The sequence below is a fragment of the Escherichia sp. E.sYA108 genome (assembly GCF_011754335.1).
GTDB lineage: Bacteria > Pseudomonadota > Gammaproteobacteria > Enterobacterales > Enterobacteriaceae > Escherichia > Escherichia coli.
Window position 1 is genome coordinate 1,787,820 of sequence record NZ_JAAQVZ010000001.1, and the last position, 115,343, is coordinate 1,903,162.

95 protein-coding genes, 1 pseudogene and 1 riboswitch (2 of these 97 cut by a window edge) are annotated in these 115,343 nt (G+C 49.7%); of the genes and pseudogenes, 67 read left to right on the top strand and 29 right to left on the bottom strand.

Features of this window, described 5'->3' with window-relative positions; genetic code table 11:
- The 4 genes in view from osmF to yehW are tightly spaced (at most 6 nt apart) and all read left to right on the top strand, a layout consistent with a single transcriptional unit that may run on beyond the window.
- Positions 1–71: the end of a glycine betaine ABC transporter substrate-binding protein OsmF gene (osmF, locus tag HBM92_RS08420; protein ID WP_001131236.1), read on the top strand. The gene continues 847 nt to the left of window position 1, outside the view; 71 of the gene's 918 nt are visible here — the last part of the coding sequence; its start codon lies off the left edge, out of view; the stop codon is at positions 69–71.
- A gap of 6 nt (positions 72–77) precedes the next feature.
- Complete coding sequence (yehY, locus tag HBM92_RS08425) at positions 78–1,235, top strand: glycine betaine ABC transporter permease YehY (RefSeq protein WP_000220851.1); 1,158 nt, start codon at positions 78–80, stop codon at positions 1,233–1,235.
- A complete protein-coding gene (gene yehX, locus HBM92_RS08430; protein ID WP_000569381.1) occupies positions 1,228–2,154 on the top strand; it encodes a glycine betaine ABC transporter ATP binding protein YehX in 927 nt (308 codons plus the stop codon). The genes yehY and yehX overlap by 8 nt, the downstream gene beginning before the upstream one ends.
- 4 nt (positions 2,155–2,158) lie before the next feature.
- On the top strand, positions 2,159–2,890 hold the full coding sequence (yehW, locus tag HBM92_RS08435) for a glycine betaine ABC transporter permease YehW (protein WP_000783150.1): 732 nt from the start codon (positions 2,159–2,161) through the stop codon (positions 2,888–2,890).
- On the opposite strand, the gene HBM92_RS08440 is transcribed toward yehW, so the two are convergent.
- Together HBM92_RS08440 and mlrA are read right to left on the bottom strand one after the other, a co-directional pair.
- Positions 2,871–2,978, bottom strand: a complete 108-nt coding sequence (locus HBM92_RS08440) for a protein YohO (RefSeq protein WP_001216963.1) — start codon at positions 2,976–2,978, stop codon at positions 2,871–2,873. The genes yehW and HBM92_RS08440 overlap by 20 nt on opposite strands.
- Before the next feature lie 59 nt (positions 2,979–3,037).
- Positions 3,038–3,769 carry an HTH-type transcriptional regulator MlrA gene (gene mlrA / locus HBM92_RS08445; protein ID WP_001240404.1) on the bottom strand — a complete coding sequence of 244 codons (732 nt, stop codon included), beginning with the start codon at positions 3,767–3,769 and terminating at the stop codon, positions 3,038–3,040.
- A 221-nt stretch (positions 3,770–3,990) separates the two neighbouring features.
- Here mlrA and btsS point away from each other — a divergent pair, with 221 nt between their 5' ends.
- The 3 genes from btsS to HBM92_RS08460 are packed head-to-tail and all read left to right on the top strand — an operon-like array spanning position 3,991 to position 6,909.
- Positions 3,991–5,676, top strand: coding sequence for a two-component regulatory system sensor histidine kinase BtsS (gene btsS / locus HBM92_RS08450; RefSeq protein ID WP_001295431.1), 1,686 nt, complete (start codon positions 3,991–3,993; stop codon positions 5,674–5,676).
- Positions 5,673–6,392: a two-component system response regulator BtsR gene (gene btsR, locus HBM92_RS08455; protein ID WP_000598641.1), complete on the top strand. Its 720-nt coding sequence runs from the start codon at positions 5,673–5,675 to the stop codon at positions 6,390–6,392. The genes btsS and btsR overlap by 4 nt, the downstream gene beginning before the upstream one ends.
- Positions 6,393–6,438: 46 nt before the next feature.
- Positions 6,439–6,909 carry a DUF1456 family protein gene (locus tag HBM92_RS08460; RefSeq protein WP_001295430.1) on the top strand — a complete coding sequence of 157 codons (471 nt, stop codon included), beginning with the start codon at positions 6,439–6,441 and terminating at the stop codon, positions 6,907–6,909.
- Positions 6,910–6,949: 40 nt separating this feature from the next.
- Here the strand turns inward: HBM92_RS08460 and HBM92_RS08465 are convergent, their stop codons facing one another.
- From HBM92_RS08465 to metG, 9 genes and pseudogenes are all read right to left on the bottom strand, one after another.
- Positions 6,950–7,411 (bottom strand): YehR family lipoprotein, encoded by a 462-nt coding sequence (locus HBM92_RS08465; protein WP_001296231.1) that lies wholly within the window; start codon positions 7,409–7,411, stop codon positions 6,950–6,952.
- A gap of 124 nt (positions 7,412–7,535) precedes the next feature.
- Positions 7,536–9,539, bottom strand: a complete 2,004-nt coding sequence (locus HBM92_RS08470; RefSeq protein WP_001327380.1) for an SWIM zinc finger family protein — start codon at positions 9,537–9,539, stop codon at positions 7,536–7,538.
- Positions 9,536–10,672, bottom strand: coding sequence for a vWA domain-containing protein (locus HBM92_RS08475; protein WP_001305166.1), 1,137 nt, complete (start codon positions 10,670–10,672; stop codon positions 9,536–9,538). The genes HBM92_RS08470 and HBM92_RS08475 overlap by 4 nt, the downstream gene beginning before the upstream one ends.
- Positions 10,665–12,944 carry a DUF5682 family protein gene (locus HBM92_RS08480; RefSeq protein ID WP_001294404.1) on the bottom strand — a complete coding sequence of 760 codons (2,280 nt, stop codon included), beginning with the start codon at positions 12,942–12,944 and terminating at the stop codon, positions 10,665–10,667. The genes HBM92_RS08475 and HBM92_RS08480 overlap by 8 nt, the downstream gene beginning before the upstream one ends.
- A gap of 10 nt (positions 12,945–12,954) precedes the next feature.
- Positions 12,955–14,043: an ATP-binding protein gene (locus tag HBM92_RS08485; protein WP_001443078.1), complete on the bottom strand. Its 1,089-nt coding sequence runs from the start codon at positions 14,041–14,043 to the stop codon at positions 12,955–12,957.
- A 631-nt stretch (positions 14,044–14,674) separates the two neighbouring features.
- A pseudogene (gene yehK / locus HBM92_RS08490) lies at positions 14,675–14,991 on the bottom strand (protein YehK).
- Between the two features lie 60 nt (positions 14,992–15,051).
- Positions 15,052–18,684, bottom strand: coding sequence for a DUF4132 domain-containing protein YehI (gene yehI, locus HBM92_RS08495; protein ID WP_000356797.1), 3,633 nt, complete (start codon positions 18,682–18,684; stop codon positions 15,052–15,054).
- Between the two features lie 9 nt (positions 18,685–18,693).
- The gene (locus tag HBM92_RS08500; protein WP_001215659.1) at positions 18,694–22,482 is read right to left on the bottom strand and encodes a DUF4132 domain-containing protein; all 3,789 of its coding nucleotides are present in this window, start codon (positions 22,480–22,482) and stop codon (positions 18,694–18,696) included.
- 140 nt (positions 22,483–22,622) lie between these two features.
- On the bottom strand, positions 22,623–24,656 hold the full coding sequence (metG, locus tag HBM92_RS08505; protein ID WP_001350700.1) for a methionine--tRNA ligase: 2,034 nt from the start codon (positions 24,654–24,656) through the stop codon (positions 22,623–22,625).
- Positions 24,657–24,787: 131 nt separating this feature from the next.
- On the opposite strand from metG, the gene apbC reads away from it, so the two are divergent.
- From apbC to HBM92_RS08535, 6 genes are all read left to right on the top strand, one after another.
- Positions 24,788–25,897, top strand: a complete 1,110-nt coding sequence (gene apbC, locus HBM92_RS08510; RefSeq protein ID WP_001005448.1) for an iron-sulfur cluster carrier protein ApbC — start codon at positions 24,788–24,790, stop codon at positions 25,895–25,897.
- A 262-nt stretch (positions 25,898–26,159) separates the two neighbouring features.
- A complete protein-coding gene (locus HBM92_RS08515; protein WP_001046487.1) occupies positions 26,160–26,441 on the top strand; it encodes a YehE family protein in 282 nt (93 codons plus the stop codon).
- Positions 26,442–26,734: 293 nt separating this feature from the next.
- On the top strand, positions 26,735–27,277 hold the full coding sequence (locus HBM92_RS08520) for a fimbrial protein (RefSeq protein ID WP_000830479.1): 543 nt from the start codon (positions 26,735–26,737) through the stop codon (positions 27,275–27,277).
- 80 nt (positions 27,278–27,357) lie between these two features.
- Positions 27,358–28,032: a fimbria/pilus periplasmic chaperone gene (locus HBM92_RS08525; RefSeq protein WP_000677332.1), complete on the top strand. Its 675-nt coding sequence runs from the start codon at positions 27,358–27,360 to the stop codon at positions 28,030–28,032.
- A gap of 15 nt (positions 28,033–28,047) precedes the next feature.
- Entirely contained in the window at positions 28,048–30,528 is a 2,481-nt protein-coding gene (locus tag HBM92_RS08530; protein WP_000945376.1) for a fimbrial biogenesis outer membrane usher protein, read from the top strand.
- Between the two features lie 15 nt (positions 30,529–30,543).
- Positions 30,544–31,578: a putative fimbrial-like adhesin protein gene (locus HBM92_RS08535; RefSeq protein ID WP_000405737.1), complete on the top strand. Its 1,035-nt coding sequence runs from the start codon at positions 30,544–30,546 to the stop codon at positions 31,576–31,578.
- An 81-nt stretch (positions 31,579–31,659) separates the two neighbouring features.
- Here the strand turns inward: HBM92_RS08535 and rcnB are convergent, their stop codons facing one another.
- On the bottom strand, positions 31,660–31,998 hold the full coding sequence (gene rcnB, locus HBM92_RS08540; protein ID WP_000153067.1) for a Ni(II)/Co(II) efflux transporter accessory subunit RcnB: 339 nt from the start codon (positions 31,996–31,998) through the stop codon (positions 31,660–31,662).
- 218 nt (positions 31,999–32,216) lie between these two features.
- Positions 32,217–33,041 (bottom strand): nickel/cobalt efflux protein RcnA, encoded by an 825-nt coding sequence (rcnA, locus tag HBM92_RS08545; RefSeq protein ID WP_000134614.1) that lies wholly within the window; start codon positions 33,039–33,041, stop codon positions 32,217–32,219.
- A gap of 120 nt (positions 33,042–33,161) precedes the next feature.
- Here rcnA and rcnR point away from each other — a divergent pair, with 120 nt between their 5' ends.
- The 5 genes from rcnR to HBM92_RS08570 all read left to right on the top strand — a co-directional run bounded on the left by rcnR (position 33,162) and on the right by HBM92_RS08570 (position 36,923).
- Entirely contained in the window at positions 33,162–33,434 is a 273-nt protein-coding gene (rcnR, locus tag HBM92_RS08550; RefSeq protein ID WP_000019944.1) for a Ni(II)/Co(II)-binding transcriptional repressor RcnR, read from the top strand.
- A 91-nt stretch (positions 33,435–33,525) separates the two neighbouring features.
- Positions 33,526–33,622, top strand: a riboswitch (TPP riboswitch).
- 34 nt (positions 33,623–33,656) lie between these two features.
- A complete protein-coding gene (thiM, locus tag HBM92_RS08555) occupies positions 33,657–34,445 on the top strand; it encodes a hydroxyethylthiazole kinase (protein ID WP_001195613.1) in 789 nt (262 codons plus the stop codon).
- Positions 34,442–35,242, top strand: a complete 801-nt coding sequence (thiD, locus tag HBM92_RS08560) for a bifunctional hydroxymethylpyrimidine kinase/phosphomethylpyrimidine kinase (protein WP_000822260.1) — start codon at positions 34,442–34,444, stop codon at positions 35,240–35,242. Before thiM ends, thiD begins: the two co-directional genes overlap by 4 nt.
- Before the next feature lie 64 nt (positions 35,243–35,306).
- Positions 35,307–36,125, top strand: a complete 819-nt coding sequence (locus tag HBM92_RS08565; protein WP_001546226.1) for a glycoside hydrolase family 25 protein — start codon at positions 35,307–35,309, stop codon at positions 36,123–36,125.
- A gap of 51 nt (positions 36,126–36,176) precedes the next feature.
- Positions 36,177–36,923: a GntR family transcriptional regulator gene (locus HBM92_RS08570; RefSeq protein WP_000434038.1), complete on the top strand. Its 747-nt coding sequence runs from the start codon at positions 36,177–36,179 to the stop codon at positions 36,921–36,923.
- On the opposite strand, the gene HBM92_RS08575 is transcribed toward HBM92_RS08570, so the two are convergent.
- Genes HBM92_RS08575 through HBM92_RS08585 form a run of 3 tightly spaced genes read right to left on the bottom strand, consistent with a single transcriptional unit; the run spans position 36,897 to position 40,137 of the window.
- Entirely contained in the window at positions 36,897–37,862 is a 966-nt protein-coding gene (locus HBM92_RS08575; protein ID WP_000011937.1) for a carbohydrate kinase family protein, read from the bottom strand. The two genes, HBM92_RS08570 and HBM92_RS08575, sit on opposite strands and share 27 nt — an antisense overlap.
- Positions 37,859–38,863: an ADP-ribosylglycohydrolase family protein gene (locus tag HBM92_RS08580; protein WP_000846208.1), complete on the bottom strand. Its 1,005-nt coding sequence runs from the start codon at positions 38,861–38,863 to the stop codon at positions 37,859–37,861. The genes HBM92_RS08575 and HBM92_RS08580 overlap by 4 nt, the downstream gene beginning before the upstream one ends.
- On the bottom strand, positions 38,860–40,137 hold the full coding sequence (locus HBM92_RS08585; RefSeq protein WP_000858515.1) for a nucleoside permease: 1,278 nt from the start codon (positions 40,135–40,137) through the stop codon (positions 38,860–38,862). Before HBM92_RS08585 ends, HBM92_RS08580 begins: the two co-directional genes overlap by 4 nt.
- A gap of 256 nt (positions 40,138–40,393) precedes the next feature.
- On the opposite strand from HBM92_RS08585, the gene fbaB reads away from it, so the two are divergent.
- The 8 genes from fbaB to HBM92_RS08625 all read left to right on the top strand — a co-directional run bounded on the left by fbaB (position 40,394) and on the right by HBM92_RS08625 (position 47,921).
- Entirely contained in the window at positions 40,394–41,446 is a 1,053-nt protein-coding gene (gene fbaB / locus HBM92_RS08590) for a class I fructose-bisphosphate aldolase (RefSeq protein WP_000129551.1), read from the top strand.
- Between the two features lie 226 nt (positions 41,447–41,672).
- Positions 41,673–42,527, top strand: coding sequence for a tagatose-bisphosphate aldolase subunit GatY (gene gatY, locus HBM92_RS08595; RefSeq protein ID WP_000289805.1), 855 nt, complete (start codon positions 41,673–41,675; stop codon positions 42,525–42,527).
- 28 nt (positions 42,528–42,555) lie between these two features.
- Positions 42,556–43,818, top strand: coding sequence for a tagatose-bisphosphate aldolase subunit GatZ (gene gatZ / locus HBM92_RS08600; RefSeq protein ID WP_000853835.1), 1,263 nt, complete (start codon positions 42,556–42,558; stop codon positions 43,816–43,818).
- A gap of 9 nt (positions 43,819–43,827) precedes the next feature.
- The gene (gene gatA, locus HBM92_RS08605; protein ID WP_000182899.1) at positions 43,828–44,280 is read left to right on the top strand and encodes a PTS galactitol transporter subunit IIA; all 453 of its coding nucleotides are present in this window, start codon (positions 43,828–43,830) and stop codon (positions 44,278–44,280) included.
- Between the two features lie 30 nt (positions 44,281–44,310).
- Positions 44,311–44,595 (top strand): PTS galactitol transporter subunit IIB, encoded by a 285-nt coding sequence (gatB, locus tag HBM92_RS08610; protein WP_000823288.1) that lies wholly within the window; start codon positions 44,311–44,313, stop codon positions 44,593–44,595.
- A gap of 3 nt (positions 44,596–44,598) precedes the next feature.
- Complete coding sequence (locus HBM92_RS08615) at positions 44,599–45,954, top strand: PTS galactitol transporter subunit IIC (protein WP_000490664.1); 1,356 nt, start codon at positions 44,599–44,601, stop codon at positions 45,952–45,954.
- Between the two features lie 47 nt (positions 45,955–46,001).
- Positions 46,002–47,042 (top strand): galactitol-1-phosphate 5-dehydrogenase, encoded by a 1,041-nt coding sequence (gatD, locus tag HBM92_RS08620; protein ID WP_000844230.1) that lies wholly within the window; start codon positions 46,002–46,004, stop codon positions 47,040–47,042.
- A 105-nt stretch (positions 47,043–47,147) separates the two neighbouring features.
- Positions 47,148–47,921 carry a DeoR/GlpR family DNA-binding transcription regulator gene (locus HBM92_RS08625; protein ID WP_001367074.1) on the top strand — a complete coding sequence of 258 codons (774 nt, stop codon included), beginning with the start codon at positions 47,148–47,150 and terminating at the stop codon, positions 47,919–47,921.
- A gap of 81 nt (positions 47,922–48,002) precedes the next feature.
- Here HBM92_RS08625 and yegS read toward each other — a convergent pair whose 3' ends face one another.
- On the bottom strand, positions 48,003–48,902 hold the full coding sequence (yegS, locus tag HBM92_RS08630) for a lipid kinase YegS (RefSeq protein WP_000807379.1): 900 nt from the start codon (positions 48,900–48,902) through the stop codon (positions 48,003–48,005).
- A 414-nt stretch (positions 48,903–49,316) separates the two neighbouring features.
- On the opposite strand from yegS, the gene yegR reads away from it, so the two are divergent.
- Positions 49,317–49,634: a protein YegR gene (gene yegR, locus HBM92_RS08635; RefSeq protein WP_001441996.1), complete on the top strand. Its 318-nt coding sequence runs from the start codon at positions 49,317–49,319 to the stop codon at positions 49,632–49,634.
- 499 nt (positions 49,635–50,133) lie between these two features.
- On the opposite strand, the gene yegQ is transcribed toward yegR, so the two are convergent.
- The gene (gene yegQ / locus HBM92_RS08640) at positions 50,134–51,495 is read right to left on the bottom strand and encodes a tRNA 5-hydroxyuridine modification protein YegQ (protein WP_000476014.1); all 1,362 of its coding nucleotides are present in this window, start codon (positions 51,493–51,495) and stop codon (positions 50,134–50,136) included.
- A 487-nt stretch (positions 51,496–51,982) separates the two neighbouring features.
- Between yegQ and HBM92_RS08645 the strand changes: the two genes are divergently transcribed.
- From HBM92_RS08645 to HBM92_RS08660, 4 genes are read left to right on the top strand one after another with little or no spacing between them, the layout of a single operon-like run.
- Complete coding sequence (locus tag HBM92_RS08645) at positions 51,983–53,197, top strand: PcfJ domain-containing protein (protein ID WP_000147369.1); 1,215 nt, start codon at positions 51,983–51,985, stop codon at positions 53,195–53,197.
- Positions 53,197–53,913, top strand: coding sequence for a DUF1266 domain-containing protein (locus HBM92_RS08650; protein WP_000052543.1), 717 nt, complete (start codon positions 53,197–53,199; stop codon positions 53,911–53,913). Before HBM92_RS08645 ends, HBM92_RS08650 begins: the two co-directional genes overlap by 1 nt.
- A gap of 10 nt (positions 53,914–53,923) precedes the next feature.
- A complete protein-coding gene (locus HBM92_RS08655) occupies positions 53,924–56,032 on the top strand; it encodes a DUF4034 domain-containing protein (RefSeq protein WP_000434216.1) in 2,109 nt (702 codons plus the stop codon).
- 60 nt (positions 56,033–56,092) lie between these two features.
- A complete protein-coding gene (locus tag HBM92_RS08660) occupies positions 56,093–56,698 on the top strand; it encodes a hypothetical protein (protein ID WP_000928864.1) in 606 nt (201 codons plus the stop codon).
- A 124-nt stretch (positions 56,699–56,822) separates the two neighbouring features.
- Here the strand turns inward: HBM92_RS08660 and HBM92_RS08665 are convergent, their stop codons facing one another.
- The 7 genes from HBM92_RS08665 to mdtA all read right to left on the bottom strand — a co-directional run bounded on the left by HBM92_RS08665 (position 56,823) and on the right by mdtA (position 68,317).
- Positions 56,823–57,155 (bottom strand): YegP family protein, encoded by a 333-nt coding sequence (locus HBM92_RS08665; protein ID WP_001300972.1) that lies wholly within the window; start codon positions 57,153–57,155, stop codon positions 56,823–56,825.
- 179 nt (positions 57,156–57,334) lie between these two features.
- Positions 57,335–58,057, bottom strand: coding sequence for a two-component system response regulator BaeR (gene baeR, locus HBM92_RS08670; RefSeq protein ID WP_000137877.1), 723 nt, complete (start codon positions 58,055–58,057; stop codon positions 57,335–57,337).
- Entirely contained in the window at positions 58,054–59,457 is a 1,404-nt protein-coding gene (baeS, locus tag HBM92_RS08675) for a two-component system sensor histidine kinase BaeS (RefSeq protein ID WP_000675178.1), read from the bottom strand. Before baeS ends, baeR begins: the two co-directional genes overlap by 4 nt.
- On the bottom strand, positions 59,454–60,869 hold the full coding sequence (locus tag HBM92_RS08680) for an MFS transporter (RefSeq protein WP_000130831.1): 1,416 nt from the start codon (positions 60,867–60,869) through the stop codon (positions 59,454–59,456). The genes baeS and HBM92_RS08680 overlap by 4 nt, the downstream gene beginning before the upstream one ends.
- Positions 60,870–63,947: a multidrug efflux RND transporter permease subunit MdtC gene (mdtC, locus tag HBM92_RS08685; RefSeq protein ID WP_000667557.1), complete on the bottom strand. Its 3,078-nt coding sequence runs from the start codon at positions 63,945–63,947 to the stop codon at positions 60,870–60,872.
- Positions 63,948–67,070 carry a multidrug efflux RND transporter permease subunit MdtB gene (gene mdtB / locus HBM92_RS08690; RefSeq protein WP_001197878.1) on the bottom strand — a complete coding sequence of 1,041 codons (3,123 nt, stop codon included), beginning with the start codon at positions 67,068–67,070 and terminating at the stop codon, positions 63,948–63,950.
- The gene (gene mdtA / locus HBM92_RS08695) at positions 67,070–68,317 is read right to left on the bottom strand and encodes a multidrug efflux RND transporter subunit MdtA (protein WP_000678936.1); all 1,248 of its coding nucleotides are present in this window, start codon (positions 68,315–68,317) and stop codon (positions 67,070–67,072) included. Before mdtA ends, mdtB begins: the two co-directional genes overlap by 1 nt.
- A 278-nt stretch (positions 68,318–68,595) precedes the next feature.
- Between mdtA and HBM92_RS08700 the strand changes: the two genes are divergently transcribed.
- From HBM92_RS08700 to yegI, 5 genes are all read left to right on the top strand, one after another.
- The gene (locus HBM92_RS08700) at positions 68,596–68,652 is read left to right on the top strand and encodes a type I toxin-antitoxin system Ibs family toxin (RefSeq protein WP_012767741.1); all 57 of its coding nucleotides are present in this window, start codon (positions 68,596–68,598) and stop codon (positions 68,650–68,652) included.
- A 271-nt stretch (positions 68,653–68,923) separates the two neighbouring features.
- Positions 68,924–68,980, top strand: coding sequence for a type I toxin-antitoxin system Ibs family toxin (locus HBM92_RS08705; protein WP_001386901.1), 57 nt, complete (start codon positions 68,924–68,926; stop codon positions 68,978–68,980).
- A gap of 217 nt (positions 68,981–69,197) precedes the next feature.
- On the top strand, positions 69,198–69,857 hold the full coding sequence (locus HBM92_RS08710; protein WP_000003165.1) for a vWA domain-containing protein: 660 nt from the start codon (positions 69,198–69,200) through the stop codon (positions 69,855–69,857).
- On the top strand, positions 69,854–70,615 hold the full coding sequence (gene pphC, locus HBM92_RS08715) for a protein-serine/threonine phosphatase PphC (RefSeq protein WP_000119037.1): 762 nt from the start codon (positions 69,854–69,856) through the stop codon (positions 70,613–70,615). The genes HBM92_RS08710 and pphC overlap by 4 nt, the downstream gene beginning before the upstream one ends.
- The gene (gene yegI / locus HBM92_RS08720) at positions 70,612–72,552 is read left to right on the top strand and encodes a protein kinase YegI (RefSeq protein WP_001327388.1); all 1,941 of its coding nucleotides are present in this window, start codon (positions 70,612–70,614) and stop codon (positions 72,550–72,552) included. The genes pphC and yegI overlap by 4 nt, the downstream gene beginning before the upstream one ends.
- 12 nt (positions 72,553–72,564) lie before the next feature.
- Here the strand turns inward: yegI and yegD are convergent, their stop codons facing one another.
- Complete coding sequence (yegD, locus tag HBM92_RS08725; protein ID WP_000469706.1) at positions 72,565–73,917, bottom strand: molecular chaperone; 1,353 nt, start codon at positions 73,915–73,917, stop codon at positions 72,565–72,567.
- 133 nt (positions 73,918–74,050) lie between these two features.
- Here yegD and alkA point away from each other — a divergent pair, with 133 nt between their 5' ends.
- The gene (alkA, locus tag HBM92_RS08730; RefSeq protein WP_000288390.1) at positions 74,051–74,899 is read left to right on the top strand and encodes a DNA-3-methyladenine glycosylase 2; all 849 of its coding nucleotides are present in this window, start codon (positions 74,051–74,053) and stop codon (positions 74,897–74,899) included.
- 109 nt (positions 74,900–75,008) lie between these two features.
- Here alkA and HBM92_RS08735 read toward each other — a convergent pair whose 3' ends face one another.
- Complete coding sequence (locus HBM92_RS08735; RefSeq protein ID WP_000043712.1) at positions 75,009–78,326, bottom strand: diguanylate cyclase; 3,318 nt, start codon at positions 78,324–78,326, stop codon at positions 75,009–75,011.
- A 317-nt stretch (positions 78,327–78,643) separates the two neighbouring features.
- Between HBM92_RS08735 and udk the strand changes: the two genes are divergently transcribed.
- The 3 genes from udk (at position 78,644) to asmA (ending at position 81,833) form a co-directional block, all read left to right on the top strand.
- The gene (gene udk, locus HBM92_RS08740; protein ID WP_001295424.1) at positions 78,644–79,285 is read left to right on the top strand and encodes a uridine kinase; all 642 of its coding nucleotides are present in this window, start codon (positions 78,644–78,646) and stop codon (positions 79,283–79,285) included.
- 91 nt (positions 79,286–79,376) lie between these two features.
- Positions 79,377–79,958, top strand: coding sequence for a dCTP deaminase (gene dcd, locus HBM92_RS08745; protein ID WP_001234777.1), 582 nt, complete (start codon positions 79,377–79,379; stop codon positions 79,956–79,958).
- A 21-nt stretch (positions 79,959–79,979) separates the two neighbouring features.
- Positions 79,980–81,833: an outer membrane assembly protein AsmA gene (asmA, locus tag HBM92_RS08750; RefSeq protein ID WP_001252367.1), complete on the top strand. Its 1,854-nt coding sequence runs from the start codon at positions 79,980–79,982 to the stop codon at positions 81,831–81,833.
- Positions 81,834–81,900: 67 nt separating this feature from the next.
- Here the strand turns inward: asmA and HBM92_RS08755 are convergent, their stop codons facing one another.
- The gene (locus HBM92_RS08755) at positions 81,901–83,484 is read right to left on the bottom strand and encodes a TerC family protein (RefSeq protein ID WP_001327390.1); all 1,584 of its coding nucleotides are present in this window, start codon (positions 83,482–83,484) and stop codon (positions 81,901–81,903) included.
- A gap of 200 nt (positions 83,485–83,684) precedes the next feature.
- The gene (locus HBM92_RS08760) at positions 83,685–83,834 is read right to left on the bottom strand and encodes a hypothetical protein (protein WP_162829205.1); all 150 of its coding nucleotides are present in this window, start codon (positions 83,832–83,834) and stop codon (positions 83,685–83,687) included.
- Positions 83,835–84,142: 308 nt separating this feature from the next.
- Here HBM92_RS08760 and wza point away from each other — a divergent pair, with 308 nt between their 5' ends.
- The 27 genes from wza to galE all read left to right on the top strand — a co-directional run.
- Positions 84,143–85,282 (top strand): polysaccharide export protein Wza, encoded by a 1,140-nt coding sequence (wza, locus tag HBM92_RS08765; protein WP_000978105.1) that lies wholly within the window; start codon positions 84,143–84,145, stop codon positions 85,280–85,282.
- Between the two features lie 5 nt (positions 85,283–85,287).
- Positions 85,288–85,731: a low molecular weight protein-tyrosine-phosphatase Wzb gene (gene wzb / locus HBM92_RS08770; RefSeq protein WP_000482901.1), complete on the top strand. Its 444-nt coding sequence runs from the start codon at positions 85,288–85,290 to the stop codon at positions 85,729–85,731.
- 2 nt (positions 85,732–85,733) lie between these two features.
- Positions 85,734–87,896: a tyrosine-protein kinase Wzc gene (gene wzc, locus HBM92_RS08775; protein ID WP_000137183.1), complete on the top strand. Its 2,163-nt coding sequence runs from the start codon at positions 85,734–85,736 to the stop codon at positions 87,894–87,896.
- A gap of 92 nt (positions 87,897–87,988) precedes the next feature.
- Positions 87,989–88,828 (top strand): colanic acid biosynthesis glycosyltransferase WcaA, encoded by an 840-nt coding sequence (wcaA, locus tag HBM92_RS08780; RefSeq protein ID WP_000654487.1) that lies wholly within the window; start codon positions 87,989–87,991, stop codon positions 88,826–88,828.
- Positions 88,829–88,830: 2 nt separating this feature from the next.
- Entirely contained in the window at positions 88,831–89,319 is a 489-nt protein-coding gene (wcaB, locus tag HBM92_RS08785; protein WP_000888713.1) for a colanic acid biosynthesis acetyltransferase WcaB, read from the top strand.
- On the top strand, positions 89,316–90,533 hold the full coding sequence (gene wcaC / locus HBM92_RS08790) for a colanic acid biosynthesis glycosyltransferase WcaC (RefSeq protein ID WP_001023933.1): 1,218 nt from the start codon (positions 89,316–89,318) through the stop codon (positions 90,531–90,533). Before wcaB ends, wcaC begins: the two co-directional genes overlap by 4 nt.
- Positions 90,508–91,725, top strand: coding sequence for a colanic acid polymerase WcaD (gene wcaD, locus HBM92_RS08795; RefSeq protein ID WP_000107791.1), 1,218 nt, complete (start codon positions 90,508–90,510; stop codon positions 91,723–91,725). The genes wcaC and wcaD overlap by 26 nt, the downstream gene beginning before the upstream one ends.
- Before the next feature lie 10 nt (positions 91,726–91,735).
- Positions 91,736–92,482 (top strand): colanic acid biosynthesis glycosyltransferase WcaE, encoded by a 747-nt coding sequence (gene wcaE, locus HBM92_RS08800; RefSeq protein WP_000927020.1) that lies wholly within the window; start codon positions 91,736–91,738, stop codon positions 92,480–92,482.
- 15 nt (positions 92,483–92,497) lie between these two features.
- Positions 92,498–93,046, top strand: coding sequence for a colanic acid biosynthesis acetyltransferase WcaF (wcaF, locus tag HBM92_RS08805; protein WP_001153560.1), 549 nt, complete (start codon positions 92,498–92,500; stop codon positions 93,044–93,046).
- Positions 93,047–93,072: 26 nt separating this feature from the next.
- Positions 93,073–94,194, top strand: a complete 1,122-nt coding sequence (gene gmd, locus HBM92_RS08810; RefSeq protein ID WP_000048190.1) for a GDP-mannose 4,6-dehydratase — start codon at positions 93,073–93,075, stop codon at positions 94,192–94,194.
- 2 nt (positions 94,195–94,196) lie between these two features.
- The gene (fcl, locus tag HBM92_RS08815; RefSeq protein ID WP_000043612.1) at positions 94,197–95,162 is read left to right on the top strand and encodes a GDP-L-fucose synthase; all 966 of its coding nucleotides are present in this window, start codon (positions 94,197–94,199) and stop codon (positions 95,160–95,162) included.
- 2 nt (positions 95,163–95,164) lie between these two features.
- Entirely contained in the window at positions 95,165–95,644 is a 480-nt protein-coding gene (gene gmm, locus HBM92_RS08820; protein ID WP_001443076.1) for a GDP-mannose mannosyl hydrolase, read from the top strand.
- Positions 95,641–96,864 carry a colanic acid biosynthesis fucosyltransferase WcaI gene (wcaI, locus tag HBM92_RS08825; RefSeq protein WP_000699726.1) on the top strand — a complete coding sequence of 408 codons (1,224 nt, stop codon included), beginning with the start codon at positions 95,641–95,643 and terminating at the stop codon, positions 96,862–96,864. The genes gmm and wcaI overlap by 4 nt, the downstream gene beginning before the upstream one ends.
- 2 nt (positions 96,865–96,866) lie before the next feature.
- Positions 96,867–98,303, top strand: a complete 1,437-nt coding sequence (cpsB, locus tag HBM92_RS08830) for a mannose-1-phosphate guanyltransferase (protein WP_000079263.1) — start codon at positions 96,867–96,869, stop codon at positions 98,301–98,303.
- Between the two features lie 192 nt (positions 98,304–98,495).
- Entirely contained in the window at positions 98,496–99,866 is a 1,371-nt protein-coding gene (gene cpsG, locus HBM92_RS08835) for a colanic acid biosynthesis phosphomannomutase CpsG (protein ID WP_001296216.1), read from the top strand.
- Between the two features lie 55 nt (positions 99,867–99,921).
- Positions 99,922–101,316, top strand: a complete 1,395-nt coding sequence (gene wcaJ / locus HBM92_RS08840) for an undecaprenyl-phosphate glucose phosphotransferase (protein WP_000183124.1) — start codon at positions 99,922–99,924, stop codon at positions 101,314–101,316.
- A 1-nt stretch (position 101,317) separates the two neighbouring features.
- Complete coding sequence (gene wzxC / locus HBM92_RS08845; protein ID WP_000058492.1) at positions 101,318–102,796, top strand: colanic acid undecaprenyl disphosphate flippase WzxC; 1,479 nt, start codon at positions 101,318–101,320, stop codon at positions 102,794–102,796.
- Between the two features lie 661 nt (positions 102,797–103,457).
- The gene (gene wcaK, locus HBM92_RS08850) at positions 103,458–104,738 is read left to right on the top strand and encodes a colanic acid biosynthesis pyruvyl transferase WcaK (protein WP_000770889.1); all 1,281 of its coding nucleotides are present in this window, start codon (positions 103,458–103,460) and stop codon (positions 104,736–104,738) included.
- The gene (wcaL, locus tag HBM92_RS08855) at positions 104,735–105,955 is read left to right on the top strand and encodes a colanic acid biosynthesis glycosyltransferase WcaL (protein ID WP_000862622.1); all 1,221 of its coding nucleotides are present in this window, start codon (positions 104,735–104,737) and stop codon (positions 105,953–105,955) included. Before wcaK ends, wcaL begins: the two co-directional genes overlap by 4 nt.
- Positions 105,956–105,965: 10 nt before the next feature.
- Entirely contained in the window at positions 105,966–107,360 is a 1,395-nt protein-coding gene (gene wcaM, locus HBM92_RS08860) for a colanic acid biosynthesis protein WcaM (protein WP_001115981.1), read from the top strand.
- A 174-nt stretch (positions 107,361–107,534) separates the two neighbouring features.
- Positions 107,535–108,428: a UTP--glucose-1-phosphate uridylyltransferase GalF gene (galF, locus tag HBM92_RS08865; protein WP_000183060.1), complete on the top strand. Its 894-nt coding sequence runs from the start codon at positions 107,535–107,537 to the stop codon at positions 108,426–108,428.
- Positions 108,429–108,784: 356 nt separating this feature from the next.
- Entirely contained in the window at positions 108,785–110,041 is a 1,257-nt protein-coding gene (gene wzx / locus HBM92_RS08870) for an O6 family O-antigen flippase (RefSeq protein ID WP_001297889.1), read from the top strand.
- Entirely contained in the window at positions 110,041–111,384 is a 1,344-nt protein-coding gene (gene wzy, locus HBM92_RS08875; protein ID WP_000864941.1) for an O6 family O-antigen polymerase, read from the top strand. The genes wzx and wzy overlap by 1 nt, the downstream gene beginning before the upstream one ends.
- Before the next feature lie 5 nt (positions 111,385–111,389).
- Positions 111,390–112,250 carry a glycosyltransferase family 2 protein gene (locus tag HBM92_RS08880; protein ID WP_001291426.1) on the top strand — a complete coding sequence of 287 codons (861 nt, stop codon included), beginning with the start codon at positions 111,390–111,392 and terminating at the stop codon, positions 112,248–112,250.
- The gene (locus HBM92_RS08885) at positions 112,247–113,278 is read left to right on the top strand and encodes a glycosyltransferase family 4 protein (RefSeq protein ID WP_000587910.1); all 1,032 of its coding nucleotides are present in this window, start codon (positions 112,247–112,249) and stop codon (positions 113,276–113,278) included. Before HBM92_RS08880 ends, HBM92_RS08885 begins: the two co-directional genes overlap by 4 nt.
- Positions 113,265–114,410, top strand: a complete 1,146-nt coding sequence (locus HBM92_RS08890) for a glycosyltransferase (RefSeq protein ID WP_000739679.1) — start codon at positions 113,265–113,267, stop codon at positions 114,408–114,410. The genes HBM92_RS08885 and HBM92_RS08890 overlap by 14 nt, the downstream gene beginning before the upstream one ends.
- A 16-nt stretch (positions 114,411–114,426) precedes the next feature.
- On the top strand, positions 114,427–115,343 hold the 5' portion of the coding sequence (galE, locus tag HBM92_RS08895; RefSeq protein ID WP_001024185.1) for a UDP-glucose 4-epimerase GalE. Its footprint extends 91 nt past the window's final position; 917 of the gene's 1,008 nt are visible here — the first part of the coding sequence; the start codon lies at positions 114,427–114,429; its stop codon lies beyond the right edge, outside the window.

Consider the following 115,343-nt stretch of genomic DNA (forward strand, 5'->3'; position numbering starts at 1 on the left):
TTGCAGTGGAAGGACTGGATGCCAAAAAAGTGGCAGCCGACTACCTGACACAAAAAGGGTGGACGAAGTAATTTCCCGTGACTTATTTCCGTATTAATCCTGTTCTGGCGCTGCTGCTGTTGCTGACGGCAATCGCAGCGGCGCTGCCGTTTATCAGTTACGCACCTAATCGTTTAGTTTCGGGTGAGGGGCGTCATCTCTGGCAGCTGTGGCCGCAAACTCTCTGGATGCTGGTGGGCGTTGGTTGCGCCTGGCTGACAGCCTGTTTTATTCCCGCTAAAAAAGGCAGCATTTTTGCACTCATTCTGGCGCAATTCGTCTTCGTATTGCTGGTGTGGGGAGCTGGAAAGGCGGCGACACAACTGGCGCAAAATGGTAGTGCGCTGGCGCGTACCTGCCTCGGAAGTGGTTTCTGGCTGGCTGCGGCGCTGGCACTGCTGGCCTGTAGCGATGCCATCCGCCGAATCTCCACGCATCCGCTGTGGCGCTGGTTGTTGCATATGCAGATTGCCATTGTTCCGCTGTGGTTGCTGTACTCCGGCACGCTTAACGATCTCTCGTTAATGAAAGAATACGCCAACCGTCAGGATGTGTTTGACGACGCGCTGGCACAACATCTGACGTTGCTGTTTGGTGCGGTGCTGCCTGCGTTAGTGATTGGTGTGCCGTTGGGCATCTGGTGCTACTTTTCCACCGCGCGGCAAGGGGCGATTTTTTCTCTGCTGAATGTCATTCAGACCGTGCCTTCGGTAGCGCTCTTTGGCCTGTTGATTGCGCCGCTTGCCGCGCTGGTTACGGCCTTTCCGTGGCTGGGAACGCTCGGCATAGCAGGAACCGGAATGACACCCGCTCTGATTGCACTGGTGCTCTATGCCCTGTTACCGCTGGTGCGCGGCGTAGTAGTCGGCTTGAACCAGATCCCGCGCGATGTGCTGGAGAGCGCCAGAGCGATGGGGATGAGCGGGACGCAGCGTTTCCTGCATGTTCAGTTACCGCTGGCGTTACCGGTATTTCTGCGCAGCCTGCGGGTGGTGATGGTGCAAACCGTTGGCATGGCGGTGATTGCGGCGTTAATCGGCGCAGGCGGTTTTGGTGCGCTGGTTTTTCAGGGGCTGTTAAGCAGTGCCATTGATTTAGTGTTGCTGGGGGTGATCCCGGTAATTGTTCTGGCGGTGCTTACCGACGCGCTGTTCGATTTGCTTATCGCACTGCTGAAGGTGAAACGTAATGATTGAATTTAGCCATGTCAGCAAACTGTTCGGCACACAAAAAGCCGTTAACGATCTCAATCTCAATTTTCAGGAGGGGAGTTTTTCGGTGCTGATTGGTACATCAGGCTCCGGTAAATCCACCACTCTGAAAATGATTAACCGCCTGGTGGAGCATGACAGTGGCGTGATCCGCTTTGCCGGAGAAGAAATTCGCTCGCTGCCAGTGCTGGAGTTGCGCCGCCGGATGGGCTATGCCATTCAATCTATTGGCCTGTTTCCCCACTGGAGCGTGGCGCAAAACATTGCCACCGTGCCGCAATTACAAAAATGGTCGCGGGCGCGGATCGACGATCGTATCGACGAATTAATGGCGCTGCTGGGGCTGGAGCCGGATTTGCGTGAGCGTTATCCGCATCAGCTTTCCGGCGGTCAGCAGCAACGTGTGGGAGTGGCCCGCGCGCTGGCTGCCGATCCGCAAGTCTTGCTGATGGATGAGCCATTCGGCGCACTGGACCCGGTAACGCGTGGCGCGTTGCAACAAGAGATGACGCGCATTCACCGTTTGCAGGGGCGCACTATTGTGCTGGTCACTCATGATATTGATGAGGCGCTACGGCTGGCAGAACATCTGGTATTGATGGATCACGGTGAAGTCGTGCAGCAGGGCAATCCTCTGGCGATGCTGACTCATCCGGCGAATGATTTTGTCCGCCAGTTTTTTGGGCATAGTGAACTGGGTGTCCGCCTGCTTTCGTTACGTAGCGTGGCGGATTACGTGCGTCGCGAAGAACGGGCAGAAGGTGAGGCGCTGGCAGAAGAGATGACGCTACGCGATGCGCTCTCCCTGTTTGTCGCGCGGGGATGTGAAGTGCTGCCGGTGGTGAACACGCAGGGCGAGCCTTGCGGCACGCTGCATTTTCAGGATCTGCTGGAGGAGGCGTAATCGTATGAAGATGTTGCGCGATCAGCTGTTCTGGCTGATTGCTCTGTTTGTGGCGCTGATTTTCTGGCTGCCTTACAGCCAGCCGCTGTTTGCTGCCTTGTTCCCACAACTGCCACGACCCGTTTATCAGCAGGAAAGCTTTGCAGCTCTGGCACTGGCTCATTTCTGGCTGGTGGGAATTTCGAGTTTGTTTGCGGTGATCATTGGTACTGGTGCCGGAATTGCTGTCACTCGCCCGTGGGGTGCGGAATTTCGCCCACTGGTGGAAACTATTGCCGCCGTTGGGCAGACTTTTCCGCCCGTCGCGGTGCTGGCGATTGCCGTTCCGGTGATCGGCTTTGGTCTGAAACCAGCGATTATCGCCTTGATCCTTTACGGCGTGCTGCCCGTCCTGCAGGCGACACTTGCCGGGCTGGGAGCGATTGATGCCAGCGTGACAGAAGTTGCGAAAGGTATGGGAATGAGTCGTGGTCAGCGACTGCGTAAGGTCGAGCTACCGCTGGCAGCTCCGGTGATTCTGGCGGGTGTACGAACTTCGGTGATTATCAACATTGGCACGGCGACGATCGCCTCAACGGTAGGGGCCAACACGCTGGGTACGCCGATCATCATCGGGCTTAGCGGATTTAATACCGCGTATGTGATCCAGGGAGCGTTACTGGTGGCACTGGCGGCGATCATCGCAGACCGCCTGTTTGAAAGGCTGGTGCAGGCGTTCAGCCAGCACGCAAAATAAAGGTATAACCTGCGAGCATGACGCCACCAATTCCGCCTAACGCCATAAACAGGAACAGGGCGATGACCCCAATTTTAGCTATGCGCATAATGCACTCCTTATGTTAACGAAAGGATTGTACAGTAAAGCGTATTTGTTAACGAATCATTAAATGTCGAGTGGGAAAATATCATGGCCTTGTTCCTGCCAACTGGTGAGTTGCTGCTGTTGGGCGGAGGTTCGATTATCACCGCACCATACCAGCAATGTACGGCCTTCGAACAGTTCAGGGCGTAGTTGATTGAGCGAGTGGGCGAGGACATCAATGCGCCATCCTTGTTGACTGGCAATCCAGCCCTCCAGCCACAGACGAGTGGTATCCTGAATATTCCAGCCAACCACCAGTGCATCTTTACCCTGTTTTTTGCGCGCCGAAGCCAGGCAAATAGAGATGTAGTTGATCAGTACGCCGTCGAGGATCGCCAGCAGCGCCTGGAGAGTCGGTTGTTGGCACTGAAGCCGTCGGCGCAGAGGAATAAACAGATGTGTGGTGAGTGTCTGGGCGGGGTAATCCTGACCGCGCTCTTTGATCCACGTTCGCAGGCTATGCAGATTGCCGCTTTGCAGGTAAGTCAGTAATGTTTCTTGCTGATCGCGCCAGCCGTTCTGCACATCAACATTTTCATTACTGAGCAGCATTTTTACTTTGCTGACCTGCACGCCGTTGTCGATCCAGCGTTTGATCTCGCGGATCCGGTCAATATCGGCATCGTTGAACAGCCGATGACCGCCGTCTGTCCGTTGCGGTTTCAGCAATCCGTAACGCCTCTGCCACGCGCGTAACGTGACAGGGTTAATATCACAAAGCAACGCCACTTCACCAATTGTGTAAAGCGCCATCGTCTCACCCTTGCTCGCGAGGTCCCGGTTTAACTTTAGACGCAGTTTTGCGAACCAGGTAGTTTTGCCCGTTTTTTATGCATCTATAGGGTGATTTTATTTTTGCCAGGCGATTTTGAGTGATCGTACTCACGAATTCTCATTTTTCTGCAAGAGTTCAAAGAAAGTTAAACGCAAGCAATGTATGTTACGCGTTTTAAAGGGAAGTGTGGTTTGCGGGTATGTACGATTTTAATCTGGTGTTGCTGCTGCTTCAGCAGATGTGCGTTTTTTTAGTCATTGCGTGGTTAATGAGTAAAACGCCATTATTCATACCGTTAATGCAGGTCACGGTTCGTCTGCCGCATAAATTTCTCTGCTACATCGTCTTTTCCATCTTCTGCATCATGGGCACCTGGTTTGGGTTGCACATTGACGATTCTATTGCCAATACCCGTGCGATAGGTGCGGTAATGGGCGGCTTACTCGGCGGTCCGGTCGTCGGTGGGCTGGTTGGTCTGACCGGCGGGTTACATCGATATTCGATGGGGGGCATGACCGCGCTAAGTTGCATGATCTCGACCATCGTTGAAGGATTGCTCGGTGGCCTGGTACACAGCATCCTGATCCGTCGCGGGCGCACTGATAAAGTCTTTAACCCCATTACCGCCGGTGCCGTCACGTTCGTCGCTGAAATGGTGCAAATGTTGATTATCCTGGCGATCGCCCGACCTTATGAAGATGCGGTGCGTCTGGTGAGTAATATTGCTGCGCCAATGATGGTCACCAATACCGTCGGCGCGGCGTTGTTTATGCGTATATTGCTCGATAAACGCGCGATGTTTGAAAAATACACTTCGGCTTTTTCTGCCACTGCGCTGAAAGTGGCGGCCTCGACGGAAGGCATTTTGCGCCAGGGGTTTAACGAAGTGAACAGCATGAAAGTGGCACAGGTGCTGTATCAGGAGCTGGATATTGGTGCAGTCGCGATTACCGATCGAGAGAAATTGCTGGCCTTTACCGGAATTGGTGACGACCACCATTTACCCGGCAAACCAATTTCTTCGACTTATACCTTAAAAGCGATTGAAACCGGTGAAGTGGTCTACGCTGATGGCAACGAAGTGCCTTACCGTTGCTCTTTGCATCCGCAATGCAAACTGGGGTCGACGCTGGTCATTCCGTTGCGTGGTGAAAATCAGCGAGTGATGGGTACCATCAAATTGTATGAAGCCAAAAACCGTTTATTCAGTTCAATCAACCGCACGTTGGGCGAGGGGATTGCGCAACTGCTTTCGGCGCAGATCCTCGCCGGGCAATATGAGCGGCAAAAAGCGATGCTCACCCAGTCAGAGATCAAACTGCTTCACGCCCAGGTGAATCCCCATTTTTTGTTTAATGCGCTTAACACCATTAAAGCGGTGATCCGCCGCGACAGCGAACAGGCCAGCCAGCTGGTGCAGTATCTTTCCACTTTTTTCCGCAAAAACTTAAAGCGGCCTTCGGAGTTTGTTACTCTCGCCGACGAAATTGAACATGTGAACGCTTATCTGCAAATTGAAAAGGCGCGCTTCCAGTCGCGGTTGCAGGTCAACATTGCTATTCCGCAAGAATTATCCCAGCAGCAATTGCCCGCGTTTACCCTGCAACCGATAGTGGAAAACGCCATTAAACATGGGACATCACAACTGCTGGATACAGGGCGAGTGGCAATCAGCGCCCGACGTGAGGGGCAACATTTGATGCTGGAGATCGAAGACAATGCCGGTTTGTATCAACCGGTAACCAATGCCAGTGGGCTGGGGATGAATCTGGTGGATAAGCGTTTACGTGAACGGTTTGGCGATGACTATGGGATAAGCGTCGCCTGTGAGCCTGATAGTTACACCCGAATAACGTTACGACTACCATGGAGGGACGAGGCATGATTAAAGTCTTAATTGTCGATGATGAACCGTTAGCACGGGAGAACCTGCGCGTATTTTTGCAGGAGCAGAGCGATATTGAAATCGTTGGAGAGTGTTCAAACGCCGTAGAAGGGATCGGCGCGGTGCATAAACTGCGCCCGGATGTGCTGTTTCTCGATATCCAGATGCCGCGCATCAGTGGTCTGGAAATGGTGGGGATGCTCGACCCGGAACATCGCCCGTATATTGTTTTTCTCACCGCGTTTGACGAATACGCCATTAAAGCCTTTGAAGAACATGCCTTTGATTATCTGCTGAAGCCAATTGATGAAGCGCGACTGGAGAAAACGCTGGCGCGATTGCGTCAGGAGCGCAGCAAGCAGGATGTTTCGTTGTTACCGGAAAATCAACAGGCGCTGAAATTTATCCCTTGTACGGGGCATAGTCGGATTTATTTGCTGCAAATGAAAGATGTGGCATTTGTCAGCAGTCGGATGAGCGGTGTCTACGTTACCAGTCACGAAGGGAAAGAGGGCTTTACCGAACTGACATTACGTACCCTGGAAAGTCGTACCCCACTACTGCGCTGCCATCGTCAGTATCTGGTTAACCTCGCGCATTTACAGGAGATCCGTCTGGAAGATAACGGCCAGGCCGAGTTGATTTTGCGTAATGGCTTAACCGTGCCGGTCAGCCGCCGTTATCTGAAAAGCTTAAAAGAGGCGATTGGCCTGTAAAAGACTGCTAAAATGGCTTTTTGCCTCATCAACACCTGAAGGCCTCATGCTAAGTAACGATATTCTGCGCAGCGTGCGCTACATTTTGAAAGCCAATAATAATGACCTGGTGCGTATTCTGGCGCTGGGTAATGTCGAAGCCACCGCGGAACAGATCGCCGTCTGGCTACGTAAAGAAGACGAAGAGGGTTTTCAGCGTTGTCCGGACATTGTTTTGTCTTCATTCCTCAATGGCCTGATTTATGAAAAACGCGGCAAGGATGAGTCTGCTCCGGCACTGGAGCCGGAACGTCGCATTAATAACAACATCGTGCTGAAAAAATTACGCATCGCGTTTTCGCTTAAAACCGATGACATTCTGGCAATCCTCACCGAACAGCAGTTCCGCGTATCGATGCCGGAAATTACGGCGATGATGCGTGCACCGGATCATAAAAACTTCCGCGAATGCGGCGATCAATTTTTACGTTATTTTCTGCGTGGACTGGCAGCGCGCCAGCATGTGAAGAAAAGCTAAGACGGGTATGGCGGCCATGCGAAACATGGCCGCCGACAGATTATTTCACTTCTTTAAAACCAGCGGCTTTCATCACCAGTTCCATTTGCGCCATAGTGATACCTTTTTTAGCATCTTCAGCAGAAACGTTGATTCCTGAAATACCCTGCAGGGCTTTAAAATCCACTTTTTCCATATCAATAGTCACGTTTTCCTGCGCGTAGGTATCGGTATAGGTTAATTTTTCTTCAACACCCGCGATGTTTTTGTATTTAGCGCTTAACGGCTCAAGTGTCCTGGCGGCATCTTCTTTGGTGGTTGCACCAATGGAGGCAAATTGAATTTTGGTTTCAGAAGATTGCTTAAGCACCTTGTCACCTTTGTAGACATAGGTAATGGCAATTTCAGTGCCGTTCAGATTGGCGCTGAATTTCTTTGATTCTTCTTTGTCACCGCAGCCAGCAAGAGAGAAAACCAGAACAGATGCAACAACAAGGGAAAACAGCTTATTGAAAGCCTTCATGTAAAACTCCATTTTATTTAATCAAGGAACTGGTGACTCTCACCAGGGGCTATATAGGATATGCCTAATACTGTGGCGTGAGCAGTCCGGAACAGGAGTAGAACTCTTAATAAAAAGCACTATTTCATCCTTGTTGCTGAAGCATGGGGAATAATTGTTCGCAAAGCAAAACACCGTTATTCATTGCTTCTACCCGTGCCTCGCTTTCTGTATTACGAAATTGTCCCAACACATGTGCCAGCCGATAAAAACCCACCGCGGTGAGGTCATTCGCCAGCAACTCTGCCTCACCAATAGCACTCTGTTCCTGATAGCGCCAGCCGTTATGGAGCAGTTGAATAAGTAACGCCTGGCAGCGCATCAGCAACTGATGAGCGGTAGGCGGCACAGGCAGAACGCTGGCAGAAGGTAGCGGTGCCACAGGCGCAGTTTCTGCGTCCAGCGCCCAGGCGCGGGTTTTTGTCATCATCACCCGTGGTTCCAGTGTCAATTGCCCCTCTACAAAACTGACAAAGCCAGAAACCAGACTCACGGGGTCGTCTGTTTGTTGCAAAAGCGCCGCCATGCGTTCAACGGCAAAAGGAGAACAGGCAGATGCCGGAAGGGATAACGTCAGCACATTATCTTCCCCTTCGCCGCTGATTACCTGCGCATCCAGCGTCTGGCGGCTGCTATCCCAACCGAGCGAAATACACTCCGCTATCGGCAGAATAAATAAGTTATCGACCTGGTTGATTGGTCGTATGCAGGCGGGGGGACGCTGGCGTAAATATTCCCGCAAAGCCACAATGCCCGGCTGGCGCAACGGTGCGCTCAACATTTGCCAGGCATCAGGCGACAGCGGCACAACGCTGCTTAAGCGGTTGCGGGTAGCTAACAGCAGCTCGCCATCGGCACTGCGTTTTGCTGCTTGTGAAATAATTTGCCCACCGGCCAGTGCGCCAGCCTGAAAACTAAACAGCCGACGCGTCGCTGCCGGTGAGTTTTCCTGTTCGCTTCTCTGCCAACTACGCGAAAGATGCAAAATACTTCCTGTGTCGGGATCGGTAAACCAGATGCGTAAACCATACTGCTCAATATCCTGCCAGCAACGCATACCTAAAGACACCAGCCGCAGATGATCAAGTTTTGCTTCTCCGGCAATACCAGCGCCAACGACCGTGCGCCACGGCATGGGAGGAACTTCACCGATACTGTCGCGTCGCGCCATCTCTTGTACGCAATTTAATCGACTGTTTAATGCCGCAAGCTGACGTAAGCATTCTCCGGCATGGTAGTGGCTGGCACGGGCGTGGAAGGCATCAACACTGGCGCGCAATTGCCGTAGCGATTCACTCACCCATCGCCAGTTGCAGCGTTCCGCCGCTTGTTGCGCGCGACTGAAAGCGGCCTCGTAATGGATTGGCGGTTGACTTATCCCGCCCAGCCATAATGCCTGGCTTAATTGCTGAACATATTGACGACACGTTTTGCCTTCTTCGCTGGCAAACGGATCATCAGATGATGTGACGTGTTCACTGCGCATCTGCCAGATTAAATGAGTAAATTCCGCTTGCTGAGTTTTGGCCTCGACGAAGGCCTGCACAGCCAGTACGACATGTTCGCAAAGTGTGCCTTCAATGCAATCACAGCGTGCGAAGCGAATGCTGCTGCGGGAATAAAAACGCACATCGCTCATCGGTAATCGGGCAGAGGGAATTTCGTCAGGCGCACAGAACAACTCAATGGTGATGCCTTTAGCGACCAGCGCCTGCGCGCGTTTGCGGGTGGCATCGGGCAAGGTAGCCAGTTCTTTCAGCCAGATTGCCGGATCCCACTCTTCTTCTTTTTTTTCCGTAGGCTGGGCGGTGGCACAAAGTCGTTGATAACTTAACACCAGCATCACGCGATGACGGCACATGCCGCTGGCCCCGCAGGTGCACTGAGCCTCTTTCAGTGCCTGGCCGTTCGCCAGCTGGGTACGGACACCGTCACTGAAGGTGGCGATTAAAGCGCCGTTCTCATGACTGATTTCCGGGACGTTGCCATTTTCCAGTTCCTTAAGGCTGCGCTTAACAAAACCGGCATTGCTTAACGCCGTCAGTGCCTGTGGTGTCAGTTCTAATAATTCCGGACGTAGTGAATTCATGACTGAAGATTCTCCGCAAGCCAGGAAGCCAGCTCGCCCGGTGTCATTGCGGCTATTTGTGCGCCGACATTAACCAGCGCCTGGGCCATATCGCGGTCATAGCAAGGCGTTGTGGTGCTGTCGAGCGCTGCCAGCCCCAGCACTTTGATGCCGCTCTGGACACACTTTTTCACCTGATGCGTCAGCAATGATGATGACCCACCTTCATAAAAATCGCTCACGAGAATAATGACACTTTTTGCAGGTTGTTCAATAAGTTGCCGACCATACTCCACGGCACTGGCGATATTGGTCCCGCCGCCCAGTTGTACTTTCATTAATAACTCTACCGGATCAGCAACGTCTGCCGTGAGATCAACCACGCTGGTGTCAAACGCCACCAGATGGGTACGAATACCGGGTAACTGCCATAAACAGGCCGCCATCACCGCAGAGTGGATCACCGAATCGACCATCGATCCGCTTTGATCAACCAGTAAGACCAGTTGCCATTGTTCGCTTTGGCGTTTAATGCGGCTGTTAAAGCGGGGGGATTCGATATACAACTTGCCGTGTTGCGGGTGCCAGTGTTGCAGGTTGGCGCGCAGAGTACTTTTGAAATCAAAGTTTCGCGCCAGTGGAATAAATGAGCGGCGACGGCGATCGCGGACACCAGAAAAAGCCTGACGAACTTCCTTTGCCAGTCGAGCCATAATTTCTTCAACAACCTGGCGCACTATCTGGCGGGCGGCAGCCAGTACTTCGGGATTCATCAGATGTTTGGTGTGCAAAACGGCGCGTAGCAGGCTTTCCGAAGGCTGCATACGTTCCAGCACGTCGAGATTCGTCACCACATCTTCAATGCCGTAGCGCAGCACGGCATCGCTTTCCAGCCGCTCAATCACCTGTTGCGGAAACAGCGTGTGAATGCTGTTGATCCACTCAGGGGTGGTGAGATTTGAGCCACCTAATCCACCGGAGCGTTCACCACGCTGGAGCCGTTCAGGATCGCGCCCGTACAGCCACTCCAGCGCGTGGTCTATCTGCCGGGCGTTGTCATCCAGCCCACAAAGCGTCGTTTCTGCCGCTTCGCCAAGAATTAATCGCCAGCGTTGTAGCTCACGGGGGGTCAGAAGATCGTTCAGTTCAGACATGGAAAACTCCCCAGTGTTGCAGCGATGCCAGTGCCTGCTGTTCGAGTTGTTGATGATGTGCAATGGCTTGCGGTGGACAATGCAACGGCATTTGCAGCGCTGAAATGGGAAGCTGTGCGAGCTGGTAATGCTCAAGCACCTGATGCGCCAGCGTCCCGCGTTCTCGTGGTGGTAGCCAGGCCATCGCCGCGCGTAAATCGGGCAGGGCGTTAATAAAATCGTCGTCACTCAGTTGATTTAAATGACTACTGAAACCGGCGATAAATGCCGGCTGACAGGCCAGTTGATGGCGGGCCAGCGCCAGCAAACCGTGCAGCGCCTCGCCGGATTGTGCCGGGGATAACTGCGCCAGCATCGTCAGCGCCGCTTCGGCACTGGCGTTGGGATGTTCCAGACGCATTAGTGCGCCAAGAGCCGCGCCGCGATCCAGCGCCGGGGCATGAATCGCCTGACTGCGTCGCTCCAGTAAGGCTACCGCCGCAGAAAGAGAAACGCCGGGTAAATTAACGCCGCTATGTAGATCGCGCAGGATATGGCAAAGCGCTTGCCAGCTATGCAGGTGAGCGTGAAACTCCTTTTCATCCGGTCTGCCGTTAGATTCACACAGCCACAGCGTGCGATCGATAGCCGCGCATAACGTCGTTTGTAATATCTGCGCGCCTTGCATACCGCTGATTTCATCGAGCTGCCACAAGGCGTAAAGCACTTCCAGCGCCTGGCCCATTTCGGCAAACTGATTTTCCTGGGCGATTAATAATGTAAGTTGCTCCAGTAATTGTTGACTGAAGGACGCCAGACCCGCTAACGCCGCCTGGCTAAGACATGTGGTGATACTGCCGATTCCACCCGCGTCCAGCATATCGGCTTCTAATTTATGGCGTGCGGCTTCCTGGAGTGTGGCACCAAAGCAGGCGGCCTCAATTAATGCCGCATGTTGGCTAAGCGGGCGGGTTAATTTCCAGCGTTCTTCACCGTTGCCTGCAAGTGTCAGTGTACTTCCCTGCTGGCGCACAACCCCTGGGATCTCCAGTATTACCAGCCGATGTAACACCTGACTTTGCGCCAGTCCATCGGGGGTAAAGCGATTTAAGGTAAGCTCCGCCGGAAGAGAGATTCCGGTACGTTCCAGTTCGCAGGTGACATCTTTTGGCAGAGGTGGCTGTGGCGTCGAGGGGGCAAGTTTACCGAATCCGTCACCCGCTAATGTGTCTATCAACGTTAGCAGAATCGGATCGGTATCGGGATGAATAACTCCGCGGTAGCTCCATGGCAACGGCGCATTCAGGGCTTCTTTAATCAGCGAGCCAGCTATGGCATCCAGCCAGTCAGTGCGTAGAGGTAGTGTATGGCCGCGCAACTGTGCCAGTGCCATCACATGCAGATGAGCTGCAGCCATATCAGCGGTAGAAGCGGGCAATTTGTGCTGGCGCAAACGGGTAAGAACCGTTTTCAGCAGTTGTTCACCTGCCTGCTGTAAGCCACACTGCCAGCACCAGTTTTGCCAGACTGGGGCAGGCATTCCGGAAAGGTATCCTGCCAGCACATCAAGGCGCTTTTCACTGTAGGGTGTGAGATAACAACCAGTAACGGCATCTGCCAGCGAGGGCAATTCTGGCTTGTTAATTTCCTGCGGGCATTCGCGCCACATGTTTGCCAGTGCCGGAGCGTGCCAGCCACCGCAGACGACTAACACGTCGCCATTATTTTGCTGCATCGCCCATCCAATCCAGCGGGCCATAAAGGCTTCGCGCTGACGATTGAGAGCATCTCCGGGGGAATCGCCCCGCAGTTGTGCAAAATAGTGCGCCAGCGCAGAGGGTAATGCAGTTTGCTGGCTTTCATCTTCGAACAAGTGATCCCACAGGGTGTCGCTGTTATCCATGCGGGTGGCACGCAGCAGCAAGGTCTGGCTTTCCTCTTGCGTATCAGGCGAATCGTCCTCTTCTTCACTCTGCGCCCAGCAAGGCAAATCGATGAAGTAAGTTTGTGCCTGAATACGACGAGCGGCTTGTAGCGCCTGCCACTCCGGCGAAAATTCAGCAAATGGCGTCCAGGCACCACGCCCGGGGGCCGCACCGTCCTGATACTGGCAATAACTGTAAATAGCTACCGGAAGCTGGTGGGCTAAAAACAGTTCGTCTACCCGGTCATTAAAATCAGCCGGGCCTTCAATCAATACGTATCGTGGCCGCTGGCTTTCGATTAACGATTTCACCAGCCGGGCGCAGGCCGGGCTATGATGCCGGATGCCGACAATTAACGGCTCGCTCATGCATCTTTCCTCACGGCAGGCGGTGGCGGGCTTGATAATAAGCCTGCCAGTGAGCTTCTTTATGTGTGGCGACACGCTGTTCGAAGTAACGGCGCAGGCGCGCGCGATCTTCTTCGTTATCTTTGACGATGGTTCCGGCAATACAGTCCACCAGATCGGCTGGCTCACCTGCTCGATTCGCTAAAAACCAGGCGCGGACGCCCACCGCGTGGGCCACGTTCACGGCTTCAGCGGTGGACATAATCGCTGTTAGTGTATCCATTGACGTTTTCTTTTCGCCGTTGGCACGCAGATCGCGAAAGGTGCGGACCAGTAACTCCAGTACCGCGTCAGGCACTTTATGCGGAATGCCGCTATGGGCCAGCAAACGCGCCGAAGCACTGGCGACAAGCTCCAGCTCCTGGGCGAAATCCATAATCGGAAAGACAGTTTCAAAATCGAAGCGACGCTTTAGCGCGGCACTCATTTCATTGACGCCGCGATCGCGCGTATTGGCAGTGGCAATAATATTAAAGCCTTCCCGTGCATAGAGCTGGCTGGCTTCACCAGTGAGTTCCGGCACCGTCATCACCCTGTCAGAAAGCATACCTAACAGACAGTCTTGCACTTCCAGCGGTGTACGCGTTATCTCTTCAAAACGGACGATTTTGCCGTCGCGCATTCCCTGGTAAAGCGGGGCAGGAACCAGCGCTTCCGTTGACGGACCATGATTGATAAGCAGGGCGTAGTTCCAGCCGTACTTGATTTGATCTTCGGTGGTAGATGCGCCGCCCTGGATGGTTAACCTGGCATCGCCGCTAATAGCGGTTGCCAGTAATTCAGACAGGAGAGATTTTGCGGTCCCCGGTTCCCCCACCAACATCAAACCGCGCCCGGTGGCAAGAGTGACTAACATGCGTTCGACAGCAGAGGGACTAATCACCACTTTACGGCTAATATTTTGCGCTTCGTCGCCAAGGATAAAAGCACGGGCCGCAGGCAAACTTAACTGCCAACCTGGCGGGCAAGGTGCGTTATCATTTTGTTTTAATTTTGCCAGTTCAACGGCGTATAACACAGCAGCAGGCGGACGCTGCAGGTGATTATTCTGCGGTGACATATATTCATCCCTGAAATGTATTAATGAAATAAACGATATTTTACGCGCAATAACTGTTTGGCGCATTAGTTGTTTGAGCGGAAAATATCTGGAAAGCAGATCGCAAAAAATAAAAAAACCTGCTGGTGAGGCAGGTTCTTTTATTTACTACTTTCAGGCCTAACACCGCAGCCTGTGCAACATCGTGTTCCAACGAACGAATTATAACCACCGCTGGACCCCGTTGCAATTAAGATAATGAGATTTATAATCCTGACTGTTGGGAGGTTGCGCCGGATCGAACCAATTTCAAGTCCTGGCTACCGGACGGGTGGTGCTGTAGGTGGTGCCCTGATCCGGAGTGCAACATCGTGGTCCAACATACGTAAACCAGTATCGACAGGCAGTGTAAGGGTAAGGTGCTGGTGTTGCGCTCCTTAATAAGGAGAGCGGATGGACACGCTGACACAAAAGTTAACCGTGCTCATTGCTGTACTGGAGCTATTAGTGGCTCTGTTACGGTTGATTGATTTGTTGAAGTAACGGGCAAATTGAAACGCATCTAAGGGGGAATACCGTTTCCCCCTTTAATAAAGCTTTACTCGCCATACTTCAAGTTGCATATGCTGCGACTTGAAGTATGATGAGTATATTATTCTATTTCTTGGTTGAATATATTCTGTAGTTCACAATTAAAAATTGCTATTACAGTTTCATGTGATTCACCTCGTAATTTCCGCTCATCAATAAACTCATCTCTTGTATAAATCAACGCATCATTTATTAGTGGTCGGCATCTTCTCGATCACGTTGATGAAATGTTGGATGTAGCCGGAATCGCTCCAGTCGATAGACGGAACCTGTAAATAATTCAGAGCATTTATGGATTTCAAGTCTGAAAGAAAACGGCTCTTCAGGTACAGGGATCTCATAATCGTAAATAGCAACCAGCTCTTTTTGCACGATCATCGCTTCCCCCGCTGGTAGGTCGTGTTGATAACGGGCAGTTGCATCACTGCCCGCTGTGTTTTAATGGAAAATAACGTCGGGTGCGCTTAACGCTTCACTCAAATCAAACACATCAAGTTCGGCAAAAGTGACGGATTTATTGTCACGGTAAACCCGAAGAGAACGGAAGCTCATTAGCGCTTTGCTATCAACATTGTAGTGGTTAAAGCCGGGTGAAAACTTAAGGACCAGCCGGTACGCACCTAAGTCATAGACAAATGCGTCCTCATAGCCTGACTCCCAGCCTTTGTATCGCATTCCCATAAGTTGACCAACGGTAGCGGATTTACCTTCCCAGCGAGTCAGGCTGTTACTGGCTGACTCGTCAGGTGTGAGCAGCACCGTGCGCCGCGCCAACTGGCGAAAAGGCGGCATAATTTCGTAATCGGCAAAAAGCTGTGCAAATTCACTGCGCATTTCTGCTGCCATTTCTAACGGGTGGGCAATGCCAATCAGAGCATCTGCAGGCAGGTCAATGGACTCATCTTGTGCATTGCAGAACTCCCCCTCTGCGGCCACACGAAAGGCGTTGAGTAAACGACGCGGTTCATTTGCCGGATAAACCCCCCATATTAATCGCTGGGTAACCAGGCGGGTAAAGGGATGATTAACAAACAGAGAATGAAAATCTGCCAGCGACCAGCGTCGGGTGGTGCGCAGGGCAGTTTCAAGACGCGGGAGCAGGTTTTTGCTCACCTGAGAGGCATCTTTTTTTAGCCCTTTTAGTCGGGCCAGTGCCTCGGGGGCTTTCAGTTGATCGTCATCGGCGCGCAACCGGGGAACGCTTTTCTGGCGAACGTTTTGTTGATCGTAGATAACCGGGTTGAGGTTTTCATCGAAGCGAACGGTAAATTGCCGTGGACCAAAATCAAAAATCAACGCCTGCGGATCATCAAGACCCAGTGTTGGGACTAATCTGTCCGCTAACTCTTCCTGGCTTAGCCCGCGATTTTCTGCGACCACCTGAAGAAATTCCGCCGCGTTATCACGTAAGGAGCGGGATTTCGCCCGTTGGGATATATGGTGCAGCTGTATCAGCGCCATATCATTATTCATCAGGGTAAGGATGTTCAGGCCACTGACAGCACGGGCAGATTTGCCTTCTTGTGGCCAGGCGAGGATCTGTGTCGTCAGATCCCGAGCCGTGCTTTCGTCACCAAAGAGACTTAACGCCAGAAATGCCCAGTTGTCTTTTGCGGGGGCTCCAGCTTGTTGCCACGCGGTGAAAAGATCCCAGGCAAAAGCTGCCAGCGTTTGCGGCTGGCAAAACGTTTTCAGCTGTTCCAGTCCGCCATAAAAACGTCCGCCCTGGGTAAAGCGCAGCATTTCGCCGATAATTTCCAGAGCGTCATCGGTAACAGGCTGATTATTCTTGATAAGGCGCGGCCTGGACCACATTGCCGGATGCCAGAAATCAGGAGCTTTTGGAATACGTGCCGGGTAAATTTCTATTGGACCCAGTTTAAGTAATTGCTCCAGGGCAGGCCATACATCTGTACGCTGCCAGCGGTTTGCCACGGTTTGCAGTAATTCGCCATGCCCTTGTTCATACAGTAAACGCAGGGCAAGTAATGCAGCTTCGCTATTATCGCTGGGTTTTGTAAAGACAAGAGGGATAAGTGCAGTAGCCGTATGTTCCGGCCATTGTAAAATCCACTGGCGAGCCAGATCACGCTGCGCCGCGAAACGTCGCCAGACGCGGGCAACGGGCAGGGCCAGTTCTGTTGCGCCGAAATTTAAAATTAACGGAAATGTTTCTTTTGGATGATGTGAAAAAGCCAATAACAGGCCAGGTAATGTATCCAACCCGAGGATACTGAGAAAATAGTCCTCACCCGCGAACAGATGCTTTTTCTCATTGATACGCAGCCAGAAAGTCAAAGCCATCTCACGCGGCAACTGTGCCAATAAATACAGGTTCCAGACACTCTTTTCCGGACGATAACGTGAGTAGCTATCATTTTCCCAGGTGTTAATTAACGCTTCAACGTCGCCGGAACGAAGCGCCTGTTCGGCTGATTTTGCTTCCGTGGAGTGCCAGCCATTGTTGATTTCCTCTACTCTGCGCGGGGAGTAATGCCACTGACCCACTAATGATTTGCGCGCCGCATCCAGTTTGCCGGGCAGTATATAATTCCGGAACAGCCATACATCATCCCCAAAACCTAGCTCCTGTAGTACAACTCGACCACTTTTTCGTTCCATGCGTTCCGTAAAAGATCCCGTGCTGAAATAACGGGCAGACTCTGTGGCGGCAAGTCTCTCTCGTTCGCCTGGTTGCCAGCGGGCTTTGGGCGCTAATTCAAGAGGCACTAAATCAAGGCGCAGCAATGCCGTTTTTTTCTTACCTCGCCACGGTGGAGAAACAAGTATTTCTGGCAGGTCGTTGCTATGAGTACTCTCGAAAGCAAGTTTTGGCGATGCCGATAAATAACCATTCACCACTGCCTGGGCTTGAGTACTTAACCACGGCATCACCTCTTCTGCCAGTTGTGGCTGCGATGCCATCAGCGTTTGTAACAGCGTATGCCAGTATTCATCACGTGCTTTTTGCTGTGCAGGCAGCTTTTGGTCTTCGATGATGGGATAACCAGGGCGCGCAGGGGGGGCTTTTAACGCCAGCAGTTCTGCCAGTGCGGCGAGCGTCGCATGGGGGAAGTTTTTACTGTATTTAGCCACACGTTGCAGGCTGGGTTTGTTTTTATCAGCCACCAGTAGCAAGGTGCGGATGACTTGCGGATGGTTAATTTGTACCAGCAGACTGCCGCAATCTTCTTTATGTGCATACATCGCGAGGCGCGGAACGGCTGCCAGTCCTTGTTCGCGCAAAAGGGCAGCGCAGGCCGCGTAACCGAAGTGGTTTTCATGCGACATGTAGCTGGCTTCTCGATCGCTAAATATATCCTGGCTCCAGTAGCGTGCGAGTTCTTTCACCGCCTTAGGGTCATCAGCAACAACTTTTAACCACTCTTTTGAGCGAAAATGAGTTTGCGAACATTCAAGGCTTACCAGCTCGTTGGCGATTTCGGGTTTTTCCGGGAGGTTCAGAGCAATAAAAGGGCGGCGAACTTTGGTTATTCCTGGCAGTGCGGCAATGAGTTTGTCGGCGCAACGCTGCCAGCAGGTTTCCTCTGCCAGAGAGAGATGCTTACGTAATCGGAGATCGAATTCGTTATAGGTTTCTGAGCGATAACCATAGCCATAGTCCTCGTTCTGATACTGCAATGTTACTACCAGAGGATCACTCTCATAACACCGTACAATAAACTGGCGTGCAATCACCACCTCAGTTGCATATTCCAGCCCCTCTTGTTGGACGATTTCGTCGAGCAACTGTTGGCTATCATTTTGCGCGATACAGGCTAGCGCCGCCATTGTCCGGGCCGTGATTGAGGGTTTGTGTTCGCCGATCAAGTTGATGGCCTGCGTGATGGCGGACTGCCACTCCAGTGAAAAGTTTTCATAACGCCAGACAATGTTTTTTTTCTTCTCTGCTTTTTGTAGCAATTCATCACCCAGTGTCTGAATGATGCTTTCAGTGATAACAGGCACCGGTTCGCCTGGCCAATTGCGATGGCTGAGTGGTGTTTTGCCTTTTTTATATTTAAGTTCCAGTTGGGCGTTATCCGCCAGCCACGGTAATTCCTTGTCCATGCTCTTTCCTTATTCAAACAGGGCTTCAATATCGTTAATTAGCTCGCTGGCGGTGATGGCATCGAGTACGGAGAACTGCGCTTCCTGTGTTGAATTACTCCCCCTGCCATAGCTTTCCGCTTTGCCTTCCCATAGCCACAGCTTGCTTAAGAGTTGCTCGGCACTCAGTTCGGCTGGCGACATGCCTACCGCAAAACCTTCATCGATTTCCATGATTAACGACCAGCGGCCCAGGGGGTTGATCATCCAGCCGATCCAGCCAGCATCCTGCGGGGTGCCCTTTATCCAGCCTTTATTCGCCAGCCCCATTACCCGACCACTCGGGCATTTTCTGCCTGTCCAGCGTGTCAGTTCGCTGGCGTTGCGCTCGGCTTCTGTCAGCGCGTAACTGTTACGATCAAGCTGGCGGAACGGTGGTAACAGTTCGTAGTCGGCAAAAAGCTGCCCGAAGGCGGCAGCATCCGTCGGTGATATTTCCAGAACGTGAGGAATACCAATAGAGATATCGCCTTCCGGCAGGGTGAAAAGATCATCGTCAGCGGTGCTGTAGCTGTTATCTTCCGCTACGCGAAAGCAAGCCAGTAGCTGGTTTTCGGCGCTATAAACGCCCCAAATCAGACGGCGGGTTAAGTGGCGGACCAGCGGATGCTCAACCAGGAAGAGCTGAAAGTTTTCCGGTGACCAGCGGCGACGCAGGCACATGGCGGATTCCAGCCTTGCTACCTGCTGGGCGGCGACGGTACGCGCATCTTTTTTCAGCAATTTGTAGCGGTTAACAGCATCGTTCGCCTGTGATTCATCATCGCTTTTGTTTGGTTTGGGCAGGTCTTTCAGACGACTGCCGGAAGCGTCACGCACAAACGGTTTTAAGGTTTCATCAAAGCTGACGGTGAACTGGCGTGGGCCGAAATCCAGCAACAACGAACCATTATCATCCAGACCGAGATCCGGTGCTAACCGATCTTCAAGCTCCGCCACCGTGAGTTCGCGGCTCTCGGCAATGTCGGCAATTTTTTCTTTTGCCCGCTCCTGTAATGCTTTGAATTTCAGTTTCTGGGCGATGCCGTTAAGCTGCATCAGGGCGATATCACTACCGATAGCAGCGAGAATATCCAACCCGACGGTGGCGCGTTTATGCTGGGATTCACCAGGCCAGGCGCGAATCAAAGGCGTCAGTTTGCGGGCGGTGTCATCGTTACCGAGAACGCCTAACGCAGTGAACGCCCAACTCTCTTTCGACGGCGCGCCAGCGGTCTGCCAGGCGGTAAACAGATCCCAGGCAAATTCAGCCAGTGAGTCGGTGGTACAGGCATCTTTCACCTGCAATAATCCCGGATACAGTGCCTCTTCCTGAGGGAAGCGGAGCATTTCACCGAGGTGGAGGAGTGCGCTATCAGGCAGTGATTGGGCGTTTGCTTTTAATAACGGGCGCGTCCAGAGCGATGGCTGATAAAAGGTCGGAAGAGTGGGGATTTTTGTCGGGTGATTATCTAAGGGATCGAGCGCAAGTAGAGCGTTCACCGCATCGGTTACTTCCGGCTGGTTATAACGCCGGGCGATTTCTTGCAGCAATGGCTGATGACCGTTTTCGGTAAGCATACGCAAGGCAGCACGGGCGTTGTCCTGTGCTTCACTGGCTTTGCCGAGCGCTGCAGGCAGCAGGCCGGTAATGGCGTGTTCCGGGTATTTCAGCAGCCAGCTACTGGCGTCTTGTCGTAATGTTTTGAGTTTGTTGAAGGCGCGGGCGACGGCAGGAGCCAGTTCCGTTGCGGCAAAATAATTAGCAACCGCAAAACCTTCTTGAGGGTAGCGTGAAAACGAGTGTAGAAAACCACTCATACCTGCCAGTCGCAAATAAAGCATGACTGGTTTTATCGCGGTATGCGGCTCTTTGCTGAGAAATTCCCATAGCTTAATCGCTTTTTGCATAGGTAAAAAGGGAAGTGAGTTGAGATGCCACTCCCCCTGATACGGTGCATGGTGGGCTTTAAACATTTGGATGAGTGTAGCGAAGTCCTCACGTTCCCATGCGTCAATTGCCGAGTCAGAAGCGCCGATATATTTATATGTGTCAAAATCCCAGCGGCGATACCCCAGCGAGTAAAGGAAATTTTTAGCACCTTCACCTGGCTTATGCGGTTCCCAGTCCCAATGAGTTTGAAACTCTTTAGCTTCTGTGTCGGTTATTGTGCATATGGATTCGAGGTTGAGCGGTGCTAAATCCAGCACCGGAATCGGCGATTTTTTCTTTTTCGAAAGCCATGGTGGGGAGACTACTATGGCCGGCAGTAGATCGGCGCTGGCATGGTTTGAGGGCTGTGTCAGTTGTTGCTGGCATGATTTCAGCACTGCAACTGCGGGTGTCGAAAGCCAGGGAATGACCTGTTCTGCTAGTGTCGGTTGCGAGATAAGCATCGTCATTAGCATAATGCGCCAACTATTCTCTTCTTTTTGCACTAGAAGTTCCGCCAGTGCTGCCAGTGCTGCGTGTGGGAACGCAGCGCAGGCTTTCGTCATTCGATCGTGACAGCGTTTAGTATGCCCTGCTACACGTATAAGCAGTGTTAATGCGAACGGATGATTGATATGACGCAACACATCGGCGCAGTAGTCACTTGCGACATAGGGAGCAAATCGGGGCAGGGCCGCAACACCTTGCTCCTGTAATACGGTGGCTGACCATATCGCACCACAATAGTAATCATCAAAAATGGCATATGGCTCGTGATATTTTTCTAATGAGGCAAGAATGTGCTCATCAGTCGCCACTATTTTTAGCCACTCCAGCGAGGGTAATTTCTTTTGCCCCAGTAGACGCTGGGCAATTTCATGTGCAATTTCTGGTTTTTCGGGCAATAACAAAGCAATTAATGGTTGCCGCCATTCTGGAATATGTGGAACTGCGGCAATAAGTTTTTGTGCACATTTTTGCCAGAGAGACTCTTCCGCCAGTGATAAATGTTTACGTAGGCGTAATTCAAAGCTGGAATATTGCTGCAAATAATCAGGTGAAATGCCAGACGACAGGAAAACAATATTATTGTTGACATAATCCCATTCAATAGATATTTGTTGAAGATGTATTATTACATCAGTAGCATATTCCAGACCGCCTTCCTGAATAATCTGATCCATAACATCCTCACGCTCTTTATATCTTGTGCATTTCATTTCAAGTGCCGTGAGTACAGCCATTACGGGTGATGGTAGCTGTGTTGTTTTCAGGTCGTCGATCTGACTGATCGCCTGGGCGACGGTGTTTTGCCATTCTAAAGAACAGGCGCTGAAGTCAAATGTGGCTGTTGTATTATCCCGTTGCGACACACTACAGGCTAAGCGACGTAATTGGGTCAATTTGTCTGCTTGCTGAACAGGAACTCCGGGAAAGCGGCGATGACTTAACGTGGTGTGTACAACTTCGGGCGGAAAAACGACAGCAATATCTTTCGCCAGCCACGGTAAAACAGCATCTGTATTTTTGTCAGCCGCACGGGTTTCTGCTACGAAAGAGGGTTGTTCCTGAATAATGGTGGATAAGTCCGCTACCTTGAGAGAGTCCGTTACCGTTTGGGAAGGTTGCAAAGAATTATCCTTCGCTTGCTCCACATATCCCTTCTTCACCTTCTCCGCAATCAGCTTCAGCTCCGCTTTTTCCGCTGCCACAGCATCAGCAAAACTTTTTACCTGGCTTTGCCCTTGGGTACCAACTTTTCCCCAACTGATATGCAACTCGTTTCCCTGTTGCTCCACCGCCCAGAATTTATGTGATTTTTCGTCCTGATAGATAAAGTGTCTCATTCTGCATCCCTGTAATTTTATCCAGTTGAATGCAGATGCTACCAGTATTTATGCGGGTTAGAGAGAGACAAAATCGCAAGAGAACAACTTTAGGAATTTATAAAGAAAAGGCGCTGTCGATGCAGCGCCTTGAAGGGGGATTATTTCACCTGATGACCCGGTTTAGCACCGGCATCCGGGCTTAGCAGGAAGATATCTTTCCCACCAGGACCAGCAGCCATTACCATGCCTTCGGAGATACCGAAGCGCATTTTACGTGGTGCCAGGTTAGCCACCATAATGGTGTGACGACCAATTAGTGCTTGCGGATCCGGGTAAGCAGAACGAATGCCGGAGAAGACATTGCGTTTTTCACCGCCGAGATCCAGCGTCAGGCGCAGCAGTTTGTCAGAACCTTCAACAAACTCTGCGTTTTCAATCAGCGCCACGCGCAGGTCAACTTTGGCGAAGTCGTCAAAGGTGATGGTTTCCTGAATCGGGTCGTCAGCCAGTGGGCCAGTTACCGGTGCGGCTGTGGCTTTTACTTCCTCTTTGGATGCTTCCACCAGTGCTTCAACCTGTTTCATATCGATGCGGTTATACAGCGCCTTGAATGGATTCACTTTATGGCCCAACAGCGGTTGCTGGATACCATCCCAGGTCAGTTCTGTATTGAGGAATGCTTCTGCGCGCTCGGTCAGTTTCGGCAGTACCGGTTTCAGGTAAGTCATCAGCACGCGGAACAGGTTGATGCCCATTGAGCAAATCGCCTGCAGATCGGCATCGCGACCTTCCTGCTTCGCCACCACCCACGGAGCCTGTTCATCGACATAGCGGTTAGCCAGGTCAGCCAGCGCCATGATTTCACGGATAGCTTTACCAAATTCGCGGCTTTCCCACGCTTCACCAATCACTTCAGCGGCATCAGTGAAGGTTTTGTACAACTGCGGGTCAGCCAGCTCGCTTGCCAGCACACCGTCAAAACGCTTATTGATAAAGCCAGCGTTACGGGACGCCAGGTTAACCACTTTGTTCACGATATCGGCATTCACGCGCTGAACGAAATCTTCCAGGTTGAGATCGATATCATCAATGCGCGAAGACAGTTTGGCGGTGTAGTAGTAGCGCAGGCTGTCGGCGTCAAAATGATTCAGCCAGGTGCTGGCTTTAATAAAGGTGCCGCGAGACTTGGACATTTTCGCGCCGTTCACCGTCACATAGCCGTGAACAAACAGGTTGGTCGGCTTGCGGAAGTTGCTGCCTTCCAGCATGGCAGGCCAGAACAGGCTGTGGAAGTAAACGATATCTTTACCGATGAAGTGATACAGCTCGGCAGTGGAATCTTTCTTCCAGTATTTATCGAAGCTTACGCTGTCGCCGCGCTTGTCACACAGATTCTTGAAAGAGCCCATATAGCCAATCGGTGCGTCCAGCCAGACATAGAAATATTTGCCCGGCGCGTTCGGAATTTCAAAACCGAAATAAGGCGCGTCGCGGGAGATATCCCACTGTTGCAGGCCAGATTCAAACCACTCCTGCATTTTATTTGCCACCTGCTCCTGCAACGCACCGCTGCGGGTCCATGCCTGCAGCATTTCGCTGAAAGAGGGCAGATCAAAGAAGAAGTGTTCAGAATCACGCATTACCGGGGTAGCACCAGAAACCACCGATTTCGGCTCGATCAGTTCAGTCGGGCTGTAGGTCGCGCCGCAGACTTCGCAGTTATCGCCGTATTGATCCGGGGATTTACATTTCGGGCAGGTGCCTTTTACAAAACGGTCCGGCAGGAACATGCCTTTTTCCGGATCGTACAGCTGAGAGATGGTGCGGTTTTTAATAAAACCGTTTTCTTTCAGACGAGAGTAGATAAGTTCTGACAACTGGCGATTCTCTTCGCTGTGCGTCGAGTGATAGTTGTCATAGCTGATGTTAAAGCCTGCGAAATCAGTCTGATGTTCCTGACTCATTTCGCCAATCATCTGCTCCGGGGTGATACCAAGCTGCTGAGCTTTAAGCATGATCGGCGTGCCGTGGGCATCGTCGGCGCAGATGAAGTTGACCTCGTGGCCGCGCATTCGCTGGTAACGGACCCAGACATCAGCCTGGATGTGCTCCAGCATATGGCCGAGGTGGATTGAGCCGTTAGCGTACGGCAGTGCGCACGTCACCAGAATTTTCTTCGCGACTTGAGTCATAGTAGGCATTACTTCTTAATAGTGAAAAGGGCTTAGATAGTACCAAATGGGAAAATGTTAAGTAAGTACTTCTCTATATTCTTCAGGTAAACTATCAGCTGATGGTTTATCTATACAAAAAAGGAGTCGGGATGAACGAACAATCCCAGGCCAAATCACCAGAAGCCTTGCGCGCAATGGTCGCCGGGACACTGGCCAATTTTCAGCACCCAACCCTGAAGCATAACCTCACAACGCTGAAAGCGTTGCACCATGTCGCCTGGATGGACGACACGCTGCATGTGGAACTGGTTATGCCATTCGTCTGGCATAGCGCGTTCGAAGAGTTAAAAGAGCAATGTAGCGCCGAACTGCTGCGCATCACCGGAGCGAAAGCTATCGACTGGAAACTGTCGCATAACATAGCCACTCTGAAACGCGTGAAGAATCAGCCGGGAATTAACGGCGTGAAGAACATTATCGCGGTCAGTTCCGGTAAAGGTGGCGTGGGTAAATCCTCCACGGCGGTAAACCTGGCGTTGGCACTGGCGGCGGAAGGGGCGAAAGTCGGCATTCTGGACGCCGATATCTACGGCCCATCAATCCCTACCATGCTGGGCGCAGAAAATCAGCGTCCAACTTCGCCGGACGGTACCCATATGGCACCGATTATGTCTCATGGCCTGGCAACTAATTCAATTGGTTATCTGGTGACAGACGACAATGCGATGGTGTGGCGTGGCCCAATGGCGAGCAAGGCGTTAATGCAAATGTTGCAGGAAACCTTGTGGCCGGATCTCGACTATCTGGTGCTTGATATGCCGCCAGGTACCGGTGACATTCAATTGACATTGGCACAAAACATTCCAGTAACCGGTGCAGTCGTGGTCACCACCCCGCAGGACATCGCGTTGATCGATGCGAAAAAAGGCATTGTGATGTTCGAGAAAGTCGAGGTTCCGGTGCTCGGTATTGTCGAGAACATGAGTGTGCATATTTGCAGTAACTGTGGTCACCATGAACCGATTTTCGGTACCGGTGGTGCAGAGAAACTGGCCGAGAAATACCACACGCAGCTGCTGGGGCAGATGCCGTTACACATCTCCTTACGTGAGGATCTCGATAAAGGCACGCCAACGGTTATCAGCCGTCCTGAGAGCGAATTTACCGCTATCTACCGCCAGCTGGCTGACCGCGTTGCAGCTCAGCTCTACTGGCAGGGTGAAGTCATTCCAGGCGAGATTTCCTTCCGCGCGGTCTAACGCGTATTAACCATTCTGATTATTCTTCATACACCGCAGAGATGTTACATTGATGCGGTGTATTTGTTTTTGCCGCATTAATGAACACTTATTTAATGCTGCGAATATTCTGCGGACCTTCGTCCGAAACTCTACAAAGTCGATTGATCGTACCGGCGATGCTTCATTATCATCCTTCGTGGCTGTGTAGTGGATGTACAGCTATAGTTTGTTATGCACTCATTCTTTCCAGGCATAACCTTTACTACAGGGATAACGTTCAATGAATAAGTACTGGCTGTCAGGAATTATTTTTCTTGCCTATGGATTGGCTTCTCCCGCGTTCTCTTCAGAAACTGCCACATTAACGATTAATGGTAGGATCAGTCCCCCGACATGCAGTATGGCTATGGTTAATGGTCAACCTCAACAGCATTGTGGTCAGTTAACGTATAATGTTGATACCCGTCATCAGGTTTCTTCGCCAGTTAAAGGTGTAACGACGGAAGTGATTGCTGCAGATAGCGATAGCAAACGTCGAATCGTGTTAAATCGCTACGATTAATTTGCCACCCTGGTTTTAATCAGATTTAGAAAGCTTAAATCATTTACATGAATGATTTAAGCTTTTTTTATTGATATTAATAATACCATTTATAGAAATCCACATTAATTAATAGATTTGATAAATATTTAATGTGCTTAAGTATTTGTTGTGTTTATATTGCAATAGTTAATTTGCTTTAAATCAATAAAACAATGTGTTTACATTGCGGCAACTTTTTTGGTGTGAGAAATTTGTTTCCAAGAGATACAGACTCTTAACAACCAAAAATAGATTTTATTAAGGAGCATATTATGAAACGTTCAATTATTGCTGCCGCTGTTTTTTCTTCTTTTTTTATGAGCGCTGGGGTATTTGCCGCAGACGTTGATACCGGAACATTAACCATTAAAGGGAATATTGCAGAATCTCCGTGTAAATTCGAAGCAGGTGGCGATTCAGTAAGTATTAATATGCCAACTGTACCAACTACGGTCTTTGAAGGTAAAGCTAAATACTCGACCTATGATGGTGCAGTCGGTGTAACCAGCAGCATGTTAAAAATTAGCTGTCCGAAAGAAGTTGCTGGTGTAAAACTCTCGTTGATTACCAACGATAAAATAACCGGAAACGATAAGGCGATAGCCAGTAGCAACGATACCGTGGGTTATTATCTCTATTTAGGTGATAACAGCGATGTCCTGGATGTTTCTGCACCTTTCAACATCGAGAGTTATAAAACAGCGGACGGTCAATATGCCATTCCGTTTAAAGCAAAATACCTGAAACTGACAGATAACTCAGTGAATTCAGGTGATGTGTTATCTTCCCTGATTATGCGTGTGGCGCAGGATTAATAAATAAAATTGCAAGATTCTTCAGCTAATTAACATGGCCGCTATCTCCATGGCGGCCTTTTAATTTAAGAGGCATTAAGATGAAAGGATTATTAGCTTTACTCATTTCTTCTATGGTCCTTCCTGCACATGCCGGTATTGTTATCTACGGGACGCGTATTATTTACCCGGCAGAGCACAAAGAAGTGATGGTGCAGTTGATGAACCAGGGAAACCGTTCTTCGCTGATGCAGGCGTGGATTGATGATGGCGATACGTCATTACCACCAGAAAAAATTCAGGTTCCTTTCATGTTAACGCCACCAGTGGCAAAAATAGGGGCAAATTCCGGGCAGCAAGTAAAAATTAAAATTATGCCGAATAAACTACCCACTAATAAAGAGAGTATTTTTTATCTGAATGTTCTGGATATTCCACCAAATAGTCCAGAACAAGAAGGTAAGAATGCACTGAAGTTTGCGATGCAAAACAGAATTAAGTTGTTTTACCGACCAGCGGGTATTGCTCCGGTAAATAAAGTGACCTTTAAAAAGTTACTGGTAAATCGCAGTGGCAATGGATTGGTGATAAAAAATGACTCAGCTAATTGGGTGACGATTTCGGATGTCAAAGCTAATAATGTCAAAGTCAATTATGAAACTATTATGATTGCCCCCTTAGAAAGTCAGAGTGTTAATGTCAAAAGTAATAATGCAAATAACTGGCATCTGACCATTATCGATGACCATGGCAATTATATTAGTGACAAAATTTAATTGCAGGAGCTGCCTATGTTGAGAATGACCCCACTTGCATCAGCAATCGTAGCGTTATTGATCGGCATTGAAGCTTATGCAGCTGAAGAAACCTTTGATACCCATTTCATGATAGGTGGAATGAAAGACCAGCAGGTTTCAAATATTCGTCTTGAAGATAATCAGCCCTTGCCGGGGCCGTATGACATCGATATTTATGTCAATAAGCAATGGCGTGGGAAATATGAGATCATTGTTAAAGACAACCCGCAAGAAACATGTTTATCAAGGGAAATGATCAAGCGGTTAGGCATTAATACCGATAGCTTTGCCAGCGGTAAGCAATGTTTAACATTTAAGCAACTTATTCAGGGCGGGAGCTATACCTGGGATATCGGAGTTTTTCGTCTCGATTTCAGTGTCCCGCAGGCCTGGGTGGAAGATCTGGAAAGTGGCTATGTTCCACCAGAAAACTGGGAGCGGGGTATTAATGCGTTTTATACCTCTTATTATGTGAGTCAGTATTACAGCGATTATAAAGCGTCCGGTAATAGCAAGAGTACATATGTACGTTTTAACAGCGGGTTAAATTTACAGGGGTGGCAACTGCATTCTGATGCCAGTTTCAGTAAAACAAATAACAATCCAGGGGTGTGGAAAAGCAATACCCTGTATCTGGAACGTGGATTTGCCCAACTTCTCGGCACGCTTCGTGTGGGTGATATGTACACATCAAGCGATATTTTTGATTCTGTTCGCTTCAGCGGTGTGCGGTTGTTTCGTGATATGCAGATGTTGCCTAACTCGAAACAAAATTTTACGCCACGGGTGCAGGGGATTGCTCAGAGTAACGCGCTGGTAACTATTGAACAGAATGGTTTTGTGGTTTATCAGAAAGAGGTTCCTCCTGGCCCGTTTGCGATTACAGATTTGCAGTTGGCCGGAGGTGGAGCAGATCTTGATGTCAGCGTGAAAGAGGCGGACGGTTCGGTAACCACCTATCTGGTGCCTTATGCAGCAGTGCCGAATATGCTGCAACCCGGCGTGTCGAAATATGATTTTGCGGCAGGTCGTAGCCATATTGAAGGGGCGAGCAAACAAAGTGATTTTGTTCAGGCGGGTTATCAGTATGGTTTTAATAACTTATTGACGCTGTATGGCGGATCGATGGTCGCGAATAATTATTACGCGTTCACTTTGGGGACTGGCTGGAATACACGCATTGGTGCCATTTCCGTCGATGCCACGAAGTCGCATAGTATACAAGACAACGGCGATGTGTTTGACGGGCAAAGTTATCAAATTGCCTACAACAAATTTGTGAGCCAAACGTCGACACGTTTTGGTCTGGCGGCCTGGCGTTATTCGTCGCGTGATTACCGGACATTTAATGATCACGTATGGGCAAACAATAAAGATAATTATCGCCGTGATGAAAACGATATCTATGACATTGCCGATTATTACCAGAACGATTTTGGCCGTAAAAATAGCTTTTCTGCCAATATGAGTCAGTCATTGCCAGAAGGCTGGGGTTCTGTGTCCTTAAGTACGTTATGGCGAGATTACTGGGGGCGTAGCGGCAGCAGTAAGGATTATCAGTTGAGTTATTCCAACAACCTGCGAAGGATAAGCTATACCCTCGCGGCAAGCCATGCTTATGACGAGAATCATCATGAAGAGAAACGTTTTAATATTTTTATATCGATTCCCTTTGATTGGGGTGATGACGTTACGACGCCTCGTCGGCAAATATATATGTCTAACTCAACGACGTTTGATGATCAGGGGGTTGCCTCAAATAATACGGGATTATCAGGAACCGTTGGAAGCCGGGATCAGTTTAACTATGGGGTCAACCTGAGTTATCAGTATCAGGGAAATGAAACGACAGCTGGGGCGAATTTAACCTGGAACGCGCCGGTTGCGACAGTGAATGGCAGTTATAGTCAGTCGAGTGCTTATCGACAGGCTGGAGCCAGTGTTTCAGGGGGCATTGTCGCCTGGTCGGGTGGCGTTAATCTGGCAAACCGTCTTTCTGAAACGTTTGCTGTGATGAATGCGCCAGGAATTAAAGATGCTTATGTCAATGGGCAAAAATATCGCACAACAAACCGTAATGGAGTGGTGGTATACGACGGAATGACACCTTATCGGGAAAATTACCTGATGTTGGATGTGTCACAAAGCGATAGCGAAGCAGAATTACGTGGCAACCGGAAAATTGCCGCCCCTTATCGCGGCGCGGTTGTACTGGTTAATTTTGATACCGATCAGCGCAAGCCATGGTTTATAAAAGCGTTAAGAGCGGATGGGCAACCATTAACGTTTGGTTATGAAGTCAATGATATCCATGGTCATAATATTGGTGTTGTCGGCCAGGGAAGCCAGTTATTTATTCGCACCAATGAAGTACCGCCATCGGTTAATGTGGCAATTGATAAGCAACAAGGGCTTTCATGCACAATCACCTTCGGTAAAGAGATTGATGAAAGTAGAAATTATATTTGCCAGTAATAGTCAGGTGGTTCTATGGAAATTCGCATAATGCTATTTATAGTAATGATGATGGTTATGCCTGTGAGCTATGCGGCATGTTATAGTGAGTTATCTGTTCAGCACAATTTGGTTGTTCAGGGGGGTTTTGCACTTACTCAAACACAAATGGCGACATATGAGCATAATTTTAATGATTCGTCATGCGTGAGTACAAATACTATCACACCTATGAGCCCGTCGGATATTATTGTTGGACTTTATAACGATACCATTAAATTAAATTTACATTTTGAATGGACCAATAAAAACAACATTACGTTGTCAAATAATCAGACCAGTTTCACCAGTGGTTATTCGGTGACGGTGACACCTGCGGCCAGTAATGCAAAAGTGAATGTTTCTGCGGGGGGCGGTGGTTCAGTGATGATTAATGGAGTTGCGACATTATCCAGTGCTTCATCATCGACACGCGGGAGTGCCGCAGTACAATTTCTACTGTGTTTATTAGGTGGTAAGTCATGGGATGCATGTGTAAATAGCTACAGAAATGCATTGGCACAAAATGCAGGTGTCTATTCCTTTAATCTGACATTGTCATACAACCCGATAACCACAACCTGCAAACCGGACGATTTATTAATTACGTTAGAGAGTATTCCCGTTTCACAATTACCAGCCATAGGTAACAAAACAACAATAAATAGTAAAAAAGGGGATATTATGCTGCGTTGTAAAAATTTATTAGGTCAACAAAATCAAACATCACGGAAAATGCAGGTGTATTTATCAAGTTCTGACTTGTTAACCAACAGCAACACGATCCTGAAAGGTGCGGAAGATAATGGCGTAGGATTTATTCTTGAAAGTAATGGTACGCCAGTCACACTTTTAAATATCACTAACAGCAGTAAAGGATATACAAATTTAAAAGAAATTGCGGCAAAGTCAAAACTTACAGATACAACGGTTTCAATTCCGATAACGGCCAGTTACTACGTCTACGATACAAACAAAGTTAAATCTGGCGCACTGGAGGCAACCGCATTAATCAACGTGAAATACGACTAATAACAAGCAAGACGAGCAAGTGGCTAATAATAAAAATATTAAGGTGTCTGCATTCCCCCCTCTCTCCGAGGGGGCTTTTTTTTAGCGATGATAAAAAATCTCACCGTCGTAGGCTTTAATGATTTTACCGTCGGTGTCGCTGATCAACACGTACGCGCCACCCATATAGGTCCAGTGCGTCCCGGCATCAGGCGCGGGCAGGTTACGTAACTGCCACTGCTTAATGTTGTACTCATCGGTGCGGTACATCTCTGGGACGGTGTCACCTGGTTTGAAATGCTTAAAGTCAGCAATGAAACTGCTTAACTCATACTTAGAAATTCCCGAGGTATTGGTCGAACCCGCGGTGGCTGGTGCGGCCCAGGCGGCACTGGTAACCAGCAAAAGCGCACCCAGCAACATCTTATTTTTAATGGTCATAAACTCTCCACTTTGGGGATCTGTAATATCAGTCGCATATCTTTCCTGCCATACAATATAACTGACAAGCGATATTTTGTTAGTGATCCCATGATTTCGTAAAAAGTGTAAATGAAAGGATGCCCTAAAAGCATCCTTAGCGAGCAGAGAGTCAGCGGAAATAGCTGATTTAAGAATCATCCTGGGCTGAAGATAACATGCAAGCCTAAAGGATTGAGTTATCGCATTATGCCCATGAAGCCATGTACGCCCATATACACACCAACTAAGCCAATCAACAGACTGGAAAAATAGGGAGCGCGTTTAGCGAGAGTGTTAAATCCGCTCCAGCGTTTTGCGACCTGCTGAACGCTGATTGCTGCGCCAACGCCTACGGTGACAAGCGTTAACGCCAGGCCGAGGCTGAAACTGACGACCAGTGTTGCGCCCAGTGTCAGGGCTTTCAACTGAATGCAAATCAACAGCACGGTAATTGCTGCCGGGCAGGGGATAAGGCCACCGGTTAAGCCAAATAGCAAAATTTGCCAGTTGGTGACCTCTCTACCATCAAAGCGTCGTTTAATGTCATTGGCATGGGCTCGTGCATGGGCATCCTGATACTCGCCATGTTCGTGATGGTGATGATGTCCATGGTCGTGGTGATCTTCGTGATCGTGGTGATGATGCTCATGATCATGTTCGTGCATATTCTCCAGCCAGTTGCGTTCGCCGCGCCAGGTACGCCAGAACATCCAGAACGCGGTGCTAATAATGATCACTGCGGAAATCAACTGGAGCCACGGTTCTGCTGATTGAGCAGTAAAGCGTTTGCTGATCACCATCCCGCCAAAGGCAATTAACCAGACCACTGCGGTATGCGAAATAGTTGCTGCCAGTCCGAGCATCACCGCCTGTTTAATGGTGCCTTTGATGGCGATGATAAACGCCGCCATCATCGTTTTTGAGTGCCCCGGTTCCAGGCCATGAAGCGCACCAAGTAAGATGGCGCTGGGGATGAAGAACCAGGCGTTTCCTTGCTGAAGAAGTGTTGTAAATTCGGTCATGATAATAATTCTTAGTATTAATTCGGCAATCTGATTCTACTCCCCCCCAGTACCTGATACTACCCCCCAGTAGATTAATAGTGCTATGATTTTTCATATTCTTGTTAACCAGGTGTTGCCATGTCTCATACAATCCGTGATAAACAGAAACTGAAAGCGCGTGCCAGTAAGATTCAGGGCCAGGTCGTGGCGCTCAAGAAAATGCTCGACGAACCGCATGAATGCGCTGCAGTTTTACAACAGATTGCTGCTATCCGTGGCGCGGTAAACGGTCTGATGCGGGAAGTGATTAAAGGTCATCTGACGGAACACATCGTTCACCAGGGGGATGAGCTAAAACGAGAAGAAGATCTGGATGTCGTTCTGAAGGTGCTGGATTCTTATATCAAATAATTTATTAACGCGATTGTAAAACTGCCGTTTTTCCCCGTTTACAACGCGTGCGCTGGACATTACCATCCTCCTCTGCGATTTATTATCGCAACCAAACGACTCGGGGTGCCCTTCTTTGTGAAGGCTGAGAAATACCCGTATCACCTGATCTGGATAATGCCAGCGTAGGGAAGTCACGGACCACCAGGTCATTGCTTCTTCACGTTATGGCAGGAGCAAACTATGCAAGTCGACCTGCTGAGTTCAGCGCAATCTGCGCACGCGTTACACCTTTTTCACCAACATTCCCCTCTTGTGCACTGCATGACCAACGATGTGGTGCAAACTTTTACTGCCAATACCTTGCTGGCGCTCGGCGCATCGCCAGCGATGGTTATCGAAACCGAAGAGGCCAGTCAGTTTGCGGCTATCGCCAGTGCCTTGTTGATTAACGTTGGCACGCTGACGCAGCCACGAGCGCAAGCGATGAGTGCTGCCGTTGAGCAAGCAACACGATCACAAACGCCCTGGACGCTTGATCCGGTTGCGGTTGGTGCGCTCGATTATCGCCGCCGTTTTTGTGTGGAACTTCTGTCCCATAAGCCAACCGCCATACGTGGTAATGCTTCGGAAATCATGGCATTAGCTGGCGTTGCTAATGGTGGACGGGGAGTGGATACCACTGATGCCGCAGCTAACGCGATACCCGCTGCACAAACACTGGCACGGGAAACTGGCGCAATCGTCGTGGTCACTGGCGAGGTGGATTATGTTACCGATGGACATCGTATCATTGGCATTCACGGTGGCGATCCGTTAATGACCAAAGTGGTAGGAACTGGCTGTGCACTATCGGCGGTTGTCGCTGCCTGTTGTGCGCTACCAGGCGATACGCTGGAAAATATCGCATCTGCCTGTCACTGGATGAAACAAGCCGGAGAACGCGCAGTTGCCAGAAGCGAGGGGCCAGGCAGTTTTGTTCCACATTTCCTTGATGCGCTCTGGCAATTGGCGCAGGAGGTGCAGGCATGAAACGAATTAACGCTCTGACGATTGCCGGTACTGATCCGAGTGGTGGTGCGGGGATTCAGGCCGATCTTAAAACCTTCTCGGCACTTGGCGCTTATGGTTGCTCAGTTATTACTGCACTAGTGGCGCAAAATACCCGTGGCGTACAGTCGGTGTATCGCATTGAGCCTGATTTTGTCGCCGCCCAGCTCGATTCGGTGTTCAGCGATGTGCGAATCGACACCACTAAAATCGGTATGTTGGCGGAAACCGATATTGTTGAAGCGGTGGCAGAACGGTTGCAACGTTATCAGATCCAAAACGTGGTACTCGACACCGTTATGCTGGCAAAAAGCGGCGACCCGCTGCTTTCACCTTCGGCGGTTGCTACGCTGTGCAGTCGATTATTGCCACAGGTTTCATTAATAACGCCAAACTTGCCCGAAGCAGCCGCCTTGCTCGACGCGCCACACGCGCGCACCGAACAGGAAATGCTGGAACAAGGGCGCTCGCTGTTGGCGATGGGCTGTGGCGCAGTGCTAATGAAAGGTGGTCATCTTGATGATGAGCAAAGCCCGGACTGGCTGTTTACCCGCGAGGGTGAACAACGGTTTACCGCACAGCGCATTATGACCAAAAACACTCACGGCACTGGTTGTACGCTCTCTGCGGCGTTGGCTGCACTGCGCCCGCGCCATACAAACTGGACTGACACCGTACAGGAGGCAAAAAGCTGGCTTTCATCGGCATTAGCCCAGGCCGACACGCTGGAAGTTGGTCACGGTATTGGTCCGGTTCACCACTTCCACGCCTGGTGGTGAGCACCGTACTATAGCTGCTTTGGTTATTGTCAGCCTTTGGTGCTGACATTCAGGGATGAAACCAATGCAGTTGAGAATCACCAGTCGAAAAAAATTCACCGTTTTATTATGCGCTCTTGGGCTAATTTCCATCGTTGCAATTTATCCGCGTCAGACGGTGAATTTTTTCTATTCGACAGCAATTCAGATTAAAGACTACATTCACTTCTACGGTTATCGCCCGGTTAAATCTTTCGCTATTCGCATTCCTGCCAGTTACACCATTCACGGAATAGATGTTTCGCGCTGGCAGGAGCGGATCGACTGGCAGCGGGTGGCAAAAATGCGCGATAACGGTATTCGCTTACAATTTGCCTTTATTAAGGCGACGGAAGGCGAAAAGCTGGTGGACCCCTATTTTTCGCGTAACTGGCAACTAAGCCGCGAAAATGGCCTGCTGCGCGGGGCGTATCATTATTTCTCCCCGTCAGTATCCGCTTCAGTTCAGGCGCGATTATTTCTGCAAACGGTGGATTTCTCACAAGGCGATTTCCCTGCGGTACTGGACGTAGAAGAACGGGGAAAATTATCGGCAAAAGAATTACGCAAGCGGGTAAGTCAGTGGCTAAAAATGGTCGAAAAACGTACGGAAAAAAAGCCAATTATTTACTCAGGAGCCGTTTTTTATCACACGAATCTGGCGGGCTATTTCAATGAATATCCGTGGTGGGTGGCTCACTACTATCAACGTCGTCCGGACAATGACGGCATGGCCTGGCGCTTCTGGCAGCATTCCGACCGTGGACAGGTCGATGGCATTAATGGTCCGGTGGATTTTAATGTGTTTAATGGCACGGTGGAGGAGTTGCAGGGATTCGTTGATGGGATTAAAGAAACGCCTTAAATATGAAGCAGTGATATACTCCCACCAGATTCCCCGGCAGGAAAAAGACAAATGGAACAAGCGCATACCCAGCTGATTGCCCAACTGAACGAGCGTATTTTAGCGGCGGATAACACGCCGCTTTATATTAAGTTTGCCGAAACGGTAAAAAATGCCGTGCGCAGCGGGGTGCTGGAGCATGGCAATATTTTGCCCGGTGAGCGTGATTTAAGTCAGTTAACCGGCGTTTCGCGCATTACGGTGCGCAAGGCGATGCAGGCGCTGGAAGAAGAGGGCGTGGTGACGCGTTCGCGTGGTTACGGCACGCAGATCAACAACATCTTCGAATACTCGCTGAAAGAAGCGCGGGGGTTTTCTCAGCAGGTGGTATTGCGCGGGAAAAAGCCCGATACGTTATGGGTTAACAAGCGTGTCGTGAAATGTCCCGAAGAAGTCGCGCAGCAGCTGGCGGTCGAAGCGGGAAGTGATGTCTTTTTGCTTAAGCGTATTCGCTATGTCGATGAAGAGGCGGTATCGATTGAGGAATCGTGGGTTCCGGCACATTTAATTCATGATGTTGATGCCATCGGGATTTCTCTTTATGACTACTTCCGCAGCCAGCACATTTACCCACAACGTACGCGTTCCCGCGTTAGCGCCCGGATGCCGGATGCCGAGTTTCAGTCACATATTCAGTTAGATAGCAAAATACCGGTGCTGGTGATCAAGCAAGTGGCGCTTGACCAACAGCAACGGCCTATTGAGTACAGCATCAGCCACTGTCGCAGCGATCTATACGTTTTTGTGTGCGAGGAGTAGTTCCTCGCGCGTTGGCGCACAATCACCGCCCCGATGCCCGACAACCCACGACGCCACTGCATTGCCCAGTAATACGGCATCCGCCAGTGGCAGACCAGAGGCCAGCCCGGCAAGTACGCCGCCGGCATGACTGTCGCCCGCCCCAATGGTGTCTACAACTTGCGTTGGAAATGCCGGAATGCAGCCAGAAGCGTCGTTGCTGAAATACCATACGCCTTCTTTATCGAGGCGAACGATCAACGGCGCGGCAAATTTCTCCTGCCATTGCTTGCCAAGTGTTGTTATCTCTGCGGATAAAGCAAAACGTTCGGCGGCAATCTCAGCCTCTTGACGATTGAGTGACACTAAAGGTCGACAGGCCATGATCCGCGCCAGTAATGCATCCGGGATATCGCCAATACGTGGGCCAAAATCGATAAACGGCGTCACGTCTTGTAGCTTTTCCAGCCATTCCACTAACAATTCGCCGCAGGGCGAGGCCAGTTGATAACCGGAAAAATAGAGCAGGCTGCCAGGCGCAACGGTTAATCGCGCCAGCCACTGGCGATTCCATTGATTTTCCACACCGCTGAATGACATAAAAGTGCGTTCGCCATCCGGCTCAACCAGCGCCAGACACCAGCCGTTATCACCTTCGGCGTTATCGATCAGGCTGATTAAGTCCTCTTTTGCCATGCGGTTGCGAATAATCTCCGCCCACACCCCCTGACCGAGCGGCAAGGCATTACCCGCTTCGATGCCGAGGCGCTTTAATGCCACGGCAATATTCAGGGCGCAGCCGCCAACGTTAACGCTCTGCTGTTTCAGTTCGATATCGCACCCACGCCAGGGGAGGGCATAAGCGTCGGCGATCACATCAATGACCGCCGCGCCGACGACCATCACCGGCTGACGCGTGGCTAATTCAGGCAGCAGCGTGTGTAATCGAGCGCCGCTCATATCGCCTCCCGTTGTTGGCGATACTTCGCCAGCGCCGTGGCATAGCGGTTGAAATCAAGCTGATTTACTGCATCCAGTTCCGCCTTTAACGCAGGATCGATAGCGTTAACGCCATGCAACGCGCCGCAAATTGCCGTCGCCATAGCACCGATGGTGTCTGTGTCGCCGCCAAGGTTAGCGCACAGGACGGCGCAACGGTTCGGGTCGGTTTGTGCCAGTTCAACCAGCGCAATGGCGCACGGAACGGACTCAATAGTACTGGTACCTGCGCCAACGACCTGGTAAAGCTGTTCGCTGGCGGATTCGGTGCCGTCAGCATTGCGCACAATTTTCAGCGCAATCTCCAGACGTGCTGCCAGTGAGGCGCTGAAGGTAGTGATGCGTTTTTGTTGAGCATGTCGCGCAATTGAAGGCAGTGAATCAACAATCGCTGACCAGCTTTCTCCGTCAATGGCACGAGAAATCGCCCATGCGATGACTACCGCCCCCGCAACCGCCAGATCGGATTTATGGGTCGGGCTGGAGGCCAGCGCCACATCATCAATAAAAGAGTCAATATCGCGCGCCGGAAGCAAACAACCTAATGGCGAGACGCGCATCGCTGCGCCGTTGGTCACGCCGTTATTTTCCAGTTCAGCAACGGGTTTACCGTCGCGAATGGCGTTAAGTGCAATCTTCGAGGTCGGACCTAGTACGTTTTTGTTAAAGGCGTCGAAACGCAGCGCCCAGTCGAGAATATTACGCCCAATCAGATCCGGATCGATCTTGCCTTCACGTTCCAGTAACGCATCCGCCAGACACAGCGCCATCGAGGTATCGTCGGTGAATTCGGCGCGGTTAAAATAACAGGCTGCGTTATTCTCCTTTGGCCCAGGCAGAAAACGGTCAATCCAGCCAAAGTGTGCTTTGACGCGACTGCGCGGCCAAAGCTCGGAGGGCATCCCCATCGCATCCCCTAACGCCTGCCCATAAAGAGCACCGAGAATACGTTCTGTTTTCATTTAACTTCCCCTTGTGTCAACGCAATATCGCGATCATCGACCTTGATAGCCGTAATTTCGTTGTCGGATTCGCGGAAAAAAATCATGAACAGCACGGCGATAATGGCAATCATCACCGCGCCGAAAGTCCACATCCCGGCCCAGTTGAAAGTCAGTCCGTTTACCGGTTCCTGATAAGCGAACATCTTTTCCATCATCACACCGCCAAGACGATAGCCGAGCAAACTGCCGAAGCCCTGGCAGCAGAGCGTGATCAGCCCCTGCGCGGCGGTACGCATATGCACGGGAGCTTTTTTATCGACATAGATGTAAGCGGTAACGTAGTAAAAATCGTAACTTACGCCGTGCAGCAAAATACCGAGGAACAGTAACGCGTAGGTGAAATATTCATCCGCACTACCGTAAATAAAGAAGCCATAGCGGATCGCAGCGGTGACCAGACCAAGCAACAATACCTTTTTGATACCAAAGCGTTTAGTGAAAAACGGCAATGCCAGCATAAAGAAGATTTCAGAGAACTGGCCGAGCGTCATCCAGCCAGTGGCGTTTTTCATGCCAACTTCGGTCAGATAACCGTTGGCAAAGATGTAATAGAACGCCAGTGGCATCGCAAACAGGAATGAACAGAAGAAAAAGACGAGGAAGTCCTTATCGCGCAGCAGGATCAGCGCATCCAGGCCGAGCATGACTTTAATATCCATTTTGCCGGTGCTTTTGGGTGGCGTGTCTGGCAGGAAAAACGCAAACACACCAAGCAGAGCAGAACTTCCGGCGGTAATCAGCAGCGGGATGTTCGTCGGTGAGATATCGGCATACCCCAGCATTTGCGGCAAGAAACCACATGCCAGACCAGAGGCAATCCAGCCGATAGTGCCCATCACACGAATGCGCGGGAAATCACGCTCCACATCCGGCACGTTGGCAAAAGCGATACTGTTAGTCAGCGCAATGGTCGGCATATAGGTTAGTGAGTAGGCCAGCAGTAACGGGAAGAACCCGGCAAAAGTGGTCTGTTGCGCAGCGAAATACATCAGCACCGCACCAGCGAACATCAATACCGCCAGCACTTTTTGCGCCGAGAAAAAGCGGTCAGTGATGGAGCCAACCAGAATCGGCGACAGGATCGCCGCAATGGCGGTACAGGCATACGACCAGCCAATTTCTCCGGCACTAAAACCGCTTTTACTTAACCACAACCACAATGGCACAAACCACGCGCCCCAGATAAACCATTCAACAAACATCATGAACGACAGCTTTGCTGTTGTTTTCATCTTTTAATTCCTTCATGACAGGTAATGTAAGGTACGCGATGACAATACCACTTAGTAATACCTTTTAAATACCTTTGCGGTGAAAACTTGACCGCGGTAACATTTTTTCTGATGAATCGAGCCAACAGAAAACGCTGAAAAAACATCCAAAAGATGGAAAAACTCGCCCGTAACGACCAGGATTATGATTGCCCGCAAAAGGCGGGCCAGGACAATCCATAGCCGATATCCAATCGGAATTTACGGGAGCATAGTAATGACAGATATTGCGCAGTTGCTTGGCAAAGACGCCGACAACCTTTTACAGCACCGTTGTATGACTATTCCTTCTGACCAGCTTTATCTCCCCGGACATGACTACGTAGACCGCGTGATGATTGACAATAATCGCCCGCCAGCGGTGTTACGTAATATGCAGACGTTGTACAACACCGGGCGTCTGGCTGGCACAGGATATCTTTCTATTCTGCCGGTTGACCAGGGCGTTGAGCACTCTGCCGGAGCTTCATTTGCCGCTAACCCGCTCTACTTTGACCCGAAAAACATTGTTGAACTGGCGATCGAAGCGGGCTGTAACTGTGTGGCGTCAACTTACGGCGTGCTGGCATCGGTATCGCGGCGTTACGCGCATCGCATTCCATTCCTCGTCAAACTTAATCACAACGAGACGCTAAGTTACCCGAATACCTACGATCAAACGCTGTATGCCAGCGTGGAGCAGGCGTTCAATATGGGCGCGGTGGCGGTTGGTGCGACTATCTATTTTGGCTCGGAAGAGTCACGTCGCCAGATTGAAGAAATTTCTGCGGCTTTTGAACGTGCGCACGAGCTGGGCATGGTGACAGTGCTGTGGGCCTATTTGCGTAACTCCGCCTTTAAGAAAGATGGCGTTGATTACCATGTTTCCGCCGACCTGACTGGTCAGGCGAACCATCTGGCGGCAACCATAGGTGCAGATATCGTCAAACAAAAAATGGCGGAAAATAACGGCGGCTATAAAGCGATTAATTACGGTTATACCGACGATCGAGTCTACAGCAAACTGACCAGTGAAAACCCGATTGACCTGGTGCGTTATCAGTTAGCTAACTGCTATATGGGCCGGGCCGGGTTGATAAACTCCGGCGGTGCTGCAGGCGGTGAAACTGACCTCAGCGATGCAGTGCGTACTGCGGTTATCAACAAACGCGCAGGCGGAATGGGGCTGATTCTTGGACGTAAGGCGTTCAAGAAATCGATGGCTGACGGCGTGAAACTGATTAACGCCGTGCAGGACGTTTATCTCGATAGCAAAATTACTATCGCCTGATGCGCCTCATACGAACAGCACCACCCCGTAGGACGGAAAAGGCGTTAACGCCACATCCGGCATAAAACCACGCGTACTTTGTTACGGCTTCCCCCGGGAGGCCGTTTTTTTTGCCTGTCATTCTGATTAATTTTCACATTGTCGTTTTTGTGATCGTTATCTCGACATTTGAAAACAAATAATTTCATTATGTTTTGAAATCGAAAACAAACGACAGGATATGAAAATGTACGTGGTATCGACAAAGCAGATGCTGAACAACGCACAGCGCGGCGGTTATGCGGTTCCGGCATTCAATATTCACAATCTCGAAACGATGCAAGTGGTGGTGGAAACCGCTGCCAGCATGCATGCGCCGGTCATCATCGCCGGAACGCCCGGCACATTTACTCATGCCGGTACAGAAAATCTGATGGCGCTGGTCAGCGCGATGGCGAAGCAATATCACCATCCACTGGTGATTCATCTCGACCATCACACGAAATTTGACGATATCGCTCAGAAGGTTCGTTCTGGCGTGCGCTCAGTCATGATTGACGCCTCGCATTTGCCTTTTGCGCAAAATATTTCACGGGTCAAAGAGGTGGTGGATTTTTGCCATCGCTTTGATGTCAGCGTCGAAGCGGAGCTGGGGCAACTTGGCGGCCAGGAAGATGATGTGCAAGTCAATGAAGCCGATGCTTTTTATACCAACCCCGTTCAGGCGCGTGAATTTGCCGAGGCAACCGGGATTGATTCCCTGGCGGTCGCCATCGGCACGGCTCACGGTATGTATGCCAGAGCACCGGCGCTTGATTTTTCTCGACTGGAGAACATTCGCCAGTGGGTGAATTTACCGCTGGTGCTGCATGGCGCGTCAGGATTATCGACTAAGGATATTCAGCAAACCATCAAACTGGGGATATGCAAAATCAACGTTGCAACAGAGCTAAAAAATGCCTTCTCGCAGGCGTTAAAAAATTACCTGACCGAGCACCCCGAAGCGACCGATCCCCGTGATTATTTGCAGTCGGCTAAATCTGCAATGCGCGATGTGGTGAGCAAAGTGATTGCCGATTGTGGCTGCGAGGGCAGGGCATAACGCACCTGCCATTTAACAAGGAAAAAACATGAAAACGTTAATTGCCCGGCATAAAGCTGGTGAACATATTGGCATATGTTCAGTCTGTTCTGCACATCCGTTGGTTATCGAAGCGGCGCTGGCATTTGATCGCAACAGCACGCGTAAAGTGCTGATTGAAGCAACGTCAAACCAGGTCAATCAATTTGGCGGTTATACCGGAATGACACCGGCAGACTTTCGCGAATTTGTTTTTGCGATTGCCGATAAAGTCGGATTTGCTCGTGAGCGTATTATTCTCGGCGGCGACCATCTGGGACCAAACTGCTGGCAGCAAGAAAATGCGGATGCGGCGATGGAAAAATCCGTCGAGCTGGTAAAGGCATATGTTCGTGCCGGCTTCAGTAAAATTCATCTTGATGCGTCAATGTCCTGCGCTGACGATTCCATACCGTTAGCGCCAGAAACGGTTGCTGAACGTGCCGCTGTGCTTTGTCTGGCGGCGGAAAGTGTGGCGACTGATTGCCAGCGTGAGCAACTGAACTATGTCATTGGCACCGAAGTTCCGGTTCCGGGCGGTGAGGCCAGCGCCATTCAGTCAGTACACATCACCCAGGTTGAAGATGCCGCCAATACTTTACGCACGCATCAAAAGGCCTTTATTGCCCGTGGTCTGGCAGAGGCGTTAACACGCGTGATTGCCATCGTGGTGCAGCCGGGTGTGGAATTTGACCATAGCAATATTATTCATTATCAGGCGCAAGAAGCTCAGGCGTTGGCGCAATGGATAGAAAAAACCAAAATGGTTTATGAAGCGCATTCCACCGATTACCAGACTCAGACGGCCTATCGGGAATTAGTTCGCGATCATTTTGCAATTTTGAAAGTCGGTCCGGCATTAACCTTTGCGTTACGCGAGGCGATATTTGCGCTGGCACAAATTGAGCAGGAACTCATCGCTCCAGAAAATCGTAGCCGTTGTCTGGCGGTGATTGAAGAAGTGATGCTCGACGAACCGCAATACTGGAAAAAATATTATCGCACGGGTTTTAACGATTCATTGCTGGATATTCGTTACAGCCTGTCGGATCGTATTCGTTATTACTGGCCGCATAGCCGGATTAAAAATAGCGTCGAAACGATGATGGTGAATCTGGAAGGCGTGGACATCCCACTGGGCATGATTAGTCAGTATCTTCCGAAACAATTTGAACGCATTCAGTCCGGGGAATTATCAGCAATACCGCATCAGCTTATTATGGATAAAATTTATGATGTTTTGCGCGCCTATCGCTACGGCTGTGCGGAATAAGGACGGTATATGACTAACCTGTTTGTTCGTAGCGGAATTTCTTTTGTCGATCGTAGCGAAGTTTTAACCCATATCGGTAATGAGATGCTCGCGAAAGGTGTGGTTCATGATACCTGGCCACAGGCATTAATTGCCAGAGAAGCAGAATTCCCTACCGGGATAATGCTTGAGCAGCACGCCATTGCAATACCGCATTGTGAGGCGATTCATGCTAAGTCGTCAGCCATTTATCTGTTAAGGCCAACAAATAAAGTTCATTTTCAGCAAGCGGATGATGATAACGACGTGGCGGTATCGTTGGTTATTGCGTTGATTGTGGAAAATCCGCAGCAGCAATTGAAACTTTTACGCTGTTTATTTGGCAAGTTACAACAGCCTGATATCGTCGAGACACTAATCACTCTTCCTGAAACCCAGTTAAAGGAATACTTCACAAAGTATGTTTTAGATTCAGACGAATAAATCCCTCTGTAACAATAAAAAGGACTATTTATGAAACGCAAAATTATTGTCGCTTGCGGAGGCGCGGTTGCGACCTCTACGATGGCGGCGGAAGAAATTAAAGAGTTGTGTCAGAGTCATAATATTCCTGTTGAATTAATCCAGTGTCGGGTTAATGAAATAGAAACCTATATGGATGGCGTGCATTTGATATGCACCACTGCCAGGGTGGATCGTAGTTTTGGCGATATTCCGTTAGTTCACGGCATGCCTTTTGTTTCTGGTGTCGGTATCGAAGCATTACAAAATAAAATTCTGACTATCTTACAGGGGTGACCTATGTTTTCAGAAGTCATGCGTTATATTCTCGACCTCGGCCCTACGGTGATGCTGCCGATTGTCATCATTATTTTTTCTAAAATATTAGGCATGAAGGCAGGCGATTGCTTTAAAGCGGGTCTGCATATCGGGATTGGCTTTGTTGGCATTGGCCTTGTGATTGGCTTAATGCTGGATTCCATTGGTCCGGCGGCGAAAGCGATGGCGGAAAATTTCGACCTGAATCTGCATGTGGTCGATGTCGGCTGGCCGGGCTCTTCACCCATGACCTGGGCGTCGCAAATTGCGCTGGTGGCGATTCCGATTGCGATTCTGGTTAACGTGGCGATGTTACTGACCCGTATGACGCGGGTGGTAAATGTTGATATCTGGAATATCTGGCATATGACCTTCACCGGCGCGTTGCTGCATCTGGCAACCGGTTCATGGATGATAGGGATGGCGGGTGTGGTTATTCACGCGGCGTTTGTTTATAAACTCGGCGACTGGTTTGCCCGCGATACCCGAAATTTCTTTGAGCTGGAAGGCATTGCTATTCCGCACGGTACATCGGCGTATCTGGGGCCGATAGCGGTGCTGGTGGATGCTATCATCGAGAAAATCCCAGGGGTTAACCGTATTAAATTTAGTGCCGACGATATCCAGCGCAAATTTGGTCCTTTTGGCGAGCCCGTCACCGTGGGTTTTGTGATGGGACTGATTATCGGCATCCTCGCGGGTTACGATGTCAAAGGTGTATTGCAGCTGGCGGTAAAAACGGCGGCAGTTATGCTGCTGATGCCACGGGTGATTAAACCCATCATGGATGGTTTAACGCCCATCGCTAAGCAGGCCCGTAGTCGTTTACAGGCGAAGTTCGGCGGTCAGGAGTTCCTGATTGGCCTTGATCCGGCGTTGCTGCTGGGACATACGGCGGTGGTATCGGCAAGCCTGATTTTTATTCCACTCACCATTTTAATTGCTGTTTGTGTGCCGGGTAATCAGGTGCTGCCGTTTGGCGACCTTGCCACCATCGGCTTCTTTGTGGCGATGGCGGTCGCGGTGCATCGTGGAAATCTGTTCCGCACCTTAATTTCGGGTGTCATCATTATGAGCATCACCCTGTGGATCGCGACGCAAACTATTGGTTTGCACACCCAACTGGCGGCTAATGCGGGCGCGTTAAAAGCCGGGGGTATGGTGGCTTCAATGGATCAGGGCGGTTCTCCCATTACCTGGTTACTGATTCAGGTTTTCTCCCCGCAAAATATTCCCGGTTTCATTGTTATCGGCGCAATTTATCTTACCGGTATTTTCATGACCTGGCGTAGAGCGCGTGGCTTTATTAAACAAGAGAAAGCCGTTCTCGCAGAATAATTTTTACCTGAGGGGGAGGTTATCCCCCTTAACAATCAGGAGTTTTTATGAAATCAGTGGTGAATGATACTGATGGTATCGTGCGCGTAGCAGAAAGCGTCATTCCTGAAATTAAACATCAGGATGAGGTGCGGGTAAAAATTGCCAGCTCGGGCTTATGTGGTTCCGATTTACCCAGGATATTTAAAAATGGTGCACATTATTATCCAATAACGTTGGGCCATGAATTTAGCGGCTATATTGATGCGGTGGGATCCGGTGTTGATGATTTACACCCCGGCGATGCGGTTGCCTGTGTGCCGTTATTACCCTGTTTTACTTGTCCAGAGTGTCTGAAAGGGTTTTATTCCCAGTGCGCAAAATATGATTTTATTGGCTCACGGCGTGATGGTGGATTTGCCGAATATATTGTCGTTAAGCGAAACAATGTCTTTGCACTACCTGCGGATATGCCTATTGAGGATGGCGCTTTTATTGAACCGATTACCGTTGGCCTGCATGCGTTCCATTTAGCGCAAGGATGTGAGAATAAAAACGTTATTATTATTGGTGCCGGAACCATTGGCCTGCTGGCAATTCAGTGCGCTGTCGCGCTGGGAGCAAAGAGTGTGACGGCTATCGACATTAGCTCAGAAAAACTGGCACTGGCAAAATCTTTCGGTGCGATGCAAACATTTAACAGCCGTGAAATGAGCGCGCCGCAAATACAGGGCGTTTTACGCGATCTGCGCTTTAATCAGCTTATCCTCGAGACGGCTGGCGTCCCGCAAACCGTCGAACTGGCGGTAGAGATTGCCGGTCCTCATGCCCAACTGGCGCTGGTAGGCACGTTGCATCAGGATCTGCATTTAACATCTGCAACGTTTGGCAAAATATTGCGTAAAGAGCTGACGGTTATCGGCAGTTGGATGAACTACTCCAGCCCTTGGCCGGGGCAGGAGTGGGAAACGGCGAGCCGGTTGCTGACAGAACGTAAGTTAAGCCTGGAGCCATTAATCGCTCACCGTGGAAGCTTTGAAAGCTTCGCCCAGGCGGTGCGTGACATCGCTCGTAATGCCATGCCGGGCAAAGTGTTGCTCATTCCCTGAAACCGCGGGCCAGCGTGATGCAGGCCCGGTATTGTGCAAAACAGATCATTCACCAATGGTCCCCCTTCGTTTACACTAGCCACAATTGAATATGGGTAAATGACGATGAATTCATTCGAGCGAAGGAATAAGATCATCCAATTAGTGAATGAACAGGGAACCGTGCTTGTTCAGGATCTGGCGGGAGTATTTGCTGCCTCGGAAGCGACAATCCGTGCCGATTTGCGCTTTCTCGAACAAAAAGGCGTGGTTACGCGCTTTCATGGCGGTGCGGCGAAAATAATGTCCGGTAATAGCGAAACCGAGACCCAGGAAGTCGGGTTTAAAGAGCGATTTCAGCTCGCCAGCGCGCCGAAAAACAGAATAGCGCAGGCGGCAGTCAAAATGATCCACGAAGGGATGACCGTTATTCTCGACAGCGGAAGTACGACAATGCTTATCGCCGAAGGATTAATGACCGCCAAAAATATCACGGTGATTACCAACAGTCTCCCGGCTGCGTTTGCCCTTTCCGAAAATAAAGACATTACTCTGGTCGTCTGCGGTGGCACGGTCCGCCATAAAACGCGATCTATGCATGGATCTATTGCTGAACGTTCTCTGCAGGATATTAATGCCGATTTAATGTTTGTGGGTGCTGATGGTATTGATGCGGTTAATGGTATTACGACCTTTAATGAAGGTTATTCTGTTAGCGGTGCGATGGTCACCGCTGCTAATAAAGTGATTGCCGTTCTCGATTCATCGAAATTTAACCGTCGCGGTTTTAATCAGGTACTGCCAATCGAAAAAATTGACATTATTATTACCGATGATGCTGTGTCTGAGGTGGATAAACTGGCATTGCAGAAGACACGGGTAAAATTAATTACGGTGTAGTATTGTTCTGTATGCCGGATGAGGTGTTTACACCGCATCCGGCATTACGGATTCTCTCTGGTTCAACAGAGAATAGTTTGATTAACGCAACAATGGACAATCTGGTGGTAATCGGCAACGCAACGCCGCCGGAAGTATTTCAATATGGAAGTTTTGCCCACTCAACGGTTCGCCATCAAGATTAAAAGTGATTTCGTGTGGGGCTTGTATATCAAACCACGACGAAGCACCTTCGATAATATTCGGGTTATCTTCGTCAGATTTTAAGGTTGATACGAGAGTCGGAATAATTTCATCGCCGGTAAAAATGCGCAGTTGCAGCAAGCCATCGTTAATTAATGCGTTCGGGCACAATTGTTGACCGCCACCGGCCTGACGCCCGTTACCAATACCAATGACCAGGGCGTCACCTTGCCAGTGAAAGTTTTCACCGCGGATCTCACAACGGTCCGGTTGCAGAGTATCCATGCGCATTAAGCCATGAATGATGTAAGAGACGCCACCCAGCGCGGCTTTTAATTTTTCCGGCGTTTCTGTGGTAATACGCGTCCCAAATCCGCCTGTCGCCATATTAATAAAACAGGTTTGTTTGTTGACCTGCGCCATATCTATCGCAATGGTGTTACCGGCAATTGCCAGTTTCAGCGCCTTATCCAGTGCCTCAGGAATCCCTACACTGGTGGCAAAATCATTGGCGGTTCCTAATGGCAAAATTCCCAGCGCGGGTATGTCATCCCCCTCACATTGAATCAATGCCGTAGAAACTTCATTAATGGTGCCATCGCCACCACCGGCAATCACTGTCGCGACACCTAACTTTCGGGCCTCCTCTACAAATCGTACGGCATCACCTTTCTCCCAGGTAACCCGCACATGGATCGTCATTCCTTCCTCACGCAACAGCATGATTGCTTCGCGCAAGGGTAGATTGTCAGTACTTTTGCCATTAAGAATCAGTAAGCTGGCGGGAAATTCTGCCATGATCGTATGTGCCTTTATGATTGGTCTGTAGATAGTGTAGAGCAGAAAAGAAAAGGTGGAGTCAGAACAGGATGAAAGTCGGAGGATAAAAAGTCAGTTCAGGTATGGGGATTCAGTGCTTACCACCAGGAGCTTACAATGGGGACAGCGAATATTAATGGTAGCCACTGATAAATTTTAAAAAAGAGAATATATCTAATATTCAACTAAACAGTGGCATCTTCAATATACTATTCAAAATATATTAAAGTCTCCCATGGGGTTACCCGGAAGGGTCTCCATGTCTGTAATTCCTACTTATGTAGGAAATGTTGTACAAAACATTTATTATAATCCTATTCAAATATAATAATCATGCCATTATTATATTTAAACACTAGAGAATGTCGTTGGTAATTAATGGGAGAAGGTAAGGTGAAAAAGATAGCTGCTATATCATTAATTAGTGTTTTTCTTATGTCTGGTTGTGCTGTGCATAATGATGAGACAAGTATCGGTAAATTTGGCCTTGCATATAAAAGTAATATTCAGCGTAAACTCGATAACCAATACTACACCGAAGCCGAAGCTTCTTTAGCCAGGGGTAGAATATCTGGTGCAGAAAATATAGTAAAAAATGATGCAACTCATTTCTGTGTTACTCAGGGCAAAAAAATGCAGATAGTTGACCTGAAGACAGAAGGTGCAGGATTACATGGCGTCGCTCGTCTGACATTCAAATGTGGAGAGTGAGAATAGATTCAAGACTACCATGCACATATTTATTTTATCTGTGATGGGATATTCTTCAACACCATTATTGAATGTGAGTAATAATGACAAACAGATAGATGAAACTAAAGCAGAATTTTTATTTTATGCAGCCATCAGAAAATGATGTCAAAAATATTCCAATGCTTTAGGTTCATTTTTTGGTAAGCGTCAAACATGCGCGTTCTGGCTGTGCGTAACCGGAACCTGTGCGAGCACGATGTCGATAAGTGAAAAGCATCGTGCTATGAAGGAGGATTCTATCGATGTGGTCAATGGAAGACGGTGACCAGGGATAGGGCTTATGCATAAAAAATAAGCCCGTGTAAGGGAGATTACACAGGCTAAGGAGGTGGTTCCTGGTACAGCTAGCATTTTATGGGTTATGTTTTTCAGCGAAACGGATGATAACCTTAATAAATGCAGCTGTATGTGATCGGTTTCTAAGAATTTTCCATCCGGGAAAAATAATCGAAATTAATCACTTACCGTGGGGGTTACGCGTGGTTTCCCCGGAGAAATTACGCATCAGCAGCGCGTAATTTAGCTCAAGATCCTGCGGCACCGGGAGCCACACAGTATAACCATCGCCTGGTGCGACCGGCATAGCTTCACCTTTGGCGTTTTCCATATGCTCAAGGGTAAAGTTAATGTTGCCTTGCGGCGTCATCAGCTCAAGGCTGTCGCCAACGGAGAATTTATTTTTCACCGCTACCGCCGCGAGGTCCCCCTTGCGCTCACCGGTAAACTCACCAACAAACTGCTGGCGGTCAGAAACCGAATAACCGTATTCGTAGTTCTGATAATCGTCGTGGGTATGACGACGCAGGAAACCTTCGGTATAGCCACGATGCGCCAGACCTTCCAGCGTTTCCAGCAGGCTGGTATCGAACGGTTTGCCCGCAGCGGCGTCATCGATAGCTTTACGGTAAACCTGCGCGGTGCGTGCGCAATAGTAGAAAGATTTGGTACGGCCTTCGATTTTCAGCGAATGCACGCCCATTTTGGTCAGGCGTTCAACATGGGCGATGGCGCGCAGATCTTTCGAGTTCATGATGTAAGTGCCGTGCTCATCTTCAAACGCGGTCATATACTCGCCCGGACGCTGGGCTTCTTCGATCATAAACACTTTGTCGGTTGGCGCGCCGATACCCAGCGTCGGCTCAACATTTTGCACCGGAATCGGCTCGTACTTGTGTACGATGTTGCCGACGTCATCTTCTTTCCCTTCCTGGACGTTATACTCCCAGCGGCAGGCGTTGGTGCAGGTGCCCTGGTTCGGGTCGCGCTTGTTGATATAGCCAGAGAGCAGGCAGCGACCGGAGTAGGCCATGCACAGCGCGCCGTGAACGAAGATTTCGATCTCCATATCCGGCACCTGATTGCGGATCTCTTCAATCTCTTCCAGTGACAGTTCGCGAGAGAGGATCACGCGGGTCAGACCCATTTGCTGCCAGAATTTCACCGTCGCCCAGTTTACGGCGTTAGCCTGTACCGAGAGGTGGATTGGCATTTCCGGGAAGTGCTCACGCACCAGCATAATCAGCCCTGGATCGGACATAATCAGCGCATCCGGCCCCATTTCCACCACCGGTTTCAGGTCACGGATAAAGGTTTTCAGCTTGGCGTTGTGCGGTGCAATGTTGACCACGACATAAAACTTTTTCCCCAGCGCGTGGGCTTCATTGATGCCGAGCTGAAGATTTTCGTGGTTGAATTCGTTGTTGCGTACACGCAGGGAGTAACGCGGCTGGCCCGCATAAACAGCATCTGCGCCATAAGCGAAAGCGTAACGCATATTTTTCAGCGTTCCCGCCGGGGAAAGGAGTTCCGGTTTAAACATAATTCTCTCGTTCTGATGACAGGTCAGAGCCGCTTCACCTGATGAAGCGGTTAGGGGAGTGCCCCCACTTTAAGGGCGGGCATTGTAGCGCAATCGGCGGGTTTAGCTCCAGTGTAAATGTGAGGGGAGAAGTGGCAGAGATGGGAGTATCTACACGAAATCTTCATGTAGTGATAAAAGAAAAAGTTGACGATACTGACCACTTTCCTGAATGTTCATCCCCTGATAATTATGAATGTATTTGCCGTCCTCTTACAGCCTGAATTATTGAGGATGTAAAATAATGTCATTTATCTCAATTATTCACTAAAATAAACTGCAAATATAAGACATAATTTCCAAAGTTTGTGACGCTGCCACTATTGAGTTTTCGTTATTTTCTTGAGTGGCTTACTTGAGTATGTACCTGCAACCATGCTGATTTAGATAAAAAATCTATAGTCAACAATTATTGCTTTGAGTGATATAATAAACACGGGCGGATGTTATGACTGGAAATATTCACCAGAATTATAATGCAAGGGATGTAATTAATGCCCCGGAAGTAAAAACAGCAATTTTGCAAAGAAGTCTGTTTCGCCAGGATAATGAGACCATCCAAAAATGGTTACTCAACCATTTTTATCGATGGCTAATTAGTGACTTTCCAATGGTGCAACAAATTAACTCGCTTGCAGAATATTCACTGTTTAATAAAAATGATGATGTAATCCCGGAATGGCTGGTATCGAAGTTTAATACTGCCTCAGTATCAACTGCGACACTTTATTATATCGAAACCGATCATCAACAAATATTAACCAAAGAACGGGAGTTGGTGGAATTTCTTTCCAGGAAATGTGGTACCCGTCTGGAATCAAAACTACAGCGCATAACCTGCTACGTTGCGTTCAGAATGCGTGAAGAAGAGCATGAAAAGATGCTTCAACGACGCGAGAAAGGGTGGCAGCCGAGTGAACAAAATACTGTAAAGTCAATACTTGATGTGCCAGACGGAAAAATTGTTGAGTTTGATGCCAGTCATTCGAACTTTCGTCGTGAAATGGCTTATGAATCATGGCATATGCAACATTGCGTAGGCCAGTTTGATGATCGAAAAAATCTTACCGGTGGTTATGGTGAGTATTATGCAAATCAAATTGAGCAACATAAATTACGGTTATTCAGTTTGCGTGATAATAATAATATTCCTCATGTTACTATTGCTCTCAATGTTGTTGGTGATTCACTTGAAATTGATCAAATAAAAGGTAAGCAAAATCGTCATCCAGTTAAAAAATATGCGGACGATGTTTTGTCTCTTTTGCAACTATTATCACCACAAGCAGTTCGACATAGTGATTGTGAAGGTATGGGTATTGTTTATGAAAATACACCTGAATATCAGGGGTGGAAATATGTAACGGAAGTATACGAAACCAGTTTTTTACTAAGCGTACTACATAATAACTTTCATTTATTAGAACATTTTACAAATCCTTCAGTGGAGTTGCAGTGGTTACTGTTACACAGCGCACCTGATAAGTTACATTATCTTAATGCTATTGACCCTATAGTTGCTACTTCTGCGGAAATGTTATTCCCTGGCGCTGAGTGGCATCCGCAATTTGCAGGTCAAAATATCAGCAACATTTCCTTTGAGATAGAGAGTTTGACATTACAGACATCTCATTACTTACCCCTGTCAGAGGTTGAAAAATAATGAGTCTTATCATTGTTCTCCTGGTCGCAATATTTATTTTTATCTATAGATACAAAAAAAACAAACCACAAATCGATGCTTTTATTGCTAAAGAAAAAGAAAAGGATCTAATCAAGGACAAAAGACGAGCAACAAAGAGACGTAAGTGGGCATTAGCAATTGGTGATATAGTTGCTCGTCGTAATGGACTGTCAGTAAATGGCTTCACGTTAGATTTAAAGTTGACTGATGATAAGCGTCAACAACTTGCACTACAGGTTAAACAAGAGCTAGGAACAGAAACTTACCAAAGCAACGAAGATTTCCGTCAACAAATTGGCGTTATATTACAGCGCTGGGCTACAGGGCTTGGTAATTCTCCACATGATTTTTACGAACAACTGGCAGCACAAGGCCAGGTTCTGGATGGGCTGGCGTTTGACTGTATGCGCACTGCTTTTTTAACTCGTTGCATCGCCGGTTTAGGCTGGTGCGATGAAAACCAGGCCTGGATAGTGTTATTACTGAATGCTCAAAGAGCACAAGATTGTTTCGCTTCATGGGAAGATTATGCCAGTGCTTATGTTCGCGCCCGACAAAAATGGTTAATGATATACGATACCCCCGTCGCCACTGCGAACCGTGATTTAAAGGAAGTCACTGCATGGTTGAAAGATCCATCCAGTAACTGGAAAAAATTGCCGTGGAATGAATTTAAAATTTTTGAACCTAATTAAAAGGATATCTATGGAACAGGATGCTCGTTTACTCAGTGCAATGCAAAAGATGTGTGACCAAAAAATGCCACTTAATACTCTTGAGAGAAAATGGCAAATCGCAAATATTCCTTATATGTTACAAGAAAAACGTTATCAGGAACTAGATGAAATTTATAACCAGGTATTACAGGAGAGTTTCACTTCTCGTCAGGCTGAAAAGCGCTATTTTTTATCCTGGACCCAAATGTGCAACTATTTTTATGATATGAACACGCTAGTTGATGCCGGAACAGAAGGTTTAAGACTCATTAAAACCTGGCAGCAAGCAAGACCTCATTCTACACATGCCTGGCTTGCCGAAGCACAATACTGGAATCACCGTGCATGGTTATATCGCAGTTATGGCTGGGCAAATGATACCACACATGCAATGTGGCTTTGTGCTGGTGCATGTAATGAACAAATGGTCATCGCTACACTTAAAGCAATTGATTGTGACCCACGACAATGGATGGCTGCATTACTTACCAGCACCAACTCAAAAGTATTTGGTCAGCCAGCCTGGCTGGCGGCACACCTTAACGGTGATAGTGTCGCAGGAATACCATTAATGATCGCACTGAAAAATTATCACCGCCGCTCCCCGCAAGAAGTGGAAGCGTTGATGGCGTATTCCGGACTTTCGTTTGAGCATGCAATATGCCCCGTTTTGCCTCGCCCCAATATACTTCCTGAGTATGATGATGATGGTGGGCAAAAATATTGGCTTTCTGTTTGCCTGACTATTTTTCCTCACACTTTTTATCCTTTTGTTGAATATATACCATTTCGAATGCCACGCTGGGGAGGGTCGCATAAAGAAATTTCCGAATTGCTGGATTCAGTAACCTGTAAGCACTTATCTACCGAAGAACATGACTATATGGATCTCTTACTTTGGTGGGATGATTACCGAGATGTCAGCATTGAGGACATTGCGCCCGAGGAGCAACAATATGCAATCGACTTAGCAGAGAATATTGCTCAGTACGCACAATTTCAGGAATGTCGCCATAATGCCCTAGAGTGGTTACTTGCCTGCTATAACAAGCAGAACGATCACGATAAGTTGTGGTGCTGTATACAGCGAGCGGTGATGGAAGACATGAAGCTCAATAATTATTACACTGCGTACGCGATAAAATTTGCATTAAGTTATTATCCAGATTCATTCTGGATATATAATTTTATCTGCCAAAATTCACAGAATACAACTTATGCTACACCTGTTATTTATAGGGGGTTTTTCCAGCGAGAGGGTATTTTGGGTTTTGAAAAAGATGAAGGGCAGGGCGATGCTTGGCTGGAAAAAGCTAGTGACATTAAATACAATCATAATTGGCGGTCGGCAATAAAAGATTTGAGTTGGTTTGACCTTTCTGATTATTTCATTCCGCTTGCGACAATTGGTAAGCAAAGAAATATTCCTGCCGCATTAAATTTAGTTGCTCTTGAATATTTGGATAAGGAAGACAATACAAAATTACCTTATGAACCATCTACAGCTTTGGAGTATTTTCGACGGGCACTTAAAATACTTCAAGATGACCTAAATTTCCATAGCTCGGTATCTTATCCACTGGTAAAAAATTATGGTTATAGCGAACATCAACAAGATCTACAAAATATTTATTTTAGCATTGCTATCTGCTACCAGGCACTAAATAAACAAGAAATTTCTAAAGAAACACGGGCTATTTATGAAAAAAATCTCCTTGACAATTTATTTCTGGCTCATGAAGCTGGACATGAAAAAGCATGGGGGCTTTTTTTACTTAATATCTTTGAGGTGAAAGAACTCTCACTTGCTCATTTGCACCTCCAACAGGTACAAGAAGAAGCGAATAAAGGTACGCTCGAAGCAATGATTACTTTGTCGCGCCTGTATGGTAACAAAGAAGATGAAAAACTGTTTAACATGAAACTCAGTGCGCGCTGGACACATTTTGCCGAGTCTTTATATCCAGATAACGAAATTATTGCAGATTGCCTTTATCATCTCCATTTCTCCAGCCTGTGGAAACGCTGTCGTTATGCCTGGTATACCTTTCGTATTCCAGCTAGCGAATTACCCGGCCAGGTTAACAGTATGGTGTAAGGTTTATCCTGAAAATTGTTAAATTTGTAATATGAGCCCCATGATGAGAAGATGCAAACAATGCTGATGTTAAAAAAAGGAATGATGCTGGTGGGGCTGATATTCTTTTCTTTACCCGCCAATGCCGGGTGTACGCTGGAGGAAACAGCCAGAAAGGTGATTATGGGCTTTCAGCAAGAAGATGCCCAATTAATCAACTCGTTAATTGATAAAAAAACGGGTTTGTATGTTCTTTTCCACCGTGGTGCTTCGATGGATGTTGAAAATCTTAAGCAAATTAATTTCAGGCAACCTGTTCCCGAGTATTTCCCATGGCCCTCGGCAGGGGAACATGTTCCGCGAGATGACGAATTTAATAAGAAAGCTATCCCGAAATTTAACTGCGAACGTGGCTGGAATAAGCAGGGGTATTTTATTAGCAATAGCGATGTTCACCATAAAGTCAGCCGTAGTTTGGTCTTCACGCAGATGTTTGGTTCACCGCAAAATACTATTTCTGATGCGCAGATTGCCGCAGCGCGTCGAATGGAATACGGGGCCGTGCGTGTGGTCGCTGCGCCAGAAGAGAGTAACGATGGACTGGTATTTTATTTAAGTCAACTTTACAGTTATGACAGTGACTGGTATCTGACGGTGGTGGATCAGATTGGTGATTGTGGGGCGTGATAAATTCTGATACTGAAACTTATTTACTCATTATTTTAATGACGGAGGTTAATCTTAATTATCAATAAATAAGCGTTATTTTGATATAAAGCCGGACGCCAACAACCTACGCCCGGCATCGTAATTACGTATTGTCTTTCACCGTCTGGCTTGTGCCATTTACTTTAACGGAGGCAATTCCGGTTTCACGAGATTGCGCGGTGGCATACATCTGGCTGGAGCCGATAATTTGATGATTGGCGGCTTTCAGATTGAAATAGAATTTGCCATTGCTTGCCGTTTTTTTCTCATAGCGTTCTTCTTGCGGGCTGTTGCTACGCACCGACGCGATGCCCTTTTCCGCAGAGGCTTTTGAGGTATACAGCTCGCTGGTGAGGATAGTCTCACCATTGCCCGCTTTTAGCACAAACCGGAACTGATTATCACTGCTCTTACTGAGTTCAAACCAACCAGCCATAATGACTCCTTGATTGAAATTGCGTATCGAAAACAGCATCTAAAGGTACTGTTTGCCAATTAAAGTATGAGCGATTTTCTGGTGCCTGCCAGGGCGGAGAGATAATGTCAGTTTGCTGACCATGCGTGGGATAATGTTGCCGGATCTGGTCTGAAGGCCATCTCCGGCAGGTAAAAATGTTAAACGATGCGGCAGGCGTCGGCTTCCCAGCGGTAACCGACGCCGTAAACGGCGCGGATAAATGACTGTTCGGCGTCGAGAGATTCCAGCTTGCGGCGCAGGTTTTTAATGTGGCTGTCGATGGTACGGTCGGTTACCACGCGGTAGTCGTCATAAAGATGGTTCAGCAACTGCTCGCGGGAGAACACTTTTCCTGGTTCATGAGAGAGCGTTTTCAGCAGACGAAATTCTGCAGGCGTCAGGTCAAGCATTTTACCGCGCCAGGAAGCCTGAAAACGACCTTCGTCGATAATCAACGGGCTTTCAGCATCCTGTTGCTGCAACTCGCGCTGCGGTTTGCAACGGCGCAAAATGGTTTTGACGCGCGCTACCACTTCCCGTGGGCTGTACGGCTTGCAGATATAATCATCTGCGCCAATCTCCAGTCCGAGCAGGCGGTCGATCTCTTCGATTTTTGCTGTCACCATCACGATCGGAATGTCAGAAAAACGACGAATCTCCCGACACAGCGTCAGGCCATCGGTGCCAGGGAGCATCAGATCCAACAGTATCAGATCCGGTGGTGTCTGGCGCACATATGGCAGTACCTGATCGCCGTGGCTAATCAACGTTGGCGCATAGCTCGCAGCACGCAGATAATCAATGAGCAACTGCCCCAGCTTCGGTTCATCTTCCACGATCAAAATACGCGGTGTGTTTTCGTCGATTGGTAACTCGGTCATACTTCTCTCTGTAAATCCCGTTCCAGCGGTAACTCTACTGTAATGCTAAGCCCGCCAAAAGGCGAATGGGCGGCAATAATGCGGCCGTTATGTGCTTCAACAATGTTCAGGCAAATCGCCAGCCCCAGCCCGGAACCACCGCTGGCGCGGTTGCGGGAACCTTCGGTGCGATAAAAACGTTCAAACAATTTTTGTAGCTGATCGTCACTGACACCCGGCGCACTGTCGGCAAAGGTCAGGCGCACCGTTTTGTCGTGCTGTTCGGCAGAGATTTTCAGGCTGCCGCCGCTGTCAGTGTAGCGCAGGCTGTTTTCTAGTAAGTTATTGAACAACTGCATTAAACGATCGCGATCGCCAAATACGGTAATACTGTCTGGCAGGGAAAATTGCAATTTCAGGCCACGGCTGGCGAATCGTTCGCGAAATGCGCCTCCCGCCACTTCCAGCAGTGGGATCAAATCTACCGGTGCTTTTTGATAGGCGAGAGCGCCTTCATCAGACATCGACAATTGATGGAGATCGTCAACCAGTTTTGTCAGCGTACCGACTTCTGCCTGTAAAGAAGCCAGCGTCTCCGGCGTGAATTTACGCACACCATCCTGAATGGCTTCCAGTTCGCCGCGCAGTACTGCTAAAGGCGTGCGCAGTTCATGAGAAATATCGGCCATAAAATCGCGGCGCATCTGCTGGTTTTTCTCCAGTGTGCTGGCGAGTTGATTGAAATCCTCTGCCAGTCTGCCCAACTCATCTTCGCTGGTGGGGGCTACGCGAGTAGTGAAATCACCCGCTGCCAGTTTGTGCGTGCCATCCACCAGTCGTTTTACCGGAGCCAGCAAACCGCGCGCCAGTGGGAATGTCGCCAGCGCCGCTAATAAGGTAGATAAAGCCACAATCAGCCAACTGGTTTGCCGCTGTTGTCTGTCAAAATTGATATCAGTATTACGGGTCAGTCGTTCAACAGGGGAGGCGATCACCGCGCCAACTTCCGCACCATTGACCATAATGGGCCGCCGTGTGCCGTCGGGTGGAACCGGTGCTCGCGGGCCAACCAGCACTTTATTATTTTGATCAACCACCCAAAATTGCGTGCGCCAGCCGTGTGGTGGCATACCGGGGCCGGGCTTATCTTCGTTGTTATCATGCTCCAGTGAACGTAGGATCTGAAATACAAAGCGATCGTTATTACGCAGGAAGCGCCAGTTCCCGTGCTGGGCGTACTGCTCACCAAGCGCATCGCCGAGCATTTGCAGCCGTTGTTCATTACCATGCTTGATGTAATCGATAAAGCCGCGCTCAAAACTGATACGTACCGCCCAGTGCATCGTGATCAATAAGACAATGCAGGTGGCGAAAATCGCCAGAAACAGTTTGCCGGTAATACCGGGTCGCCAGAACTTCATTGCGCGCTCCTTTTTCGCCGTGAAATAGCCACATTTTGATGCGTATCGTTCGGCACTCTGGCAAAGATGAACGCCGGAAGGGCGATGATAGACGCCATGCTAAGCCAGGTGTACATAAAGACGGTTTGTGTGGTGCCGCTGTCGACGCTGACATGCTGCGAACCAAAAAGTCCCAGCAACAGCCCGGCGATGGTGACGCCAATACTCATCGACAATTGCATAATCATTGACAGCAGGCTGTTGCCGCTGCTCGCCAGGTTGTCCGGGAGATCTTTCAGCGTCAGGGTGTTCATGGAGGAGAAACGCGTCGAGTTGACCATTCCTTGTAAAAACAGGACGAACGGCAAAACGTAGTACCAGCCCAGCAGAGCGGTAGTCATAAACAACAGGGTGACCAGCGACAGGCCCAGCGTGGTCGCCACCAGTACCCGACGATAACCAAAGCGATTCACTACCTGTACCACAATTCGCTTCATTCCCATGCTGCCGAGTACCATCGGGATCATCATCAGCCCGGCATGAAACGGCGAGAAACCGAAACCAATTTGCAGGAAAACCGGTGTCATAAAGGGCAACATGCCACTGCCAATACGTCCGGCAAAGCTCCCCGCCAGGCCCAGCGAAAAGGTACGAGTGCGGAACAGTTTCAGACTGAACAGGGCGCGGTTGTTATTTTGGGCGTGCAGCAGATAAAGCACCAGTGCTACCACGCCAACTGCGACCAGGCCAGCAATCGCCAGCGGCGAGAAACCTGTACCTTTACTGCCGTCCAGCGCCAGGGTTAAGACCGCCATGCCAACCGCCAGCAACAGAAAGCCGGAGAGATCAAAGCGCCGCGTCTGCATGGTGTAGTTCGGCATTAACATCAGTGTGGTGATCGCGCCAATAATCCCCACCGGAATGTTGATCAAAAAGATCCAGTGCCACGATGCGTACTCCACCAGCAGACCGCCGAGCGCCGGGCCAAGCAGCGGCCCGATCTGACCGGGCAGCGTGACAAAGGTCATCGCCGCCATATATTGCTCGCGCGGTACGATTTTCATCACCGTCAACCTGCCGACCGGCACCATCATCGCGCCGCCAACGCCCTGTAACGCGCGTGCCAGCAACAGTTCGTTCAGCGTGCCGGAAAGCGCGCAAAACAGTGAACCGAGAGTAAACAGCACGATGGCGGTAAAGAAAATATTGCGCACGCCGACTTTGTCCGCCAGCCAGCCGCTGGCGGGCAGCATCACCGCCACGGTCAGTACATAAGAGACAATGACCATGTGCATATGCAACGGACTTTCCCCGAGGCTTTGCGCCATTGAGGGAAGCGCGGTGTTAACGATGGTGGTGTCCAGCGACTGCATAAAGAAGCCGAAAGCCACAATCCACAATTGCCAGCGGGTGCTGTCGGGAAGATCTGTCATTTACTCGGTTACCGCTTGTTTAGGTTTACGCGAAAAACGCAGTCGCAGACGGTCGAAAAAGAGATACACCACCGGCGTGGTATACAGCGTCAGAAGCTGGCTCATGACCAGACCGCCGACAATGGTGATCCCCAATGGTTGCCGCAACTCCGAGCCGTCACCGCCCGACAATACCAGCGGCAGCGCACCAAACAGCGCCGCCAGGGTAGTCATCATAATCGGGCGAAAACGCAGCAGACAGGCCTGGAAAATAGCTTCCTGCGGCGTCAGGTTACCGTGCCGTTGGGCTTCAAGCGCAAAATCGACCATCATAATGGCGTTTTTCTTCACGATGCCGATTAATAACATGATCCCTATCAGCGCAATTAGGCTGAACGGGGCATTGAACAGCTCCAGCGCCAACAGCGCTCCGACGCCCGCCGAGGGTAGGGTGGAGAGAATCGTCAGTGGATGCACATAACTCTCGTAAAGGATACCCAGTACGATATATACCGTGGCGATGGCGGCGATAATCAGGATCACCTGTGAGTTCATCGTCTCCTGGAACACTTGCGCTGTTCCGGCAAAACTGCCGCGCACCGTCGAAGGCACACCAAGCTGGGTCATTGCGCGATCGATCGCCGCACTGGCGTCCGAGAGCGATTTCCCGGTCGGCAGGTTGAACGAAATGGTCGAGGCCGCCGATAATCCCTGATGATTCACCGACAGTGGAGCGTTCGCCGGTTGCCATTTAGCGAAATACGACAGCGGGATCGCTTTTCCTTCGTTATTGATAACGAACATTTTTTCCAGTGCACTGATGTCCTGGGTATAGCGCGGATCAACTTCCATCACCACTTTGTACTGGTTCATCGGCTGGTAAATGGTCGAGATTTGCCGCTGACCGAAGGCGTTATTTAACAGGCTGTTGGCGGCTTGCACGTCAATTCCCAATCGCGCCATAGTGTCGCGATCGTAAATAAGGTTCATCTCCGCGCCATTATCTTCCTGATCGGAGTTAACATCAGCCAGCTCTGGCAATGTCGCCAGTTTTTTGCGGATTTTTGGCTCCCATTCGCGCAGTGCCGCCAGGTCGTCGGATAACAACGTGTACTGGTAACTGGCGTTAGCCTGACGTCCGCCAACGCGAATATCCTGTACCGCCATCAGGAACAGATTCGCTCCCGGTTCTTTCGCCAGTTTTTTACGCAAGCGATCGATAATCTGTTGGGCCGTTTCTCTCCGCTCGCCGCGTGGTTTAAGGGTGATAAACATCATTCCACTGTTCACCCGTGAACCGCCGGTAAAGCCGGTGACATTATCCACCGCCGGATCGTCACGGATAATTTTCATGAAGTCCTGCAACTTACCGCGCATCGCCTGAAACGAAATACTCTGGTCAGCCTGTATCCCGCCCATCAGTACGCCGGTGTCCTGCTCCGGGAAGAAGGTTTTCGGGATCGAGATATACAGCCAGATATTCAGCGCAATGGTGCCAAGCAGCACCGCGCCCACCAGACGGGTATGATTGAGCACCCATTTTAGCGACTTGCCGTAGCCTTGTTGCAGAGCAACCAACATGCGACCAAAGCCACGCAGTCGCTTTTGCTCGCGCGGCTTGCTGGCTTTTAGCATCCAGCCGCACATCATCGGCGTTAACGTCAGGGAAACCAGCAGCGAAATACCAATGGCGACAGAAAGCGTCACGGCAAACTCGCGTAACAGGCGACCCGGCAATCCGCCCATCAACAGCAGCGGCAGGAACACCGCCACCAGTGACAGACTCATCGACAGCACCGTAAAGCCGACTTCGCGAGTACCTTGTAGCGCGGCCTGTAGCGGTTTCATCCCCGCTTCCAGATGACGGGCAATGTTTTCCAGCACCACGATGGCGTCATCCACCACAAAGCCAGTGGCGATGGTGAGCGCCATTAACGAAAGATTATTGAGACTGAAACCACACAGGTACATCGCCGCAAACGTACCAATCAGCGAAACCGGCACCGCAACGGCGGGAATAATGGTGGCGCGACCCGAACGCAGGAACAAAAACACCACCAGAATCACCAGCGCCACCGAGATAATCAGCGTCTGCTCAACCTCTTCCAGCGACGCGCGGATAGTAGGGGAGCGATCCTGGGCAATTTGCAGATCAATTGCTGCCGGGATGGTGGATTGTAATTCCGGCAGACGGGCGCGGATGCTGTCTACCGTCTGGATAATGTTGGCTTCCGGCAGCTTGCGGATCATCAGCAAAATAGCCGGTTTGGCGTTGGTCATCCCGGCGTTGCGCACATCCTGTACTGAGTCGGTCACCGTCGCCACATCGCCCAGACGAACCGCGCCGCCGTTGTTGTAATGAATAATCAGCGGCTGATATTCAGCGGCGGTTTTCAGTTCATCGTTAGTCTGGATCTGCCAGCGGTGAGTACCATCTTCCAGCGCCCCCTGCGGTTTACGCACGTTGGCATTGCTGATGGCAGTGCGTACGTCGTCCAGCGAGACGCCCTGATTAAACAGCGCCTGCGGATTCAGCCCGACGCGTACGGCGGGCAGCGAGCTGCCGCCAACATCGACATCACCGACACCGTCGATTTGCGAAATCGTCGGAGCCAGCTGCGTCGAGGCGAAATCGTACAGTTCACCCTGCGAATAAGTATCGGATGTCAGCGTGAGGATCATAATTGGCGCATCCGACGGGTTCGCTTTGCGATAGGTCGGACGGCTGGGCATCCCGCTGGGTAGCAGACTTTGCGCGGCGTTGATCGCCGCCTGCACATCGCGCGCTGCGCCGTTGATATCCCGGTCAAAATCAAACTGCAAAATAATGCGCGTGCTGCCGAGCGAACTGCTGGAGGTCATTTCGCTGACTCCGGCAATGCGCCCAAGTGAGCGCTCCAGCGGCGTGGCAACGGAAGACGCCATTGTTTCTGGTGACGCACCGGGCAGCGAGGCGCTGACCATGATCACCGGAAAATCGACCTGCGGCAGCGGGGCGACTGGCAGCATACGGAAACCCAGTATGCCGCACAGGGTAATGGCGACCGACAGTAAAATCGTCGCCACCGGGCGGTAAATGAAGAGGGCAAAAAACTTCACTTACGCCTCCTCTTCATGACGGGCAAAGCGGCTTTTGGTCCACAATGCCAGACGGTCGAACAGCAGATAAATCACCGGCGTGGTAAACAGCGTCAGCACTTGGCTGACAATCAGACCGCCGACCATGCCGATACCTAACGGACGACGCAGTTCCGCGCCGACCCCGGTACTCAACATCAGCGGCAGCGCACCAAGCAGAGCCGCCAGAGTAGTCATCAGGATCGGACGAAAACGCAACAGACAAGCCTGGTAAATAGCTTCGCGCGGCGACATGCCTTGCTCGCGCTCAGCAGCCAGCGCGAAGTCGATCATCATGATGGCGTTCTTCTTCACGATACCGATCAGCAAAATAATGCCGATAATGGCAATCACATCCAGTTCGCTACCGGCAATCATTAACGCCAGCAGCGCGCCGACCCCTGCGGTGGGTAGCGTCGAGAGAATGGTGATCGGGTGAATAAAGCTCTCGTACAGAATGCCGAGCACGATATACATCGCCACCACCGCCGCGACAATCAGCCAGACAGTGCTGCCCAATGCCGACTGGAAGGCGAGGGTGCTGCCCTGGAACTGCGTGGTGATATCCACCGGCAGATTCAGCGTCTTCTCTGTGTCCATAATCGCCTGCACCGCATCGCCCAGCGAATAGTTATCCGGCACGTTAAAGGAGATAGTCGTTACCGGGAACTGATCCAGATGGTTGATGGAAAGCGGCGCAAAACGCTGCTCAATTTTGGCAATTGAGCTTAACGGCACCACGCCACCGTCGCTGCTGGTCAGGCGAATGGTATCCAGCGCCGCGAGGCCTGGGGTATTTTCGGTGTTGTGTTCCAGCACCACGCGATACTGGTTAGCCTGAGTATAAATAGTGGAAATCAGTCGCTGACCAAACGCGTTGTACAGGGCGTTATCGACATCCGCCATGCTGATCCCCAGGCGGCTGGCGCTGTCCCTGTCGACATTGACATACGCCACCAGCCCTTTGTCCTGCCAGTCGCTGGAGACATCAGAAAGCTGTGGCAGCTGCTGGAGTTTTTCCATCAACTGTGGCACCCAGGTACTGAGCGCATCCAGTGACGTGGCCTGCAAGGTAAACTGGTACTGGGTGCGGCTGACCTGAGTATCAATAGTCAGGTCCTGCGTTGGTTGCAGGAAGAGATCGACGCCCGGCACTTTATCTACCGCCGTTTGCAGACGGGCGATGACTTTTTGCACCCGGTCATCTCGTTCATCCAGTGGTTTGAGATTGATCTGTAAACGCGCACTGTTCAGCGACGGGTTAGTGCCATCAACGCCAACAAATGAGGTCAAACTTTGCACTGCCGGATCCTGCAAAATCACGTCCGCGACCTGGCGTTGCCGCTGGGCCATATTGGCAAAGGAGCTGGATTGCGGTGCCTGCAAAGTGCCCTGAATAATGCCGTTGTCCTGCACCGGGAAGAAACCTTTCGGAATGAATACCCACAGCAGCACGCTAAGCAGCAGCGTGCTGAGCGCCACGCTTAAGGTCAGCCACGGATGATTCAGCACTTTCGCCAGTCCACGACCATAGGCGGCGATTATCCTGTCGAACATTTTCTCCGAGGCACGGGAGAAGCGGTTCTGTTTACGCAGCGACTCCTGGCTGAGCATCCGTGCGCACATCATCGGTGTCAGGGTCAGCGACACCACCGCTGAGATCAAAATCGCGACTGCCAGGGTAATAGCAAATTCGCGGAACAGTCGCCCGACGATATCGCCCATAAACAGCAGGGGGATCAACACCGCAATCAGCGAGAAGGTCAGCGAGATAATGGTAAAGCCGATTTCACCCGCGCCTTTGAGCGCCGCCGCCAACGGTTTTTCGCCTTTTTCGATATAGCGGGAAATGTTCTCGATCACCACGATGGCGTCATCGACCACAAATCCGGTGGCGATGGTTAGTGCCATCAGCGTCAGGTTATTGATTGAAAAATCGAGAAACACCATGACCGCGAAGGTGCCGATTAACGACAGCGGCACTGCGACGCCGGGAATGATGGTCGCCGGAATATTACGCAAAAACAGGTAGATAATCATGACTACCAGCGCGATAGCCATCATCAATTCAAACTGAGTATCATCGACGGATGCGCGAATATTGGTGGTACGGTCAGAAAGTACTGTCACCTTCACCGATTTCGGCAGACTCTCGGTGAGCTGTGGCAGCATCTGCCGGATGCTGTCGGCGGTGGAGATAATGTTAGCACCGGGCTGGCGCTGAACATTCATCACAATGGCCTGTTCTTTGTTCGCCCACGCGCCGAGCCAGCTGTTTTCTGCTCCTTGCTCTACAGTAGCGACATCGCCAAGACGAATTGGAGCGCCGTTCTGATAAGCGATAATCAACTGACGATACTCTTCTGCCGATTGCATCTGGTCATTCGCTGACAGCGTGACCGCACGAGAAGGGCCGTCAAGGCTCCCTTTCGCTGAGTTAACGTTCGCGCCGGTAATGGCGGTGCGCACGGTTTCGCTGGTCAGGCCGAGGGCGGCAATCGCCTGAGCGTTAAGTTTGACACGAACAGCCGGACGCTGGCCGCCGGAAAGCGTCACCAGGCCGACACCGGAAATCTGCGAGATTTTCTGCGCGACGCGGGTTTCCACCATGTCTTCCACTTGCGTCATTGGCATGGCGGTTGAGGTGACGGCGAGCGTCATGATTGGTGGATCTGCCGGGTTCACTTTGCTGTAAACCGGCGGGTTAGGCAGATCGCTCGGCAACAAGTTGGTCGCAGCGTTAATCGCGGCCTGCACTTCCTGCTCGGCGACATCCAGCGGTAAGGTTAGCTGGAACTGCAAGGTGATAACTGACGCACCGCCGGAACTTTGCGACGACATTTGTTTCAGGCCGGACATCTGCCCAAACTGGCGTTCGAGCGGCGCGGTAACGGCAGAGGTCATGACATCCGGGCTCGCACCTGGATAAAGCGTGACCACCTGAATGGTTGGATAGTCCACTTCCGGCAGCGCCGAAACGGGCAGGGCGCGATAACCGATAATCCCGGCGAGTAAGATCGCCACCATCAGCAGCGTGGTGGCGACAGGACGCATAATAAACAGGCGCGACGGGCCGCCTGTGCTGCTCGGAGGTAACACCTGCATCAGGAGCGTGCTCCTTTTTTCGCGTATTCGCGGCTGGTGGCTTTCTCTTCCGGAGTAGTGGCGCTCTGGGTTTCCACCACTTCCACTTTCGCCCCTTCGGTCAGGCGATCAATTCCGTCCGTCACTACGCGGTCGCCCGCAGAAATACCTGCGCGGATCACCACTTTCTGACTGTCCTGAATGCCCGGTGTCACCAGATGTTTGCTGACTTTGTTTTCGCTATTCAGTACCCAGACAAAATGGCCTTCGTTGCCCATTTGCAGTGCGGCGGTGGGGATCACCACGGCGTTTTGTTCGGTATCGACTAACATGCGAGCGTTAACAAACTGATTAGGGAAAAGCGCATCATCCTGATTATTAAAGCGAGCTTTCACTTTAATCGTACCGGTAGTGGCATCGATTTGGTTATCAAGGCTTAACAGCGTGCCTTCACTTAACTTCTTCGAGTTGGTGCGATCCCAGGCTTCTACCACCAGCGGTTTTCCGGCTTTTTGTGCCTGTACAACGGTGGCGATATCGCTTTCCGGCAAAGTAAAGACCAGATCGATAGGATGTGTTTGGGTGATCACCACAATCCCGGTGGTGTCGCCACTGGAGATTTGGTTACCAACATCAACTTGCTTAAGACCAACGCGACCATCGACTGGTGCGGTAATGCGACTCCAGTCGAGTTGCAATTGCGCGCTGGCGACGCTTGCTTCATCAGCCTTAATGGTGCCTTCGGTTTCACTGACCAGCGCCTGTTGGGCATCCAGTTCCTGACGAGATACGAGATTGGTTTTTGCCAGTTGTTGATAACGCGCCAGGTCACGGCGGGCGTTGGCGAGCGTGGCTTTATCTTTTGCCAGTTGGCCCTGGGCTTGTGCTAATGCAACTTTGAACTGGCTTGGGTCAATTTCTGCCAGTAAATCGCCTGCTTTGACCTGCTGGCCTTCCTGGAAATGTAACGCCATCAGTTGACCGTCCACGCGGCTGCGCACCGTAACAGTATTAGCGGCGGTAATGGTGCCAAGCCCGGTGAGGTAACGCGGAACAGCCTGTTCTACTGCGGTCGCCGCCTGAACCGGGGCTAATGGGTCGGCACGCATACCACGGCGACCACCCGCTGGCGATTGCTGCGCTTGTTTCGTCGCCCCAGGGGCTGCACTCTGGGAGTCATTGCGGCCTTGCCAGAACCAGAATGCGGCGATGGCGGCGATAACCACCACGATTACGATTACCCAACGGGATTTATAACTGCCTTTCATCGTTAAGAGTTTCTCTTCCTGAAACGTTTCGCGGAATGATACTAGTGTAGCCAGCCAATAAGGGAGAAAAATGGAGGAATTATGAAACACTGTCGGGAATCGTCTGAATGACGGGCACTTTTGCGAGCACACATCCAGTAATAACACATGAAACTATTTTATCTACGCGTTAGCGATAGACTGCTTGCATGGCGAAAGGAGATAAGCCGACGATTTCAGCGGGACGCTGAAACGGGAAAGCCCCTCCCGAGGAAGGGGCCATAAATAAGGAAAGGGTCATGATGAAGTGGATCATCATCGTGGTGCTCTTAGTCATAAGCTTCCCGGCTTACTAAGACTACCAGGGCGGGGGAAACCCCGCTCAACCCTCATTCCTGAAAGTATGCCTTCACGGTCCAATTGTCAATCCGCAGACTTTGCAGTCTGCGATCCTGCCAGCAAATATTCTTTGCGAGTCGTTACGCAATAATCACACTTGAAACTATTTTATCCGCAAGTCAGCGATAGACTGCATACAGGGCGAAAGGAGGTAAGCCGAAGATTTCAGCGGGACGCTGAAACGGGAAAGCCCCTCCCGAGGAAGGGGCCTTAAATAAGGAAAGGGTCATGATGAAGCTACTCATCATCGTGGTGCTCTTAGTCATTAGCTACCCAGCATACTAAGACTACCAGGGCGGGGAAAACCCCGCTCTACCCTCACTCCTGAAATTATGTCACTCAACCCTTGTTGTCAATCTGTAAGCCCACGTTCTTGCGAGGCGAATAGCAAAATCTTCTGCGCTGCCGGGCCTAATTCTGAAAGTTTCTTCGTTTGCTCTTATTTCATTATTGCAGTCGGTATGATACTGGACCTCAATAATTCTCTAAGAAAGGATTTCTTATGAGCGAACAAATCACGTTTGCCACCAGCGATTTTGCCAGTAACCCGGAACCACGTTGCCCCTGCATTTTGCTGCTGGATGTTTCTGGTTCTATGAACGGTAGACCCATTAATGAACTTAACGCCGGATTGGTTACCTTTCGCGATGAGCTGCTTGCCGATTCGCTGGCCTTAAAAAGAGTGGAACTCGGCATTGTGACGTTCGGCCCGGTGCATGTGGAACAACCCTTTACCAGCGCCGCTAATTTTTTCCCGCCCATCCTGTTTGCCCAGGGCGATACACCAATGGGCTCTGCCATTACCAAAGCCCTGGATATGGTTGAGGAGCGGAAACGTGAATATCGTGCCAATGGTATTTCCTATTATCGTCCGTGGATTTTCCTGATCACCGATGGTGCACCAACCGATGAGTGGCAGGCTGCCGCCAACAAAGTGTTTCAGGGGGAAGAAGATAAGAAGTTTGCCTTCTTTACCATCGGCGTTCAGGGGGCGGATATGAAGACGCTGGCACAAATCAGCGTTCGTCAGCCTTTGCCACTGCAGGGATTACAATTCCGTGAACTGTTTAGCTGGTTATCCAGTTCGCTGCGTTCGGTTTCCCGCTCCACGCCGGGAACGGAAGTTGTGCTGGAAGCGCCAAAAGGCTGGACGTCAGTGTGAGCTGGCGACTGGTCTATGCATCAGCCGTTGGAACGTCGCACATCAGTGCGGACTTGCCTTGCCAGGATGCCTGCCAGATACAGGTTGCCTGGCTAAATGACCAGCAGCCATTATTGTCGGTATTTGTCGCTGATGGCGCAGGTAGCGCCTCGCAGGGAGGCGAAGGTGCGATGCTCGCCGTCAATGAAGCGATGGCTTATATGTCGCAAAAAGTGCAGGGCGGGGAATTGGGGCTTAATGATGTCCTCGCAACGGACATTGTGCTGACCATTCGTCAGCGACTTTTTGCCGAGGCGGAAGCCAAAGAATTAGCGGTTCGCGATTTTGCCTGCACGTTTTTGGGATTGATTTCATCAGCTAATGGCACCTTGATTATGCAGATTGGCGATGGCGGCGTGGTGGTAGATTTGGGGCACGGTTTGCAACTGCCGCTCACGCCGATGGTGGGGGAATATGCCAATATGACGCACTTCATTACTGATGAAGATGCCGTTTCCAGACTGGAAACTTTCACCAGCACTGAGCGCGCGCATAAAGTTGCAGCATTTACGGATGGTATTCAGCGACTGGCGTTAAATATGCTGGATAATTCTCCGCATGTGCCTTTCTTTACCCCGTTTTTCAATGGACTGGCGTCAGCAACGCAGGAACAACTCGATTTATTACCTGAATTGTTAAAGCAGTTTTTGTCCAGCCCGGCGGTAAACGAGCGTACGGATGATGATAAAACGTTGGCACTGGCTATGTGGTTACCATGAAACCCACTTTATATACTGCTACTGGTGAGTGCGTTACGCCAGGCCGTGAACTGGGCAAAGGCGGCGAAGGTGCGGTTTATGATATCGAGGAGTTTGTCGATAGCGTCGCCAAGATTTATCACACGCCGCCACCCGCCTTAAAACAGGACAAACTTGCCTTTATGGCTGCGACAGCTGACGCGCAGTTGTTGAATTATGTCGCCTGGCCGCAGGCAACGCTTCACGGTGGACGAGGCGGAAAAGTTATCGGTTTTATGATGCCAAAAGTTTCTGGTAAAGAACCGATTCATATGATCTATAGCCCGGCACATCGTCGCCAGAGTTACCCTCATTGTGCGTGGGATTTTCTACTCTATGTTGCGCGCAATATTGCTTCATCTTTTGCTACGGTTCACGAGCACGGGCACGTCGTGGGGGACGTAAACCAGAACAGCTTTATGGTAGGTCGCGACAGCAAAGTGGTGTTGATCGATAGTGACTCCTTTCAGATTAACGCCAATGGCACACTGCATTTATGCGAAGTCGGCGTGTCGCATTTTACGCCGCCAGAGCTACAAACCTTGCCATCATTTGTCGGTTTTGAACGTACCGCGAATCACGATAATTTTGGCCTTGCGTTGCTGATTTTTCACATCTTGTTTGGTGGGCGGCATCCTTATTCCGGTGTACCGCTTATCTCTGATGCAGGTAATGCGCTGGAGACGGATATTGCCCATTTCCGTTATGCCTACGCCTCAGATAATCAGCGACGTGGTTTAAAACCGCCGCCACGATCGATTCCGCTGTCGATGTTACCGGGCGATGTTGAAGCCATGTTTCAGCAGGCATTCACGGAAAGTGGCGTGGCAACCGGGCGTCCGACGGCAAAAGCGTGGGTAGCGGCACTTGATTTACTACGCCAACAGTTAAAGAAATGTACCGTTTCGGCAATGCATGTTTACCCCGCTCATTTGACTGACTGCCCGTGGTGTGCGCTGGATAATCAAGGCGTTATCTATTTTATTGATCTCGGCGAAGAGGTCATTACCACCGGCGGTGATTTTGTGCTGGCGAGAGTCTGGGCGATGGTGATGGCATCAGTAGCACCGCCAGCATTGCAACTGCCATTACCCGATCATTTCCAACCGACTGGCAGGCCGCTTCCTTCAGGCCTGTTACGGCGCGAATACATCATTCTGATTGAGATCGCACTGTCAGCGTTATCGCTGTTGCTTTGCGGCCTTCAGGCAGAACCGCGTTATATTATTTTGATTCCTGTGCTGGCGGCTATCTGGATTATTGGCAGCCTGACAAGCAAAGCGTACAAAGCAGAAATCCAGCAACGCCGTGAGGCGTTTAATCGCGCGAAAATGGACTATGACCATTTAGTCAGCCAGATCCAACACTTGGGCGGGCTGGAAGGTTTTATCGCCAAACGGGCGATGCTCGAAAAAATGAAGGACGAAATTCTCGGGTTACCGGAAGAAGAGAAACGCGCTCTGGTAGCACTTCACGACACCGCAAGGGAACGGCAGAAGCAGAAGTTTCTGGAGGGATTTTTTATTGATGTTGCCTCTATTCCCAGCGTTGGCCCTGCGCGTAAAGCGGCGTTACGGTCCTTTGGTATTGAAACAGCAGCGGATGTTACCCGACGGAGCGTTAAGCAAGTAAAAGGTTTTGGTGATCATCTGACCCAGGCGGTTATCGACTGGAAAGCGAGCTGTGAACGCCGTTTTGTGTTCAGGCCGAACGAAGCGGTAACGCCTGCAGACAGACAAGCGGTAATGGCAAAAATAGCCGCCAAACGACATCGGCTGGAATCGGCGCTGACTGTCGGTGCGACAGAGTTGCAGCGATTCCGCCTTCATGCGCCAGCACGGACCATGCCGTTGATGGAACCGCTACGTCAGGCGGCAGAAAAACTGGCTCAGGCGCAGGCAGATTTAAGCCGTTGCTGAGCCATTTTTCAATTAACGAAACACCACTTCCGCCCAGCGTGCCAGCCCGGCGGTGACGGAGCCAAAGTCATCGCCGCCTGCAACCGGAATGCCCGGCAACTGTTCTGCCAGCGCTTTTTTAATCAGCGGCGAACGGGCGCTACCGCCGGTCAGGTAGATAACGTCCGGTTTTTCCTGGGCGTTATCCAGCGCCAGTTGCACCTGTTCCAGAATCCGCGCCAGTGGCTGGCTGAGGGCGCTTTCCAGCCCTTGCTGGCTAATCAGCGTAGCCAGTTCATCGCTGATAAACGGCAGTGAGGCGCGGGTTTCCGCTACACTTGAAAGGGCGATTTTGCTCTCTTCTGCGCTACGCACCAGGCGATAGCTTAAACGCTGACGCCAGACTTTCTGTAACAGGGCCACTTTTTCCGGTTCACGGGCATCGCGTACCAGATCGTTAAGCAGACGACCGTTAGCACTACTGTAGAAATCACTTTGCGCAGGAACGTCGTTGATCGCAACCGCATTCCACCACGGCAGAATCGGCAGGGCGATGCCTTTTTCGGTTTCGCCACCCATGCCCAGTAACGGCATCAGGTTCTTAAACGCCAGTGCGATATCCAGATCGTTACCACCAATACGGCAACCACTATGACCCAGCAGGCTGGCTTCACGATCGAGACGCGAACGCCATTGCGGCCCCATCAGCAGCAATGAACAGTCAGTCGTACCACCGCCGATATCCACTACCAGCACTCGTTTTTCTTCCTGCAAGGTGGCTTCGTAATCCAGCCCAGCCGCGACCGGCTCGTACTGGAATACCACATCCTTAAACCCGGCACGCTTCGCCGCGCGTTCCAGAATCCCTTGCGCCTGGGTGTTTGCTTCATCACCGCCCAGCCCCTGGAAGTTGATCGGGCGACCAATCACCGCCTGAGTAATTGCCTCCGGCAGCTGCGCCTGCGCCTGTTGGCGAATGTGCAACATCATTGCGCAGACCAGATCCTCAAACAGCGCTACCTGCTGCGGTTTTAAGCCGCTGGCACCGAGGAACGATTTTGGTGATTTCACAAACCACACTTCTTCTGGATCATCAATGTACTGTGCCAGTGAGGAAAGACCGAACTGCACGCTTTTCGCCGTAACATCGATATCTTCTTCGCGGTTATAACGAATCGCCCGACGCAACAGCGCCTGCGTTTCATCGTCGTCTGCCGGAACATCATGATGGCGGTACAGCCATTCGCTTACAGCTTCACGCGTTGGCGCGCAAAGCATTGAAGGCAGCAGCGTGCTGTCGTTTTCCATTTTTAGCAAATGCGGTTTACCGTCGCGCATGACCGCCACTGAACAGTTTGCTGTACCGTAATCAAAACCAATAAACACGAAATAATCCCCATGCCGGTGAAGAAGGGGCGTGACTTTAGCGAAATGTTGCCGTCGCGACAACCGGAATATGAAAGCAAAGCGTAACGTCTGAATAACGTTTATGCTGAAAGCGGATTAACAAGGAGATGCGATGTATACCCTGAACTGGCAGCCGCCGTATGACTGGTCGTGGATGTTGGGATTTCTCGCCGCCCGTGCGGTGAGCGGCGTGGAAACGGTCGCGGACAGTTATTATGCCCGTAGTCTGGCGGTAGGCGAATATCGCGGCGTGGTGACTGCTATTCCGGATATAGCCCGCCATACTCTGCACATAAATTTAAGTGCAGGTTTAGAACCTGTTGCCGCAGAGTGTCTGGCGAAAATGAGCCGCCTGTTTGATCTGCAATGTAACCCGCAGATTGTTAACGGTGCGTTGGGCAAGTTAGGCGCGGCGCGGCCAGGATTGCGTTTACCTGGTTGTGTTGACGCTTTTGAGCAGGGCGTGCGGGCGATTTTAGGCCAACTGGTGAGCGTGGCGATGGCGGCAAAATTGACCTCCAGAGTGGCACAGCTTTATGGCGAACGGCTGGATGATTTTCCGGATTATGTCTGCTTCCCCACGCCTCAGCGGCTGGCAGTAGCCGACCTGCAGGCATTAAAAGCGTTAGGTATGCCGTTGAAACGGGCAGAGGCGCTGATTCATCTGGCAAATGCGGCGCTGGAGGGCACCTTACCAATGACAATACCGGGCGACGTAGAACAAGCGATGAAAACGCTGCAAACCTTTCCGGGTATCGGGCGCTGGACTGCAAATTATTTTGCTTTGCGTGGCTGGCAGGCGAAAGATGTTTTTCTGCCGGATGATTATCTGATTAAACAGCGATTTCCGGGAATGACGCCGGCACAAATCCGCCGTTATGCCGAACGCTGGAAGCCCTGGCGTTCTTATGCGCTGTTGCATATCTGGTATACGGAAGGCTGGCAACCAGACGAAGCATGACGTTGGTCGCCGGATGCGGTGCGAGCGCCTTATCCGGCCTGGGGAATGAGCGATTTGTAGGCCTGATAAGACGCGTTAGCGTCGCATCAGGCAATGGGCAAACGCTCCCTTAGTTAATCGCGAAATAACTTCTATTCACCAGCAAATCCAGCGGTTGGGCATTGGCAATCACATCACCATAAATCAGATCGACGCCGATGCCCGAAAGCGTATCCATCACTAAGGGTAAAACGACTGGCCCGGCGATGGTTTTCATCCCGAGTCGCTGAGCGTGCCCCTGAATAATCGTAATCAGCATCTCATCCATCAAATTACCCTGCACGTTGGCGCATAACTCACCATCAAGTAGCAGGTAATCTGCCATATTTGCTTTCAGCGAGTTGAAGATTTGCAGATCGCGGCCTACCTGACTGAATACGATCCGACATCCCGCCAGCCGCAGTTTTTGCACGCTTTCTGCGTGATCGAAAATCGCTTCTGCCGGAATAATCAGATGTAATAACCGTGCTGGTAGAGGGCTATTTTCCAGCTGCTCAAGCAGTTCATTCACCAGCGTGGCGCTACTCAAACCAGCAACGGAAAGGGGAAGGGCGATGCTTAAGCCTTTACTGGCAACCGCTTTTGCGGCCTGCTGGAAAAAATCGTGGCATACCCGTTGGTCAAGAGCATGGCTAAGTGCCGGATCGCTGAAGCTACGACGAAATGTTTGTTCATCAATAATCTCGCTTTCGCAACTCCAGAGCTTAAGTGAAATCAGCCACAAATTACTTGCTTCCGGGAGCCGTGGCGAAGCGATGCCGTGGGCGATCATCATCAACTGATTCTCTTTAATCATCCGCCACTGTTCATCAAGCGATATCGCTGCCCGTTCGCTATGTGCGGCAGCTTGCTGCGGTTCGTAAATCGTCACCCGGCCCCGGCCACCATTTTTGGAGGCATAACAGGCGATATCAGCCTGCGACATCACTTCAGCTGCCTGATGATTGTTGTCATCAATCAAGGTAATCCCGGCACTGGCACCTACCCGATGCACACGTCCTTCCCATATAAAGTGATAGTCATTCACGGCACTGATAATGCGTGTAGCGATAAAACGAGCGCTTTCAACATTGCAGTCTGGCAGTAGCAGACCAAATTCATCACCACCGAGCCGCGCCAGCACGTCGCTGGAGCGCAGCATACTCAGCATCAACGACGCCAGTTCGCGCAGTAAAGCGTCGCCCGCCGCATGCCCGGCGCTGTCATTCACCGCTTTAAAGCGATCAAGATCGATAAACACCAGGGCATGTCGCTGATGCGTACTGTTTACCGTTTGCAGCAGGATACGCAGTTGCTTCTCAAAACTGGCGCGATTGGCGAGATGCGTCAGTGCATCATGGGAGGCGCTGTAGCTCAGCTGGCGCAGCATTTTGCGTGATTCGGTAACGTCCTGAATCACCAGTACCGAGCCTATATTGCTGCCGTCCAGAGTACTTAACGGCGTAATACTGTAATGCACGTCGTAGCTGCCGCCGCTCCGGCAGTGCAATACCACATCTTGTTCGATCGCGGAACGTGAGGTGTCAGCACTGTAAATGTTCTCCATTAATGGTCCGTTGTCGCCAAAAGTAATATGCAACACCGTCAGGAGCGGAACACCTAACGCTTCTTCCTGCGTCCAGCCGCTCATTTTCTCCGCCACTGGATTCATAAAGGTAATTTTCATTGCCATATCAATACAGACCACGGCTTCGCCGATGGAGTCCAGCGTAATGTGCAGGCGCTCTTTTTCCTGAAACAATGCCTCGTTAAGCTGTTTAACCTCCGTCATATCCATATTAATGCCGAGCAGGCGTTCGACCTCGCCTTCTTTATTCAGTACCCGGTTGGCGAGGGCGCGGATATGGCGGATGCCATCTTTCACGGCAATGCGAAATTCCAGTTTAAAGGGCGAGCGTGATTGCAACGAATCACGAATCACTTTTTCGGCGTGCTGGCGATCTTCCGGCAGCACGCACTCGTACCACACCTGCCAGTTCGGTTTGATATGCGGAGGAATTTCATACAGCTCGAACATCCGCTTATCCCAACTAAAAATATTCGGCTTCAGCTCCCACTCCCAGATGCCAATCCCGCCCGCTTCGTTGGCCAGCGTGATGCGCTCCATCAGTTGCTGATTGACCTGTTCGGTGCGTTTTAGCTCGTTAATGTCTTCAATCTGAGCGATAAAATAGAGCGGCGTGCCATCCGTGTGGCGCACCAGTGAGACGGCAAGCAACGCCCAGACAACATCGCCATTGCGGTTGTAGTAACGTTTTTCCATTGAATAGGTGTTTATTTCACCGCTTATCAGCTTTTCAACCTGTTGGAGATCTTTATTGAGATCCTCCGGCCAGGTCAGTTGCTGAAAGGTGAGTCCGCGCAGCTCTTCCTGACTGTAACCGAGAAACTGGCAGAGCGCTTTGTTGGATTGCAGCCATTGTCCCTCGGTGCCCACTAACGCCATGCCGATAGCGGAATATTCCATCGCGTTCCGAAAGCGGGTTTCGCTTTCGGAAATGTGTTTGCGTTCCGCACGAAAGGCATACATCACCATCGTCATGATGTTGGCGGGCAGCAGGATCAGCAAAAACGGTAGCCACGGCATATGGCTCATCAGGTACGTACGCGGCGTAGCAAGCAGGGAGGGATCCGCGGCCATCATCAGCGACACCATCATCACCGTGGTAAGGAAGATCAAAAAGGCTTCCATTCGTGGCAGGCGCACGGCGCTCCACATCAACAGCACAATAATGAAAGTAAAAGGCCACGGCAGATACAGCATCGAAAGCCAGCTTAACGTCAGCGTGATGGCTAACGTGAGCAGCGACTCAAAAAGCAACCTTGGGTTGCGATGGCGCAGCAGATAGTGTGGTTTAAATAACAATCCCAGCGGCACCAGTGCCAGAGCGCCGATGGATTCTGACAGTACCCATATCAAAAATGCCCTGAGAGGATCGTCTCCGGGCGTCAGCAGGACAACCAGAACACCCCCCAACAGAGGCGGAATAATGGCGCTGCCGAGTGCCAGACGCAGCCAGTCAGCCAGATTTTGCAAGGGGTTATACCACGGCAGCAATTTACGTAGCAGCACTGCCCCGACCACGGCTTCAACAATATTGATGGTCGTCCAGGTCATGTTCAGCGAGCTGGTGGAAAAAAGCAGGATGGATGCGGCGATATTTCCCAGCGAGCAGCTCAGCGCAATTCCCGGCCACATGCGCCCGGCATGGCGATAAAACGCCACCATCATGATGGAGGTCGGGAACCACAGTGGGGCGAGTTGGGTGCCAAACTGCGAAAGCTCAAGTGAGAAAAGGGTGAAGATAAACGAGACTAAACCTAAACTGACCAGGTGAAGCAGCGGGTGGGGCAGGGCAATTAATACATGCTGTGATTGTTTGCTCATTACCGCTTTATCCGCAAGGCCAGGTCGCCAGTATTCGTTTCTGTGTTTATGCTAGTACAAAAGTTTTACATTTTATATGCGAATTGCTCATAAAGTGACGTAAAGGCGGATAATTTGCGCAACTGCGTATAACATTTTTTACCTTGTATAAAACTGATCAACGTAATTTGCCACCGGGAATTCTTCGTCAACAATTAACTCTGAGCGCGCGGCAACGCTATTCGACTGGTATCAGGCGGATGAAATCCCTATAATTGCCGCGTTTGGCGCTTCGTCGCCCCCTTCCTAACATCCAGGTTAATCAGGTCGCTAAATATATGACTGATCAGTCTCATCAGTGCGTCATTATCGGTATCGCTGGCGCATCGGCTTCCGGCAAGAGTCTTATTGCCAGTACCCTTTATCGTGAATTACGTGAGCAAGTCGGTGATGAACACATCGGCGTAATTCCCGAAGACTGCTATTACAAAGATCAAAGCCATCTGTCGATGGAAGAACGCGTTAAGACCAACTACGACCATCCCAGCGCGATGGATCACAGCCTGCTGCTTGAGCATTTACAAGCGTTGAAACGCGGCTCGGCAATTGACCTGCCGGTTTACAGCTATGTTGAACATACGCGTATGAAAGAAACGGTGACGGTTGAGCCGAAGAAGGTCATCATTCTCGAAGGCATTTTGTTGCTGACGGATGCGCGTTTACGTGACGAACTTAACTTCTCCATTTTCGTTGATACCCCGCTGGATATCTGCCTGATGCGCCGCATCAAGCGTGACGTTAACGAGCGTGGGCGTTCAATGGATTCAGTGATGGCGCAATATCAAAAAACCGTGCGCCCGATGTTTCTGCAATTCATTGAGCCTTCTAAACAATATGCGGACATTATCGTGCCGCGCGGCGGGAAAAACCGCATCGCGATCGATATATTGAAAGCGAAAATAAGTCAGTTCTTTGAATAAGCTTGATAAATTGTGTACCGTTCAGTGATAACCTGGTATGCCCTTGACGTAATTGGCGTTAAGGGAGTGATGCTCGAAAGGAGAAAATGCCATGCGTCTGTGTGACCGAGATATTGAAGCCTGGCTTGATGAAGGCCGTTTGTCGATCAACCCACGTCCGCCAGTGGAGCGTATTAACGGCGCGACGGTGGATGTGCGCCTGGGCAATAAATTTCGTACCTTCCGTGGTCACACGGCAGCGTTTATCGATCTGAGCGGTCCCAAAGATGAAGTGAGCGCCGCGCTTGACCGCGTGATGAGCGATGAGATCGTTCTCGATGAAAGCGAGGCGTTCTATCTTCACCCAGGAGAGCTGGCGCTGGCGGTGACGCTGGAGTCGGTGACGCTGCCAGCCGATCTGGTGGGCTGGCTGGACGGGCGTTCTTCACTGGCGCGTCTGGGGCTGATGGTGCACGTCACCGCGCACCGTATCGATCCGGGCTGGTCTGGCTGCATTGTGCTGGAGTTTTACAACTCCGGTAAGCTGCCGCTGGCGCTGCGTCCGGGCATGTTAATTGGTGCGCTGAGCTTTGAGCCGCTCTCCGGCCCGGCGGCGCGACCTTACAACCGCCGTGAAGATGCGAAATATCGCAACCAGCAGGGCGCGGTAGCCAGCCGAATCGATAAAGACTAATTCAGGCCCATTGAGGATACCATGAGACGATTTCTGACGACGCTGATGATACTCCTGGTCGTGCTGGTGGCCGGGTTATCTGCGTTAGTGTTGCTGGTGAATCCGAATGATTTCCGCGACTATATGGTCAAGCAAGTTGCTGCACGTAGCGGTTATCAATTGCAGCTCGACGGGCCACTGCGTTGGCACGTCTGGCCGCAGCTTAGTATCCTCTCCGGGCGAATGTCTCTCACCGCCCAGGGCGCAAGCCAGCCACTGGTTCGCGCCGACAACATGCGTCTGGACGTGGCGCTTTTACCACTACTGAGTCATCAACTGAGCGTTAAGCAGGTGATGCTAAAAGGGGCAGTGATCCAACTGACGCCGCAGACGGAAGCAGTGCGCAGTGAAGACGCTCCGGTTGCACCGCGCGACAATACCTTGCCGGATCTGTCAGACGATCGCGGATGGTCGTTTGATATATCCAGTCTTAAGGTGGCGGACAGCGTTCTGGTGTTCCAGCATGAAGATGACGAGCAGGTGACAATCCGCAATATCCGCCTGCAAATGGAACAAGATCCCCAACATCGTGGCTCATTTGAGTTTTCCGGGCGGGTTAATCGCGATCAGCGCGATCTCACATTATCCCTTAACGGTACGGTGGATGCTTCTGATTATCCGCATGATTTAACGGCGGCTATTGAACAAATTAACTGGCAGTTGCAGGGTGCCGATTTACCAAAACAAGGTATTCAGGGGCAGGGGAGTTTCCAGGTCCAGTGGCAGGAGTCACATAAACGCCTTTCATTTAACCAAATTAGTTTGACCGCCAATGACAGTACGCTGAGCGGGCAAGCACAGGTCACGTTGACAGAGAAACCGGAATGGCAGCTGAGACTGCAATTCCCGCAACTGAATCTTGACAACCTCATCCCCCTTAATGAAACAGCGAACGGTGAGAACGGTGCCGCGCAGCAAGGGCAGAGCCAATCAACGTTGCCGCGCCCGGTCATTTCTTCGCGTATTGATGAACCGGCCTATCAGGGACTGCAAGGCTTTACGGCTGATATTTTGTTGCAGGCCAGTAACGTGCGCTGGCGCGGAATGAATTTTACAGATGTTGCCACGCAAATGACCAACAAGTCGGGTTTGCTGGAAATTACTCAACTGCAGGGCAAACTTAACGGTGGACAGGTTTCACTGCCGGGCACGTTGGACGCGACATCAATAAATCCGCGGATAAACTTCCAGCCACGGCTGGAAAACGTTGAGATTGGCACCATTCTGAAGGCGTTTAACTATCCGATTTCGTTGACCGGAAAGATGTCACTGGCTGGTGATTTCTCCGGTGCTGACATAGATGCCGACGCATTCCGCCACAACTGGCAAGGACAGGCACATGTCGAAATGACCGACACACGCATGGAAGGGATGAACTTCCAGCAGATGATTCAGCAAGCGGTAGAACGTAATGGTGGTGATGTGAAGGCCGCTGAAAACTTCGATAACGTGACGCGTCTTGACCGCTTTACCACCGATTTGACGTTGAAGGATGGCGTCGTGACGTTAAACGACATGCAAGGTCAATCGCCCATGCTGGCGCTTTCCGGGGCTGGTACGTTGAATCTGGCGGAGCAAACCTGCGACACCCAGTTTGATATTCGGGTCGTGGGTGGCTGGAACGGAGAAAGCAAACTGATTGATTTCCTCAAAGAAACGCCAGTACCGCTGCGGGTTTATGGCAACTGGCAGCAACTTAATTACAGCCTGCAAGTGGATCAGTTACTGCGTAAACATCTACAGGATGAAGCAAAACGCCGTCTTAACGACTGGGCCGAGCGGAATAAAGATTCCCGCAATGGCAAAGATGTGAAGAAGTTGCTGGAGAAGATGTAGGTTACCTGGTGAGCTGTCCTGTAGGCCTGATAAGACGCGTAAAGCGTCGCATCAGGCCTACATGCCATCACACCTCGTACTCCATCTCGCCATCCTTATGCAGCGGAATAATCTGTACCTTCTGCACGCGATGGCTTTCCACCTGCAACGTTTTAAGCAAATAATTCCCCACCTGAACTTCTTCGCCAGGTTTTGGAATACGTTGCAAATATTCCATCAATAGCCCGGCAATGGTGTGATATTCACGTTTTTCATCCAGCGGCAACGGCACATATTGCACCAGATCTTCCAGCGGCATATGACCATTCGCCGTCCAGGAACCGTCCGCATTCTTCTGAATATCATGGCGGGCGTCGATCTCTTCCACTTCGTTCGGTAAGTTACCGGCAATGGTTTCAGTGACGTCACTTAATGTCACAATCCCTTCCACCGAGCCAAACTCATCCACCACAAAAGCAAAGTGTGTGCGGGCATTACGGAACTGCTCCAGGGCAGGTAACAACGGCAAGGTTTCCGGGAACACCAGCGGCTGGCGAATCAACACCCGCAGGTTGAGCGGTTCGCCGCGCAGTGACTGTTGTAACAGGTCGATAACGTGAACAACACCGAGCAAATCTTCTGCGTCATCGCCATCAGTAACGACAAGCCGCGTATGCTGATTTCGCTCCAGTAACTGGCGGATCTCATCTTCCGGCGCGTTGAGATCGATATGCTCAATATCGTGGCGCGACGTCATAATGCTGCTGACGGTACGCTGGTTAAGATTAAGTACCCGCTCAATCATCCGCCGTTCCTGCGGATTAAAGATTTGCTGGTTACCATGATCCACCAGCATAGACGCGGTTTCGGCGTCCAGTTCCGCATCTTCTTTTTGCCCGCTAAGCAGGCGCATTACCGCTTCGGTAGTCCGCTGGCGCAGTGTCTGGTTAGCGGAAAGAAAACGTCGCCGGTTAAAGATAGCCAACTGATTGAGCGCCTCGATCATCACCGAGAAACCAATGGCAGCGTACAGGTAGCCTTTCGGAATGACGAAGCCGAAACCTTCCGCCACCAGGCTAAAGCCAATCATCAACAGGAAGCTTAAGCAGAGAATAACGATCGTCGGGTGACTGTTAACAAACTGGGTTAACGGCTTGCTGGCCATCAACATCAGGCTAATAGCGATAACGACGGCGGCCATCATGACCAGTAAATGGTCGACCATCCCGACGGCGGTAATCACCGAGTCGAGTGAGAAGATGGCGTCCAGCACCACAATTTGTGTCACCACCCCCCAGAACTTCGCACCTTTGCGTTGTGTGGGGTTATTGCTGTCTTTCCCTTCCAGCCGTTCGTTCAACTCCATCGTGGCTTTGAACAACAGGAAGAAACCACCAAACAGCATGATTAAGTCGCGGGCGCTAAAGGTAAACGAGCGGAAGCTGAACAGCGGTTGAGTCAGGGTGACCAGCCAGGAGATTGACGCCAGCAGTAACAGGCGCATTAACATCGCCAGCAGGAGCCCGGTAACCCGTGCGCGGTCGCGCTGCTTAGGCGGTAGTTTTTCGGCGAGGATGGCAATAAAGACCAGGTTATCAATGCCGAGGACCAGTTCGATCACAATCAGCGTGATTAATCCAGCCCAGATAGACGGATCGGCAATCCATTCCATAGTAAGTACAAAACCTATTCGTTGTATGACAAATGTCACAATTCGATCATGGATAAATCGGGGCAAAAATGCAATGTTGCAGCACTATTTATCTCATATTATTTGAGGGTTATAACTTCACATTATCCCCGAATTATAAGTGGTAATAATAAAGTGTTATTTAAGAAATATCGCATGTGGAGACGCCATATTAAATATTGTCAACCTAAAGAAACTCCTAAAAACCATATTGAATGACACTTAATATAATTCTTAAAAATAGCCAATTGCCGAATTGTTACCTTGCCTGCTATTCCGTTAGCTGTAACACTTCCTCCTGCATTATTGGAGAGCCAATATTCAATTACCATAATGTCACCTTATATTCGGAAATTAATTTCCGCAATAACCCTTTCTCATCAACGACTGTATGCAGAGAGGGTTTGAAAAATTAAACTAAATCAGTGTATTGGTAGCTAAAAAGCCAGGGGCGGTAGCGTGTCTGGATGCCTGAAAGACCAGTCTGAATTATTCTGTCAATAGCCTGCGGATGAAATCAATTTTTTTAGGACTGATGCCAGTTAAATTTTTATTCAATTAACTGCAAGGTAAATGTGCATGGCGACATTGCTATTAATAGTGCACAGGATAATTACTCTGCCAAAGTGATAAATAAACAATGATGAAATCCAAAATGAAATTGATGCCATTATTGGTGTCAGTAACCTTGATAAGCGGTTGCACAGTACTTCCGGGCAGCAATATGTCGACGATGGGGAAAGACGTCATCAAACAGCAGGACGCTGATTTCGACCTCGACAAAATGGTGAATGTTTATCCGTTAACCCCGCGCCTGATTGATCAATTACGCCCACGACCCAACGTAGCGCGCCCCAATATGACGCTGGAAAGTGAGATCGCGAATTACCAGTATCGCGTCGGGCCGGGGGACGTTCTTAATGTCACCGTCTGGGATCACCCGGAACTCACCACGCCAGCCGGTCAGTACCGCAGCTCCAGCGACACCGGCAACTGGGTACAGCCTGACGGCACCATGTTCTACCCGTATATCGGCAAGGTTCACGTCGTGGGGAAAACGCTCGCTGAAATCCGCAGTGATATTACCGGGCGCTTAGCGACGTACATCTCTGACCCGCAGGTGGACGTTAATATCGCCGCCTTCCGCTCGCAAAAAGCCTATATCTCCGGTCAGGTGAATAAATCCGGTCAACAGGCGATTACCAACGTGCCTCTGACCATTCTCGACGCTATCAACGCCGCAGGTGGCCTGACCGACACCGCTGACTGGCGCAACGTGGTGCTAACACACAATGGTCGTGAAGAGCGCATTTCTTTGCAGGCGCTGATGCAAAACGGCGACCTCAATCAGAACCGACTGCTTTACCCCGGCGATATTCTTTACGTGCCACGTAATGATGATCTGAAAGTGTTTGTGATGGGTGAAGTGAAGAAACAGAGCACCCTGAAAATGGACTTTAGCGGCATGACCCTGACTGAAGCCCTGGGCAATGCTGAAGGCATCGACATGACCACCTCCAACGCCAGCGGCATCTTTGTCATTCGTCCGCTGAAAGGCGAGAGCGGGCGTAACGGCAAGATTGCCAATATCTACCAGCTGGATATGTCCGATGCGACGTCGCTGGTAATGGCGACAGAATTCCGCCTGCAACCTTATGACGTGGTGTATGTCACCACCGCCCCGGTATCCCGCTGGAACCGTCTGATCAATCAGTTGCTGCCAACTATTAGCGGTGTCCGTTACATGACGGATACAGCCAGCGACATTCATAACTGGTAATCGTCATGTTTAACAACATTTTAGTTGTCTGTGTCGGCAATATTTGCCGTTCCCCGACGGCGGAACGCTTACTGCAACGTTATCACCCGGAGCTGAAAGTGGAGTCCGCTGGACTCGGCGCGCTGGTCGGTAAGGGCGCTGACCCTACTGCTATCAGCGTCGCCGCAGAACATCAACTGTCTCTGGAAGGTCACTGTGCACGGCAAATCAGCCGTCGCCTGTGTCGCAACTACGACCTGATTTTGACCATGGAAAAGCGCCATATCGAACGCTTATGCGAGATGGCACCTGAGATGCGCGGCAAAGTGATGCTGTTTGGTCACTGGGATAACGAATGTGAAATCCCCGATCCGTATCGCAAAAGCCGGGAAACGTTTGCAGCGGTGTACACATTACTTGAACGGTCTGCCCGCCAGTGGGCGCAGGCATTGAACGCAGAGCAGGTATAAGAATGACAGAAAAAGTAAAACAACATGCCGCTCCGGTAACGGGCAGTGATGAAATCGATATTGGTCGCCTGGTCGGCACCGTCATTGAAGCGCGCTGGTGGGTGATTGGCATCACCGCTGTATTTGCCCTCTGTTCCGTGGTTTACACTTTCTTCGCCACGCCGATTTATAGTGCCGACGCACTGGTACAAATCGAGCAAAACAGTGGCAATTCGTTAGTGCAGGACATTGGTTCGGCATTAGCCAACAAACCGCCAGCATCGGACGCCGAGATCCAGTTGATTCGTTCGCGTCTGGTGCTTGGTAAAACGGTGGACGATCTCGACCTCGATATTGCGGTGAGCAAAAACACGTTCCCGATTTTCGGTGCGGGCTGGGATCGCCTGATGGGACGTCAGAACGAGACGGTGAAAGTGACCACCTTTAACCGCCCGAAAGAGATGGCGGATCGGGTGTTTACGCTTAATGTGCTTGATGACAAAAACTACACCCTGAGCAGTGATGGCGGCTTTAGCGCCCGTGGGCAAGCGGGCCAGATGCTGAAAAAAGAAGGCGTCACGCTGATGGTTGAAGCTATTCACGCCAGCCCGGGGAGTGAGTTTACCGTCACCAAATACTCCACGCTGGGGATGATCAACCAACTGCAAAACAGCCTGACGGTAACGGAGAACGGCAAAGACGCAGGCGTACTGAGCTTGACTTATACCGGTGAAGATCGCGAACAGATCCGCGACATTCTTAACAGCATCGCCCGTAACTATCAGGAGCAAAATATTGAGCGCAAATCGGCGGAAGCGTCGAAAAGCCTCGCCTTCCTCGCGCAACAGTTACCGGAAGTACGTAGCCGCCTTGATGTTGCCGAAAACAAACTGAATGCCTTCCGTCAGGATAAAGATTCTGTTGATCTGCCGCTGGAAGCGAAAGCGGTGCTCGATTCGATGGTGAACATCGACGCGCAGTTGAACGAACTGACCTTTAAAGAGGCGGAAATCTCCAAGCTGTACACCAAAGTTCATCCGGCGTACCGCACGCTGCTGGAGAAACGGCAGGCGCTGGAAGACGAAAAAGCCAAACTTAATGGTCGCGTAACGGCGATGCCGAAAACCCAGCAGGAAATTGTCCGTCTGACCCGCGATGTCGAGTCTGGGCAGCAGGTCTATATGCAACTGCTGAATAAAGAACAGGAGCTGAAAATCACCGAAGCCAGCACCGTCGGCGATGTGCGCATTGTTGACCCGGCAATCACCCAGCCTGGCGTGCTAAAACCGAAGAAAGGGCTGATTATCCTCGGGGCGATTATCCTTGGCCTGATGCTCTCTATCGTGGGTGTGCTGCTGCGCTCGTTGTTTAATCGCGGCATCGAAAGCCCGCAGGTGCTGGAAGAACACGGTATCAGTGTCTATGCCAGCATCCCGCTGTCGGAGTGGCAGAAAGCGCGCGATAGCGTCAAAACCATCAAAGGGATTAAACGCTATAAACAGAGCCAGCTACTGGCGGTGGGGAATCCAACCGATCTGGCGATTGAAGCCATCCGCAGTCTGCGTACCAGTTTGCACTTCGCGATGATGCAGGCACAGAACAATGTGTTGATGATGACCGGGGTTAGCCCGTCAATCGGTAAAACCTTTGTCTGCGCCAACCTGGCGGCGGTGATTAGCCAGACCAATAAACGGGTGTTGTTGATCGACTGCGATATGCGCAAAGGTTACACCCACGAGCTGTTGGGCACTAATAACGTTAATGGCCTGTCGGAAATTCTGATTGGACAGGGCGATATTACTACCGCGGCTAAACCGACCTCTATTGCCAAATTTGACCTGATCCCGCGCGGTCAGGTACCGCCAAATCCTTCTGAACTGTTGATGAGCGAACGCTTTGCCGAACTGGTGAACTGGGCGAGTAAAAACTACGACCTGGTGTTGATTGATACGCCGCCGATTCTGGCAGTGACCGATGCGGCAATTGTTGGTCGTCATGTCGGAACCACGTTAATGGTGGCGCGTTATGCGGTCAACACATTGAAAGAAGTGGAAACCAGTCTGAGCCGCTTTGAGCAAAACGGTATTCCGGTGAAAGGGGTGATTCTGAACTCCATCTTCCGCCGCGCCAGCGCGTATCAGGATTATGGCTATTACGAATACGAATATAAGTCGGATGCGAAATAACGACGCTTGCATTCGCACCGCCCCGTAGGCCGGATAAGGCGTTCACGCCGCATCCGGCAAGCAAACCAGCTCATAAGCCGGGAGAACAACCTATGAAAGACAATCCGCTGATTTCAATCTATATGCCGACCTGGAACCGCCAACAACTGGCGATTCGGGCGATAAAATCGGTCCTGCGCCAGGACTACAACAACTGGGAGATGATTATCGTGGATGATTGCTCCACCTCCTGGGAACAACTACAACAGTACGTCACCGCCCTCAACGATCCGCGCATCACTTACATTCACAACGACATTAACAGCGGGGCGTGCGCGGTACGTAACCAGGCGATTATGCTGGCGCAAGGGGAATACATCACCGGGATCGATGACGACGATGAATGGACACCCAACCGCCTGAGCGTCTTCCTCGCCCATAAACAGCAACTGGTCACTCACGCCTTTTTGTACGCTAACGACTACGTTTGCCAGGGCGAAGTTTATTCCCAACCGGCAAGCTTGCCGCTGTATCCCAAATCGCCGTATTCACGCCGCCTGTTTTACAAACGCAATATCATTGGCAATCAGGTCTTTACCTGGGCGTGGCGTTTCAAAGAGTGCTTGTTCGATACCGAACTGAAAGCGGCACAGGATTACGACATCTTCCTGCGGATGGTGGTGGAGTACGGCGAACCGTGGAAAGTGGAAGAGGCGACGCAGATCCTGCATATCAATCACGGCGAAATGCAGATCACCTCGTCACCGAAAAAATTCTCCGGATACTTCCACTTTTACCGCAAGCACAAAGACAAATTCGACCGCGCCAGCAAAAAATATCAGCTGTTTACCCTCTACCAGATCCGCAATAAACGCATGACCTGGCGCACTTTGCTGACGCTGCTGTCGGTGCGTAACGGCAAACGTCTGGCTGATGGTATTCGGGGGCGCTAAAGATGCTGGAAGATCTGCGCGCCAACAGCTGGAGTTTACGCCCGTGCTGCATGGTTCTTGCCTATCGTGCCGCTCATTTTTGTTCGGTGTGGCGCAAAAAGAACGTCCTCAACAATCTTTGGGCGGCCCCGCTGCTGGTGCTGTATCGCATTATCACCGAATGCTTTTTCGGTTATGAAATCCAGGCCGCCGCGACCATAGGCCGACGCTTTACTATCCATCACGGTTACGCCGTAGTGATCAATAAAAACGTGGTCGCGGGGGATGATTTCACCATTCGTCACGGCGTCACTATCGGCAATCGTGGTGCCGATAACATGGCATGTCCACACATTGGCAACGGCGTCGAACTCGGTGCCAACGTCATTATTCTTGGTGATATCACGATTGGTAACAACGTCACCGTGGGCGCGGGCAGCGTGGTGCTCGACTCTGTCCCGGACAACGCGCTGGTGGTGGGAGAAAAAGCGCGAGTGAAGGTAATTAAATGAATATTCTGCAATTTAATGTGCGACTGGCGGAAGGCGGGGCAGCAGGTGTGGCGTTAGATCTCCACCAGCGCGCGCTGCAACAGGGGCTGGCGTCACATTTTGTCTACGGCTACGGCAAAGGCGGCAAAGAGAGCGTCAGCCATCAGAACTATCCGCAGGTCATCAAACATACGCCACGGATGACCGCGATGGCGAACATTGCGTTGTTTCGTCTGCTTAATCGCGATCTGTTCGGCAATTTCAATGAGTTATATCGCACCATTACTCGCACACCGGGCCCGGTGGTTCTGCATTTTCATGTGCTGCACAGCTACTGGTTGAATCTTAAGAGCGTGGTGCGCTTTTGCGAAAAAGTGAAAAACCATAAACCGGATGTCACTCTGGTCTGGACGCTACACGACCATTGGAGCGTTACCGGACGCTGCGCCTTTACCGACGGTTGCGAAGGCTGGAAAACGGGCTGCCAGAAATGCCCGACCTTAAATAACTATCCACCGGTGAAGATTGATCGCGCGCACCAGCTGGTGGCGGGTAAACGCCAGTTATTCCGCGAGATGCTGGCACTGGGCTGTCAGTTTATTTCCCCCAGCCAGCATGTGGCTGATGCTTTCAATAGTCTGTACGGTCCAGGGCGTTGCCGGATTATCAATAATGGCATTGATATGGCAACCGAAGCGATTCTGGCGGACTTGCCTCCGGTACGCGAAACCCAGGGCAAGCCGAAAATCGCAGTGGTGGCGCATGATCTGCGTTACGACGGCAAAACTAAGCAGCAACTGGTGCGCGAGATGATGGCGCTGAGCGACAAAATCGAACTGCATACTTTCGGTAAGTTCTCGCCGTTCACCGCTGGTAACGTTGTTAATCACGGCTTTGAAACTGACAAGCGCAAGTTGATGAGCGCGCTCAACCAGATGGATGCGCTGGTGTTCAGTTCTCGCGTCGATAACTACCCGCTGATTTTGTGTGAGGCGTTATCGATTGGCGTGCCGGTGATTGCCACCCATAGCGACGCGGCGCGGGAAGTGCTGCAAAAATCCGGCGGTAAAACCGTCAGCGAAGAAGAGGTGCTGCAACTGGTGCAGTTAAGCAAACCGGAAATCGCACAGGCGATATTTGGTACCACGCTGGCTGAGTTCAGCCAGCGCAGCCGCGCCGCCTACAGTGGACAACAGATGCTGGAGGAGTATGTCAACTTCTATCAGAATCTGTAGCTACCTGCTGCTGCCGCTGATCTACCTGCTGGTTAACGTCAAAATCGCCCAGCTTGGCGAAAGTTTCCCCATCACCATCGTCACTTTTTTACCTGTCTTGTTACTGCTGTTTTTAGAGCGCATCAGCGTTAAAAAATTGATGATTGCCTTAGGGATTGGCGCGGGGCTCACGGCGTTTAACTACCTGTTTGGTCAGTCGTTGGATGCCGGTAAATACGTCACTTCAACCATGCTGTTTGTCTATATTGTGATCATTATTGGCATGGTGTGGAGTATTCGCTTTAAAACGATTTCGCCCCACAACCACCGCAAGATATTACGCTTTTTTTATCTGGTGGTCGGGTTGGTGGTGGCGCTGGCGGCGGTGGAGATGGCGCAAATTATCCTCACCGGTGGCAGCAGTATTATGGAGTCGATTTCGAAATATCTGATTTACAGCAACAGCTATGTGCTGAATTTCATCAAATTCGGCGGCAAGCGCACGACAGCACTTTATTTCGAACCGGCATTTTTCGCTCTGGCATTAATCTCAATTTGGCTCAGCATCAAACAGTTTGGTATCAAAACGCCTAAAACCGATGCTATGATTCTCGCAGGGATAATATTATCCGGATCGTTTTCAGGGGTTATGACCTTTATCCTGTTTTATTTGCTGGAGTGGGCATTTCAATATCTGAATAAAGAGGCGATTAAGAAAAAGTTACCGTTAGCATTGATTTCTATGGCTGTATTCCTGGTTGGTGTGGTAATTGCATTTCCTTATATTTCCACCCGTCTGGGCGATTTAGGTACGGAAGGATCGTCATCATATTATCGTATTGTCGGTCCGCTGGTGATGGTCGGTTATTCTTTGACCCATATTGACGGTGTAGTCAGATTTGGCTCACTTTATGAATATGTCGCATCATTCGGAATATTTAACGGTGCGGATGTCGGAAAAACCATAGACAATGGTTTGTATCTGCTGATTATTTATTTTTCCTGGTTCGCGGTGCTTTTATCACTGTGGTACATGGGGAAAGTGATAAAAATGATGATCAACGCTTTTGGTGATAACCGCAATTTTCGCGTGCAATTATATCTTTTTACTCCGGTATCGCTGTTTTTTACCGGTTCGATATTTAGCCCGGAATATGCATTTTTAATCGTCTGTCCGTTTATTTTGCGAAAAGCGTTAAATATTACGAGGTAAGAATAAGAGCATGTTGCTTAGCATAATCACTGTCGCGTTTCGTAACCTCGCAGGGATAGTCAAAACACATGCCTCGCTGGCGCATCTGGCGCAGGCGGACGTTATCAGCTTCGAATGGATTGTTGTTGATGGCGGTTCCAACGACGGCACCCGTGAGTATCTGGAAAATCTCAATGGTATCTATAACCTACGCTTTGTCAGCGAACCAGATAACGGTATCTACGACGCCATGAACAAAGGTATTGAAATGGCGCAAGGCAAGTTCGCGCTGTTTCTCAATTCAGGCGATATTTTTCATCAGGATGCCGCAAATTTTGTCCGTAAGTTAAAAGTGCAAAAAGATAACATGATGATCACCGGCGATGCGCTGCTGGATTTTGGCGATGGGCATAAAATTAAACGTAGCGCCAAACCGGGTTGGTATATTTACCACAGCCTGCCCGCCAGTCATCAGGCGATATTTTTCCCGGTGTCCGGCTTGAAGAAATGGCGTTATGACCTGGAATATAAAGTTTCTTCCGATTACGCGCTGGCGGCCAAAATGTATAAAGCCGGTTATGCATTTAAAAAACTCAATGGCCTGGTGTCTGAATTTTCTATGGGTGGGGTATCTACCACCAATAATATGGAATTGTGTGCTGACGCCAAAAAAGTCCAACGGCAGATATTGCACGTGCCTGGCTTTTGGGCTGAATTATCCTGGCATTTACGCCAACATACGACCTCAAAGACGAAAGCCTTATATAACAAAAGCTGAATATAAGGGAAAACGATGCAGGATTTAAGTGGATTCTCGGTGCCGAAAGGGTTCCGGGGTGGCAACGCTATTAAAGTGCAATTGTGGTGGGCAGTACAGGCAACAATATTTGCCTGGTCGCCACAAGTATTGTATCGCTGGCGGGCATTTTTATTACGTTTATTCGGCGCAAAAATAGGAAAAAACGTAGTTATTCGTCCGTCAGTAAAAATTACCTATCCGTGGAAATTAACCTTAGGTGATTACGCATGGGTCGGCGATGAGGTCAATTTATATACCCTCGGTGAAATAACCATTGGCGCACATTCGGTGATATCGCAAAAAAGTTATTTATGCACCGGGAGCCACGACCATGCAAGTCAACATTTCACCATTAACGCCACGCCTATTGTGATTGGCGAGAAATGCTGGCTGGCAACCGATGTCTTTGTTGCCCCTGGCGTCACGATCGGCGACGGCACCGTCGTGGGTGCGCGAAGCAGTGTTTTTAAATCGCTTCCGGCAAATGTGGTTTGCCGGGGGAACCCCGCAGTGGTGATACGCAAACGCGTTGAAACTGAATAAATTCAAAAAATACAGAGGAATAAGACATGTCAAAAGTCGCTCTCATCACCGGTGTAACCGGACAAGACGGTTCTTACCTGGCAGAGTTTCTGCTGGAAAAAGGTTACGAGGTGCATGGTATTAAGCGTCGTGCATCGTCATTCAACACCGAGCGCGTGGATCACATTTATCAGGATCCGCACACCTGCAACCCGAAATTCCATCTGCATTATGGCGACCTGAGTGATACCTCCAACCTGACGCGCATTTTGCGTGAAGTGCAGCCGGATGAAGTGTACAACCTGGGCGCAATGAGCCACGTTGCGGTTTCTTTTGAGTCACCGGAATATACCGCAGACGTCGATGCGATGGGTACGCTGCGCCTGCTCGAGGCGATCCGCTTCCTCGGTCTGGAAAAGAAAACCCGTTTCTATCAGGCTTCTACTTCTGAACTGTACGGTCTGGTGCAGGAAATTCCGCAGAAAGAGACCACGCCGTTCTACCCGCGATCTCCGTATGCGGTTGCCAAACTGTACGCCTACTGGATCACCGTTAACTACCGCGAATCCTACGGCATGTACGCCTGTAACGGCATTCTCTTTAACCATGAATCCCCGCGCCGTGGCGAGACTTTCGTTACCCGCAAAATCACCCGCGCAATCGCCAACATCGCCCAGGGGCTGGAGTCGTGCCTGTATCTCGGCAATATGGATTCCCTGCGTGACTGGGGCCATGCCAAAGACTACGTAAAAATGCAGTGGATGATGCTGCAACAGGAACAACCGGAAGATTTCGTTATCGCGACCGGCGTTCAGTACTCCGTACGTCAGTTCGTGGAAATGGCGGCAGCACAGTTGGGCATCAAACTGCGCTTTGAAGGCACGGGTGTTGAAGAGAAGGGCATTGTGGTTTCCGTCACCGGGCATGACGCGCCGGGCGTTAAACCGGGCGATGTGATTATCGCCGTTGACCCGCGTTACTTCCGTCCGGCGGAAGTTGAAACGCTGCTCGGCGACCCGACCAAAGCGCACGAAAAACTGGGCTGGAAACCGGAAATCACCCTCAGAGAGATGGTGTCTGAAATGGTGGCTAATGACCTCGAAGCGGCGAAAAAACACTCTCTGCTGAAATCTCACGGCTACGACGTGGCGATCGCGCTGGAGTCATAAGCATGAGTAAACAACGCATTTTTATCGCTGGCCATCGCGGAATGGTCGGTTCCGCCATCAGGCGACAGCTCGAACAGCGCGGTGATGTGGAGCTGGTATTACGCACCCGCGATGAACTGAACCTGCTGGACAGCCGCGCGGTGCATGATTTCTTTGCCAGCGAACGTATTGACCAGGTCTATCTGGCGGCGGCGAAAGTGGGCGGCATTGTTGCCAACAACACCTATCCGGCGGATTTCATCTACCAGAACATGATGATTGAGAGCAACATCATTCACGCCGCGCATCAGAACGACGTGAACAAACTGCTGTTTCTCGGATCGTCCTGTATCTACCCGAAACTGGCAAAACAGCCGATGGCAGAAAGCGAGTTGTTGCAGGGTACGCTGGAGCCGACCAACGAGCCTTATGCCATTGCCAAAATCGCCGGGATCAAACTGTGTGAATCTTACAACCGCCAGTACGGACGGGATTACCGCTCAGTCATGCCAACCAACCTGTACGGGCCACACGACAACTTCCACCCGAGTAATTCGCATGTGATCCCAGCATTGCTGCGTCGCTTCCATGAGGCGACGGCACAGAATGCGCCGGACGTGGTGGTGTGGGGCAGCGGTACGCCGATGCGCGAATTTCTACACGTTGATGATATGGCAGCGGCGAGCATTCATGTGATGGAGCTGGCGCACGAAGTCTGGCAGGAGAACACCCGGCCGATGCTGTCGCACATTAACGTCGGCACGGGCGTTGACTGCACTATCCGCGAGCTGGCGCAAACCATCGCCAAAGTGGTGGGTTACAAAGGTCGGGTGGTTTTTGATGCCAGTAAACCGGATGGCACACCGCGCAAACTGCTGGATGTGACGCGCCTGCATCAGCTTGGCTGGTATCACGAAATCTCACTGGAAGCGGGGCTTGCCAGCACTTACCAGTGGTTCCTTGAGAATCAAGACCGCTTTCGGGGGTAATGATGTTTTTACGTCAGGAAGACTTTGCCACGGTAGTGCGCTCCACACCGCTTGTCTCTCTCGACTTTATTGTCGAGAACAGTCGCGGCGAGTTTCTGCTTGGCAAAAGAACCAACCGCCCGGCGCAGGGTTACTGGTTTGTGCCGGGAGGGCGCGTGCAGAAAGACGAAACGCTGGAAGCCGCATTTGAGCGGCTGACGATGGCGGAACTGGGGCTGCGTCTACCGATAACAGTAGGCCAGTTTTACGGTGTCTGGCAGCACTTTTATGACGATAACTTCTCCGGCACGGAATTCACCACTCACTATGTGGTGCTCGGTTTTCGCTTCAGAGTAGCGGAAGATGAGCTGTTACTGCCGGATGAGCAGCATGACGATTACCGCTGGCTGACGCCGGACGCGTTGCTCGCCAGTGACAATGTTCACGCTAACAGCCGCGCCTATTTTCTCTCTGAGAAGCGTGCCGGAGTACCCGGATTATGAAAATACTGGTCTACGGCATTAACTACTCGCCGGAGTTAACCGGCATCGGCAAGTACACCGGCGAGATGGTGGAATGGTTGGCAGCACAAGGTCATGAGGTGCGGGTTATTACCGCGCCGCCTTACTACCCGCAGTGGCAGGTGGGCGAGAACTATTCCGCCTGGCGGTACAAACGGGAAGAGGGGGCCGCCACGGTGTGGCGCTGCCCGCTGTACGTGCCAAAACAGCCGAGCACCCTGAAACGCCTGTTGCATCTCGGCAGTTTTGCCGTCAGCAGTTTCTTTCCACTGATGGCGCAACGTCGCTGGAAGCCGGATCGCATTATCGGCGTGGTGCCAACGCTGTTTTGCACGCCGGGAATGCGGCTGCTGGCGAAACTGTCTGGTGCGCGCACGGTGCTCCATATTCAGGATTACGAAGTGGACGCCATGCTGGGGCTGGGCCTTGCCGGAAAAGGCAAAGGCGGCAAAGTGGCACAGCTGGCAACGGCGTTCGAACGTAGCGGACTGCATAACGTCGATAACGTCTCCACGATTTCGCGCTCAATGATGAATAAAGCTATCGAAAAAGGCGTGGCGGCGGAAAACGTCATCTTCTTCCCCAACTGGTCAGAAATTGCCCGTTTTCAGCATGTCGCAGACGCCGATGTTGATGCCCTTCGTAACCAGCTTGGCCTGCCGGATAACAAAAAAATCATTCTTTACTCCGGCAATATTGGTGAAAAGCAGGGGCTGGAAAACGTTATTGAAGCTGCCGATCGCCTGCGCGATGAACCGCTTATTTTTGCCATTGTCGGGCAGGGCGGCGGCAAAGCGCGGCTGGAAAAAATGGCGCAGCAGCGTGGACTGCGCAACATGCAATTTTTTCCGCTGCAATCGTATGACGCTTTACCCGCATTGCTGAAGATGGGGGATTGCCATCTGGTGGTGCAAAAACGCGGCGCGGCAGATGCCGTATTGCCGTCGAAACTGACCAATATTCTGGCGGTAGGCGGTAACGCGGTGATTACCGCAGAAGCCCACACAGAACTGGGGCAGCTTTGCGAAACCTTTCCGGGCATTGCGGTTTGCGTGGAACCGGAATCGGTCGAGGCGCTGGTGGCGGGGATTCGTCAGGCGTTCCTGCTGCCCAAACACAACACGGTGGCACGTGAATATGCCGAACGCACGCTCGATAAAGAGAACGTGTTACGTCAATTTATAAATGATATTCGGGGATAATTATGGCGCAGTCGAAACTCTATCCAGTTGTGATGGCAGGTGGCTCCGGTAGCCGCTTATGGCCGCTTTCCCGCGTACTTTACCCCAAGCAGTTTTTATGCCTGAAAGGCGATCTCACCATGCTGCAAACCACCATCTGCCGCCTGAACGGCGTGGAGTGCGAAAGCCCGGTGGTGATTTGCAATGAGCAGCACCGCTTTATTGTCGCGGAACAGCTGCGTCAACTGAACAAACTCACCGAGAACATTATTCTCGAACCGGCAGGGCGTAACACCGCACCTGCCATTGCGCTGGCGGCGCTGGCGGCAAAACGTCATAGCCCGGAGAACGACCCATTAATGCTGGTGCTGGCGGCGGATCATGTGATTGCCGACGAAGATGCGTTCCGCGCCGCCGTGCGTAACGCCATGCCGTATGCTGAAGCGGGCAAGCTGGTGACCTTCGGCATTGTGCCGGATCTACCTGAAACCGGATATGGCTATATTCGTCGCGGTGAAGTGTCTGCGGGTGAGCAGGATACGGTGGCCTTTGAAGTGGCGCAGTTTGTCGAAAAACCGAATCTGGAAACCGCTCAGGCCTATGTGGCAAGCGGCGAATATTACTGGAACAGCGGCATGTTCCTGTTCCGTGCCGGACGCTATCTCGAAGAACTGAAAAAATATCGCCCGGATATTCTCGATGCCTGCGAAAAAGCGATGAGCGCCGTCGATCCGGATCTCGATTTTATTCGTGTGGATGAAGAGGCGTTTCTCGCCTGTCCGGAAGAGTCGGTGGATTACGCGGTCATGGAACGCACGGCAGATGCCGTTGTGGTGCCGATGGATGCGGGCTGGAGCGATGTCGGTTCCTGGTCTTCATTATGGGAGATCAGCGCCCACACCGCCGAGGGCAACGTTTGCCATGGCGATGTGATTAATCACAAAACTGAAAACAGCTATGTGTATGCCGAATCTGGCCTGGTCACCACCGTCGGGGTGAAAGATTTGGTGGTAGTGCAGACCAAAGATGCAGTGCTGATTGCCGACCGTAATGCGGTGCAGGATGTGAAAAAAGTGGTCGAGCAGATCAAAGCCGATGGTCGCCATGAGCATCGGGTGCATCGCGAAGTGTATCGTCCGTGGGGCAAATATGACTCTATCGACGCGGGCGACCGCTACCAGGTGAAACGCATCACCGTGAAACCGGGCGAAGGTTTGTCGGTACAGATGCATCATCACCGCGCGGAACACTGGGTGGTTGTCGCGGGAACGGCAAAAGTCACTATCGACGGTGATATCAAACTGCTTGGTGAAAACGAGTCCATTTATATTCCGCTGGGGGCGACGCATTGCCTGGAAAACCCGGGGAAAATTCCGCTCGATTTAATTGAAGTGCGCTCCGGCTCTTATCTCGAAGAGGATGATGTGGTGCGCTTCGCGGATCGCTACGGACGGGTGTAAACGTCGCATCAGGCGCTGTTTGTCGGATGCGGCGTGAACGCCTTATCCGACCTACGGTTCGGGTTTGTAGGCCTGATAAGACGCGGCAGCGTCGCATCAGGCAATGAATGCGAAACCGCGATGTAAATAACGACAAAAACAAAATTGGCCGTTTCGGTCAGGGCCAACTATTGCCTGAAAAAGGGTAACGATATGAAAAAGTTAACCTGCTTTAAAGCCTATGATATTCGCGGGAAATTAGGCGAAGAACTGAATGAAGATATCGCCTGGCGCATTGGTCGCGCCTATGGCGAATTTCTCAAACCGAAAACCATTGTGTTAGGCGGTGATGTCCGCCTCACCAGCGAAACCTTAAAACTGGCGCTGGCGAAAGGTTTACAGGATGCGGGCGTCGACGTGCTGGATATTGGTATGTCCGGCACCGAAGAAATCTATTTCGCCACGTTCCATCTCGGTGTGGATGGCGGCATTGAAGTTACCGCCAGCCATAACCCGATGGATTACAACGGCATGAAACTGGTGCGCGAAGGGGCTCGCCCGATCAGCGGCGATACCGGACTGCGCGACGTCCAGCGTCTGGCAGAAGCCAACGACTTTCCTCCCGTCGATGAAACCAAACGCGGTCGCTATCAGCAAATCAATCTGCGTGACGCTTACGTTGATCACCTGTTCGGTTATATCAACGTCAAAAACCTCACGCCGCTCAAGCTGGTGATTAACTCCGGGAACGGCGCGGCGGGTCCGGTGGTGGACGCCATTGAAGCCCGCTTTAAAGCCCTCGGCGCACCCGTGGAATTAATCAAAGTGCACAACACGCCGGACGGCAATTTCCCCAACGGTATTCCTAACCCGCTACTGCCGGAATGTCGCGACGACACCCGCAATGCGGTCATCAAACACGGCGCGGATATGGGCATTGCCTTTGATGGCGATTTTGACCGCTGTTTCCTGTTTGACGAAAAAGGGCAGTTTATTGAGGGCTACTACATTGTCGGCCTGCTGGCAGAAGCGTTCCTCGAAAAAAATCCCGGCGCGAAGATCATCCACGATCCACGTCTCTCCTGGAACACCGTTGATGTGGTGACTGCCGCAGGCGGCACCCCGGTAATGTCGAAAACCGGACACGCCTTTATTAAAGAACGTATGCGCAAGGAAGACGCCATCTACGGTGGCGAAATGAGCGCCCACCATTACTTCCGTGATTTCGCTTACTGCGACAGCGGCATGATCCCGTGGCTGCTGGTCGCCGAACTGGTGTGTCTGAAAGGAAAAACGCTGGGCGAACTGGTGCGCGACCGGATGGCGGCATTCCCGGCAAGCGGTGAGATCAACAGCAAACTGGCGCAACCCGTTGAGGCGATTAACCGCGTGGAACAGCATTTTAGCCGTGAGGCACTGGCGGTGGATCGTACCGATGGCATCAGCATGACCTTTGCCGACTGGCGCTTTAATCTGCGCTCCTCCAACACCGAACCGGTGGTGCGGTTGAATGTGGAATCACGCGGTGATGTGCCGCTGATGGAAGCGCGAACGCGAACTCTGCTGACGTTGCTGAACGAGTAATGTCGGATCTTCCCTTACCCCCACTGCGGGTAAGGGGCTAAAAACAGGAACAACGATGACAAATCTAAAAAAGCGCGAGCGAGCGAAAACCAATGCATCGTTAATCTCTATGGTGCAACGCTTTTCAGATATCACCATCATGTTTGCCGGGCTATGGCTGGTTTGCGAAGTGAGCGGACTGTCATTCCTCTACATGCACCTGTTGGTGGCGCTGATTACGCTGGTGGTGTTCCAGATGCTGGGCGGCATCACCGATTTTTATCGCTCATGGCGCGGTGTTCGGGCAGCGACAGAATTTGCCCTGTTGCTACAAAACTGGACGTTAAGCGTGATTTTCAGCGCCGGACTGGTGGCGTTCAACAATGATTTCGACACGCAATTGAAAATCTGGCTGGCGTGGTATGGGCTGACCAGCATCGGACTGGTGGTTTGCCGTTCATGTATTCGTATTGGGGCGGGCTGGCTGCGTAATCATGGCTATAACAAGCGCATGGTCGCGGTGGCGGGGGATTTAGCCGCCGGACAAATGCTGATGGAGAGCTTCCGTAATCAGCCGTGGTTAGGGTTTGAAGTGGTGGGCGTTTACCACGACCCGAAACCGGGTGGCGTTTCTAACGACTGGGCGGGTAATCTGCAACAGCTGGTCGAGGATGCGAAAGCGGGCAAGATTCATAACGTCTATATCGCGATGCAGATGTGCGACGGCGCGCGAGTGAAAAAACTGGTCCATCAACTGGCGGACACCACCTGTTCGGTGCTGCTGATCCCCGATGTCTTTACCTTCAACATTCTCCATTCACGTCTCGAAGAGATGAACGGCGTACCGGTGGTGCCGCTGTATGACACGCCGCTTTCCGGGGTTAACCGCCTGATAAAACGTGCAGAAGACATTGTGCTGGCGACGCTTATCCTGCTGCTGATCTCCCCGGTGCTGTGCTGCATTGCGCTGGCGGTGAAACTGAGCTCACCGGGACCGGTTATTTTCCGCCAGACTCGCTACGGCATGGATGGCAAGCCGATCAAAGTGTGGAAGTTCCGTTCCATGAAAGTGATGGAGAACGACAAAGTGGTGACCCAGGCGACGCAGAACGATCCGCGCGTCACCAAAGTGGGGAATTTTCTGCGCCGCACCTCGCTGGATGAATTGCCGCAGTTTATCAATGTGCTGACCGGGGGGATGTCGATTGTCGGTCCGCGTCCGCATGCGGTGGCGCATAACGAACAGTATCGCCAGCTCATTGAAGGCTACATGCTGCGCCATAAAGTGAAACCGGGCATTACCGGCTGGGCGCAGATTAACGGCTGGCGCGGCGAAACCGACACGCTGGAGAAAATGGAAAAACGCGTCGAGTTCGACCTTGAGTACATCCGCGAATGGAGCGTCTGGTTCGATATCAAAATCGTTTTCCTGACGGTATTCAAAGGTTTCGTTAACAAAGCGGCATATTGATATGAGCTTACGTGAAAAAACCATCAGCGGCGCGAAGTGGTCGGCGATTGCCACGGTGATCATCATCGGCCTCGGTCTGGTGCAAATGACTGTGCTGGCGCGGATTATAGATAACCACCAGTTCGGTTTGCTGACTGTGTCGCTGGTGATCATTGCGCTGGCAGATACGCTTTCTGACTTCGGTATCGCTAACTCCATTATTCAGCGAAAAGAAATCAGCCACCTTGAACTCACCACGCTGTACTGGCTGAACGTTGGGCTGGGGCTTGTGGTGTGCGTGGCGGTGTTTTTGTTGAGTGATCTCATCGGTGACGTGTTGAATAACCCGGACCTGGCACCGTTGATTAAAACATTGTCGCTGGCGTTTGTGGTTATCCCCCACGGGCAACAGTTCCGCGCGTTGATGCAAAAGGAGCTGGAGTTCAACAAAATCGGCATGATCGAAACCAGCGCGGTGCTGGCGGGCTTCACTTTTACAGTGGTTAGCGCCCATTTCTGGCCGCTGGCGATGACCGCGATTCTCGGTTATCTGGTCAATAGTGCGGTGAGAACGCTGCTGTTTGGCTACTTTGGCCGCAAAATTTATCGCCCCGGTCTGCATTTCTCGCTGGCGTCGGTGGCACCAAACTTACGTTTTGGTGCCTGGCTGACGGCGGACAGCATCATCAACTATCTCAACACCAACCTTTCAACGCTGGTGCTGGCGCGTATTCTCGGCGCGGGCGTAGCAGGGGGATACAACCTGGCGTACAACGTGGCCGTTGTGCCGCCGATGAAGCTGAACCCAATCATCACCCGCGTGTTGTTTCCGGCATTTGCCAAAATTCAGGACGACACCGAAAAGCTGCGCGTTAACTTCTACAAGCTGCTGTCGGTAGTGGGGATTATCAACTTTCCGGCGCTGCTGGGGCTGATGGTGGTGTCGAATAACTTTGTACCGCTGGTCTTTGGTGAGAAGTGGAACAGCATTATTCCGGTGCTGCAATTGCTGTGTGTGGTGGGGCTGCTGCGTTCCGTGGGTAACCCGATTGGTTCGCTGCTGATGGCGAAAGCGCGGGTCGATATCAGCTTTAAATTCAACGTATTCAAAACCTTTCTGTTTATTCCGGCGATTGTTATTGGTGGGCAGATGGCGGGCGCAATCGGCGTCACGCTTGGCTTCCTGCTGGTGCAGATTATCAACACCATTCTGAGCTATTTCGTGATGATTAAACCGGTGCTCGGTTCCAGTTATCGCCAGTACATCCTGAGTTTGTGGCTGCCGTTTTATCTCTCGCTGCCGACGCTGGTGGTCAGTTATGCGCTGGGCATTGTGCTGAAAGGGCAACTGGCGCTGGGGATGCTGCTGGCGGTGCAAATAGCCGCGGGCGTGCTGGCGTTTGTGGTGATGATTGTGCTGTCGCGCCATCCGCTGGTGGTGGAAGTGAAGCGTCAGTTTTGTCGCAGCGAAAAAATGAAAATGCTTTTACGGGCGGGGTGAATGGTTGTTTTCGGTTCCGGCAACGGTTGCCGGATGCGGCGTAAAACGCCTTATCCGTCCTGGGGGGCTGGGCTTGGATCTTGTAGGCCTGATAAGACGCGCCAGCGTCGCATCAGGCACTGAATGCCGGATGCGGCGTGAACGCCTTATCCGGCCTACGGTTCTGTGCTCGGATCTTGTAGGCCTGATAAGACGCGTCAGCGTCGCATCAGGCACTGAATGCCGGATGCGGCGTAAAACGCCTTATCCGTCCTACGGCTCTGTGCTCGGGTCTTGTAGGCCTGATAAGACGCGTCAGCGTCGCATCAGGCACTGAATGCCGGATGCGGCGTGAACGCCTTATCCGTCCTACGGTTCTGTGCTCGGATCTTGTAGGCCTGATAAGACGCGTCAGCGTCGCATCAGGCACTGAATGCCGGATGCGGCGTAAAACGCCTTATCCGTCCTACGGCTCTGTGCTCGGGTCTTGTAGGCCTGATAAGACGCGTCAGCGTCGCATCAGGCACTGAATGCCGGATGCGGCGTGAACGCCTTATCCGTCCTACGGTTCTGTGCTCGGATCTTGTAGGTCTGATAAGACGCGTTAGCGTCGCATCAGGCAAAAAACGGCAACGAAAACAACAAACACAGCCTCACCTGGCATCAAATTTATGAGGAAAAAATGAAATTACTTATTCTGGGCAACCACACTTGCGGCAACCGCGGCGACAGCGCCATCTTGCGCGGCTTACTTGATGCCATCAATATCCTCAGTCCACATGCCGAAGTGGACGTAATGAGCCGCTATCCGGTCAGTTCTTCCTGGCTGCTCAACCGCCCGGTAATGGGCGACCCGCTGTTCCTGCAAATGAAAAAACACAACAGCGCGGCGGGCGTTGTCGGGCGCGTTAAAAAAGTCCTCCGTCACCGCTACCAGCACCAGGTACTGCTCTCACGCGTCACCGACACTGGCAAGCTGCGTAATATCGCCATCGCCCAGGGATTCACTGACTTCGTGCGACTGCTGTCAGGTTACGACGCCATTATTCAGGTCGGCGGATCGTTTTTTGTCGATCTCTACGGCGTGCCGCAGTTTGAACATGCGCTTTGCACTTTCATGGCGAAAAAGCCGCTGTTTATGATTGGTCACAGCGTCGGCCCGTTCCAGGATAAGCAATTTAACCAACTGGCGAACTACGTTTTTGGTCACTGCGACGCGCTGATCCTGCGCGAATCGGTCAGCCTTGATTTGATGAAACGCAGCAATATCACTACCGCAAAAGTTGAACATGGCGTCGATACCGCGTGGCTGGTCGATCACCACACAGAAGACTTCACCGCCAGCTATGCTGTTCAACACTGGCTGGACGTTGCCGCACAACAGAAAGCGGTGGCCATTACCCTGCGTGAACTGGCACCGTTCGACAAACGCCTCGGCACCACTCAACAAGCGTATGAAAAAGCCTTTGCCGGGGTGGTCAATCGCATTCTCGACGAAGGCTATCAGGTGATTGCGCTCTCCACCTGTACGGGCATCGACAGCTATAACAAAGACGACCGCATGGTGGCGCTCAATCTGCGCCAGCACATCAGCGATCCTGCCCGTTACCACGTGGTGATGGATGAACTCAACGATCTGGAAATGGGCAAAATTCTGGGGGCCTGTGAACTCACCGTCGGTACGCGCCTGCACTCCGCCATTATCTCAATGAACTTTGCCACCCCGGCGATTGCCATCAACTATGAACATAAATCCGCTGGGATTATGCAACAACTGGGGCTACCAGAGATGGCAATTGATATCCGTCATTTATTAGACGGCAGCCTGCAAGCGATGGTTGCGGATACCTTAGGCCAGCTTCCGGCGCTGAACGCACGACTTAACGAAGCTGTCAGTCGCGAACGTCAGACGGGAATGCAGATGGTGCAATCTGTGCTTGAACGCATCGGGGAGGTGAAATGAAGGTCGGCTTCTTTTTACTGAAATTTCCGCTGTCGTCGGAAACCTTCGTCCTCAATCAAATTACCGCGTTTATTGATATGGGATTTGAGGTGGAGATTGTCGCGCTGCAAAAAGGCGACACACAAAACACCCACGCGGCATGGACGAAATACAACCTTGCTGCCAGAACCCGCTGGTTACAGGACGAACCTGCGGGCAAAGTGGCGAAACTGCGCCACCGCGCCAGCCAGACCTTACGCGGCATTCATCGTAAAAATACCTGGCAGGCGCTCAACCTCAAACGCTATGGTGCTGAGTCGCGGAACCTGATTTTGTCTGCCATTTGTGGTCAGGTCGCAACACCGTTTCATGCCGATGTGTTTATCGCTCATTTTGGCCCTGCTGGGGTAACCGCGGCAAAACTACGCGAACTGGGTGTCATTCGCGGCAAAATTGCCACTATCTTCCACGGTATTGATATCTCCAGGCGGGAAGTGCTCAACCACTACACTCCCGAATATCAGCAACTGTTCCGCCGTGGCGATCTGATGCTACCGATAAGCGATCTGTGGGCCGGAAGGCTGCAAAAAATGGGCTGCCCGAGGGAAAAAATCGCCGTATCGCGCATGGGCGTGGACATGACGCGCTTTAGCCCGCGTCCGGTGAAAGCACCTGCAACGCCGCTGGAAATCATTTCCGTCGCACGCTTAACCGAGAAAAAAGGCCTGCATGTGGCGATTGAAGCCTGCCGTCAGTTGAAAGAGCAGGGCGTGGCATTTCGCTATCGCATCCTCGGCATTGGCCCGTGGGAACGACGCCTGCGCACCCTCATCGAACAATATCAACTGGAAGATGTGATAGAGATGCCGGGCTTTAAACCGAGCCATGAAGTGAAAGCGATGCTCGATGACGCGGATGTCTTCCTGTTGCCATCGGTTACAGGTGCGGATGGCGATATGGAAGGTATTCCGGTGGCGCTAATGGAAGCGATGGCGGTTGGCATTCCGGTTGTTTCTACTCTGCACAGCGGAATACCGGAACTGGTGGAGGCCGATAAATCCGGTTGGCTGGTGCCTGAGAACGATGCCTGTGCACTGGCGCAACGACTGGCGGCGTTTAGCCAACTGGACACCGACGAACTTACTACGGTTGTCAAACGTGCGCGCGAAAAAGTCGAACACGATTTTAACCAGCAGGTGATCAATCGAGAACTCGCCAGCTTGCTGCAGGCTTTATAGAGGAGAACGTATGCCATTTAAAAAACTCTCCCGACGCACCTTCCTGACGGCAAGCTCGGCGCTTGCCTTCCTCCATACCCCTTTCGCTCGCGCGCTTCCCGCCCGACAAATCGTTAACATTAACGACTACAACCCACACGACTGGATCGCCTCATTTAAACAAGCCTTCAGCGAAGGGCAAACGGTCGTCGTGCCTGCCGGATTCGTTTGTGAAAATATCAACACCGGCATCTTCATTCCTCCTGGCAAAACGTTGCACATCCTTGGAAGCCTGCGCGGCAACGGCAGAGGGCGTTTTGTCTTACAAGACGGCAGCCAGGTGACAGGGGAGAAGGGCGGCCGTATGCATAACATCACCCTGGATGTGCGCGGTTCTGACTGCATCATCAAAGGGTTGGCGATGAGCGGTTTTGGCCCGGTAACGCAGATTTATATCGGCGGCAAAAATAAACGCGTCATGCGCAACTTGACCATCGATAACCTGACCGTCAGCCACGCTAATTACGCCATTTTACGCCAGGGATTTCATAACCAGATTATCGGTGCCAACATCACCAATTGTAAGTTCAGCGACTTACAGGGCGACGCCATTGAATGGAATGTAGCAATCAACGATCGCGACATTTTGATATCCGACCATGTCATCGAGCGCATCAACTGTACTAACGGCAAAATCAACTGGGGTATTGGCATAGGACTGGCAGGAAGTACTTACGATAATAATTATCCGGAAAACCAGGCAGTGAAAAACTTTGTCGTTGCGAATATCACGGGATCAGATTGTCGGCAACTGATCCATGTTGAAAATGGTAAACATTTTGTTATCCGTAATATCAAAGCTCGTAATATCACGCCGGATTTCAGTAAGAAAGCAGGTATTGATAACGCCACAGTTGCTATTTATGGTTGTGACAACTTTGTGATTGATAATATTGAAATGATTAATAGTGCCGGGATGTTAATCGGCTATGGGGTAATTAAAGGCAAATATCTCTCGATACCGCAGAATTTCCGAGTGAATGATATTCAACTGGATAATACTCATCTTGCTTATAAATTGCGCGGCATCCAAATCTCCGCCGGGAATGCTGTCTCCTTTGTGGCGCTGACTAACATTGAGATGAAGCGTGCGTCGCTGGAGTTACACAACAAACCGCAACATCTTTTTATGCGAAATATCAATGTGATGCAGGAATCCTCAGTTGGACCCGCATTGAGCATGAACTTTGACATGCGCAAAGACGTTCGCGGCGTGTTTATGGCGAAAAAAGAAACACTGCTGTCTCTTGCAAATGTTCATGCGGTGAATGAAAAAGGACAAATCTCCGTCGATATCGACAGGATTAATCACCATATTGTTAATGTGGAGAAGATTAACTTTAGATTGCCAGAACGGAGGGAGTAGATTTGCGACCATTCCTGGAAAAATGGAGCCATACTTAGGAACAATGCTACTGCAATCCACAACGAAGCGGCGTAACATCACAAGTAATTCAGTAATCAATTCAGGGTAATTGATGCTGGCGAAAAAAATCGAACAAGCTATAATTCAGCAACCATTTTACAGGTGGATGAAATAATGACGAATTTAAAAGCAGTTATTCCTGTAGCGGGTCTTGGGATGCATATGTTGCCTGCCACTAAGGCGATTCCCAAAGAGATGCTACCGATCGTCGACAAGCCAATGATTCAGTACATCGTTGACGAGATTGTGGCTGCAGGGATCAAAGAAATCCTCCTGGTAACTCACGCTTCCAAGAACGCGGTCGAAAACCACTTCGACACCTCTTATGAATTAGAATCTCTCCTTGAACAGCGCGTGAAGCGCCAACTGCTGGCGGAAGTACAGTCCATTTGCCCGCCGGGCGTGACAATTATGAACGTGCGTCAGGGCGAACCTTTAGGTTTGGGCCATTCCATTTTGTGTGCGCGACCTGCCATTGGTGACAACCCATTTGTCGTGGTACTGCCAGACGTTGTGATCGACGATGCCAGCGCCGACCCGCTACGTTACAACCTTGCTGCCATGATTGCGCGCTTCAACGAAACGGGCCGCAGCCAGGTGCTGGCAAAACGTATGCCGGGTGACCTCTCTGAATACTCCGTCATTCAGACCAAAGAACCGCTGGATCGCGAAGGTAAAGTCAGCCGCATTGTTGAATTTATCGAAAAACCGGATCAGCCGCAGACGCTGGACTCAGACATCATGGCCGTTGGTCGCTATGTGCTTTCTGCAGATATTTGGCCGGAACTTGAACGCACTCAGCCTGGTGCATGGGGGCGTATTCAGCTGACTGATGCCATCGCTGAACTGGCGAAAAAACAGTCCGTTGATGCCATGCTGATGACAGGTGACAGCTACGACTGCGGTAAAAAAATGGGGTATATGCAGGCATTTGTGAAGTATGGACTACGCAACCTGAAAGAAGGGGCGAAGTTCCGTAAAGGGATTGAGAAGCTGTTAAGCGAATAATGAAAATCTGACCGAATGTAACGGTTGATAAGAAAATTATAACGGCAGTGAAGATTCGTGGCGAAAGTAATTTGTTGCGAATTTTCCTGCCGTTGTTTTATATAAACAATCAGAATAACAACGAGTTAGCAATAGGATTTTAGTCAAAGTTTTCCAGGATTTTCCTTGTTTCCAGAGCGGATTGGTAAGACAATTAGCGTTTGAATTTTTCGGGTTTAGCGCGAGTGGGTAACGCTCGCTACATCGTAGGCATGCATGCAGTGCTCTGGTAGCTGTAAAGCCAGGGGCGGTAGCGTGCTGAAATTATAAAGTCATTCTTATAGAACATCGCATTTCAATAATATAATTACACCTAAATGAATAGGATACAACGTGTGCACAATTATTTAAGGCTTAAAGATAAAATAAAAAACGTATTTTTAGGGTTGTATATATTGCAGTTATTTAATTATATCGCGCCATTGGTAATTATCCCTATCCTGATAAAATATATTGGGTTGGGGGAATATGGGGAATTGGTCTATATTACATCTATTTATCAAATAGTGGCTTTGATTATTGATTTTGGCTTTACTTACACAGGACCTGTGGTTGCTGCGAGACATAGATGTGAGACCCAAAATTTACAGCGCTATTACTCAATAGTTGTTCTTTTAAAATCATTGCTTTTTATAATTGCATTAACATGTGTATTTTTATTGTGCAGATTAAATATAGTCCACTTGTCATTTTTTGGGTTTTTGTCAATTTTTCTATGCACTATTGGTAATATATTATCGCCCAATTGGTTTTTGCAGGGGATTGGTGATTTTAAAAAACTTTCATACTCACAAGTAATAGTGAGAATAACATTGTTTATCATACTTCTTGTTTATGTCTGTAGTGGCGGAGATAATGTTTTTATCCTAAGTTTTTTGCAAAATGCAACATTACTCATATGCTGTATATACTTATGGCCAAATATTCATATTAGCCATGTTGTTCATCTTAAACCTAATGAATGCATTGTGGAATTTAAGAAGGCAGGAAATGTTTTTATTGGCGTAATAGGTACGATTGGTTACAATGGTCTAATTCCTGTGTTAATTGGAAACCTTTGCGGTAATACGAGTCTTGGTGTTTTTTCAATCGTTCAAAAAATGACAACAGCATGTCAAAGTCTAATTAATCCAATATCACAGTATATGTTATCTCAAGTTTCAGAAATTAAACCTCAAGATAAACTGTTTTATTATAGAATTAAAAAAAGTTTTTTTGTGCATTTAACAATTAGCATAATTGCATGTTTATGTTATATGGGATTAGGGCAATATGTGGCGACTTTTATAGGTAAAGTTGACGTTTCATTTGTTATTATTTTATTTGCGTCAATAATTACCATTTTTTCATCTTTAAATAATGTCCTTGGTATACAGTTTCTTATACCGACAGATAATGTAAAAATACTACGAAGTATAAATGTTATGGCGGGAATTATTGTTGTTAGTTTGTCCTGGCTGTTAATATCACGCTTTGACATTCTGGGGGGGGTTTTATTAAACCTAATTGGTGAGTTTCTTGTATTCAGTATGCTAGCTTTTATTGCCCATCGAAAGTGGGGAGCGAGAGTATAATGAAAGTGAAGGCGGTTCCTGCTATTACATTCTATTTAAGTTTAATGCTGACAATTTTAGTGTTACTGTTTGGTAATGAACCAAATAAATCACAATATATCCTTGTTATAGCAACGATAACAGTTTTTTATATCGCATATATCACTAATAAAATAACTTCTCCGGCCAGCCTTCTCGTTATATCATCTTTTGTGTTTTTAGGTTGTCGCCCTTTATTATCTTTGTTTGCAAACTATGATTATAGGATTGCCGATTGGTTTATTGAAGGATATATGGATGACGATGTGATTTTGGCTAACTATGCTATAACACTAATGTATTATGGTTATACATTGGGACTAATTCTATGCAAAAATACTGAAAAATTTTATCCGCATGGTCCTTATCCTGAAAAACAATTGCTAAAAATAAAGTTTCTTTTGACTTTATTTTTTCTGGGTTCGATAGGTATGGTTGTAAAAGGGATATTCTTTTTTAACTTTATAGAATCTAATAGTTATGTTGATATTTATCAATCAAATATAACAACGCCAATAGGTTATGATTTTCTATCTTATTTATTTTATTGTTCTTTTTTCCTTATATGTGCGTTTCATATACAGTTCAGAACAAATAAAAAATTTCTTTTTATTGCGATATGCATTGCTGCATTTAGCACCTTGAAGGGTAGTCGTAGTGAAGCTATAACGTTTCTTTTAACGGTTACATGTATATATTTTAATGAAGTAAAGACAAGAAACTTACGTCTGCTGATTACAATGATTTTTGTTTTTAGCGTCATTTTTGTGATTAGTGAATTTATCTCAATGTGGCGCACTGGAGGGAGTTTTTTTCAATTAATGCAGGGTAATAATCCTGTTATAAACTTTGTATACGGCATGGGAGTATCATATCTTTCCATTTATCAATCAGTAAAACTACAACTATTGTCAGGGGGATATAATGTTACCTATCTATTCAGCCAGTTAATAATAACTTGCTCGTCAATATTTAATGTTAAATTGAGCTTGCCGGAAATAAGCTATAGCCATTTGGCCTCATACACAGCAAACCCAGAACTATATAATCTTGGGTTCGGACTTGGGGGGAGTTATTTAGCAGAATCGTTTTTAGCATTTGGTCTGATTGGATGTTTCATTATACCCTTTTTACTTTTACTTAATTTAAATGTATTGGAAAAATATACAAAAAACAAACCAATTATATATTTTGTTTATTATAGTGTGTTGCCACCTATATTATTCACACCAAGAGAGACTTTGTTCTATTTCTTCCCCTATCTTGTCAAAAGTATATTTGTTGCTTTTTTAGTTACATTATACATCCAGTATAAAAAGGATTGACCAAAATGTCAGAAAAAAATGTCAGCATAATAATCCCAAGTTATAACAGGGCTCATATTCTTAAGGAGGTCATACCAAGTTATTTTCAGGATGAGACTTTAGAGGTTATAGTTATCAATGATGGATCAACAGATAATACAAATAGTGTATTAGCTGAACTGAAGGAAAAATATTCTCAGTTAGTTATTTTAGAAAATGAAACGAATAAAAAACAGATGTATTCTAAAAACCGAGGGATTGAAATAGCCAAAGGGAAATATATTTTTTTTGGTGATGATGACTCTTACCTCTTACCCGGTGTTATATCTCGGTTATTGGCTACAAAATATGAGACAGGCGCTGATGTAATCGGCGCAAGAATACTTTATATGAATAATAACGAGAAAACAATTGAAGATTGCATAAATCGACATAAAAAAGAGGGGCGTTTTGTTAGTGATCTAAATAGATTGGATTTTAGTTATACATGTGATTTGGACCATCCGATTGAATGTTTTTATGCACAGCCTTTTGTTCTAGCTGAAAGGGAACTAATATCGAAATATCGATTTGATATATCTTATACGGGAAACTGCTATCGTGAGGAAACTGATTTCATGCTATCTCTATTTATTAAAAATAAAAAATTTATATATGATTCAAAGGCTTTGTTAATAAATTTACCTCCAAGAAAAGCGACGGGAGGGGCAAGAACAGCTAATCGATTAAAATATCATTACGAAAGTTGCATAAATAATTATAGATTTTTAAAAAAATATAATGATAATTTGAATCTTCTTTCAGGACAAAAGCATGCTATATTTTACCGACAGTGTCAATTCGTTCTGCTAAAAATGAAGTCGTTTATCGGGAAGTTTTTAAAATGATTATATATATCGCCGCGTATAATGGTTCAGGAGGGCAAGGTGGGGTGGAAAGGGTTGTTGCCCAACAATGTAACATTCTTAAAAATTTGGGGGTTAAAGTCATTATACTTGATAAAACATACTTCAAAATTTCTAACAAAATTCGTAACAAAAAAATACAAGTAGCACTTTATCCAATATTAGTTTCTCTTTATTTAACCTTACAAAAATTACGTGGCGTGACGTTTAAAGTTATTGCACATGGCTATTGTTCTCCTTTTTATAGGAATGACATCTTAATAGCTCATGGCAATATGAAATGTTATTTTCAAACAGTCATGAATAAAAAACCTAATCGGTTGTCTGGCAGTGGTCTTTTATCTTTCTATGAGCGTTGGGCTGGAGCATTTTCAAAAAATATCTGGGCTGTTTCAAATAAGGTTAAAAGTGAATGGAATGAGCTTTACAATATTAATTCACATAAAATCAAAGTTGTTCGAAATTTTATAAATCTTGCACAATTTGATTACACTGATGTTAATGAAGCAGAATATGTGACATTTGTCGGGCGATTGGAAAAAGGAAAAGGAATAGATGATCTGTATTACATATGTAAAAATCTGCCAGATACTTCCTTCCATTTAGTTTCAAGTATTCCCGCCCCACAAAATTTTGCTTCGCTAAATAATGTTCTGACCAGCATTGCTGTCCCCTATGCGAAAATGCCAGAAATATTTAAGAAATCCAGAGTACTTATTTTACCGTCCTATTATGAAGGATATGAGCTGGTTACTATTGAAGCGCTATGCTGTGGTTGCCCTGTGATAGGCTATAATGTTGGTGCAATTAGAGAGTTGTATGCAGAAAGTTTTCCTGGCGTATTTATTGCCAATAATAAAGAAGATTTAGCACAAGTAGCCTACAAATTAATTAGTCTTGATAATGAAAAATATTATCATTTGAGACAAACTATTTATAGCAAGCGTGAGCTTTTTTCTGAAGAGAGATATGCGGAAATTTTAACGGCGGCATTTAATGAAAAAAAATAAGAAACTCTGTCTCATTTCAATTAACTCATATAATGAACTTACCGGAGGAGGAGTATATTTACGTACGCTTGTTAGTTTTCTACAAAAACAGAATGTTAATTTAACACTTATTGATAAAAAATCCTCAGGTAAACTATTCGAAGACAATACTTTTCAACATATATCATTTATTAAAGGTAAACGTCAGGATATAATATCCAGGCTTTTTTTTATACCATCATTTTATGTCCCTTATATTTTCTCAATAATTAAAATTTTACGGAAGCAAGATATTCTTGCTTTTCACAACTCTCGGCTTGGATTGTTATGTCTGCTTTTTAGAATACTCATGCCCCACAAAAAGATCATATTGTTTACGGATAACTTCGAATATGACTTAATAAGACAAAAAGATAAAAACATAACTACTTTTATTGAAAAATTAATTGTTTATCTCAATGAATTTATCGGGCTTAAGAATTCAGATTTAGTTAGCTATATTACCCGGCAAGATAAAAATGCAATGGATAAATTTTATGGGATTAAAAAAAGCAGAAATTTAATTCTCCCTGTGATATTTAGTAGAGAAAAACCAACTGATGTATTGTCAGCTCACTTTATTAATGAGTATAATCGATTGAATAATGATAATAGGAAAAAAGTAGTATTTACTGCATCTTTTGATTTTTTTCCAAATATAGATGCTGCCAACTATGTTTTAAATGCAGCAAAGTCTAATAATGATTATTGCTATATTTTGGCAGGTAGGAAAAGTACTACTTTGAATCTTCCTGATTTGGATAATTTATTTTTTTTCGATAATCTATCTAATAGTGAAATGTCATATTTATTATCTGCTTGTGATGTTTTTTATTCTCCTATAGTTTTAGGAAGTGGAATGAAAACAAAAATTGCAGAAGCACTATCATATGGATTATATATTTATGCGACAGAGCATTCCTTAATCGGCTATGATGAAATTATAAACAATAAGGAGTGTGTTAAAAAAATCTCACATTTGGATGAGGAATTTCCTAAAGATTTCAAGATGAAAAGTATCAATAAACAGCTAATAATGTCTTATCAGCAAAAATATTATTCACATTATCGGTTTAATGGCCATGAACTTGATATAATAAATTTTGACGATTAGTTAGTGGAGATATAATATGAACATATTAGTAACTGGTGGTGCTGGATATATCGGATCTCATACGGCTATTGAATTACTGAATGCAGGTCATGAGATTATCGTTCTGGACAATTTCAGTAATGCTTCATACAAGTGTATCGAAAAAATAAAAGAAATTACTCGACGTGATTTTATAACAATTACTGGAGATGCTGGGTGTAGGAAGACACTCTCCGCTATTTTCGAGAAACACGCCATAGATATAGTTATTCATTTTGCTGGCTTTAAATCTGTTTCAGAGTCTAAAAGTGAACCCTTAAAGTATTACCAGAATAATGTTGGAGTGACCATTACTTTATTACAGGTAATGGAAGAGTACAGAATTAAAAAATTTATCTTTAGCTCATCTGCGACAGTCTATGGTGAACCAGAGATAATTCCAATTCCAGAAACAGCTAAAATTGGAGGAACTACGAATCCATATGGCACATCGAAGTATTTTGTTGAAAAAATTCTAGAGGATGTTAGTTCCACGGGAAAACTGGATATAATTTGCTTGAGATATTTTAATCCTGTCGGTGCTCATTCTAGTGGTAAAATAGGTGAGGCTCCATCTGGTATCCCTAATAATCTTGTTCCTTATTTATTGGATGTTGCGAGTGGTAAACGTGATAAATTATTTATTTATGGCAATGATTACCCTACTAATGATGGAACAGGTGTAAGGGATTTTATTCATGTTGTTGACTTAGCGAAAGGTCATTTGGCTGCAATGAATTATTTAAGTATCAATTCGGGATATAATATCTTTAATCTTGGTACAGGAAAAGGTTATTCGGTGCTTGAATTAATCACTACATTTGAAAAATTAACAAACATTAAGGTCAATAAATCTTTTATAGAGAGAAGGGCAGGGGATGTTGCGTCTTGTTGGGCTGATGCAGATAAAGCTAA

Coding starts and splice junctions, on each gene's coding strand:
- HBM92_RS08580 (WP_000846208.1), bottom strand. CDS start 38,863: ATGAAAACAGAACGTATTCTCGGTGCTCTTTATGGGCAGGCGTTAGGG.
- HBM92_RS08760 (WP_162829205.1), bottom strand. CDS start 83,834: ATGGTAATTGAATATTGGCTCTCCAATAATGCAGGAGGAAGTGTTACA.
- metG (WP_001350700.1), bottom strand. CDS start 24,656: ATGACTCAAGTCGCGAAGAAAATTCTGGTGACGTGCGCACTGCCGTAC.
- thiM (WP_001195613.1), top strand. CDS start 33,657: ATGCAAGTCGACCTGCTGAGTTCAGCGCAATCTGCGCACGCGTTACAC.
- mdtA (WP_000678936.1), bottom strand. CDS start 68,317: ATGAAAGGCAGTTATAAATCCCGTTGGGTAATCGTAATCGTGGTGGTT.
- gatD (WP_000844230.1), top strand. CDS start 46,002: ATGAAATCAGTGGTGAATGATACTGATGGTATCGTGCGCGTAGCAGAA.
- thiD (WP_000822260.1), top strand. CDS start 34,442: ATGAAACGAATTAACGCTCTGACGATTGCCGGTACTGATCCGAGTGGT.
- yegS (WP_000807379.1), bottom strand. CDS start 48,902: ATGGCAGAATTTCCCGCCAGCTTACTGATTCTTAATGGCAAAAGTACT.
- HBM92_RS08680 (WP_000130831.1), bottom strand. CDS start 60,869: ATGACAGATCTTCCCGACAGCACCCGCTGGCAATTGTGGATTGTGGCT.
- wza (WP_000978105.1), top strand. CDS start 84,143: ATGATGAAATCCAAAATGAAATTGATGCCATTATTGGTGTCAGTAACC.
- alkA (WP_000288390.1), top strand. CDS start 74,051: ATGTATACCCTGAACTGGCAGCCGCCGTATGACTGGTCGTGGATGTTG.
- HBM92_RS08585 (WP_000858515.1), bottom strand. CDS start 40,137: ATGAAAACAACAGCAAAGCTGTCGTTCATGATGTTTGTTGAATGGTTT.
- HBM92_RS08480 (WP_001294404.1), bottom strand. CDS start 12,944: ATGAGCGAGCCGTTAATTGTCGGCATCCGGCATCATAGCCCGGCCTGC.
- apbC (WP_001005448.1), top strand. CDS start 24,788: ATGAACGAACAATCCCAGGCCAAATCACCAGAAGCCTTGCGCGCAATG.
- wcaA (WP_000654487.1), top strand. CDS start 87,989: ATGAAAGACAATCCGCTGATTTCAATCTATATGCCGACCTGGAACCGC.
- wcaL (WP_000862622.1), top strand. CDS start 104,735: ATGAAGGTCGGCTTCTTTTTACTGAAATTTCCGCTGTCGTCGGAAACC.
- HBM92_RS08535 (WP_000405737.1), top strand. CDS start 30,544: ATGGAAATTCGCATAATGCTATTTATAGTAATGATGATGGTTATGCCT.
- gatZ (WP_000853835.1), top strand. CDS start 42,556: ATGAAAACGTTAATTGCCCGGCATAAAGCTGGTGAACATATTGGCATA.
- HBM92_RS08475 (WP_001305166.1), bottom strand. CDS start 10,672: ATGTCTGAACTGAACGATCTTCTGACCCCCCGTGAGCTACAACGCTGG.
- asmA (WP_001252367.1), top strand. CDS start 79,980: ATGAGACGATTTCTGACGACGCTGATGATACTCCTGGTCGTGCTGGTG.
- yegQ (WP_000476014.1), bottom strand. CDS start 51,495: ATGTTTAAACCGGAACTCCTTTCCCCGGCGGGAACGCTGAAAAATATG.
- dcd (WP_001234777.1), top strand. CDS start 79,377: ATGCGTCTGTGTGACCGAGATATTGAAGCCTGGCTTGATGAAGGCCGT.
- HBM92_RS08735 (WP_000043712.1), bottom strand. CDS start 78,326: ATGAGCAAACAATCACAGCATGTATTAATTGCCCTGCCCCACCCGCTG.
- galF (WP_000183060.1), top strand. CDS start 107,535: ATGACGAATTTAAAAGCAGTTATTCCTGTAGCGGGTCTTGGGATGCAT.
- wcaK (WP_000770889.1), top strand. CDS start 103,458: ATGAAATTACTTATTCTGGGCAACCACACTTGCGGCAACCGCGGCGAC.
- wcaE (WP_000927020.1), top strand. CDS start 91,736: ATGTTGCTTAGCATAATCACTGTCGCGTTTCGTAACCTCGCAGGGATA.
- HBM92_RS08885 (WP_000587910.1), top strand. CDS start 112,247: ATGATTATATATATCGCCGCGTATAATGGTTCAGGAGGGCAAGGTGGG.
- cpsB (WP_000079263.1), top strand. CDS start 96,867: ATGGCGCAGTCGAAACTCTATCCAGTTGTGATGGCAGGTGGCTCCGGT.
- baeS (WP_000675178.1), bottom strand. CDS start 59,457: ATGAAGTTCTGGCGACCCGGTATTACCGGCAAACTGTTTCTGGCGATT.
- btsS (WP_001295431.1), top strand. CDS start 3,991: ATGTACGATTTTAATCTGGTGTTGCTGCTGCTTCAGCAGATGTGCGTT.
- yegI (WP_001327388.1), top strand. CDS start 70,612: ATGAAACCCACTTTATATACTGCTACTGGTGAGTGCGTTACGCCAGGC.
- baeR (WP_000137877.1), bottom strand. CDS start 58,057: ATGACCGAGTTACCAATCGACGAAAACACACCGCGTATTTTGATCGTG.
- HBM92_RS08570 (WP_000434038.1), top strand. CDS start 36,177: ATGGAACAAGCGCATACCCAGCTGATTGCCCAACTGAACGAGCGTATT.
- HBM92_RS08655 (WP_000434216.1), top strand. CDS start 53,924: ATGGAACAGGATGCTCGTTTACTCAGTGCAATGCAAAAGATGTGTGAC.
- HBM92_RS08880 (WP_001291426.1), top strand. CDS start 111,390: ATGTCAGAAAAAAATGTCAGCATAATAATCCCAAGTTATAACAGGGCT.
- HBM92_RS08565 (WP_001546226.1), top strand. CDS start 35,307: ATGCAGTTGAGAATCACCAGTCGAAAAAAATTCACCGTTTTATTATGC.
- HBM92_RS08470 (WP_001327380.1), bottom strand. CDS start 9,539: ATGAATTCACTACGTCCGGAATTATTAGAACTGACACCACAGGCACTG.
- gmd (WP_000048190.1), top strand. CDS start 93,073: ATGTCAAAAGTCGCTCTCATCACCGGTGTAACCGGACAAGACGGTTCT.
- cpsG (WP_001296216.1), top strand. CDS start 98,496: ATGAAAAAGTTAACCTGCTTTAAAGCCTATGATATTCGCGGGAAATTA.
- HBM92_RS08755 (WP_001327390.1), bottom strand. CDS start 83,484: ATGGAATGGATTGCCGATCCGTCTATCTGGGCTGGATTAATCACGCTG.
- wcaB (WP_000888713.1), top strand. CDS start 88,831: ATGCTGGAAGATCTGCGCGCCAACAGCTGGAGTTTACGCCCGTGCTGC.
- gatB (WP_000823288.1), top strand. CDS start 44,311: ATGAAACGCAAAATTATTGTCGCTTGCGGAGGCGCGGTTGCGACCTCT.
- HBM92_RS08465 (WP_001296231.1), bottom strand. CDS start 7,411: ATGAAGGCTTTCAATAAGCTGTTTTCCCTTGTTGTTGCATCTGTTCTG.
- HBM92_RS08575 (WP_000011937.1), bottom strand. CDS start 37,862: ATGAGCGGCGCTCGATTACACACGCTGCTGCCTGAATTAGCCACGCGT.
- wzb (WP_000482901.1), top strand. CDS start 85,288: ATGTTTAACAACATTTTAGTTGTCTGTGTCGGCAATATTTGCCGTTCC.
- HBM92_RS08665 (WP_001300972.1), bottom strand. CDS start 57,155: ATGGCTGGTTGGTTTGAACTCAGTAAGAGCAGTGATAATCAGTTCCGG.
- HBM92_RS08530 (WP_000945376.1), top strand. CDS start 28,048: ATGTTGAGAATGACCCCACTTGCATCAGCAATCGTAGCGTTATTGATC.
- HBM92_RS08710 (WP_000003165.1), top strand. CDS start 69,198: ATGAGCGAACAAATCACGTTTGCCACCAGCGATTTTGCCAGTAACCCG.
- wzy (WP_000864941.1), top strand. CDS start 110,041: ATGAAAGTGAAGGCGGTTCCTGCTATTACATTCTATTTAAGTTTAATG.
- rcnR (WP_000019944.1), top strand. CDS start 33,162: ATGTCTCATACAATCCGTGATAAACAGAAACTGAAAGCGCGTGCCAGT.
- wzx (WP_001297889.1), top strand. CDS start 108,785: ATGAATAGGATACAACGTGTGCACAATTATTTAAGGCTTAAAGATAAA.
- wcaM (WP_001115981.1), top strand. CDS start 105,966: ATGCCATTTAAAAAACTCTCCCGACGCACCTTCCTGACGGCAAGCTCG.
- HBM92_RS08500 (WP_001215659.1), bottom strand. CDS start 22,482: ATGAGACACTTTATCTATCAGGACGAAAAATCACATAAATTCTGGGCG.
- gatY (WP_000289805.1), top strand. CDS start 41,673: ATGTACGTGGTATCGACAAAGCAGATGCTGAACAACGCACAGCGCGGC.
- btsR (WP_000598641.1), top strand. CDS start 5,673: ATGATTAAAGTCTTAATTGTCGATGATGAACCGTTAGCACGGGAGAAC.
- HBM92_RS08520 (WP_000830479.1), top strand. CDS start 26,735: ATGAAACGTTCAATTATTGCTGCCGCTGTTTTTTCTTCTTTTTTTATG.
- HBM92_RS08525 (WP_000677332.1), top strand. CDS start 27,358: ATGAAAGGATTATTAGCTTTACTCATTTCTTCTATGGTCCTTCCTGCA.
- yehX (WP_000569381.1), top strand. CDS start 1,228: ATGATTGAATTTAGCCATGTCAGCAAACTGTTCGGCACACAAAAAGCC.
- wcaI (WP_000699726.1), top strand. CDS start 95,641: ATGAAAATACTGGTCTACGGCATTAACTACTCGCCGGAGTTAACCGGC.
- HBM92_RS08440 (WP_001216963.1), bottom strand. CDS start 2,978: ATGCGCATAGCTAAAATTGGGGTCATCGCCCTGTTCCTGTTTATGGCG.
- wcaF (WP_001153560.1), top strand. CDS start 92,498: ATGCAGGATTTAAGTGGATTCTCGGTGCCGAAAGGGTTCCGGGGTGGC.
- wzxC (WP_000058492.1), top strand. CDS start 101,318: ATGAGCTTACGTGAAAAAACCATCAGCGGCGCGAAGTGGTCGGCGATT.
- fbaB (WP_000129551.1), top strand. CDS start 40,394: ATGACAGATATTGCGCAGTTGCTTGGCAAAGACGCCGACAACCTTTTA.
- HBM92_RS08650 (WP_000052543.1), top strand. CDS start 53,197: ATGAGTCTTATCATTGTTCTCCTGGTCGCAATATTTATTTTTATCTAT.
- wcaD (WP_000107791.1), top strand. CDS start 90,508: ATGTCAACTTCTATCAGAATCTGTAGCTACCTGCTGCTGCCGCTGATC.
- gmm (WP_001443076.1), top strand. CDS start 95,165: ATGTTTTTACGTCAGGAAGACTTTGCCACGGTAGTGCGCTCCACACCG.
- HBM92_RS08660 (WP_000928864.1), top strand. CDS start 56,093: ATGCTGATGTTAAAAAAAGGAATGATGCTGGTGGGGCTGATATTCTTT.
- udk (WP_001295424.1), top strand. CDS start 78,644: ATGACTGATCAGTCTCATCAGTGCGTCATTATCGGTATCGCTGGCGCA.
- yehI (WP_000356797.1), bottom strand. CDS start 18,684: ATGGACAAGGAATTACCGTGGCTGGCGGATAACGCCCAACTGGAACTT.
- HBM92_RS08890 (WP_000739679.1), top strand. CDS start 113,265: ATGAAAAAAAATAAGAAACTCTGTCTCATTTCAATTAACTCATATAAT.
- HBM92_RS08485 (WP_001443078.1), bottom strand. CDS start 14,043: ATGTCACCGCAGAATAATCACCTGCAGCGTCCGCCTGCTGCTGTGTTA.
- gatA (WP_000182899.1), top strand. CDS start 43,828: ATGACTAACCTGTTTGTTCGTAGCGGAATTTCTTTTGTCGATCGTAGC.
- wcaC (WP_001023933.1), top strand. CDS start 89,316: ATGAATATTCTGCAATTTAATGTGCGACTGGCGGAAGGCGGGGCAGCA.
- fcl (WP_000043612.1), top strand. CDS start 94,197: ATGAGTAAACAACGCATTTTTATCGCTGGCCATCGCGGAATGGTCGGT.
- yehW (WP_000783150.1), top strand. CDS start 2,159: ATGAAGATGTTGCGCGATCAGCTGTTCTGGCTGATTGCTCTGTTTGTG.
- HBM92_RS08515 (WP_001046487.1), top strand. CDS start 26,160: ATGAATAAGTACTGGCTGTCAGGAATTATTTTTCTTGCCTATGGATTG.
- wcaJ (WP_000183124.1), top strand. CDS start 99,922: ATGACAAATCTAAAAAAGCGCGAGCGAGCGAAAACCAATGCATCGTTA.
- rcnA (WP_000134614.1), bottom strand. CDS start 33,041: ATGACCGAATTTACAACACTTCTTCAGCAAGGAAACGCCTGGTTCTTC.
- rcnB (WP_000153067.1), bottom strand. CDS start 31,998: ATGACCATTAAAAATAAGATGTTGCTGGGTGCGCTTTTGCTGGTTACC.
- HBM92_RS08460 (WP_001295430.1), top strand. CDS start 6,439: ATGCTAAGTAACGATATTCTGCGCAGCGTGCGCTACATTTTGAAAGCC.
- mlrA (WP_001240404.1), bottom strand. CDS start 3,769: ATGGCGCTTTACACAATTGGTGAAGTGGCGTTGCTTTGTGATATTAAC.
- HBM92_RS08645 (WP_000147369.1), top strand. CDS start 51,983: ATGACTGGAAATATTCACCAGAATTATAATGCAAGGGATGTAATTAAT.
- HBM92_RS08615 (WP_000490664.1), top strand. CDS start 44,599: ATGTTTTCAGAAGTCATGCGTTATATTCTCGACCTCGGCCCTACGGTG.
- HBM92_RS08625 (WP_001367074.1), top strand. CDS start 47,148: ATGAATTCATTCGAGCGAAGGAATAAGATCATCCAATTAGTGAATGAA.
- mdtB (WP_001197878.1), bottom strand. CDS start 67,070: ATGCAGGTGTTACCTCCGAGCAGCACAGGCGGCCCGTCGCGCCTGTTT.
- wzc (WP_000137183.1), top strand. CDS start 85,734: ATGACAGAAAAAGTAAAACAACATGCCGCTCCGGTAACGGGCAGTGAT.